Below are 115,343 nucleotides of genomic sequence, written 5' to 3' on the forward strand. Positions count from 1 at the left end.
GCTTTGATTCTGTCTATGTCTCTTTATATAAAGGGATCAATGGGTTAGGTGGCTCTATGCTGCTAGGAAATAAACCATTGCTTGATTGCGCCAGTATGTGGATGAAACGGCAAGGTGGTAATGTTTATCATCGCACCCCGTATATTGTTTCTGCGGCAATGCAGTTTGAACGGCGAATAGCAGCTATGCCGCAGTTGTTTGAGCGAACCCAACAAGTTTATCAAATCTTAAGCCGCTACCCTCAATTTGTGCTTAATCCCATGCAACCGCAAGCCAATATGTTCCATATTTATCTACCGGTTAGTTATGAAAACGCAGTCGCGATGCGTGATAAACTGGCGAGCGAACAAGGTGTATGGATTGGCAACCCACAAATCACCGCGTTGCCACAGCAAAGTATGATTGAGTGGTATGTTGGTGACCATCTACTGGATATGCCAGATGAAAAATTGACCGAGATTTTAGATTGGCTGAGCAATCATATGGAGTAGAATAGCACCAATTTGGTTTTCAGTAATAAGACGCTGTATGAACAAGCTGCTAGCGGTGATGGTGACATTGGTATTTACGAGTGCCGCTTATATTGGGTACTCAGCATATCGTGATCTCCATTATTTGAATATGGACATCGATTGGAGTTGGTATCACTTTAGCCCCGCAGGTTTTGGTGCACAAATTGCTCGTACGCATGACACCAACCAATTGCTTTTACGTCGAGTAGATATCAGCCAAAAAGTCGCCGTGTTTGCTCATACGACGATCGATAACAAATTTGAAGTCGTGGTTATTCGCGAGCAAGAATGCCAGCCAAATGCATCACAACCCGCCCACTTAACCGAGAAAAATGGGCCGACTCACTCTATCGCATTTGTGTGCAGTGGCGATGGCAAAACGCAACTGTATAGGCAGGTATGGAAAAAACCGCCGACATTCACCTTAACGGTTGATAACTTTGAGCTGCATGCTGATATCGCCAGTTGGGATACGGCAATGCTAATAAAAGACCAATTTATGCAACTTAACCCCCACTATTTCGATAAACAAAACAATGGGGTTCGTCACGAATGGGCGAGAGATTAATCGCGTTGAAATTTCAAACGGTTCTTCACATCTCTGCTCTTAATGATACGTTCGCTATGGTCAATATCGAGATTGGCTTTGGCTAATCGGTCATAAAGCAATACGTTAACGCTTGCGGCTAAATTCATGCAACCGATCGTTGGCACATAAACCACATCACTGGCTTTGTTGACGATGGCTTGCGGAATAGAACCGTCTTCTGGGCCGAAGACATAAATCGCTTTGTCAGGATGAATGAATTCAGGTAAGGGCGTTGCTCCTTCGGCCAGCTCGACACACACGATTTTCATGTCACTGGGTAAATCTAGCGTGATGTCTTCCATTGCCGTGAGTGGTAATCTGTTTTTGACATTTTTAGTATCGGTTTGAAACTTCACCGCGCGATCATAGCGTTCACCGCTATAACGTACCGCGCAAGCTTGGTAACACCCTGCTGCTCGCATTACTCCACCCACATTGGTTGGGCTTTTCGGGTTACATAAACCAATGATCACAGACATATCACTCACCACAAACTGATCCCTTAAATATTTTGGATGGGCAGTATACCGAGAAAATGAGAATTGATAAGGGAGAAACTCGTTTTGTTGATTAAAGATGATGAACACAGAAGGTTAGCCATATCGATATCAGGTGAGCTGCTCTACCTCTTCTCCGATTCATTGCTCACTCCGATCGTATTTTAAAACTAATCAGTCCCTCTTTATCAAATAATGGCGGTGTAGCTGTATTTGTGACATATCAGTATTTTCGACTTTTTAGGTGATATCCATCCAATTACATAAAATGTCGCATTAATTCAATGAATATTTAATATGTGGATGGTTACATTTATATTTTCAGCAAATGAAGGATGGTCGCATGAAAATAATAAATAGTACCCTGTTGGTTGGGTTAGCTCTTGCCTCTCAAGTTTCTTTCGCAGATACAGATGTCTATTTAACCAATAACTCTGATATGCCAATGTCAATCAAAGTTAACCATACAGGGACAGACAAGTTACAACTCGGCCGCGAATGGCAGCAGCACATTGAAACTCTTGCGCCGTGGGAAACGAAAATGGTGCTCAGTTTTAACCGCTGGAAAGGAGTCCGTTCTGGAAAAACCTATCAATTTGAGACCAAAGTGACTTTACCACAAGGTCAAGTCTTTTCATTACAGCAGAAGGTCAAAGGCCATTGGTATAACTCGTCAATGGAATATGGTGTGCAAGCACAAGATGTTTCGCTGCATTGGCAAGATGACCGAAATATTCACCGTTACCAAACTGAGGAATTGACTACCCAGCCAGCGGAGCTTGCCTTTAAATCAGCTCGTACAGCGAGATATGATGATATTCATTACACCATTACGCCGACTAAAATTGAGGCAAAACCTGATGCAGATGCTAATGCACTCAAAGTGATGACTTACAACGTATGGGCGTTACCCGTTGTTGCATCGCACATCTCTGACCGTTTTTCCGTTATTCCTGAGTATGTCAAAGGGTATGATGCGATAATGTTACAAGAGGTCTTTGCCTCAGGGCGAGACGCATTTTTACGTGACCTTGCGAAAGAGTATCCATACCAAACTAAAATGCTGAATAAACCCGGTTTGAATATTTATGACGGTGGTGTGACCATCGTCAGCCGTTACCCGATCGTCAATCAAGGGCAATATGCGTTTCCAGATTGCTCAGGAACCGATTGCTTTGCCGACAAAGGTATTAACTATGCTGAGATCATAAAAAATGGTAAGGCTTATCACTTATTTGCCACTCATACTGCCGCTTTTGATACGGATACCGCTCGTCATTATCGTCAGCGTCAATTTAAGCAGATGCGAAGTTTTGCCCAATCTCTTGCTATTCCGCCTAGCGATACGGTTATTTATGGTGGTGACTTCAATGTCAACAAACGAAAATTTGCAGATGACTACCAAAGTATGCTGACTAATCTTGCGGTTACCGAGCCAAGCTATGCAGGGTACACTGAATCAACCTTTGATCCTCGCATTAATGATTTTGCAGGCAAGCCATCATCAGGTGATGGTAATGTGGAATATCTCGATTATGTTGTTGTTAGTAAAGAATTTGCCCAACCGAGTGAGCAGAACCTCAATACAGTCTTAGTGCCAAGAACGACAGATAAACGTTTGTGGCAGCACTATAACTTGTCGGATCACTTCCCTGTGCAAGCGGAGATTCGTTAAATGCGTCATGCATGGTTATTGACTTGCGTTGCCCTAGTGGGTAGCGCAAGTTACTGGTGGATAAAGCCGGATCAGTCTGTGGTTGTGCCAGTTCGAGCAGTGGTTTCTCAAGTGCAGTTAAGTGAAACCAAAGCGTCTTTGACGAAGGCTCTATCCTCACAAAACCAAGATGAAGCATTACTATTGTCCAAAGGTGGCAATGACGCTTCTGACCCTGTGAGTCAGCTAGAGGAATACCTGAAAACCGCGCAGGGAAGGGTGCTGAGGCAGAATATAGAGCAGTTTTGGCAGCGATGTCGTCATCAGCAAAACTGCGAGTTGCAATTGAATCAACTTCAGGGAAATTTATCGCCAGAACGGTTTGAATTAGTTGCAACCTATTGGCAAAAACAAACGCAACGTGATGCTCTTTTTGGCGAGGGCTTTATTAGTCAAAATAAAGAGTTAGGTGAAAAAATTGCTAATGTGAAAGCGATTGATCAACAAGTGTGGGGACAACAAGCTGACATTCTGTTTGCCGATCAATACGCCTATTACGACTTAGCTCAACTGCAAGATGAAAGCGTAGGGTATTCTTCTGTTGAAGAAGCATCACAGCATATCACTCAGCGACTGACGCAGTATGAAAATCAGTGGGATAGTTTCTCACTTTCCACTAACAATGCTCGTTATGAACAAGCGCTGCGACTGATCCCTGAGCATTTTTCGTTAGAGCAACGTGGGGAGCTGCAACAGCGCCTTGCCGAGTTTTATTTAAATGAACAAGAAAGAGGTGAAATCGTACAACGTCAAGTTGAAGAAAAGGTGCAGGCGCAGCAGATAGAAAGCTACCAGCAAGCTTTGGTGCAGTTAAATGACACATTGTCAGAACAAAGAAAAACGCAATTTTCCTCTCTTACAGCAGAGCAATGGTCGCAGCATGTTGCTCAGAAGCGCTATGAATTCAGACAAAGCTTTTTTGCTAATCGCTAAATATTGCCAATAGCGAAACGGTGATCAATAAGGTTAGCAACAAGTACTGGCAGTTAAGTATTTTAGCGGAGTGCGGCCGGTTTGTTTTTTGAAAAAGGCAATAAACGCGCTATCGCTAGAAAACTCCAATTGGTGGGCGACATCATTAACTTGAAGGCCTTGAGCAAGTAGCTCAATGGCTTTCAATAGTCGCCATTGCTGACGCCAGTCTTGATATGGCATACCGGTATCTTTAAGGAAAATTCGTGTTATGGTTTTACTGCTGGCACCGATATGCTGGCTGAGTTCATTCAAGCTTGGCGCAACGCTCTCACCTTTAACAAAAATGTTTAGCCAGCGGCTTAACCTGCTGTCAAGTGGCGTTGGCAGCGATAAATGCTCTTCTTGTGCCGCTGCTAACTCTTCAAAAAATAGAGCACATGTGTTTTTCATTTCACCGCTCGGTTTATCCCATGGCCACATTGACATGCGCTCAATCAGTGCTTGCAACAGTGGTGTGACGGCAATGATTTTTACTCTGTCGCTCAGTCGTGGAGTTTTTAATTCATCAAAATAGAGTGACCGATACTCGACCACATTATTCATTTTTGCACAATGCATCACACCTGAAGGGATCCACGCGGCGCGTGTGGGAGGCAACACACAAAGCTGTCCATCCAGTACAATGTTCATACACCCTATTGGTGCATAAAGTAATTGCGCCTTTTGGTGTTTATGCATACCAGAATCGTGTTTACCAATGCGTGCTGCGATACCAACCACATCCGTCGCTAAGGAGTCGGCATCGAAATGAGTCGACTCATTAATCAGTGCCATGTCTGAATCCTATTGTTTTTTGTCTTAGTTATGTTATTGGGACTATAGCAAAGCTGCGTAAACTCTGCCCAACTTTGATTAAAACGAGAAAAACAAAAATGAAAACGTTGCCTTCCATTGGCCTGATGGTCATTCTAATGATGTTCCCGCAGATTGTTGAAACAATCTATAGCCCTGCGCTTCCTGATATTGCTCGTGGCTTTAGTGTGCCGATTGCAGTCGCCAGCCAAACCTTATCCGTCTACTTTACTGCTTTTGCGCTAGGGGTAGTGACTTGGGGAATCGTATCGGATCATCTTGGCCGTCGAACAACGATGATGTTAGGTATTGCGATTTATGCTCTGGCAGCTTTTGGCGCGATGCAAACGCAACAGTTTGAGTACCTAATGGTACTGCGCGCCATCAGTGCTTTTGGCATCGCAGTTGGCTCTGTGGTGACACAAACTATGCTGCGTGACTGTTTCGAAGGGGCATCACTGGCAAAAGTCTTTTCCTATATGGGTATTGGGTTATCGATTAGTCCAGTTTTGGGTATGGCTGCTGGTGGTTTATTAGCTGAGTGGGGTGGCTACCAAGCCGTTTTTATGGTGCTTAGTATGTTGGCTGTTATTTTATGGTTAACGTGTTTAGTGGCTTTAGCTGAAACTCAACCAAAGAATACTCGCAAACCCAAAGTTTTAGCATTAGTAACAGTCATGTTTTTTGATACTAAGATTTGGCGTAATGCGCTGCTGGTTGCTGGTTTTAATATCCTCTTGTTCTCATACTATCTGCAGGGGCCTTTTCTGTTTGAAAAGTTAGGCTTTGGGCCACAAATATTTGGTTACAGTGGTGCGATATTAGCATTAGGGACATTATTAGGTAGCCTACTCAATAAGAAACTACTTGATATGGATGCCTCTCAACCAATATTGCTACAAATAGCGGCAAGCATGTCGTTGTGTGGGGCGATAGGTGTTTACCTGCTGGACGACAGCCTTCTGTTTTTATTGCCTATGATGTTGATCGTAATGGGGTTTGGTATTGGTATTCCTAATATACTTAGCCAAGCTTTAAAGAACTACAAAGCGCAAGTAGGTTCGGCTGGTGCGTGGTTTGGTCTGTTGTATTACCTTCTTATCGGTTTAGGCTTGGCGCTGGTAGGTGCTGCTCAGCATCTAGGAGCAACACTGGTGGTTTGCGCATTGTTTGTCGTTATTATCAGTTGGACTATGAAGCCACAGACTTAGATACATCGACTGCTTTATTCGCAACGCATGAAACGTTAAACTGACGGGTAAATAATTGACTTGGATTGATCATGGCAACTTTATCTCTACAAGAGCAAATGCTAAAAGCGGGTTTGGTAAACGCCAAAAAACTCAGTAAGGCAAAAAAGAGCTCTAAAAAATCTCGCGTGCAAGCACGTGAAGTGAAAGCAGCGGTTGAAGCGAAAAAAATTGAACAGCAACAGCGCGACAAAGTGCTCAACAAACAGCAGAAAGAACAGCTATTGAGCAAAGAAATTCAAGCACAAGTAAAACAGCTGATTGAAATGAACAAGTTGGATCTTAAAAATGGTGAGATCAAATACAACTTTGTTGATGGTAAGTTGGTTAAGTCACTGTATGTTGACTCATTGGTTCGTGACCAACTAAGTAAAGGCATTCTGGCTATTGCACGCTATGAAGAGAGTTACGCAGTTATTCCTGGAGTGGTGGCAGACAAAATCTTTATGCGAGATGAAGACAGTATCATCGAAAATAAAACCGCGGATGAATCCCTTCCTGAAGAAGATGACCCATATGCTGATTTCGTCGTTCCTGATGATTTGATGTGGTAAACCATTGGTGTACGTGTATACCACTTCAAGTGGTTTGGGTATAAGCAAAAAACGCTACACGTACACCATTTATCTCCTGCTTAATACAACTGCAGTGCTGCGTTTTCAATAGGCCTACGAATCTTTACATCATAGTGATTCCGACCATCATAAACTAAGTTGCTGGTGTCGAATTGAGTATGTAAATGCTCAAAGATGACGTCTGAAAAAACATTAAACTTTGCAAAATCGTGGTCATTGGCTGAGTGACTAAATAACTTGGCGAGTTCAGTTCCTGAATACCATTTTGCCAGATTATTATTTAATAAAGTGATGACGTCTTCATCACTCTTAGACTGTATAAGTGATTGTCTTATATTCAATGTTCTTAAACTAGACAATGCTGATTTTAGCGCAAATTCTAGCTCAGTATTAAATTTGTCTTTGACTAAGCCTTCTATCTCCTGAGCATTTATTTTTTGCTCAGAGGCATAATCCGTACATTGAGTTTTATCAACAAGAATGGCCCTAAAAAAACAGAGTCCATCACCAGCAACCTGAATTTCAGTCATTGATAACTCAGGTTTTTGACAGGGAGCACTAGGAGCCATTTTAGCCCGTTTGGAATCGGGACCCATACCAAGTTCTGATGGCATCTCTCTTTTTAAATTCTGTGTGAGCAATTGTGATTGATATTTATCTTGCTTATCCAGTTCTGTATATAGTCGTTGTAATAATTGTTCAATTTCTGGATTTAATTTTGGTTTTGTTTCTATATAAAGGTCAGGATCTAATTGTTCCTCTTTTGCTTTGGTCAGTATTTTAGTTATAATTTCGTTGGCATTGATTTCAGATTTTTTCTGAACAGTTTTTATATGCCGTATCTTTTTTGGCAAGTGATTTTCACCGCCAGTTGGAGGTCTGGGATGCTCATTAACTGAATTGATATTGCTTATTGAGATATTGCTTATTGAAGAAATAGTAGATGGACACATAAATATCACCCATGTTCAACATTAATCTGATCATCATCGTTTGAAATCGAAAGGTATGTCACTAGAATTTATGTGAAATATTATTATTCCGTTTTTCATTCACTAAAATTGACTTACTCAGCGCTCTTTTCATCATTGAGCATAAGCAGCCGATATAAATATTTTATTTCTATACTTACTCCCTCTGAGGGTTAATTTTTCTATACCCTTCCTACCTGCAACTATAAATAGTTTGGGTATATGGAGCACGAGCTTCGGATGCTTAAGAAAGATGTGAAGCGTGGTCAAACCAATGAGGAGGCACTAAACAAATATAAATTATCGACGCCTGTATATATCCAGAGATTGGTTGAATTGGATTCCATTAATAATCAATTAAGATGATTTACATTAGGCTGTGTGTTAAAAGCCTTTACTCAATAAGCCATTATTAGAAAGTCCCGAAGGGGGCTTTTTTCTGATTACTCGACAGTAAAATTCCTGTGGTGTAAGTACACCGAGGGGATCACATTTCCGAGTGTGATCGAGTGACTACCATTAATGTTGAACCCTTTCCCCTTGGTTATTACTACAATGACTCTAGTGATTATCTATGAATAAACCTTACTGGTCAGTATCACATTTTTTATTACATTAACATTACTGATTTTTAATATTATTTACTGATATAAATGTGTTTTGTATAAAAATTTCATTCTTTAAATTTTTAATAAGTCAGGCGGTCACAAAATCAGATTTAAAGTACACATCAACAAATCAACACAGTTGCATATGGTACTGATTTGATATTTACTGTGGTTGTTTGCAAAATAATTTGCAATACACACACAATATACAAAGGAGTACCTAATGATTAAAAAAGTGCTATTGTCCCTACCTGCGTTAATTATTTTTTCAAATAGTGTTATGGCTTCGGACTCAAACCAGCTGTTACAAGCTTGCCCAACGCAAATTGTTTATTCATATTCGTTGGCTGATCGATATACAGCCTATTCGACCGATCAGTTTGATTTCTCTTCTGTTGATACACTTGTTTTGTCAGTAACCTATCGAAATGATTCGCCCAATACTTTAGAGCTCGACTCCCAACCACAAGTTTGGACCCACCAAGATAATGATCAAAATGAGTTGCATTGGCCATCGTCTAATTTCACTTACGAGCCTCCTGTTGTTAACCCAGGGCAAGAATTTACTGTTAAAGGGGTCGTAAATATGAATACTGTGGTAATAAATGACAATATTATTACAATCAGACCACAAGTTCATGGTGGTATGTGGTTTGGTGACGTGGAAACGTACGCCCCCGTAGTTGGATATGAATTTATTTGTTTATAGAAGGATTAAGAAAAGCGAAAATAGTTGAGTTTAGAGAGATTGCATAAGTAAGAAATGAGACCATGCTGGTAGGTTTGAATTATTAGAAAATTCTGACTTTATCACTTGGTCTCTTTTCTAACAGATACCTCTATATTAAAAATTACTTTGATAATATAAAAATAGGTAGCTAATGATTAATAAAAATTTATTGAGCATGGTTTTACTAGTGTTTTTTTCAGGTGGTGTTTACGCATCGGTATTAAGTCAAGAGTTACAAGATTGCCCAACAAAAATGGTCTATTCATATCCTTGGGCAGATAAGTACACTGCATATTCAACAGATAAATTTGATTTTTCATCAAGTCCAATATTGTTTATGTCAATTACATTCCAAAATTTGTCATTAGATACTTTGGCTCTTACTTATCCACAGGTTTGGACTAACGAAGACAATCCTCAAAGTGAAGTACATTTTCCGTATTCATCGCTTAACATGACACCAAGTGTTGTGCAGCCTGGAGAGGAGTTCACTATCTCCGGAATTGTGGATACTACTACAGTTCCTGCTACTGATAATATTTTAACAATAAGGCCACAAATTAGTTATAGGGCTTGGTTTGGTGATGTTGAAAAATATGCTCCAATTGTTAAAACCGATTTTATTTGTTTGCAATACAATAATGGTATTTTAGATAAATTTCATTATTTTAGTAAGAAAAACAATGAATTTTTATCTATTCAGTAATAGAAATATTTTTTATTGACTGGCCTATATCTTTACGACTTGAAGCTGCAGAAGTGTTGGCTAAGTTCGTTCACTCCGATCACATTATTGATCATATGCTCATGAGGGTGAACTTGCTTCCTGACTGCAACTTCAAGTTGTTTTGGTATATAAATGTGATTGTTGTCTGTTATTTTAATATCATTACATTCCATATTCAGCGTGGTTTTGATACCTCATCCACCAAATATAAAATAGATTGATACGGAATGCCGCTATGGTGGGAAAGCCCAATTTCGCAGGTTCGACTGTTGCTAAATCCACGTTGGCAATGAGGGGGAACTTGTTCTTTCAATGGGTGAACGGCAGCGGCGTTAAGCTCTGGTGTGGTAAAGCCTTTATCGCCCGCCCAGCCGCAGCACTGAATATGTTCTGGCACAAGAACCTCACTGACGCACGCCTTGGTTAGTGTCAGCATCGCGGCCTCTAAGCCCATACGCCGCGAGCTGCAAGTAACATGCAGCATAACTGTCTCTTCTCTTGGCGTAATGGCGAGGTGTTGCAACAGATATTTACTAGCGAATCCAGTTGGTTCTAATACCTCAAGTGGCTTAGTAAAGTGTTCAATACTGCGTTTTGCACACGGGCTCGTGTCCATCAATATTGGGTATTGTCCTTGCTGACTGGCTTGCCACAATACTGCTTCTAATTGCTCTGCTTTTGATTGTGCGAGTTCATTCATCCCTTTACTGTCATAGGGCATGCCACAACATTGGCTACTGAGCTCGCTTGGTAGAATGACCTCATAACCCGCTTTGTTGAGCAACGATAACGTGACTTCGGTTAGTGGTCGTTGATCGCCAGCACTGGTTTGTTGGCCCATATTTCGGCTAGCGCATGAAGGCATGTAGACCACTTTTTTCTCGCGGCGTGGCAGGTTTTCGACCGCAATATCAAGCTGTTGTGCGTTCGCTTGTGGTAGCTCTGGATACCAAATCGGAGTTTTTCCTTTGGTCAATGTGCGTAAGCCATTGGTCGCGCCACCAACAATGTTTTTCCCCAGCATTTTTGTCGCCACTTGGTTGGCCTTCAAACCCGCTTTTGTGAGCGCTGTGGTGGTGGAAAAATGTTCCGCTGTCCATTTGGCGATTGGGACAAATTTTTGATATTTTGCACTGCGCAGCTTTTTCACCAAGTCACCTGTGTTGATGCCTACTGGACAGCGCTCTGCACATAAACCGGTTGCGGCGCATGTATCAAGCCCTTGGTATTCAAAGGTTTTCTCAAGCTCAGACGCTTCCACTGTTTCACCTTGTGCGTGGCGGCGCTGTAGTTCTCGATATAAGACAATGCGTTGACGAGGTGAAAGGGTCAGCGTGCGCGAAGGGCACACTGGTTCACAAAATCCACACTCTATACAGCGATCAATGAGCTCATCCGCTGCTGGCATCGGTTTGAGGTTAGATAAATGAGAATGCGGGTCGTCGTTAATGATCACGCCAGGGTTGAGTAACCCTTGTGGGTCAAACAGTGTTTTAATTTGTTGCATCAGAGCATAACCATCTTTGCCCCATTCTAATTCCACATAAGGTGCCATATTACGACCAGTCCCGTGTTCTGCTTTGAGCGAGCCCTGATATTTCACCGCGACTAATTCGGCAACATCATCCATAAATGCGCCATAACGGTCGATTTCACTTTGGCTATCGAAACCTTGCGTGAAAACAAAATGCAAATTGCCTTCTAATGCATGGCCAAAAATGATCGCTTCTTTGTAGTGGTATTGATCAAACAAGGCTTGTAAATCACGCACACCATTGGCTAGGTTTTCAACGGGAAAGGCAACATCTTCAATGATCACTGTCGTACCTACTTCACGGACAGCGCCAACGGCTGGGAACATGCCTTTGCGAATTCCCCACAGGGTGGCAACGGTTTTTGCTTCGGAGGTAAAAGGCACCGATTCGATGATTTTATAGTCACTCAGCGCCGCCATTACTGCGTCACATTGCCTGTGAAGTGTGGTTTCATCGCTGGCGTGAGATTCAATTAACAGTGAGGCAGCTTCCACATCTAATGTTGCAATGAATGCAGGCATGCCAGCTTTGTCGGCCACTGAGCGCATGGCACGGCCATCCATCATTTCCACTGCTGCCACAGGTGTTTTAGAAAGGGTGGTGACCGCTTGACTGGCCTGTTCAATGTCGGAAAACACCAACAAAGCCGAAGCTTTATGTGCGTGTTCAACCACGGTGTGGTAGGTGATTTCGGCAATAAAGCCGAGAGTTCCTTCAGAACCAATCATCAAATGTTCAATTACTTCAATGGGGTCTGAGTAATCCACTAAGGCATTGAGTGCGTAGCCCGTGGTGTTCTTAAGACGGTATTTGTGCCGAATACGCTGTGATAGTTCAGGGTTTTGTGCCGTTTGAGCATGAAGTTGTGCAATGCCTTCAATTAATTCGGGTTTGGCTGTTTTAAATGCAGCTATGCTCTCAGGGCTTGCTGTATCGAGCACTACACCATCCGCGAATACGATTTTCATGCTATCGACGGTGCGGTAAGAATTTTGCGCGGTGCCGCAGCACATGCCACTGGCGTTATTGGCAGCAATACCGCCGATTTTACAGGTGTTGATGGAGGCGGGATCAGGGCCTATTTTACGCTGAAAAGGGGCGAGATATTTGTTGGCATCAGCGCCAATGACTCCAGGTTGTAGCGTGATTTTTTTTCCATCGTCATGGATACGATGACCGCGCCAATCGTCAGTGAGAGTAATCAATACTGAATCCGATACTGCTTGGCCAGATAAACTAGTACCCGCAGCGCGAAAGGTGCAGTGGATGGCCAATTCTCGGCAGTTTTTAATGGCAAAAATGACCTCATCGAGATTTTTTAAACGCAACACAATCTTCGGTATCAGACGATAGAAACTGGCGTCAGTGCCATAAGCAAGGCGCTTAGCCTGCTGAGTGATGATACGCTCTGGCTCGATCATAGTCGCGAGCCTCTTTTCGAGTTGCTGATAGTTGGAATACGATTGCGCCATAACTGCTTCCTTTTTTGTGGTATTCGATGAATGAGCCTAAAGCTTAACGAGGGAGTCACGTGATAAATCAGCGATGGTTTTTGCCCCAGTTAAGGTCATCGCAACGCGCATCTCTTTCTCATACAAATCAAGTAAGTTCTCTACCCCTTGCTGGCCTTGCGCCGCTAATGCGTAAACGAACGAGCGACCAAGTAGCGTGCAGTCCGCGCCGAGGGCGAGCATACGCACCACATCAAGCCCAGAACGAATGCCAGAATCAACGAGAATTTTAAGGTCTCCCTTTACGGCATCAGCGATAGAAGGCAGGGCTTTGGCGGTGGAAAGTACGCCATCTAACTGACGTCCGCCATGGTTCGAGACGATGATGCCGTCTGCGCCAAAGCGCACCGCATCTTTGGCATCTTCTGTATCTAAAATACCTTTGATGATCATTGGACCCTCCCAGAAATCACGGATCCATTCTAAATCTTTCCATGAAATTGATGGGTCAAAATTGTCCCCTAGCCAACCAATATAGTCTTCCAATTTAGTTGGCGTACCGCGATAAGTCGAGATGTTACCTAAATCGTGCGGTTTCCCCATCAGACCAACATCCCACGCCCAGCTTGGGTGCTTCATCGCTTGAAACATACGGCGCATTGCCGCATTTGGGCCACTCATGCCTGAATGCATATCACGGTAACGCGCACCGGGAACTGGCATATCAACGGTAAATACCAAGTTTTTAACCCCAGCAGCTTTGGCGCGTTCTAGGACGTTCTTCATAAAACCGCGATCTTTGAGTACATATAACTGAAACCAAATAGGGCGTGCAAGAGCATCAGAGACTTCTTCTATCGGACAAACAGAAACCGTAGAAAGGGTAAATGGGATACCTTTATTTTCCGCTGCACGCGCTGCTTGCACTTCACCACGGCGAGCATACATGCCGGTTAAGCCAACAGGAGCAAGGGCGATCGGCATCGCTAGTGGTTCACCAAATAGCTCGGTGTCTAAACTGAGCTCCGACATATCATTGAGTACACGCTGACGAAGAGCGATCTCCGCTAAATCGGCGGTGTTGCGTGTTAGTGTGTGCTCACCGTAAGAACCACCATCGATATAGTGAAATAGAAAAGGAGGCAGCTTTGCTTGGGCGGCGGCGCGATAATCAGTAGAGGCTGAAATGATCATAAATCGAATCCTAATTTAAGCAGGGCAGACATTGAGGTCTGCTCTGCATTATTTTTTATAAGTGATGAAGTTGATACTTACTTGGTCATTAACACATCGGTCATGTTAAAGCCGTAAATCACCACTAAACCGATCACGCCCGTCATCACAAGATAGTAGAAAGTTGGGATAATGGTTTTGCGCAGTGTTGCACCTTCACGCCCAAGCAAACCGACGGTGGCAGAAGCGGCGACTACGTTGTGGATCGCAATCATGTTACCTGCCGCAGCTCCAACCGCTTGTAACGCGACAACCACAACACTAGATATAGAGAGCGTTTGTGCTACTTCAAATTGGAATTGGCTGAACATCATATTGGAAACCGTATTTGAACCTGCGATAAATGCACCAAGTGCACCAACAGTCGCACTCAATGCAGGGAAAGCTTCGCCCACCAAGCCTGCCGCAAAATTAGCCGTGGTGACAGGCATACTTGCGAGGTCGGAACCATTGACGCCAGAGTTAATAAAAATACGCACCATAGGGATAGTGAACACCAATACAAAGCCTGCGCCAATTAAGGTTTTACTTGATTCACCGAAAGCTTTGACTAAAGGCATCGCGTTGCGAGATTGCAAAATAACCGCCAGCAGTGCGACAAAGACTAATATCCCACCAGGTAAATACAGTGGTTGAATTGCAGTGCTGATACCTGTTTCACCCAAAATGTTCGCAAAGGAAAGGCTAATGCCAGTGAGGAACGATTTAAATTCAGTACTGACTCGGCTGGCAACCAACACGACAGCCAGTAATACATACGGTGCCCACGCCAGTGCTAAGCTCATCGGTTTGTTTTTTATCTCTTCTACATCGATTTTAAGAGAGCCTAACCATTCTGCTGGCCATGATTTTTCTTCAGGAAAATCCCACTGTGACTTAGGCACGAGGAAGCCTTTTTTGGCTGCGGTGACGACCAAAGACAGGCCGACTAACCCACCAATGAGCGATGGGAATTCTGGACCAAGAAATACACCCGTGAGTGCGTAAGGAACGGTAAAAGCCAAACCAGAGAAAATGGCAAATGGCAGAATATCTAACCCCTCAGTCCAGCTTTTGTTTTTGCCGAAAAAGCGCGTCAACATCATCGCCATTAACACTGGCATCAGTGTGCCGACGCCTGCGTGTATTAACGCCACACTGGAGGTTATCTGTTGCAAATAGGCATCCCAGTTCGAACCGTTAGCGAGTAATGCTTCGCTGATATTGTGCGTATCTAACCCTTTGTTTACTCCGACGATAATCGGTGTTCCAACCGCACCAAAAGAAACGGGAGTGGATTGGATCATCATACCCATCAAAACTGCTGCCAGGGCAGGAAAGCCAATCGCAACTAAAAGTGGCGCAGCAATTGCTGCTGGTGTACCAAAACCGGATGCGCCCTCAATGAAAGAGCCGAAACACCAGGCAATAATAATAGCTTGCACACGGCGATCCGCCGAGACATCGGTAAAACCGTTACGAATGGTGGTGATGGCTCCGGTGTGTTTCAAAGTGTTGAGTAAGAAGATCGCGCCAAACACAATCCAGAGCACGGAAACGGTGATACCGAACCCTTGAAAAATCGATGCCAGAACTCGGTTGGCTGACATATCCCAACTTGTTAGGGCAATAACAACGGTTAAGCCAAAGGCCACCGGCATGGCTTTTTTAGCTGGCCAGTTAAGGCCAACTAATAGAATTGCCGCCACCACAATGGGGGAAAAGGCAATTAAGGCTAGTACTGTTTCACTCATGGATACTTCCTCGTAAAGTTTGCTCTTAGTGTTATGTGCTAATAGAAGAGCAGGTGTCCTGTAGGGTTTGGTGCTACTTATCCATCAATGACGGGTAGCTGAATTATTATATTTGTGATTTTTTTGTTAATTTGGCGTGAATTTACTCCTTTCTTTTTTTTGGATATAGGGAAATAATGAAAATAATTAATTCCAAAATTGGCATAATAGAATGCGAGCAGATGACTTAATCTTATTTTCACAAGTGATGGAACTAGGGAGTTTTAGTAAGGTTGCAGAACAAAATAGTCTTACAAATTCAGTGGTTAGTAAAAGAATTGCTCGTTTGGAAGAAGAGTTAGGCGTACAGTTATTATATCGAACGACGCGTAAATTAACTCTGACCGAAGCGGGCAAAGCACTATTACATGGTGCGAAAAATGTGAAGCTCGCCACTCAAGAAGCAATGGATGCGGTGGCCGGATTTGGTGAAAACGTCAGTGGCCATATAAAAATGTCAGTACCTACGATATCAGGTGATCTGATTTTGGCTGATGCGGTGGCGGAATTTTGTAATTCTCACCCTGGGTTGACGGTCGATATGTCGCTCGACAACCGTTTTGTCGATTTGGTTGAAGGCGGTTTTGACTTAGTGATCCGCACAGGTTACTTGGAAGATTCAAGCCTGATAGCGCGCCATATTTTAGACTCACAATGGGTCGTTTGTGCCTCTCCGTCTTACATCGCTAAAAATGGTAAACCATTAAAACCGGAAGACTTAACGAGCCACAATTGTTTGCAATACGCTTATCAAACCACGGGCGCAAGCGAATGGGAGTTTAAAGGTCATAAAGGGAATTATATCGTCAGAGTAGCCGGGAGCTTTTCAACCGATAACGCGACCGCACTAAGAAAAGCCGCCTTAGGTGGTCACGGTATCGCTTATGTCCCGCGTTGTTTGGTCTATCACGATTTTCGCAACGGCCAGTTGGTTGATATTTTCCCTGAACAGGTTGGCAAAAAACTAGGCATTTACGCGGTCTATCCGTTTACGCGCCAGCCCCCGAATAAAGTCAGGTTATTGATTGAACATATTCGTGCGCGTTATCTGACCATTTCTCATTATTTTTGAGTGTGTGACACGAAAATCTTGGAAACGAAATTGCAAGCATAATTAGCAAATCTATACCCAAACAACTTGAAGTTGCAGGTAGGCGGCAAGTAAGACAATATCTTGATTTCATAACGCTTTTTCATCAAATGAATATGTGGTATTTCTCTGCGGTTTTTATAGGATTAATCGTTAGGTCTTGTTTTTTCGGTATATTCCATAAATAGTCTGTTGAATATAATTTTTTATTATAAATAATCAGCTTTACTCAATTTGAATGGATGTTTATTTATGCGTGTGAACTTAAACTCACCTAAAATACCTAGTGACAGCTCTGTACCACATGAGGGCATAATACCAAAAGGTACCCTAAGTGTTATCTCAATAAGCAATACAAGTCCTACCGCCTCGGAAACTCTGCCGCTGAGCATTAAACGCTTGTCCTTTTCAGGAGAAGAAGAATCTTTTGATCATAGCTCAGAGGGAACAAGTAGTGCCTCAATATACCCTGATAATAACTCTGCGCTACATCGCATAATATCAAAAATGGAAGAACGCAGTCCCCTAAGCGTTCGATTGAGTAGTGCCTCAATATACGAGCAAGCGAGTAGGTTCGTTCATGAGTATCCTGGTATTCTTTCTAAAGCCGACCCATTGGGATTGGGGTTCTCCGCTCTGCTGTATAAAATGTATGCAGATGACACGCATCCAGATATGAAGGGTCTTAACAAGATTCAGAAAGAAGAGTTATGCGATAGATTATCCGAGATTCGTCAAAAAGGTGAGGTTCATATTTCTGAACAAAGCCCAGGGTTTTCTGAGTTCTTGCCTAATAAATTTGGTCATAATTATTTTATCAGTCCGCTATCTGATCGCGCTGATCGCGGGGAGCCGAAGATACATTCACGACTTACTTTAACGTTGCAGAGTTCTAAAGTAAAAGACGTGCTCTGTTTCTTAGCTGGGATGGTTAGAGATAATCCATCTATCATAGTGGGCAAAATGTTGAGTCCAGATTCTCAAGGCTTTAGGACAGAGAGTGTTATACTCTATTTACAAGATACTGATATCGATAAAGCTCGTGAACTAGCGGCGCAGCTCAACGATGATCCTACTTTAAAAGCAGCATTAATCGACCATACCCCGATGGGTATGAAATCTTTAGCACCAGGCGTGTCTTACTCTGAGTTTTCTAACATATTTCCTCCTGGTCTACCTGGTATATGTGTAATAGGTGGAAGCAGCCATGGCCGTTCTATGTCTTACATTGTAGCTAGTGCAATTGCAAAGTGGGCAAAGCAAGAAGATCGAACGGATCCAAAACTCTATCAATATATAGCTCAGGAATTTAGGATGTGTGGCTATGATCCTAAAGATAGCGCATTACTGAGTAAAAAATCGAACGGAGCGAGAACTCAATAGATATATAGCTCAGGAATTTAGGATGTGTGGCTATGATCCTAACGATCGCGCATTATTGCGTAATCGATTCGATGATATAGAACTGGTGCCGTTTTTTGTGCCGTTTTGGATAGATTATCGCCACCAACAAATTGACGCCATTACTTATTACTTGGGAGGGGGGAAGTAATGGCGTCTTTTAATCAGGAGTAAAGCAATATTTATTTGTGATGCAAGAAAGTCGCCGCTTTATTTTTGAGTGTGTGACACGAAAATCTGGAAACGAAATGTCAAGAATAATGAGCAAATCTATACCCAAACAACTTGAAGTTGCAGGTAGGCGGCAAGTGAGTTTATCCCCATGAGCATAGATAAACTATGTGATTGGGGTGAGCGAATGTAGCCAACACCGCTATTATCGAAATGATCGGTTAATGTGAGATATCCGTATGGGAAAAGTTGCTGCGTTATATAGGCATTAGCGCTGAAGTCGACCGCTGTGTGTAACGTATTGAGTGGAAGTTGATATTCATCATCGGAAAGCTCAACGATAAAGACAATATATTGATTTCATAACGCTTTTTCATCAAATAAACATGTGGTATTTCTCTGCGGTTTTTATAGGATTAATCGTTAGGTCTTGTTTTTTCGGTATATTCCATAAACAGTCTGTTGAATATAATTTTTTATTATAAATAATCAGCCTTACTCAATTTGAATGGATGCTTATTTATGCCTGTGAACTTAAACTCACCTAAAATACCTAGTGACAGCTCTGTACCACATGAGGACGTAATACCAAAAGGTACCCTAAGCGTTATCTCAATAAGCAATACAAATCCTACCGCCTCGGAAACTCAGCTGTCGAGCATTAAAAGCTCGTCTTTTTCAGAAAAAGAATTTTCTGATCGTAGCTCAAAGGGAACAAGTAGTGCCTCAATATACCCTGATAATAACTCTGCGCTACATCGCATAATATCAAAAATGGAAGAACGCAGTCCCCTAAGCGTTCGATTGAGTAGTACCTCAATATACGAGCAAGCGAGTAGGTTCGTTCATGAGTATCCTGATATTCTTTCTCGAAACGACCTAGAGTTGTTGTCCAATCAGCTGTATAAAATGTATACAGCTGACACGCATCCAGATATGAAGGCTCTTGACTCGACTCAGAAAGAGCAGTTAGTCAATGTTTTATCCGGTATACATCAAAAAAAGAAAGTTGGGATTATCCCACAAAACCCACATTATCCTCGCTTCGAGTTATTGAATAGCTATATACTGGCACGTCGTTTTAATTATTTTGTCAGTCCGCTATCTTATCGCGAGGGGTCGGAGATAAATTCACGAATTACTTTAGCGTTGCAGAGTTCTAAAGTAAAAGACGTGCTCCCTTTCTTAGCTAAGATGGTTAGAGATAATTCATATATCGAAAATAGCAAAATATTGAGTCCAGATTGTCAAGGTATTAGGACAGATAGTTTTATATTCTATTTACAAGGTGCTGATATCGATAAAGCTCGTGAAATAGTGGCGCAGCTCAACGATAATCGTACTATAAAAGAAGCATTAATCGACCATACACCTATGGGTATGAAATCTTTAACACCAGGCGTGTCTTACTCTGAGTTTTCTAGCATTGTTTCTGTTGGTGGAACACTTGACAGCAGCCATGGTCGTACTAGATCTTACATTCTAGCTAGTGCAATTGCAAAGTGGGCAAAGCAAGAAGATCGAACGGAGCCAAAACTCTATCAATATATAGATGAGGAATTTAGTCGGTATGGCTATGATCCTAAAGATAGCGCATTACTGAGTAAAAAATCGAACGGAGCGAGAACTCAATAGATATATAGCTCAGGAATTTAGGATGTGTGGCTATGATCCTAATGATTGCGTAATTGATTCGATGGCATACAGAACTGGGACAGTTTTTTGTGCCGTTTTGGATAGATTATCGCCACCAACAAATTGACGCCATTACTTATTACTTGGGAGGGGGGAAGTAATGGCGTCTTTTAATCAGGAGTAAAGCAACATTTATTTCTGGTGCAAGAAAGTTGCCGCTTTATCAGGAAAATCGGTAAACAAGCCATCGACTTTTACTTTGTTGTAGAACACATCAAGCATATCTTCAAAGCTGTCTGCATACGGAGCGATGCGATCTTTTTCTGCGCGGAATGTGTAGGGGTGAACCACTAGGCCTTGTGTTTTTGCTTCTTTCATCAAAGGCTTAATGATGATGTTGTCCTTGGTCGATGCGTCATCAACTAACATTGGTTTCCATGGACCAATACCATCGGCGTAGGTCGCGACTTGCTTCATTCCATTGGCTTCGAACATCCAGTCATAGCTGTATGGTTGGGCTTGGTTGCCGTCATAAACCATGGTTTCATTCCAGTCGGTATACGCCATGAGCTGAACCAGTTTTAAATCCATTTTCATGGCGGGTAGCAGTTCGTCATTAATGCGCTTGAGTTCTATTGGATCAAAGCATTGTAGGTAGACTTTGTCTTCTTTATTCGTATAACCGTATTCTTTTAAGGTCGTTAATACGGCTTTACTGATGTCTTTGCCTTGGTGTTTGTGGAACCAAGGGGCTTTGATTTCAGGGTAAATGCCAATGTCATACCCCAGTGTTTTATTGAGCCCTTGGATTAGCTCGATTTCTTCAGCGAAAGTTGGGACAGTAAAGTTGGATTTCCACAGCGGAAAGCGGTCGGGGAACCCCGCTACTTTATTGCCTTTGTCATCGATATTAAAGCCTTCGGTCACGCGCAAGCTTTTGATTTCGGATAAGGTAAAATCAATCGCATAGTAGCGGCCATCGCTACGAGCGCGATCAGGAAAGCGTTCGGCAACATCTGTGACGCGATCAAGGTAATGGTCGTGTAACACAACCAGTTGATTGTCTTTGGTCATCACCACATCTTGCTCGATATAATCAGGCTTCATGCCATAAGCGAGCGCTTTGGCTTCTAATGTGTGTTCTGGTAAGTATCCAGAAGCGCCGCGGTGAGCAATCACTAGTGGGTCGGCGTGACCCCACGTTGAACAGGCTAAAGCAAGTAGTGAAAGTGCGAGTGGTTTCAATTTCATGTTTCTATCCTTAAAAACGCCCCCTGTCGATGCAGGGGGAGTGCTGTGTTCTAGGTGAAGAGAAGTGTGATGTCATACAATCAAACACATCTCGGAGTCAGTTCGATTACAACGTCGATGCTTTGGCGGCCTCGAGTCTGTCTTTTTCTTTATGATGCGCACGCTCACCAATGAATGCATACAGTAGGCAAAGAATAGAAATACCACATGAGGCAACGAGGATCATAAAACCACCATCCCAACCGAAGTGGTCAACGGTGTAACCGAGAATTGCATTAGCGGCCACAGCGCCACCGAGATAACCAAACAAACCGGTTAAGCCTGCCGCTGTACCCGCTGCTTTTTTCGGTGCGAGTTCAAGAGCATAGAGACCAATCAACATTACCGGGCCGTAAATCAAGAAACCGATCGCAACCAAGGCAGCCATATCGACCACTGGGTTACCGGCAGGGTTGAACCAGTAAACCAATACCGCAACGGTAACCAGTACCATAAACAAGATGCCAGCAGGTGCACGGCGGCCTTTGAACACTTTATCCGATACCCAACCACACAATAATGTACCTGGAATACCGGCCCATTCGTAGAAGAAGTAAGCCCAAGACGATTTGTCTACAGTAAAGTCTTTGGCTTCTTTTAAATACACAGGAGCCCAATCAAGCACACCGTAGCGAATCAAATAGACGAATGCGTTTGCAATTGCGATAGACCATAACAATTTGTTAGAGAAGACATATTTGAAGAAGATTTCTTTCGCAGTCATCTCGTTTTCGTGAGATTTATCGTAGTCGTCTGGATAATCGTTTTTGTATTCTTCAATTGGTGGTAGACCACAAGATTGAGGAGTATCACGAAGCGTCATCCAAATGAAAATAGCAACTAAAGTGGCGAAAAAGGCTGGAACATAAAAAGCAGCACGCCAGTCATCGTTGAACGCCCAAAGGCCGAATAAGAAAAGAGGTCCAATTAAGCCACCACCAACGTTATGAGCCACGTTCCAAACTGAAACAATTTCCCCACGTTCTTTGCGTGACCACCAGTGCACCATTGTACGTCCACATGCCGGCCACCCCATACCTTGGAACCAACCATTTAAAAATAGCAAAATGAACATTGCGGTAATACTGCTTGTCGCCCATGGCATAAAGCCAAAACAGAACATGACCGCTGCCGACATCAACAAACCTGCACTTAAGAAATAGCGGGGATTAGAACGGTCTGACACGCTGCCCATTAAGAATTTAGAGAGACCATAAGCGATAGAAACAGCAGCAAGGGCTACCCCTAAGTCACCACGGCTAAAGCCTTGTTCAATGAGGTAGGGCATGGCTAAGCTAAAGTTCTTACGAACAAGGTAATAGCCAGCATAACCAACAAAGATGCTGAGAAATAGCTGCCAGCGTAAACGGCTGTACGCACCGTCAACCCGCTCGGAGGCGAGCCGATCTATATGTGCTTGGGGTTTGAAGATACCAAACATAGTTAACCTCATTATTATTTTGCGATGGTTTTAAAGTTCGAACGCTAAAATTTAACTTCGTTCGAAAGAGGGTGGCATTGTCATGCGCAAACGAATGCATTTCTGTGATAAATGTTGCATGTGAATTAATTTACCGCTAAAAACAAATGATTAGTTTCTATTTTTAAGGGATTAATGCCAGGTATATTAATGAAATCGATTGCATTTTGTTTCGGATGTTATTTGTTATTGTTTGTTTAATGCTCGATTTTTATCGGTGCAGAGTGTTCCGATAAATGGGGAGCCGGAAGCGGAAGGAGTTAGACAAGCATAATGTTCTAAAATAGACATGTGGTGACGAACATGCACCATACTATTGATACTGAGTTGTGGGCGGTGAAATAGCGCATTGCCGAAGTTAGAACAATCAATAATGCGGACAAAATCATCAGTTCAATATGTAAATACCCTTAAACATAAATACTTAAGGGTATAATTAATGTCTCATCGCTCACTAAATTGTTCGATATGTGCGATAAAGGGTGGTTTATATGCTAAATCCGGTTATCACCTAGAACCTCTACATCTACCCAACTTTTAAACTTATTTGCATAGTATGAATTTGGATGGTGTATCTCTAGGCTGCAGTACGGAGCCGATCCACTGCCCCAATGATGGCCGCCGCATTGGTAAGTTTTACCCTCATATGTCACGCGATCACCTAATCGATATGGTGTTATAAGGCCCGCTCTGATATCAGATATGTCTTGAACTTCATAGGGTTTAACCTTATATGCCTTCGTGACACCGATAGGTCTCCAAACAGAGTATGAACTACTGCTGACACCATCAGGTTGCCAGCCATTAAGATCACCATTAGACAAATAAGTACCGAAAGTACAAGGTTCACCCATGACAAAGTGTGAAGGCTCGCCTAGTCCATTGTCGCTAGCTGGTCCAGCACTTAGGCCACGAACACATTGAAACTTCTTCTTTTTATATATAACTATATCGCCGACTTTATAGTACTTACCAAAGGTATAGGCTTTTTTCCCATTGCCGAATTTTACCTGCTCTGGCGCTTTGTAAAGATAGTAGTTTGCCTCATCTGAGGTTGTTGTGCCGTTGTCTTGTGTAACAGTTAATTTAAACGTTAGAACGACAGGCTCATCGACAACTCCGTTAAAAGTAAATGTTGTATCGGCCTTATTTTCATTTCTAATGGCTACGTCTGACATATTTGCGTTGCCAGTTACTTTGGTTAATTCCCAATTATAACTTTGAATTTCAGCTCCACTTTGCATTTTTGTTTCATCGAACGAGAGTGCAAACTTATGGTCTGGAAAATTGTAGAGTTGGTGATCGAAACCTGCGAAACCTGCAGTATTATATGCTGATGCCATTGCTGATGAGCTTGCTATAAGCATAGATAGACAAAGTAATGTTTTTTTCATTTGTTATACCTTAATTAAATAGAATCAAGAGATTATTTATCAACAGAAGATTTAGAGAACTGTTGATGAGAATTATGCTAATGATTTGAAAAATAAAGGTAAGTGAAAAGAGTGGTGAAAAGTTGAATGTGATATTTTCAAGTATGGTCTGTCTGTGTCATTGTTTTTCGGAGTGAATGATGGATGAGATAAATAGTCATGATTTATGTCAAGAATGTATTTTATTTTTGTAAAAGTTATGTGTTTGGATATTCGCAGGGCAAATGTCTACTTTTATGTGTATGGAACCGTATAATTTCAAATGAATAGATGAAATTAATATATAGGTTAATGAAATGAAGATAAGAGGAGATAACCTAAGTTCAATGCCTTTTATCGTCAGTAGGGTTGTACCTCTAAAAGCATTTATATTTTATAAGGTTTAAAATGAAAGAGCCCTTATCATCAATGAGATAAGGGCTGGAATAATTAGCTTCTTTTGTTTTCCCGATATTGGAATTGATAGTCGACATCAACGATAGCGCGGTACTGAATTTGGCCAGGATTTTTGGCAAATGGTTCTACATGCACTTCCATATCATTTACTTTTACGCTTTGACCATTGAGTGATACCTCAGATATTGGCAGTTTATGCGCTAATTGGTTCGGTGACATGTTCTGGAATTGCTCGACCAAATCAAACCCTGCGTTATAAGCTTGTTGTTCGGTAGCAAAAGCTTCAGTTTTAAACGATGTTTCAGAGTTTGAAGTTCTAACACCGGCAAAAGCGGTTGTACTTATAGTTAATGCTGCAGCAAGAATCATTACTTTTTTCATCGGATTGCTCCTTTCATTGTGAAACGGTATTAATGATTTGATGGAGAAATAGTAACAATTTCGGTGTAAAGAGTCCGTCAGGCAATGTAAAGGTGGTGATAATTTCTGGTGTGGTTTTCTGACAAAGAGTTGTTATTACAGGTTTTGGCCAATTGTGTCAGATTTTACCCATTGAATAGCAAATAAATCTTCAAAGTGATGACTATGAGCATCACTTATAAAAAAAGTGAAAGCGATTGTTTAATTTCAAGTAAATATAAGCTGATAGTTTTATGTACCAATTAATGAACATTAAATTATCATTAATTGCTATCAATCTAATATATAAACATAAATTATCAATAATTCGTAGCTTTACTTTTGCTATTGTTTTTTTTGTGACCATATTATTTTACGTAAGATTTTTCCTTTTTTTGCGTATTGCTGGCGAAGCTGATTTTCTTGATCCAATTTGAATGTGCGAATTATTCGCAGTCACACTGTTTATGGTTGATAGGAAGTAAATCGTAAACGGATGCTTATAACAACTCTCTAGGATTGAGAAATGAAAAACAAACAACGTCAAATAAAGTGGTTATTCCTTGCTAGTTCAATAGCTGCGGCACTCCCAGTATCTGCAGCACAAATGGTGTCAGTTGATGACCCTAATGTGCTTGAGCAAGCACTATCACTTCAGGCTCGTAGTATTGTTGCTACACAACATGGCTTTCAACCTGTGAAAAGTGTCACATTACCAAATGGTAAAGTTAAAGTGCGTTATCAGCAGATATATAAAGGTTTGCCTGTTTTTAATACTTCCGTCGTGGCAACACAAACAGGCAAAGGAATCGGGCAAGTTTATGGCGTGATGGCTCAACAAATTGATGCTGATGTTGCTAGTACCTCGCCACAAGTTGAACAGCAACAAGCTATCAATATCGCGTTGGCCTATTATCAGCAGCAAGCCCCATCGTTGGTTACGCAAGATCTTAAGACAGAAAATGAAAACGCTAAACTCATGGTTCGCTTAGATGAAAATCAAATCGCTCATGTGGTGTATCTGGTTGATTTCTTCGTGGCGACCAGTGAACCGTCACGCCCATTTTTCTTTATTGATGCGATGAGCGGTGAAGTATTGCAAACTTGGGAAGGCTTGAATCACGTTGAAGCGGCCGCTTCTGGCCCTGGTGGGAATCAAAAAACGGGTTTGTATCAGTACGGGATGGATTATCCAAATTTTATCGTCGATAAGGTCGGTAGCACTTGTAGCATGGTGAATAGTGCGGTGAAAACGGTCGATATGAAAAACGCCACATCGGGCGGTTCAACGTTCAGCTATTCATGTACAGACGCGAGCAATTACAACGATCACAAGTCGATCAATGGGGCTTATTCTCCACTGAATGATGCGCACTACTTTGGTAAAGTGGTGTTTGATATGTATAAAGATTGGATGAACACTTCACCACTGACTTTCCAGCTAACCATGCGTGTGCATTACGATAGTAACTATGAAAATGCGTTTTGGAATGGTTCATCGATGACGTTTGGTGATGGCCAGAATACGTTTTATCCACTGGTTGATATTAACGTTAGTGCTCACGAAGTCAGTCACGGTTTTACCGAGCAAAATTCTGGCCTGGTTTATGCGAATATGTCTGGTGGTATCAATGAAGCGTTCTCTGATATCGCTGGTGAAGCCGCAGAATTCTATATGAAAGGCAGTGTCGATTGGGTAGTAGGCAGTGACATTTTTAAGTCCTCTGGAGGTCTGCGTTATTTCGACCAACCATCGAAAGATGGTCGTTCTATTGATCATGCTTCTCGATACTACAACGGTCTAAATGTGCATAATTCAAGCGGTGTGTTTAACCGGGCATATTATCTGTTAGCCAATAAAGCCAATTGGTCGGTACGCAAAGGTTTTGAAGTATTTACGGTTGCTAACCAATTGTATTGGACAGCTAACAGCACCTTTGACCAAGGTGGCTGTGGTGTGGCAAAAGCCGCGCAAGACTTAGGCTATACCGTAGTTGACGTGGTTGATGCATTTAATCAAGTTGGTGTGAATGCAAACTGCGGTGCTTTGCCTCCAACCGATAATGTGTTGGAAAAAGGTCAGCCAGTGTCGGCTTTGCAAGGGGCCAAAGGCTCTGAAGTTTACTACAACTTTACAGTGGTAAGTTCATCTAATGTGAAAGTCTCTACCAGTTCTGGTACAGGTGATGCCGATCTCTATGTAAAAATTGGTAGTAAGCCAACAACATCGTCATGGGATTGTCGTCCATATAAAGCGGGTAATAATGAGCAGTGTACTATCTCTGCTGAGCCAGGTATCACATATCACGTGATGCTTAAAGGTTACAGCAGCTATAGTGGCGTAACGTTAAGATTAGATTGATCGTTCTTGGCCATACATAAATAGGGGCATCAATTGTGCCCCTCTATTTTTGTCTCAACAGATCGACAGGAAAGCCCCTGCTACTCAACAACTACAGCTGTACCACTCACTGAAACCATTAACATGCCATTGGTTTTACCAAACGTTTCGTAATCAAGATCCACGCCGACTACGGCATTGGCTCCTAGCTCTTTTGCTCTTTGTTTTAATTCTTCTAGGGCAATCATCCGCGCTTTTTGCAGCTCTTGTTCGTATGTGGCTGAGCGACCACCGACAATATCGCGAATGCCTGCGAAAAGGTCTTTAAAGATGTTAGCACCGAGAATTGCTTCTCCTGCAATCACACCGCAGTAGCGGACAATGCGTTTGCCTTCAATGGTTGGAGTTGTCGTGATGTTCATGGGAAATCCTTGTAGGGGTGTGGCTGCTGATATCACACCATGAATGATTGACTATTTCCAATCTAAAATTCAGAGATTACTATTAACGGCTACATTCATAACACAATGTTGGTGTGATGAAAGCGCAACGAAAGTTTGATCTTAACTTATTAAGGGTCTTTATTTCGGCCTATCAGACCGAATCGGTAACCAAAGCTGCAGAGCAATTAGATTTAACTCAATCAGCGGTGAGTAATGCTTTGGCGCGTCTAAAAGAGCACGTTGGGAGCGATCTCTTTGTGCGAACAGGGCGTGGAATCAAGCCGACGCGTTTTGCTCAAGATCTGTATCAAAGTATCCAATCTCCGTTGATGGATATTGAATCGATGCTGGAAGGGGTCAATCAGTTTGATCCTAAAATATCGACTCGCCGATTTTTAGTGTATTGCCATGAAGCGCAGATCCATGCATTGCGGCAAGGGTTAGATCAAGCATTGGCTGATTTAAACATTGATGTGGTGTTGATGGAGCCACCGTCTAATGAAGACCGCCTGTATGAAGAATTACAGTTAGAAAAAGTCGATTTAGTAATTGATGTGGAAGCGCCGCAAAGCAAAGTTTTTCGTTCTAAACTTCTAAAAGAAGACAACTTATGCTGCGTGGTGCGTCAGGCTCATCCTAGGTTATCGAACCAAGGCCTAAGTAAAGCGGAATACTTACAAGAAGAACATGTGCTGCTGAAAATGCGCCGCTCACAACTTCCTTTTATTGATTGGTTTGTGAAAGAAGTGGTGCCTGTGCGGCAGGTGTACAGTCAACATTCGTCATTAATTGGTATGTTAGCGGCTGTCTCTTATAGTGATGCAGTTGCGGTTGTGCCGGTGACGTTTGCACAGCAGTACCAACACGTTTTTCAATTAAATATTCTTCCGTTTCCGTTTGAAGACCAACTTCTTCATTCACATATGGTTTGGTTGAGTAAGATGAATTTGAACCCAGCTAACCAGTGGTTGAGGCATTTAATTTCCGCACTATCGCAATAAAAAAGCAGCCGAGATACGGCTGCTTTATCATAGTCAATATATTTGGATTAAGGCGTTACAATACCGAAATTGCTGTCGAACGTGTCAAAAATCCCAATAAATCGGTCAAATTTCGTCTGGTCTGATATGGTGAATTTACCGCCTTTTACCGCGTCTGGTAACGACATTTTGCCTGTCAGAAGCTGCACAAAGGTCTCACGTGAGAAGCTTAACGTAATATCAGCTTGGTCAAATTGACGATTTTGATAAGTTTTTAATACCGCGTTTGATAGCTTCAATGCATATTGACTATTTGTCGTTTGATCATCACCTTTCACTTTGATGTTAACCGTCATATTCATGTCACTAGCAAGGTCTGGTTTTACCCTCACCGCTAATGATTCTAATACAGAATATACTGGCATATTGGCAACAATCGCTGTTGTATCTGGGGTCGCCGCTGGTGTGAAGCCGTGGCGTAGCTCTTTAGCGCCGATCAGGTAGTAATTACGCCAAGGGCCAGATTCGGCTTGGTAACCCAGTTGTTCCATAGCATCAGCTTCTAAGTAGCGAGCGTCCATATTCTCTGGGTTTGAAAATGTTACGTTGTTCAGCAAGGTGGCAGCCCAGCGGTACTCGCCATTTTTAATCGCTTGTTTGGCGATTTCGATAACCTTATCTTCACCACCAATGGCTTCAACGTATTTTGCTCCTTGCTCCGATGGTGTGAGTGGGTTTAAGTTGGCTGGGTTGCCGTCCCACCATGCGCCGAAATAAAAGTCATAAGTGGCACGAGCGTTGTGCGACACTGTGCCGTAGTAACCACGGTTATACCAAGCTTTATCAAGTGATTCTGGCAGCGTGATGGATGCTGAAATTTCGTTAGGTGTGTAACCTTGGTTGGCTAAACGTAGCGTTTGGTCGTGAACAAATTTGTACATATCACGTGTTTTTTCAAGCTGCTCGGTGATGTTGTTCGTTCCCCAAGTCGGCCAGTGGTGAGAACCAATCATCACATCAGACTTAGCTGCAAACATTTCCAGTGATTCATCTACATAAGCCGCCCATGCATTGGCATCACGAGTTCGTGCACCGCGTAATGTGGAGATGTTATGAATGGTATGAGTCATCACTTCCGATGCCATTAAGACTCGGTATTTAGGGAAGTAGAAGATAAACTCTGAAGGCGCTTCAGAACCATTTGCCATTTGGAATTCGACCTCAACACCATCAATTTGATGAATTTCACCCGTATCCAAAACTTCCATAGTCTGCTCTACAATGCCTGGTTTACCAGTCGACGTTGTTTTACCCAAACCCCCATCCACTTTACCAGTAGGACCTGCGTCGACCATGTTGCCATACATATAGCTAGCACGACGACTCATGGCATTACCCGCTAGTACGTTTTCTGAAATTGAATGTTCAAAGAAATCTTTTGGAGCAATAACGGGAACCTTACCGCTTTCAATATCTTTCTTATCCGTGACTCCCCAAATGCCGCCAAAGTGGTCTATATGAGAATGAGTAAATACTACCGCTGAAACTGGTGCATCTTCAACGTGTTGACGTAACAGGTCAATCCCCGCTTTAGCGGTTTCTTCCGACAGCAGAGGGTCTATTACTATCCAACCGTGCTCACCGCGGACAAAGGTCATCACAGACAAATCGAAGCCACGGATTTGGTATATATCCTCTTTAACCTTGAATAAACCATGCTGATTATTGAGTTTAGCCATGCGTTGTAAAGAAGGGTTAATGGTATCAATGTTGTGGTCGGTATTTACAAAATCGAACTTAGTAAAATCCCATACAACATTGCCGTTTTTGTCTTTAATCGTACTTTCTGGCCATGTGGCGATAAAACCGCGAGTCGCATCATTAAAATCCTTGGTATTGGCAAAGTCTAAATAACTCGCCACTTGATCATTTTTTTCGATGGTAAATTCGCTGGCTGGTTTCACGCTAGGGCTCGGTATCACTAATGTACTGGCTGAATGTGAGCTTGTGCCCGCAACGGCTAGTGTGCTGATGACAGCGAAAGATAAGGGAAGGAGTCGTAGGTTCATGGTTGCCTCACTATGGTCTAGATTCAATACAATGTAGGTGCAGAGCATCATAGTGAAGAGTTAGGTATTAAATCATTATAGATATATCGCTATCTAATATTTATTTTGTAAATATCGGTTGTGGTACGAGGCTTCCACAAATTTGCTTTGTCTTAAGCATCGAAAGCTAGATTTGTCGTTATGGCTGGTGGCCGTTATAACCACAGCACTTTTGCTGTGTGTAGAGAAAACATGTCGTTAGATAATTTGATGGACGCCATTGCTGACCAAGGTTGGTATGTATGGGATGACTTTTTAAACCCAGAGCAAGTACAAAACCTGCGTAGTTGTATGCCACAGTCATGGCAAGGGGCGCGTATTGGTCGACACGAAGCTTTACAGCGTGAAGTAGAGATTCGTAGTGATAAAATTCAATGGCTGGAAGAGAGTATGGGCCAACCAGTGCAAGATTATTTAGAGCGTATGGAGCAAATTCGCCGAGAGGTGAATCGTCATTTTTTTCTCGGTCTGTTTGAGTATGAAGCTCATTTTGCCAAATATGAGCAAGGGGCGTTCTACCAAAAGCATTTAGATGCCTTTCAAGGTAATGAAAGCCGCAAATTGACGACCGTGTTTTACATGAATGAGCATTGGAGCGAAGAAGATGCCGGTGAGTTGGCGATGTATGATCTCAACGATACCCACCTTGCAACGCTTGCTCCGCTATCTGGTCGTTTACTGGTGTTTTTATCGGAACGTTTTCCACATGAAGTGCTACCAACCAAAGCCGAACGTGTCAGTATTGCTGGGTGGTTTCGAGTCAATGGTGTGACCGATAACAAGTTAGATATTGCAATTTAGAATTGCCAGATACTGCGTGGCTTTATTGAAGTTATGCAGTACCGGGCAACCTCTAAAATTTAGGCGGATTTGGTTCAGGTAAATTCAACAATCGTAAAGTGAGGATGCTCACTCAGCGCTTCCATCATCAGCAAGCAATCCGTTGCCACTAGGTATTCATTTTCTTCATTTTTCAGTAGAATGCATTCTTGTTTATGCTCATTATGTAACGTATCCACAGCGATGCCGGAATACGTTGCCCCACTCTTTAGAGTGAGTTTTACAGGCAAATGAAACAAGCACGCAAGTTCAATATAGTCGTATTGACTGCAAGCAATCATCGTATACTCCTAAGTGTTACACTGTTCGGTTGAGATACTCATTTTGCAAAATGTACATGCGTTTTACATCTCGGTACTGACCATTGATAAAGAACTCTTGTACTAAATGTCCTTCTTCAATAAAACCTGCTTTTTCATAGAGATGAATTGCTTTTTCATTCTCAGTGGCAACATGCAGATAAATCTTATGCAGGTTTAAAATAGTGAAAGAGTAGTCGAGTGCTTTGTTAATTAAGGTTTCAGCAAACCCCTTGCCTTGGTGCTCTGGGGTGATGATGATCTGAAACTCACCGCTACGATGAATGTAATCAATTTCAATTAATTCGACCAGACCAATCAATTCTCGGCTTTCATTTTCAACCACAAATCGACGTTCGGCATTGTCGTGAATATGTTTGTTGTACAGCTCTTCGAGCTCATCAAAAGATTCATACGGCTCTTCAAACCAATAAGACATGATATTGCGGTTGTTGTTGAGATTATGGATAAAACGTAAGTCACCGCGTTCCAACGCTCTTAAAAATAATTGATTATTCATAACAGACCTTACATTGCACTAAGGCCTTCATCTTATTCCTAGTGTGTTGCAATACAAGTATTGTGAGAGAATTTTGTAACACTTATCGTTTTTAACTTGTTGTTTTTCATTGATGTGAAAAGAAGAGTGTAAGAAAAAGGCCAAGCAAGAATGCTTGGCCTAAATGGATTAATGGAAGAAGTCGACTTGCTGCTTTAAGGCTTCTGCTTGTTGTTGCAATTGCGTTGCGCTTTGAGAGGTTTGCGCGCTGGTATTGCGACTTTGGGCGTTTAGATCACTAATTTCTGTCGCACTTGCGGCGACTTCTTGTGACACTTGCGCTTGTTCTTCAGCTGTTGCAGCGATGGTATCTGCCTGCGATGCAATTTCACGGACTTGATCGGCGATCGATTCCAATGCTGTGCCAGCATCTTGCGCACTATCTAAGACACTATTGGCATTGGTTTGGCTTTGGTTCATCAGGTTCACAGCATTACCCGTAGAACTCTTTAGTTTTTCAATAATAGCCACGACATCTTTAACAGATGTTTGAGTACGGTGTGCCAGTGTACGCACTTCGTCTGCAACTACAGCAAAACCACGGCCTTGTTCACCTGCTCGCGCCGCTTCAATGGCTGCATTTAGTGCTAATAAGTTGGTCTGTTCTGCTATTTCATCAATCATCCGCGTGACGGTTTGAATGCTCTCACTGTCTTTGTTGACCTGTTCAATTGCTTGAGCTGAACGATCTAGCTGGTCATTAAGCTGTGCGACATCAATACAAACCGTTTCCACTAGACTCAAACCAGATTGAGTGTCTTGATTAGCATGGCGAACATTTTCGGCAATCGATTCAACCTGTTCTGCAACGGCTTTGGCAGAGGTTGCCATCTCTTCGATCGCCGTGACGACTTGTTCAACTTGCTGTTGCTGAACGTCGGCTTGTGCCAAGTTATTGTTAGCATCTTGAGAGACATTATTGGATTGAATGCTGACATTATCACTGGTTGAACGTATTTCTCCGACCAGTTGATTAAGTTGTTGTGCCGTATGCGCAACACCGTTAGTCAAGCGTGTGATCTCGTTGCGTGATTGAGTATTTCCAGCGGCAATGTTTAGGCTGACTTCGCCTTTACCTAAGCGCTCCATATAGCCTGTTAATGTTGTTAGTGGCTGGATGGTTTTGTTTAAGAACAGTGTCATGATAAGGAAAGTCGCACCACCGACTAAGAGTGAAATAATCACAATCAATTGGAGCAGATCATTACTGGCTTTGGTCACTTCGCTAATGAACGTGCCCCCAAGTAATTTCCAGTTCCAGCCTGGTACTTCAGTAAAAACGAGGTATTTCTCACCCACAGTATCATTATATTTGAATGGGTAACGAATCAAGCCACTTTGTTGTTCAAAGATAGCCGTAAAAGGTTTGTTCCCTTCATAGTCCGGAACTTCAATAATGGATGGGCTGTTTTCGTTATTGATTGGATGGAGTAAATACTTACCTAGATTATCTTCTCGGTTATCGACCACTATGGTGTAGCCGCTATCACCCCATGTCACTTGCTTTAAGCTATCAAACAGATCATGAGTGGCATCTTCAACCGGCAAGCCGATAAATGAGATAGCATTGGTTTTGCCAGCTCTGTCTTTAACTGGCGCGTAGTAAGTAATGTATTTCTTGCCAAATAAAGTAACTTGATCGTAATAAGGCTGGCCACTCATTAACTTTTGATACCCGGGGTGGTTACTGCCCAATATTGTACCAACTGTGCGGTTACCATTTGGATCTTTCAGAGAGGTTGAAATACGTACCCATTCATTACCTGCTGGCGCAAATATGGTGGCAACAGCTCCGGTATCACGCGTGAAGCTATCCACCAATTTTGTGTCATTAACTAGGCTGTCACCGTACTGAGTGATGTTACGAATTTGTCGACCAGCAAATTCTACGGTGTAGTCTTCAACGTAAAGGCCAGCTAAGTAACCATTTTGAAAAGTAGATTCAAGAATTTTGGTGGTTTCTAAGTAAGCGTCAAATTGTCCGGCAATGGTTTTTGCTATTGCTTCCACTTTCGATTGGTGCTCTTTTAATGTCGATTCAAGCAGTAACTGGGAGGCATTGCGATACACCAATGCAGCGATACTGGAGAAAGCGATAAGCAAGCAAAGCGTGATAACTAACTTTAGTTGAAAGCCGACACTGCTATTTTTGTAGCGATTAATCATGTGGTTACCTGTATTAGGAGCTTTTATTATTGTACGTATGGTTGTGTTGTTCAAAAATTCGGTCATTACTCTAACAAATAAGTTAGCGATGTGGTGTTGATTTGAGTTAATGATTTTTAATTTAATTATTGGTGGGGTGAATGAGATGTATGGGGGTTGACTTGAGTCGGAGAAGGAAAGTTCTGTGTCAGATATTGTCATGCTGGCACTGCCACCAATATCACTTAAACCACCATCGGCGTGCAAAGCCTGTTTGGGAAAAACAGCAACGCGTAATCAAGCGGAGTTTGTGAGTAAAGTCATCCTCGGTTTAACGTTGAACTAATGTAACTTTATGATGAGCTGAGCCAGTTTTATTATACTTTCCCGCCATTCTACAGTGTCTTCAAAATTGGCGGTACTGAAGCGTACGCAGTGTTGATATTGTCCCTGTGTCGCAAATAGATTGCCTGGCAGGAGGCTGATTTTTTGTTTAATACACTGCTGATAAAGCTGAAAGCTGTCGATAGAGTTGGGTAGTGTGAGCCAGCATAAAAATGAGCCTTCAGGGCGACTTAAATGAAACTGATCTTGTAGAGAAGGGTATTTATTTAACTCGTTTGTCAGTAATTTCGCAAAGCGTTGTTGGTTTTGCTGATAAGTTCTGCGCATTTTGTTCAAGTGTTGACGGTATTTGCCACTAGACAGAAACTCCGCAACTGCCGATTGCATCAAGTTCAAGCTGCCCATGTTTTCGCTCAGCAGTGATTTTTCTATTTGAACCTGATATTTCCCCGCAATAATCCAACCGATTCTTAGCCGAGAATCTAATGTTTTTGAGAGTGAGTTGATATAAATAACGCGATCTTGATCATCAAGCATTTTTAGGCTGGGCAGGGGGACGCCAAAGTACAGGCTACCAAAGACATCATCTTCAATTATCGGTACGCCGTCACTCACTGCTAGCAGTTGTTTACGAGCTTCGATAGGCATTAAAGAACCCGTTGGATTATTAAAATTCGGGGTGACTAGAATTGCTTTTATTGGCCATTGAGATAAAGCCAGCTCAAGGGCATCGATATCTATACCTAGTGCATTATGGCTCGGAATTTCAATCACCTTTAATCCTAAAGACTCGAGTAATAGTAAGGTGCCAAAGTAGCAAGGTGATTCTACCGCGACAATGTCACCAGATTGAGTCAAAGCGCGAAACGCAAGACTGATCGCTTGCTGTCCTCCATGAGTAACCGCAATTTCTTGTGATTTGACATTAATGCCTAAATCTTGCGAGATCTTTAGCAGTTGCTTTATTAGCTCACTGTTACCTGGTGGGAGTTGATAATGGCTAGGAATATGAGTTTGCATGCGACTATGGCGACCAATTTCTGCATACAGACTGCGAATTGCTGTTCCTTGGGTATTAGGGTGCGCGGACCCTGCGGGCATTCTATGTTTAACCGTTGGTTGTACCAAAATTGACTTTGACATGGATAACAAATCCACACTATTAGGTTGCGATAGATTGCTTTCAACAGTGGTGCTAGTTTGTTGTACACGATATCCAGAACGAGGCTGTGAATAGAGTAAACCAATGGCCTCTAATGCTTGATAGGCTCGAATCACCGTATTTTTGCTGACCGATAATTGTTGCGAAAGTTGCCGAATGGACGGTAATTTATCGTGCGCTTGAAATAGCCCATCTTCAATGACTTGTCTGAGATATCGCTCTACGCCATCGTATTTGTATTCAACTTTCATTCTGTACCCATAAAAACATCAAAGTCTGTGCCTTTCTTGTCATCCTGTACCTAAATAAAGTAGCAGTATTGAGTCGCTTATGGCTAGGAGATTTGTCATGTTAATAAGGTTAATCCCGTTTCTATTCGTTGTGTTATGGGCATCTGGATTTGTGGGGGCTCGATTTGGTCTCGCTTATGCCGAGCCTGCCACGTTACTTACTTTGCGAATGGTTGCAAACGTTGCGCTATTTTTTGGGTTAGTTGTGCTGCTCAAGCGTCGTATTCCACGAGGTCGCCATTTTTGGCATTCGTGTGTGAGTGGCGTGTTGATTCATGGCTGTTATCTCGGTGGAACTTATCAGGCTATTTTTTGGGGAATGCCTGCTGGTTTAAGCTCGCTGTTGGTGGGAATACAACCAATTTTAACTGCTTTATTACTAGTGGTGATGAGCTCCGAGCGTTTTAATATTGCTCAGTGGCTAGGGCTGGCTTTGGGTTTTACAGGTATCAGTTTAGTCTTGATGGGTAATATAGAATGGCAGTCAGAACACTATAAATGGTTCGCGATTGGTTTATGTTTGTTGTCATTGTTGGGTATTACACTTGGCACTTTGTACCAGAAAAAGTTTTGCCAGGGCATTGATATGGTTGGCAGTGCTACGGTGCAATATTTGGCTGCTCTGTTCTTGTTTCTTCCTTGGGCATTGAGCTTTGAAACTATGCAAGTTCAATGGACTCCAACCTTCATCATGACCCTTGCCTGGCTTGTGGTTGTGTTGTCGTGTATCTCGATTTTATTATTGCTGTATATGGTTGAACACGGTGCTGCTTCTAGCGTGGCATCGGTTTTTTATCTTGTGCCGCCAACAACTGCCATTCAGGCGTGGCTTGCTTTTGGAGAGTCATTTGATTGGCTGGGTGTAGCTGGTTTTTGCCTCGCGGCTATTGCTATATATTTAGTGGTTAAAAAGCCTAATATAGCTATCAAACGTTTTAAAACCGCATTGGAACCTTGATTGAACATCGTCATATTTAGAGTTAAGTGATGATTCAGATGGATGTGTAGTGAAAACGAAAAAGCTCCCTCGCGGGAGCTTAGTTTGTATAGCTTACATAAGGTCTATTTTCAGTTTACTCAAGTACAGCCGTGTTACTAATGCCCGCTAAACTATTGTCAGTCATAAAGTCCACAATCTCACTTATCATCTCAGTATGCATTGCGGTATCTGAGCCTCCAGTATCTTGCGGGAAAATAAAGGTGCTATGTACCCCAACCGATGAAAAGTTGATGAAATCTTTTGTATTCGTGATGCTGCCAGAGTTTGAACTGTTGATCGTTGTTAAACCCAGCTTGGTTGCCAGTGGTTCACTTCCTGCAAACGGTGCATTTGCGACCATGTTTGGAACGGTTGAATCACCATTCACTTGCAAAGCGTAGGTAGGCAAACTCGAGTTAATAAAACTTGCGTTAGTGAATGGATCGACAGTATCTAACAGCGTTTGTGCTGCGTAGGCAAATTGACTGAAACCAGCATTGACAGTGACTTTTTGGTCGGCGGTCGCAAGTGAGTCAAACAAGTTATAGCACTGTTCATCAGACAGAGAGGCGCATTGAAGTGCAGCAAAATTACGGTAATCAAGGCTCGCAGAACTGGCAATGTTGTGCTTGATCAACGGACCAAACGCCTCTGAGCCCAGCAATAAGTTGGCGATTTGACCACCAGAATTGGCCGTGCTCAATGAAGAATACGCGTAAACGGCATCAGCCATACCACCATCAAGCGTCCTATTAGCGGCAGCGACTGCTGGTAGACCCACAACACCACCCAAAGAATGGCCAAGAAAACGCGGTGGATTAGCTATGGCATCTGTACTTTCTAGCATGCTATTTTTTAATGATTCCTTAATTTCACGCGAATAATTCAGCGCAAAAGTCAGACTCATAATGTCGAGTTCACTTTGACGAACATTATCGCGCGCAACGGCTAGGTTACTTAAGTTGAGATAGGCGGTGACATCAACATTGGCAGAGCGCGTGCTGTCTAGGCTGCGTGAACCGTGCAAAGGTAAATCAATCGCAAGAACAGCGATGCCATTGGCTGCTAAATTGGCCGCAAAGAAATAGGCATTTTCTTTGGCTGACGTAATGCCATGTTGGTAAATAACCACTGGCCAATCAGCTGCCGTATTCGATGGGGTAAATAGCAGAATATTAACCGATTCTAACGACTTAATTTTCGGTATTGGATTGTAACGCGTGATATATCGATTTGGATCTAATGCCGAACCATCAGACTTAGTAAGCTCCATTCCTACTAGTTTCAATTGCTCTGTTGTGCTTGATGCTAAAACACTGGTGTCAATTCCAGCTGCAATTAATTGCGAGGCAATGGTTGTTTTTTCGGTATCATTAGACAGGGCTTGTGAAATCAAAGCTAAGCTTGGCATTGCCGATTCAAAGGGTTGACTGTTCCAGGTAGTCCCTTTTTCTAAATAATAAGGCAACTGTACTGTCCCTTTACTAACATAGACTCCACTCGCGCCGAAGTTGCTGTTTAGTAGTGTTTTGATTACGCCACTAGAATCAAAATAAGTGGTGAAATTGGTGTCGGCGTTCAAAGCATCGGTGTAGGTGCTTGGGCTATTCATGACCATAGTATAAGCTGATGACAGGTCAATATTATTTGGGTTGGCGCTGCCTTTCCATACTTGCCCAATATCAAGGTTCTGATTAGCTATTGCAGCAGGTAAAGCAGAAGCTGTTGCCCCTTTTACCGCAAATAAGGTGTCCCCGACTGATTGAGTGGTAAACCAGGTTGAGTAGATAATTTTAGTGCTGTCGACTCCGGTAGCTTGGAACAAGGCTTCAACTCCTTGCGTGACTTTTTGAACCGTTGCTAAGCTGCCTTCGGTATAGATTTTTTTCGATGATTTCAGCGCCGCATAACTGCTTGAGGTACCGACTGGGTCTCCATTTTCATCGCTGACCGCTTCCGTAATCGCGAGAATGTATTCCGAGCTTGGGTTTAAGTCACTCTTCATTACAATGCTCAACGTATCTGTTTGAGCGCTCGAATAGACCGTAAAATGAGTTCCATTAGTTAAAATGGTTTTTGGTGTTGGAGAGCCAGTCATGCTGTCGGATAGCTCAATGAGATAGACTCCAGACGTGACAATACCATCGGCTAAACCGGTTCCCTCAAAATTCATAATCAGTGGCATTGATGTTGACCACCCATCCATAGTACCCATCGCAGCGATAGGGTTGGTTAAGGCATCATTACCACCAGTTGGAATTTCAAGCGTACCGTCACTGGCGTTCATTAACGCAAAGGAAGGCACTGGTACGCTGGCGTTTGAGCCTTGTAAGGTGAATTTTATTTTTGTATCACGTGCTAGTGCATCTTGAATGTATGATTCGTATTGGGTTTCATGGGTCGTGCTCGATGAATCATCACCACAACCAGCAAGTAGCAGGGCGCTGCAAAGGACAGATAAAGCGATTCCGTGTTTCATAATGTGCTCCGCGCTTAGAAGGTGTAGTTGATTTGGACAGAACTAATGTAGGCGTTACCTTTCGAATTGAACTTCAAGGTTTCGCTCAGAGCATTAGTTTCTTCAAAGGAGCCATCTTTACTTTGTACGTAGGCAAAGCCAGCATCAAGAGAAAGGTCGGGATTAAAGAGATAGGTTAGACCGAGGGAGTACCAGTTACGGTCACTATCTGGAATGCTCAGTGTCGCTTGACCTGCCTGCTCGTCGTAAGCAAAACCAACGCGACCAATTAAACTGGTAGAGAACTGATAAGTACCGCCTATTGACCAACGTCCATTGTCTTCATAGTGTTCTTGTTTATAAAAACATTGGTTTACTACTCCGTCATTGCAATCGGGAGAAGTCGCTTTCAGTTCGGTGAATGTGCTCCAGTCGGTGCGTTGGTAGCTGTAGTGTAATGCAAAGGCTTCGGTGATTTGGTGGAAACCAGATAATTCCCAAATGGCAGGTAAACTGATTTCAAGACGCCCAGTGACCATAGAGCTGCTGGTTATTCCACTGTCGTAACTTTTAAATTCACCATCGTCGAAATCGAGGTCAACTTTTGATCGATAACCAAAACCCAATCGATGGTCTTGATTTATTTCATACATCGCGCCGATATTCCAACCAAAACCAAAGGTATCACCTTCTAACGAAATTAATTTGTCTGTAATGCTCCCACCTAAAAATGGAGCCAATGCACCTTTATGACGAGTCAGTTCCGCTTGTGCATAGACCAAGTTCAACCCCGCCCCAACACTAAACTGATCGTTAATGCGATATGCCACCGCAGGGTTCAAGTTGACTGTCACTAATGAGGTATCCCCGGCTAAGTCACCAGCTTGAATATCATCTGGATAATCGGTCGCGACGCCATACGTTGTAAACATACCAATTCCCCATGACCACTTATCGTTGATCGGGCTGAGATAATAAGCCGCAGGTACAACTTGCATCGGTGCTACGTCAGTGGCTTGTTCACCATTAGTGGTATCCCAGACATCAACGTTTGGATCTACAAGGGTCACTGCTCCTGAAAATTGCGCACGATCAAAAAGGGTCATAGCAGAAGGGTTTCGCGCAATGACAGAGGCATTGTCAGCGACAGCAGCTTCACCAGAAAAAGCTCTGCCAAGGCCAGATGCTGAGTGTTCCGCAACTTGGAATCCAGCCGAATGTACATTAAACGCAGTCAAGATTGACAGCGCGAGTAGAGAGCGGGGTTTGATGATCATTCTCGACCTCCTAAGGCCTTTTTATAATTATTTCGTTGTATTTATATTGCACAATCCGATGTTAAATTTGTGTTATATAAATGTCAAAGAAAATAGTAATTTAAATACCAAAAGGATCGAATGTTAGTTTCTAACTAATTGTAATTCAAGATAAATTTAACTTTTCATGGTATGACCAGTATGGTTTTGTTGGGTAGGTTGAACAAGGGGATTAGATGAGGCTAATATAAATATTTTGTCAGTAATTGATTGAAATCATTGAATTTGGTGATGTTGTGGTTTTGATTTAGTGAGTTAGGCAAAGAGCGGGAATGGAGGTAGCCTGAAGCTTGCCTAGGCTACCTTAACTGAGTGATTATCGACCAACAAAAGCGACAACGACTTTGTCGTTATTTAACGTTCTTGAAAACACGTAGGCGCCTGGTTGTTTAATTTCTTTATGCAAACCGGCACCAATAGCAGGGTGGGCTTGGCGGAATTGGCCCACTGTTTGCCAATGGTTTAACAACGATTGTCGCTGAGTATCCAACTGCCACATCATGTCGGAACGTGTTCCTTGATGAAAGTCATCAGCGTAAGGGCCAACTTGTCTGGCGATTTCATCACCATAATAAATTTGTACTGCACCGGGTGAAAGTAGCAATGCGTTAGCGGCATTACGTTGCATTTCAAATGATTTGAAGCGACCAAAAAATAGCTCAGTATCATGGGAAGACATGTAACTGACGGGGTTAAAGTCCGGATGCAGAGTCAGTGTTTTTGCGTAGTCGCGGTATACTATCTCCATTTGACTAAAGCATGCAGCCCCTTTATCCAGCTTTTTCTGCATATCGAAGTTGATTAGTGCATCAAATCCATCGTCAAAGTAAGGGCTGCGGTAGGCTGAATGCCCCCATACTTCGCCCATCATCCAGAAAGGTTGCCCTGATTTCCCATTAGCCTCTCGCCATTGCTCTAGGCTACGCGATGCTTCTTTCTTTAAGCGTTGCCAGACCTCTCCTTCAACATGCTTTACCGTATCCACCCGATAGCCATCAATACCAAAACGCTTAACCCAGTCGGTTTGCCACTCAATTAAATAATCCGCCACACTGTAGTTATCGCGTGCGACAACTCGCGTTCCTGGGTTACGCAGTAACCATTGGGGTGGTGTGACTGCGGTAGTTGATTCGGTTTTAAAATCAGGTAAACCAGCTAACGTCATAGTAATATCACTAGAGCCAGGTTTTGAATAACCAGGCAAGCCGGCACGGACCCAGTCTGCTCCCCACCACTGTGACCAGTTTTGGCTTTGATAGTCGATAGACTGATTATAACTGTGCCAGTTTTGACCAGATTGAGGTGCCCAATCTGCCCATTTTTTTGGTAAATCTTGGCTATTAACGACATCAATGCCATCGAATTGCAGGTCGGCGAGTGTAGCGTAACCAGAATGGTTGATGACGGCATCGAGTAAGATTTTTATGCCGCGTTTATGTGCTTCGGTGACGAGTGTTTTTAGATCTTCATCTTGGCCGAAGTTCTGATCAATTTTGGTGAAATCACGAGTCCAGTAACCGTGGTAGGCATAAAATGGAAAGGAGCCACTATCGCCCCCACCGACAAAACCGTGTACTTGCTCGACGATAGGCGAAAGCCAAATGGCATCGGTTCCTAAGCTTTTTATGTAGTCGAGTTTTTCAATGACACCTTTTAAATCGCCACCGTGAAAGGTTCCTACTTCATCGTTACCGTCTTTTTTTCGCCCATAACTATTGTCGTTGCTGGTATCGGCATTGTTGAACCTATCTACCATAACGAAATAAATATTTGCGTTGCGATAGGTGAACGGCTGCGCTTCATCAGAGCGATTGATTGGCTCTAGTAGCACCAAGCCACCACTGTTTTGTGAAGGTAAAAGTGTCACCTTGCCATCTTTAACCACAACTTTTTGGTTAGTGAAGCTCTCTTTTAATTGAGTACCATCGGCGAAGGTTTTTCCGAGTTCTAGCGTGACTTCACCACCTTGGTATTGCTCGCAAGTTACCGCCGGAATGGGTCTTTTAAACTCTTTTTTGGTCGATTTTTTCGCTTGGCGAACAAAAGTCAGCGTATGTTGTGCTTGGTCGTAGTTAAAGGCGTAATCCCCCGTGAAGCGAATTTTTAGCGGTAATTCAGTGGGGGAGCCACAATTTAAGGCAACGGGAGTATTGAATTTGATCTTTTGATCATTCGGCGCAACGCAATTACCCTCAAGGCCGGTTATTTTGAGTGTGTAACTGTCTTTGGTCAGTGGAATAACTAATGGCTGTTGGGCGTCGAGTGGAAAATCACGGCTGTTGGTGGTGGTAGATATGGTCAGATTGGGTGAGGCAAAAACGACAGGCGCAGCTGCGCATAACGCTAGGGCTAAAGTGGTGAGTTTCATGCTCTATCCTTGGTCTTGTACTCGTTGATGATGTTTAGTTGCTTTTATTTTTTGAATCGCTGTAGGGCGAGGTTACTCGACCTTGAGGATAAAGCCTGGATATGGCGATGACATCATTCTTCAGCCTAAGCCCCAAGAGTTTGCTATCGATCACAATTCACTGATTGGGGGCGTAGACGTTCGGTTGTTGCTTTTGCTTTAAACTCAAGTGAAACTGATGGCTATCAATAAGATAAGGAGAGTTTACATGCGCGTTATCGTGCTGCTGTGCGTGATCTGGTCATGCTGGGTATCGGCTAATGTGCCTGATTTTATCCTCCCCTTTGTTGAGCAAAATACACCCCATTGATGATGGGTACATTCATTGGTAATAGGTTTATTATAATTATCTATCATCCGTATTTGTATATGTTTAAGTTTATAGATTCTGATGAATTAAACCTGACTCAAGTGCAAGGATATCGAATGGAAATGAGCTGGAAAGTAATCTGTCTATGCAGATATCTCGTCTCGTGATATAAGCGAAGTTAAGATTATCCTTATTCTTCCACACGCTATATAAAAGTTTATTATAGGACATGAAAATGTGATATTGAGTTATAAATCACAAAATTTGACTAATAAGCTACCCTAGATGTGATTTGCTAGCTATTGTATCTTCAATAAATTGAAAATAAAAAGTACCAGATATGGAATATATAAGTAAGGAAGGTATGGCAATAATGAATGTTGCTAAATACTTGATGACTACTAACGAAGGAGAGCGGCTTAGGACGATAGACTCTCTTTCTATAGAATTCTCTGTATCGGTCGGTTTTATTCAGAAAGCACTTACAACGCTTGAGAAGCGTGGAGCAGTTGCATTAACTAGACAGGGTCGAAATGGAACCTACATTCGTCAGTTAGATTATAGAGAGTTATCTATTTGTTCGGGTGCCCAATACCTAGTTTGCGCTATGCCTCTTCCATATACTAGGCATTACGAGGGATTGGCGAGTGGTTTAAAAGAGCAATTAGGTGACTTACCTTTGTATTTTGCTCATATGAGAGGTGCTAGTGTTAGGGCTGAATGTTTGCAAAATGGGACATATGACATTGCTATAATGTCGAAACTGGCTGCTGAAGAATTAGCCGATGGCTTGGTTACTGCTGTAGATCTAGGAGTGGGTTCATATTCCCACGAACATCGGTTGATATATCGAAAAGGTGAATATGATAAAATTCTTAGGGTTGGAGTAGATCCTGATTCTCCAGACCAAAAGCTTCTGACAAAACATGCATTTATGGATAAGAATATTGAGATAGTGAAAATCCACTACGCAGAAAGCTTAAACTATTTGCTTAATGGACAGATTGACGCAGTAGTATGGCTACCTGAAGCCATTGATATGCAGAAAAATGGTTTGTCTGAAAAGTCTTTAAGCCATCTAGCTGCTTGTCGTGATGCGTCAGAAGCAGTAATGCTTGTGAAAGGGGTGAATACACATATCATTGTGTTGCTGAGAAGGCTTTTGAATCAAAGTAAGCTCTTATCTCATCAAAAAAATGTCATCGACGGAAAATTGATTCCCAGTTATTAAATGTGTAGCCGGATTATTTTTATACGGCTTAACCAGTAGGAAACTTTATGATAGATCCATCAGGCTATACATATTGTCATGAACACTTGCATATTGATCTTTCTTCTCAAAAAAGTGATATAGACTGCCAGCTAAATCAGTTTTCTCTAATCTGTGAAGAGATGAATGGTTTAATTGCTAGAGGAGTAAGTAACATTATTGAAGTCACTAATACTTTTATGGGTAGAAATCCTCATTTTGTTGAAGATATATCAAAAAAAACAGGCATTAATGTTTTGATGTCAACGGGGTTTTATATTGAAGGCTTTTTCCCCGAGAAATTATATAAGATGACAGAACATGAAATTGCCAAAGGCATGATTCGTGAAATAGTCGAAGGTATTGATGGTTCGGCCATTAAAGCAGAGCTTATTGGTGAAATTGGTAGTAGTGAAGGTACCTTTACGGAAACTGAAAAGAAAGTTTTTAGATCAGCAGTACGCGCTCAACTAGAAACTGGCCGACCTATATCGACACATCAGTCAATGAGTACTATGGGGCGTGAACAGATAGAGCTGTTACGTAGCTGTGGTGCTAACCTCGAAAAGGTGACAATAGGACACTGCGATTTAAAAGATAATTTTGAGCATATTTTATGGATGTTAGATCAGGGTTGTTACGTACAGTTCGATACGATTGGTAAGAATAGCTATTATCCAGACGAAAAGAGAGCCGAAACTATAAGTAAGCTTTGTGAGCGTGGCTATGCGAATCAAATAATGTTGTCAATGGATGTTACTCGCCGTTCTCACCTCAAAGCTAATGGGGGGTTAGGGTTTGGTTATTTGATTGACAATTTTATTCCAATGCTTGAAAGAAGTGGAGTCAATAAACATCAAATAGATGCAATGTTAAAGAGTAATCCAGCTCGTTTGTTTGGTTGAAAATTGAGCTATAACTCTTTTGGTTTTGTGTTATCAGATTACTAATATGTTTATAATTATCCTTTGGTAAAATTTATAAAATTATAAAAACAATATCTCGAAAGGTCTCGGAAATTTTTTGCTAAAAACAGTTCTGCATGCAATAAACCTTCAGTATATTGAAATTTTATTACAACCTTTGAATACAATTCATTAATGGTAGAAGCTATGAAAGAAAGAATGGAAATGTTGCTAAATGCAGATGTGATTTCACAGTATGCATATAATGTAACAATGTTGGCGACAAATATGCTAGAAAAAGAGTGGCTAATCGATATACAAACTGATCAGGTTCAAATGGCGATGACCCATTTTGCTCGTGCTATTGATCGTATTCAATTAGGTAACGACATTTCCGAGGGTTTAGATAACGATATTTTAGCAGAGATCAAAGAGGACGAATGCTATCCATTGATTGAAGCAATGAACAAAAAATTATGTGCTCTAACGGACATAGATAGCATCCCGGAAACAGAGAATAGTTTCTTTTTAAGTAACTTATATGCAATACACTTAGAACGTTCTTAATTTGCGGTAATAATTCAAAATATTGAATAAATAGTTTAAAAGAGTTAGTTATGTTTTTAAAAGCACTAAGACGTCAAAATTCAAAGCTGATAGATGCTACGTTAACATTGCATAAGCAAGGTAAGCTCTTACCTGACTCATATATTGTTGATTTGGAACAATTTAAGTGCAATGCCAAACTCATAAAGGATAAAGCAGATGAGTTTGGGATAAGACTGTATGGTATGACAAAGCAATTTGGTCGTAATGCAACACTAGCGAAAGTATTACAGGAAATTGGATATGAAGGAATCGTAGCGGTTGATTACAAGGAAGCGAGAATTCTCCATCGTCAAGGGATAAAAATAAGTCACATAGGCCATTTAGTTCAACCTCCTGAATCTGTACTTCGGGAAGTGATTCAAGAGATCCAACCAGAAGTTATTACCGTTTATTCATTAGCCAAGGCACAGTCAATTTCCGATATTGCATTTGCACTCGGTGTTAAGCAAAAAGTATTGGTTAAATTTATCAATGATCGCGATATCCTTTACGTGAATCAGGAGTCAGGTTTTCCTCTCTCGGAAATAGATAACGTGTTAAATGAACTGACCGAAATGCCGGGTATTGAACTTGAGGGACTTACACATTTTCCTTGCTTCCTACATGATGGTGAAAGTACAAAACCAACACTTAACGTGAATTCATTGGTTAGAGCGAAAGAGCACTGGATTTCATCTTCAAGGCCACTGAATCAAGTCAATATGCCTTCCGCGACCTGCTGTACAACTTTGCCAATGATACATGAGTTTGGAGGTACCCATGGTGAGCCGGGACATGCGTTAACAGGAACCTTTCCAGAAAATAGAGATGGTAGTCAACCTGAAAGAATTGCCATGTTGTATTTATCTGAAATCTCGCACCATCATAAATGTGACTCTTATTGTTTCGCTGGAGGCTATTACCGTAGAGGTAATTTGGATAATGCTTTGATTGACTCGGAATTCGTCAAAGTGAGTAATGATGATACAAACTCGATAGATTACCACCTTAAAGTCGAAGGCATTCATAAGGTTGGCACGCCACTAATCATGGCGTTCCGTACCCAAGTTTTCGTTACTCGTTCTGATGTGGTAATTGTTGACGGTATCCAATCGGGACAACCGAAAGTTTTAGGGCGTTATACCGCCCTAGGAGATCCAATCAATGAGTAGATTCATCGTATTTGTTTTAGATGGGTTTGGTATAGGTGAAATGCATGATGTGGCAAGTGAGCGCCCTCAAGACATAGGCTCTAATACTGCGTTGAAACTATTATCTGCATTTTCTGATAAAAGACTTCCCACTCTCGAAAAGCTCGGTTTGAATAACATAGTGAATTGTGGCGAAAGTGTTATGCGGCCTTCTTCGTCAGCTTGTGTAGGAAAGTGTCAACTAAAGCATGAAGGGTGTGATACTTTTGCTGGGCATCAAGAAATAATGGGTTCTAAACCTAAGAAGCCTTTAGTTAAACCGTTTTGTTACTCTATCGACAATATTGAAATGGCTCTTGTGTGTGAGGGGTATTCCACTCAACGCGTAACACAAGATGGCCAGTCCATACTACTTATAAATGATTGCGTTACAGTCGGTGATAACTTAGAAGCCGAACTTGGTCAAGTCTATAATGTGACGGCTAACTTAAGCAAAATTTCATTTGATGAAGTTCAAAAAATCGGTCAAATCATTCGAAATAATAACGACGTTTCGAGAAATGTCGTCTTTGGTGGATTGCTGCCTTCGAATCAAAATTTAATTGATGCTATAGAAGTACGTGGGGAATGTATTGGTGTTAATGCACCTAAATCTGGTGCATATGATAAAGGTTTTAAGGTCATTCACTTAGGTTATGGTGTTGACCATGTTGTTCAAGTTCCAGAAATGCTCAATGAAAGGGGGATCAGTACCGTTTTGGTAGGTAAGGTCGCAGATATCGTTCATAATCCCTACGGTGTTAGCCATAAAAAATTGAGCGATACTGATGAGATATGTCGCATTAGTATTGAAGAACTGAGTAAGTCTGAGGATGGTTTCTTTTGCATTAATGTGCAAGAGACGGACCTTGCAGGTCATCAACAGGATCCAGAGGCATACTGGACCACCCTTAGTAAGGCTGATCGAGGCTTGCAAGAAATTCTCAAAATGATGAATAAAGGCGATGTTTTAGTCGTTACTGCAGACCATGGCAACGATCCATACATTGGTCATGGAAAGCATACAAGGGAGAACACACCGCTTCTAGTATACGGGAAACAAATCGAAGCTGGCGATATTGGAGAACGAATGTCTCTTGCAGATATAGGGGCGACAGTTTGTGACTTTTTTGATGCTGATGCACCGGAGTTTGGCGAGTCTTTTTTACCTTTATTAAATTGGATAACAGAATGAGATTAATCCCTTTAGATAGCTCTTTTGTTCTTGGCTTACCTACAGGTGGTACACCACTTGCTACTTACCAAGCACTGATAGAGTTGCATCGTGCAGGTCAGGTTAGTTTCAAGAATGTAGTGACATCCAACATGGATGAGTATGTTGGATTACCTTCTGGCTATACCACATACTCCTCATTTATGTATGCTAATTTTTTTGACTATGTAGATATCCCACATGAGAACATTAACTTACTCGACGGTCGTGCAGTTGATCTTGACGCTGAGTGTGCAATATATGAAGAGAAGATTAAGAGTTTAGATGGTATTCAATTATTTATGGGAGGGGTTGGTGTCGACGGACACATCGCCTTCAATGAAGCTGGGTCTTCATTAGCATCAAGAACACTGGAAGTAAATCTGACGCACTCAAAGAAAGTTGCTAATTCCCGATTTTTCAATGGTGATATTGCTCAAGTGCCTACTTCAGCGCTCAGTATTGGTGTGGGCACATAACTAGAGGCAAATGAAATCATGATATTAGCAACAGGTCACCAAAAAGCACTTACTGTGCAGAATGCTGTAGAAGGGTCAATAACGCATATGTGGACAGTAGCAGCGCTTCAGGGGGACCGAAACTCAATCATCGTCTCTGATAATGCAGCATTACAAGAGTTAAAAGTGAAAAGTATTCAATATTTCAATGAAATTGAATCTCTTTAGACTCCCAAATTAACGATAGTTTGTTGCGCTAATAGTATTTACATAACCCCTAATGTACTCCTGAACTATTTGTGCTTCAAACTATCATTCTACTGCCAACTTAACTCATGACAGCATGGTTCGATTTAGCGTCCAGAATAAAATCGAATAGCATCACATAATCTAACTTTGAGGCTAGTATACACAGGTTATAATCGCTATTATAAATTCAATATTTTGAAAATTAACGAACTGTACCTTTGAATTTGAGTTAAGGTAAGCATCTAAATGTATATTGTATTGGCTTAACTTAAATTATCAAATAATTGAAGATATAGATATTGTTATAGGGCAATGTCATCTCAGTTATAAACACATAATAAGGATTCAACATGAAAAAAATTGCAATTGCAGGTCTACAGCGTGAACAAGTACGAGACCAAATTGAGGCTGCTGCCCCTGGTGTTTTTGAATGCCATATTCTAACCGACATGGAAGCAGCCATGAAGGTTAAATCTGGAGAAATGGACTATTTCATCGGTAGTTGCAATACAGGTGCTGGCGGTGCGCTTGCTATGGCTATCGCATTAATTGGTTTCAATAAAAGTTGTACGATCGCTAAACCATCAATTCAAGCAAAAGAGGATGAAGTGGCTTCATTTATTGAAAAAGGGTATGTGGCATTCGGTTTGTCGATTGAGCATATTGAACATGCCGTTCCACTACTAGCTCGTCAACTTGCTAATCAGTAGGAGCGAAAAATGGACTTATTTAATATTGGTTTAGTGGCACTTTTGTGTGCAATGACTGCGGTTCTTGCAAATATGAGTGCGGCGGTTTTCCATGATGGTATCCGACCAGTTCTTCCGCAATTGGTTGAAGGCAATATGACTCGTCGAGATGCCGGCTCTATTGCGTTTGGCCTATCTATCGGCTTTGTGGCATCGGTAGGTATCTCATTTACGTTATCAACAGGTTTACTAAACCCTTGGTTGCTATTTTTACCAACTGATATTCTTGGTGTCATGATTGGTAGTCGTCTGCTTGCCGCAGCTGCGGGGGGGCTATGGGGCGTGTTAGTCATGACTTCTCTAGCAGGTGTCAACGCAGCACTGACTGGCCTACCTATTGACGCACTCGGTGCGTTGGGTGAACTGGGTACGCCAGTAATGACGGCGTTTGCTCTGTTCCCACTATTGGCAATTTTCTATCAATTTGGGTGGAAATCTGGTGCGGTCGCAGCTGTTGTCGTAATTGTGTCTCGATTACTCGTTATTAAGTTTACAGGTATCTACCCAGAATCCATTCAGATTTTTGTTGGTATGATGATGCTGGTTTACTTTGCAATTAGCAAAGACTTGTCTGATAGAAAGGCCGGTAATACGCCTCCTGATATGTCAGGAATGCACAGTTTGTTTGAGGAGCGCTCAAAGCGTCTGTTTAAACACTTGCCATTTTTGGCGGTTACTGGTGCATTGATTGCGATGGTGTCTCAAGGTGGAATTTTTGCTGGTTCAGAAGTTTCTATTTACGCACTAGCAGACGCATACAAAATTACTGACCCTGAAGTCCATAACGCAGCAATGCAACAGGTTGCTCTTTCTGAGTTTATGCGTGGGTTGGGATTCATTCCGCTCATTGCGACAACAGCATTGGCCACTGGTGTATACGGTGTTGTCGGTATGACGTTCGTTTTTGTGGTGGGTTACCTTTCACCTAACATCGTTGTAGCGGGATTGTTGGGAGCTGTAGTAATTTGTGCGGAAATCTACTTACTACGTCGTATTGGTAAGGTGTTAGAGCAGTTCCCATCGATCCGCAATGCTTCAGATAACATCCGAAATTCGATGAATACTCTGATGGAGTTTGCCCTGTTGATTGGTGGTGTTCTAGCTGTGATGAAAATGGGTGACACGACGGGCTTAACAATTTTTGCGATATTGTTCTTCTTGAATGAAGTTATGGGAAGGCCAATATTGAAGATAGCTGCGCCAGCGGTGGCAGCAATCATCACTGGTATTTTGCTGAATGTTTTGAACGTGGTTGGATTGTTCGCAATTTAGTTAAATACAATTCTAATTTTATAAAAGCCATGTGAACACAGATTGCTTAAACCTTCACAAAGGTCTAGCCAATTTAGGCTAGACCTTTTTCTTATATGAGTACAAATCATCGATAGTCAGTAAACGCATCATAAAACCCGCACTTTAATCACCCAGTACGAATAATAAAGAACAACTCCCCAACCTAAAGGAGAGTTTAAATGGCAAAACAGCGCACCTAGTGACGACGATAGAAAAGGGCTGCGATGGCAGAAAGTTTCAAACTTTAATGTCCACCGATACGATTATCGACTCTGGCTAAAAATCATTTTCCATGGTCAACTGGCCGATCTTGGCGTGAAGTTTGTCCACTTCTTCGGAACTCTCTTTTCCTGAGTGATTTTCGGAGGCAAAAATCATGGCTGCGTTTTCAAGCAGCTCCTTTTTTCATGTCGAGATCTGGTTAGCATGCTGGTTGTATTTTTGAGCTAGCTCAGCGACGGTTTTATCGCCCTAAGCCGCATTGAGTGCCACGTTAGCTTTAAATTCAGGAGAGTGGTTTCTGTGTTTTCTAGTCATAATCAGTCCTTGTATTGTTGAGTACTATCAAAACAGATCGATCAGTTAAAGTCATGTCCGAAAATAGGGGGCCACTTCGACCTTGAGGATAAAGCCTGGATATGGCGATGACATCATTCTTCAGCCTAAGCCCCAAGAGTTTGCTATCGATCACAATTCACTGATTGGGGGCGTAGACGTTCGGTTGTTGCTTTTGCGTTAAACTCAAGTGAAACTGATGGCTATCAATAAGATAAGGAGAGTTTACATGCGCGTTATCGTGCTGCTGTGCGTGATCTGGTCATGCTGGGTATCGGCTAATGTGCCTGATTTTATCCTCTTCTTTGTTGAGCAAAATACACATCCATTGACCCAGTCAGAGCTGACTCAGCGCAATGATATGATTGAATGTGGTGATGAGAATAGAGCGCCAATTTATTGCAGTGATGTAGTTGAGTACTACAAAACTTCCGCGTGGGCAGAGCTTGAGATCACTAACAGCGAAGTTAGCTTGGTGCGGATGCATATTGATTTTAGCCGTATGGCCTACAGTGATTTACAACTGAACTTAAGACGCGATGGTTTTCAACTGACGCAAGTTATGATCGGTGATCAATATTTTTCAGTGCAAGAACAGTTAACAAAACATTCAGTGCCAGAGGTTGATAAAGCGTTAGTTTTATTTTTGAATCAAACGCCGACGATTTTTCCTCAACAGCAGCAGTGGCAGAAGGGAAACAACATTGCACAATTGGTGACAGATGGGCAAGCCATCAGCCTTGTTTTTACTCATTCGGAGTCAACTCTTTAGGCTGGCGGTTTAAAAATGTCACCATAGCAGCGTGATCTAAAAAGCCATCTGCCTTTTTGTGGCTACGTAAATATTGATAACCCGAGATGATTTTACGTTGTCTTTCTTGCTCTTCTTGGCTTAATTGATCTCCTGTAATGGTTTGATACGCTAGGATAAAGGCCTCCATATCCACGACTTCAGCTTGACGATATAAATACCCGCAGCCGGTGGCGAGCCACTCAAGTGAGCAGTTGGCTCGCATCGCAATTTGATTCGCTTTGGATAAGCTTGGTTCACTGCCTTTAAGGTATTTTCGAATTAACCCTTCTGATAATTCAACGCGGCGAGCAAAGCCACTGATGCTTTCTTCGCCAATTAATTCTTGTAAACGTGTAGAAAAACTCACAACTTCGTACTCCAGTTCGAACTTCTGTAGTCTATCCGTTGAGCCATACAACAAACAAGCTTAGGATGACGTCAGTTGAGAGAAAAGGAGACAACCAATGGTTGCTAAAGTAACAATTGCGCCTCAAGGGCCAGATTTTTCCGAGCTCGTTCAAGGGTATTGGCGTTTAGGTGAATGGGGCATGACGCCACAGCAGCGTTTGACGTTCTTAAAACAGCATTTAGAGCTAGGGATTACCACCGTTGACCACGCGGATATTTATGGTAGCTACCAATGTGAAACATTGTTTGGTGAAGCCTTGGCTCTTGAGCCTTCATTGCGTGAACAGATGCAGATCGTCACCAAGTGTGACATCAACTTATGTGGAGACAGAACTCCACAACGTAAGATCAATCATTACGATACTAGCTCTGCGCATATCTATCAGTCAGTGAATAACTCGCTTGAGCGTTTAGGTGTCAGTGAAATTGACGTGCTACTGATTCATCGTCCTGATGCTCTGATGGAGGCTGATGAAGTCGCCGAAGCATTTTCTGAACTGCACAAAGTGGGTAAAGTGAAACACTTTGGTGTCTCAAACTTTAGTCCTCGCCAGTTTGAATTGCTTCAGTCTCGCCTAGGTAAACCACTGGTGACCAATCAAGTGGAAATTAACCCATTGAATTTTGAAGTGGCGCATGATGGCACTTTGGATCAACTGCAAATGAACCGCACTCGACCAATGGCGTGGTCATGCCTTGGCGGTGGTAGTATATTTAGTGGTGATACTGAACAAGCAAAACGTGTACGCGAAGAATTAGAAGCGATTCGACTAGAAATTGGCGCTCAAAGTATCGACCAAGTGATTTTTGCTTGGGTGCGTCGTTTACCTTCAAAGCCGTTACCAATTATCGGTTCAGGCAAAATAGAACGCGTACAAGCGGCGATTGCAGCACTGGAGTTTGAATTAACTCGTGAGCAATGGTATCGAGTTTGGGTAGCCTCAAAAGGTCATGGTGTGCCATAGAGTGGCGTCTAATCTCTATTGCTAAAAAGAGAAATATCTAAATGGAAGAGCCAGCATGAAAACTGGCTCTTTTTTTATTGATGTCTGTGTTTGCAAGGCCTAGCCATGGATCATCGCAGGGGCAAGTTGAAATTTGGTAAAGGAGCACGCAGGAATACGCCCTAGCAGTTAAGCCAAACCGAGTATTGTTGACTGCTAGTTGCTTGCTGTGCAATTAAGATATTGATACCGTGGAGCACTTATTTTTTTCATTTCATATTGGAGAGTATGCTTTAATGTCTGAGCATGTTGTTATTTTAACCATTGGGCTACTAGTGCTGGGTTATGGTTATGTATCGCAAGTACTATCGCGCTTTAATATCTCTGGCCCTATGGTTTATACCGGCTTAGGGTTACTGATTTCGCCACTACTTTTAAACCTTTCTCACATTGAAGTCGATGCAGAGTTTGTCACTATTATTGTTGAACTAGCATTGGTATTGGTGCTGTTTAGTGATGCCGCATTATTAGATTTAAAGCTACTTCGCCAGTCATGGAAAATTCCCACACGCTTGTTGTTGATCGGTTTGCCTTTGACGATAGTTGCAGGCACCTTTGCCGCGACCTTAATCTTCCCTGACCAACCGACAACTTATCTACTATTGCTCGCGTTATTATTAACGCCAACAGATGCAGCACTGGGTAAAGCCGTGGTCTCTGACCCGTCGGTACCCGCTAAAATTCGTTCCTCTATTAATGTAGAAAGTGGCCTAAATGATGGCATTATTTTCCCTATCTTGATTACGGTTGTAGCAATGATCGTCAGTGGTTTAACGGGTGATAGTGGAAATAGTTGGATGGGCTATGTGTTCCAACAGGTGGTGTTTGGTGCAATAGTGGGAGGGGTAGTCGGTTATATCGGTGCGAAATTAACGACGCTTTCTAACAAATATAATTGGATGCAAGAAAGTTATCAGAATTTGATCCCTATCGCACTGGCTATTCTTGCGTTTTATCTTGCTGAGGCCTTGCATGGGAATGGTTTTATTGCTGCCTTTTTTGCTGGGTTATATGCGGGTAATACTAGCCATAAGATGCGCGAACATATTGAAGAGTTTGCCGAAAGTGAAGGTGAACTGTTAGTGCTGATCAGTTTCTTTTTATTTGGTTTGGCTTTTGTTCCAGTGACCTTTGCCTTTATCAACACTGAAGTGATTATCTACTCACTGCTAAGTTTAACCATATTGCGTATGTTACCCGTAATCCTCTGTTTAATTGGTGCACAACTAGATAATAAAAAGATAGATTTTTCGACTATGTCTTTTATTGCTTGGTTTGGTCCGCGTGGTATCGCCTCTATTTTGTATGTGCTAATTGTGGCGAAAGAAGTTGGTGGGATAGAAGGGTTTGAAACGATATTTGCAGTGGTCACCGTGACCGTGTTAATGAGTATCGTTGCCCATGGCTTAAGCGCGCAGCCTTTAGCGAATCTTTATAGCAAACAGCATAAATAATTAAACGCACACATCTATTATCAGTTATGGTCACTTATTAGAATGGATCAGTTGCAATGAACGGCATTCGATCGATGGTATCGAGTCTGCTAGCCTTAAAAGGTCATGGTGTGCCATAGTTCGGCGGCTAAGCTCTATTGCTAAAAAGAGAAATATCTAAATGGAAGAGCCAGCATTAAAACTGGCTCTTTTTTATTTTTGTCTGTGTTTGCAAGGCCTAATACCAATCACAGTAAATAAGTGATCAGAAATAGCGCAGGAAAAAGGCTTGAGAACAAGGCAGGATTTTTCGATAAGTAGTTATTCTACAATCAAAAATTCTAACGCAGTTATCGAGCATTTTAACCAGCTAGGATGAACAGTTATTTACTACGATTGGTATAACCATGGATCATCGCAGGGGCAAGTTGAAATTTGGCAAAGGACTGCGCAGGAATAGGCTCTGAGTAGTGAAAGCCTTGGATATAACGGACACCGAGTTGTTCGAGTGCGAGCGCTTGCTTTTGATTTTCGACGCCCTCGGCGATAAGGCGCATATTGAGATGTTTTGCTAGCTTAATCATCGACACCAGTACGGGAGTAATCGCTGAATTCTGGTGCAGGCTTTTAATAAAAACTTGATCAATTTTGATGGTGTCGAAAGCATGTTGATGGATAAAGTTTAAGCCAGAATAACCAGTACCAAAGTCATCAACAGCGATTTTAAAACCAAGTTGTTTTAACAGGGCCAAATTATCGATCGCTTGTTCTAATTCTTCTGCGCTGAAATTATTATCTTCTGTTATCTCAAGCAAAAGTTGAGGAACAATATTTGCGTGTTTCTCTGCGTATCCAACCATGTGTTCAATGAAGTCTATATCCACTATCAATAGCCGACTGATATTGATACTAATATATTGTGCATGAAGATAGCTTGAGTGCTGTTCAACAAACTCAGTGACCAAGTCTAGTACACGGTAGGTAATTTGATGGATGACCCCGATACGCTCAGCTAAAGGAATAAAAATGGTTGGTGAAATATAGCCTTGTGAAGGTTCATTCCAACGCATTAAAGCCTCGCAGCCAACAATTTTATTTTCAGATATATCTACGATAGGTTGCAGGTACAGCTCTAATTGATGGTTGGAGATAGCCTCTTTCAGAGAGACTGCCAAGGTATTTCTACTGAGGTAATAATTGTACCAACCAAGATAAAGTAAAGAGAGCACACTCGAGACGAGTAAAACAAGCCATAAACGCTGGGTGAAATGGTATAAGTATGAACCAGTGTTAAGATGAATTTGAATGGAAAGAGGATAGTATTCTGATTGAAACAGGAAAATGCGTAGAGCCGAATTCATCGAACCTTGCTCGCTATGTATACTTTGGCTTAACACTTCAACTTGATAGCCGTAATGCTGCGCTGCCAAATCGGGGGCCACTAAGTCCATAAACTGTTCGGGAGGCATTAGTGCATTGATACCGCTCATATCTGGTTGAGAGGCATAAACGAAAAAAGTGAGCTCTTTATTACGCGACTGAGCCAAAGAAATCGTAGTATTATTCGGTGACTCTTTGAGCCTGTCTGTAATGTTTTTATAGAAATGTATGGTTGAAGACCCTTCTTGGCTTGTACAAAAAATAGTGCCTTGTGCACTGTACATGCCCACTTCTTTTATCAATTTTGAACGAAACGTATAACTTCGTAAGGCGAGTACGTCTTCTCGATGGCAATGAGGTGAAACTGAAGTTCCGAGCTGATTCAGTTCACTCGATGTCTGATTGATATAATTTTCGAGCCGCTGTATAGCTTGCTCTCCAAAATATGCCGCTTGATGGTTTGTGTCGTAGAAGTTTTGAATAACAGCAAAAATAAACACCAAGAAAAAAATCAACAAGATCGGGATAAAGGTGTTTATGCGCGCAGAAAGTTTTGCTTTGATAGCTCGAATGCAATTCATTGGACTGTCATAACTAGACACAAAGACAGTACTCATAAAATTTCGCCAATTAACGGATGATTGTTCTGTTGTGCACTATAAGTAATTAATCTATCAACGTAACCTATTACTTTGTCTTATTTTTAAGAAATCTGGTGGGAAGATCATGCATTTATGTACTCCAAAATAAGCACAATCACTTACCAGCCTTAACTAACGCTGTATTACGGACGTATACTATACTCTATACCGCTATGGCGACATGTTGCTAATTGAGGTATTTTGCGTTGTGTTTGTGATGGCTATCGTTATTTTTTACTACAAAAGTTCTAGAGACAAATTAAGCCTAAAACACGAAGAACAACTAAAATAAAAGTAACAATTGATGGTTTATTGTGCAGTTTGCGCATGCTTGATGAGATGTATCTGGGGGTTTTATGGATTTTCAAGTGATTAATCAACCTGTGTCGGTGACGGAAGTTGTTGGTGAGGTTATCGCTGTCGATAGTAAAGGTAATGCTCGTCTGTTAAATGACGGAGATTATTTAAACAAAGGCGAAATTTTAATTACGATTAACCACTCCTCCGTGGCTGTTATGGTTTTCGGCGAACTTAAAGTGATCGATCAAAACTGTGTTGCCTGTCTTGGAGAACCACCGCAAGGCGCTGACCCTTCATCTGCATTAACTTCATTTCCGATTGAAGGTGCGATCAATGCTGATCTTTCATTAATTGAAAATACTAACTTTGATGCTGACAATATTGCCGCGATTCAGCAAGCTATTTTAGACGGGCAAGATCCAACCCAAATCTTAGAAGCAACGGCTGCTGGTGCTGGCGGTCAGGGCTCGGCGAATGCTGGCTTTATTAGTATTGATTACAATTTTACGGAAGTCTTGGCGCGTACATTTTTTGAAACTCAAGGCTCTACTGTTGAAGAACAATCTACCGATGATGAACTGGGTCAATTGCGTTTCAGTGCTGGTGGTAATTTACTTTCAGAAGCTTTGGTTGAAGGCTCACTCTCTCAAGGTTCTTATCCACAGTCAGTAACTTCAAGCGTACTTATTGCCGCTGGTGATCTGCCATTGGATAGCGCGTCTTTTGTTCCTACGCCACTTTCACTGAATGCTCTTCTCAGCGAATTAGCCGCAGACATTACCTCTTCAGGTCGACCTGTTGATTTCCGTTATGATGCAGCAACAAATAGCATTATCGGTGAGCAGAATGGTAATGAAGTGCTCACTATTAATATGATCGCTACATCGGTCGGTAAAGATGTCAATTTAGAGGTAATTACAACCATCACATTGCCAATAGACCACACTCCTGAAGTCGGTGGTGGGGTAGTCTCGTTCGCTAATGACCAAATTTCCATTCAGTTTGAAATGACAGGTGTAGATTCTGGAGAAAACCCCATCCAGTCACCAATTTCAGTGTCAGTAGTTATTGGTGATGGCGATAATCCAGTCATGGTTGACGAGCCAATAGGGTCGGTTTTTGAAGATAATTTAGCCAATGTTGGTTCTGATTCCAGTGGGTCACTTAACGTTACGATCTCCGGGCTGTTTGATACTCAATTAGGTTCTGATGTTGTCGAAACTTACCAAGTCGACTTAAGTGTAAATCCATTGTCTGGTTTAACCTCGCAAGGTGTTGCTGTCGAATTTGCGGATCCAAGCATTATTAATGGTGTATACATTTATCAAGCTTCGGCGAATGGGACTCCAATTTTTGAATTGATACTGAACCCTGATGGCAATTATCAGTTTACTTTGCAAGGGGTAATCGATCATCCAGTCGATAGCGATGAGCTATTGCTTGAGTTACCTATTTTTGCCACTGATTATGATGGTGATACTTCTCAGGTTGCACTTTTACCGATCAACATCGTCGATGATAAACCTGTGATTGTTGATTCGGTTCCACTCGATATTCATGAAGACGATCTGGTCACCGGCTCTGACAGCAGCAAAGAGCCACTGACGGCCAGCGGCACCTTCACCACCATTGAAGGGGCGGACCGAGTGGTGAGTTATCAGTTGGATAGCTCGACTAACCCGATTGCGGGCTTAACCTCGCAAGGGGAATCGGTGAGCTTAGGCACGCCAACATTATCCAATGGTGCGTACACTTATCAAGCGACCACGAGCAGTGGCGCGGCGGTATTTACCTTAGTGCTCAATGCGGATGGCAGCTACAGCTTTACCCTCGAAGGACCGATTGACCATGCGGCCAGTGCCGATGAGTTATTGATGAAGTTTAGCGTGGTGGCGACCGACTTCGATGGTGATAGTTCAAGCATTACCTTGCCAGTGAACATCCATGATGACAAGCCGAGCATTCAAGGTATTCGCACGGGTAGCCAACAAACCGTTGATGAAGATGATTTATCGGGTATGGGCTCGGATGGCTCAGGCAGTACGACGCTGAGTGGTAATTTTGACGTTGTGGATGGGGCGGATGGCATTGTTAGCTATCAATTGACCGACTTAGTGACGCCAGTAGCCGGTTTGCAATCTGGCGGCCAGAATTTAGTGATGGTTGAAGTGTCTAACCTCAATGGCATCACAGTATATGAAGCGCAGATCCAAGGCAGCAATGAGGCGGTCTTTAGGATCACGCTCAATGGCTCAGCAGACAGCTATCAATTTGAGTTACTTAAACCGCTTGACCACGCGACGGGAGGCGGAGAAAACGATCTTATCTTAAATCTATCGGTTACAGCGACCGACCGAGATGGTGATGTGTCTAATGCGATCGCCTTGCCGATCACCATCATCGATGATGTACCAACCATTAGCCAAATTACAGCGGGTAGCCAACAAACCGTTGATGAAGATGATTTGTCGGGTATGGGCTCGGATGGCTCAGGCAGTACGACGCTGAGTGGTAATTTTGACGTTGTGGATGGGGCGGATGGCATTGTTAGCTATCAATTGACCGACTTAGTGACGCCAGTAGCCGGTTTGCAATCTGGCGGCCAGAATTTAGAGCTAGTTGAAGTTTCTAATAGCAACGGTGTTATCGTGTATGAAGCGAGGACCCTAAGCTCCAACGAGGCCGTGTTTAAAATAACGTTCAATGGCTCGGCAGACAGCTATCAATTTGAGTTACTTAAACCGCTTGATCACGCGACGGGAGCCGGAGAAAACGATCTTATCTTAAATCTATCGGTTACAGCGACCGACCGAGATGGTGATGTGTCTAATGCGATCGCCTTGCCGATCACCATCATCGATGATGTACCAACCATTAGCCAAATTACAGCAGGTAGCCAACAAACCGTTGATGAAGATGATTTATTGGGTATGGGCTCGGATGGCTCAGGCAGTACGACGCTGAGTGGTAATTTTGACGTTGTGGATGGGGCGGATGGCATTGTTAGCTATCAATTGACCGACTTAGTGACGCCAGTAGCCGGTTTGCAATCTGGCGGCCAGAATTTAGTGATGGTTGAAGTGTCTAACCTCAATGGCATCACAGTATATGAAGCGCAGATCCAAGGCAGCAATGAGGCGGTCTTTAGGATCACGCTCAATGGCTCAGCAGACAGCTATCAATTTGAGTTACTTAAACCGCTTGATCACGCGACGGGAGCCGGAGAAAACGATCTTATCTTAAATCTATCGGTTACAGCGACCGACCGAGATGGTGATGTGTCTAATGCGATCGCCTTGCCGATCACCATCATCGATGATGTACCAACCATTAGCCAAATTACAGCGGGTAGCCAACAAACCGTTGATGAAGATGATTTGTCGGGTATGGGCTCCGATGGCTCAGGCAGTACGACGCTGAGTGGTAATTTTGACGTTGTGGATGGGGCGGATGGCATTGTTAGCTATCAATTGACCGACTTAGTGACGCCAGTAGCCGGTTTGCAATCTGGCGGCCAGAATTTAGTGATGGTTGAAGTGTCTAACCTCAATGGCATCACAGTATATGAAGCGCAGATCCAAGGCAGCAATGAGGCGGTCTTTAGGATCACGCTCAATGGCTCAGCAGACAGCTATCAATTTGAGTTACTTAAACCGCTTGATCACGCGACGGGAGCCGGAGAAAACGATCTTATCTTAAATCTATCGGTTACAGCGACCGACCGAGATGGTGATGTGTCTAATGCGATCGCCTTGCCGATCACCATCATCGATGATGTACCAACCATTAGCCAAATTACAGCGGGTAGCCAACAAACCGTTGATGAAGATGATTTGTCGGGTATGGGCTCGGATGGCTCAGGCAGTACGACGCTGAGTGGTAATTTTGACGTTGTGGATGGGGCGGATGGCATTGTTAGCTATCAATTGACCGACTTAGTGACGCCAGTAGCCGGTTTGCAATCTGGCGGCCAGAATTTAGTGATGGTTGAAGTGTCTAACCTCAATGGCATCACAGTATATGAAGCGCAGATCCAAGGCAGCAATGAGGCGGTCTTTAGGATCACGCTCAATGGCTCAGCAGACAGCTATCAATTTGAGTTACTTAAACCGCTTGACCACGCGACGGGAGGCGGAGAAAACGATCTTATCTTAAATCTATCGGTTACAGCGACCGACCGAGATGGTGATGTGTCTAATGCGATCGCCTTGCCGATCACCATCATCGATGATGTACCAACCATTAGCCAAATTACAGCGGGTAGCCAACAAACCGTTGATGAAGATGATTTATCGGGTATGGGCTCGGATGGCTCAGGCAGTACGACGCTGAGTGGTAATTTTGACGTTGTGGATGGGGCGGATGGCATTGTTAGCTATCAATTGACCGACTTAGTGACGCCAGTAGCCGGTTTGCAATCTGGCGGCCAGAATTTAGTGATGGTTGAAGTGCCTAACCTCAATGGCATCACAGTATATGAAGCGCAGATCCAAGGCAGCAATGAGGCGGTCTTTAGGATCACGCTCAATGGCTCAGCAGACAGCTATCAATTTGAGTTACTTAAACCGCTTGACCACGCGACGGGAGGCGGAGAAAACGATCTTATCTTAAATCTATCGGTTACAGCGACCGACCGAGATGGTGATGTGTCTAATGCGATCGCCTTGCCGATCACCATCATCGATGATGTACCAACCATTAGCCAAATTACAGCGGGTAGCCAACAAACCGTTGATGAAGATGATTTGTCGGGTATGGGCTCGGATGGCTCAGGCAGTACGACGCTGAGTGGTAATTTTGACGTTGTGGATGGGGCGGATGGCATTGTTAGCTATCAATTGACCGACTTAGTGACGCCAGTAGCCGGTTTGCAATCTGGCGGCCAGAATTTAGAGCTAGTTGAAGTTTCTAATAGCAACGGTGTTATCGTGTATGAAGCGAGGACCCTAAGCTCCAACGAGGCCGTGTTTAAAATAACGTTCAATGGCTCGGCAGACAGCTATCAATTTGAGTTACTTAAACCGCTTGATCACGCGACGGGAGCCGGAGAAAACGATCTTATCTTAAATCTATCGGTTACAGCGACCGACCGAGATGGTGATGTGTCTAATGCGATCGCCTTGCCGATCACCATCATCGATGATGTACCAACCATTAGCCAAATTACAGCAGGTAGCCAACAAACCGTTGATGAAGATGATTTATCGGGTATGGGCTCGGATGGCTCAGGCAGTACGACGCTGAGTGGTAATTTTGACGTTGTGGATGGGGCGGATGGCATTGTTAGCTATCAATTGACCGACTTAGTGACGCCAGTAGCCGGTTTGCAATCTGGCGGCCAGAATTTAGTGATGGTTGAAGTGTCTAACCTCAATGGCATCACAGTATATGAAGCGCAGATCCAAGGCAGCAATGAGGCGGTCTTTAGGATCACGCTCAATGGCTCAGCAGACAGCTATCAATTTGAGTTACTTAAACCGCTTGATCACGCGACGGGAGCCGGAGAAAACGATCTTATCTTAAATCTATCGGTTACAGCGACCGACCGAGATGGTGATGTGTCTAATGCGATCGCCTTGCCGATCACCATCATCGATGATGTACCAACCATTAGCCAAATTACAGCGGGTAGCCAACAAACCGTTGATGAAGATGATTTGTCGGGTATGGGCTCGGATGGCTCAGGCAGTACGACGCTGAGTGGTAATTTTGACGTTGTGGATGGGGCGGATGGCATTGTTAGCTATCAATTGACCGACTTAGTGACGCCAGTAGCCGGTTTGCAATCTGGCGGCCAGAATTTAGAGCTAGTTGAAGTTTCTAATAGCAACGGTGTTATCGTGTATGAAGCGAGGACCCTAAGCTCCAACGAGGCCGTGTTTAAAATAACGTTCAATGGCTCGGCAGACAGCTATCAATTTGAGTTACTTAAACCGCTTGATCACGCGACGGGAGCCGGAGAAAACGATCTTATCTTAAATCTATCGGTTACAGCGACCGACCGAGATGGTGATGTGTCTAATGCGATCGCCTTGCCGATCACCATCATCGATGATGTACCAACACTGCATGATAAAACGATTACCACGGTGGAAGGTAACGGCAATAGAACCGTTAATTTATTCAGCGTCGATAACAATAACACTCCGGATACTCAAGGTGCAGATAATGGACTTATCACTCGATTTTCTGCCGTAGATGAGACGGGACGAGACATTCAGTTCCGCCTCGACAATTCAACATCTTTGGTTGATTCTGTTGATTTAAATGGTTCAAACAAAACGGTAACTGTTGTTGAAATTATTAATAATGTTGAGCGAGATCTCGGAACCTTACTCATTACCCCAACCGGTGGTGCGAGATTCAAACCTGCCACTAGTCTTGACCATGGTGATAGCCCAGAGATTCCTTTTACGGTTGATGTAACCGCTACCGATAGAGATGGTGATACGTCAACGGAACAACTAAACGTGATCATTACCGATCGTAATGCCGTGATCAAAGTCGCCAGTGTATTAGGAACTGAAGATGCAGGGCGCGACGGCTCGGTTATTTCCATGCCGAACAATGAATTAACCAACGCTCAAGATAATCAAGCAGGGCTTGTAACGACGCCAATTAAGGTTGACTTACAAGTGGAACTGAATGATATCGATCGTAATGAATCGATTGGTGATGTGACGGTTAAAAATATTAATAATGCGCATGGTGATTTCTATTATCTAGATGGCAGCGGCAATTACATAAAACTGGATGTAGTGGGTGGTAAGGTTGTTTTACCAGCTAATATGGTCGAGCAGAGCTTAAATGGAACGGTTGCTTCTGTCGATAACCTCTACTTTGTACCCGATCGTAACTATGCCAGTGCCGATGGTGGTTTTACTATAAATCTGACGGTACAAATTCTGAACGACAATTCAGCGGATCATTCGGTGAATGGCAAAATGCGTATTGAAGTGGAAAGTGTCGCCGATATTGCTACGTGGACAACAAGTAGTGAATTCCACTATGACACGGTGGAAGATAGCAGCAATGTCAATCTTAATGTTGCAGCACAGACACAAGATACAAGTTCACCAGAAGTCATAGTGTATGAGATTCGCTTTACTCAGGGGGAAGGGGACGCGCGTTTAGTCTATGCTGATGGCACTCCTCTCCAGGTGAGCTCTGATGCCAATGGCAATTACTATTTGGTTGATGCCAGCAAAATAGCACAAGTCCAGGTTGACCCTAATGACAACTTTGGTGGCCAGATTCGATTGGGTATCACCGCTATTACAACCGAACAGTCCAATGTATTTATTGGTAAAGAAAGCGCACGTTCAGAAACTAAAGAAATCATCATTGATGTAACTCCCGATGCGGATATGGGTAGTTTTTCCGTCAATCGAATCAATATTTTTGAAGACAACGCGGCAACGCAAAATACGGTTGATCCCGAAACAGATCATGACCCTCTGTTACTCAGTGAAGTCATCACCATGACGGCTTCTGCTGATACTGATAGCTCTGAGTCATTGCATGTGCGTATTTCTGATTTCTCTGAGGCTGGAGTAACCTTGGTGTGGTTAGGTGCGGGAGCTAGTCAAATTACGACGGTGAATGATGGCAGTGGTCATACTTACTTTGAGGTACCAGAACAGTATCTTAATCAAGTTGAAGTATTACCGCCGAAGCACAGTAATGCTGACTTTACCTTCTCCGTTGAAGGTATCGTGAAAGATAGAGTTATTATCTCAAGCGGTGAGATTGTTGATGAACAATCATTAGGTTCAAAAATGGTCAATGTGGCAGTGAAAGGTGTCGCTGACCTTCCTATTATCGATTTCAATGCCGGTAGCAGTAATACATGGACTGAGTTTGAAGAAAATGGCATTCAAGTGGTGGAAACAACGGTTGATGAAAATCAAGCAGTGGACATCGACTTCAGTGTGTTGTCAGGAGAAAAGATAGATAATCCATCAGACAACTCTGAATCCTTGACGGTATTGCTTTCCAATATTCCTGATGGTGTGAATTTATATGACAGTGATGGTAGTGTTATTGACTTAGTGTTTGTTGGGTACGATTCTTCAAATCATCCAATTTATCAGGCAAACCTGACCACTGCTCAAGTCTCTACAGGCATTAAAGTCGAGCCGGTTCAATCGTCGACAGAAAATATTCACATCAAGGCGAGCGTTATCGTTACTGAAGATGATGGTCATACTCGCCAAGTCGAGTCTGAGATCCGCATTAATATTAGACCTGTTATTGATGTTGCAGACAACTATCAATCAAGCTCGATAGGCAATGAAGATTCCCTGATTAATATTCGCTGGCAGCCTGAGAATGCTCAAAATCCAGATGCCGATGAGTATTTTGCAGCAGTCACCTTGTCCGGTTTCCCTACAGGAAGCAGCGTTTATGTTAATGGTGTCCTTACAGCACTAGATTCAAATAACCAGTTAGTGCTCACACCTGCTGTCGGTCAAAGTGAACAAGACTTTTCCAATCAAGTGCTGTCTGCTGGTTATATTCAAGTGCAACCACCAGAACATTCCAGTACCGATTTTACCTTAAATACAGAACTCGTAGTGAAAGAGCAGGATCATGAATATGTCGATTCGGCAAATCCCGGAGAAGGGATTGTGTCTAAAGTGATTCAAGGTTCTGTGAACGTGACGGTGCGGCCAATCGTAGAGCCAGACGGCGAGTTACGTGTTGAAAATGGCAGTGGTGTACAAAATAGTGTAACAGCTGATGCCGCAGGAGTGATTAATTTTACGATTAATGATGCTGCAGGCGGTGAGACTGATGCCAATATTATCCGTTTTGATAATGTGGATAGCCAGTCAACGGCTGGCTATCAGTCACAAGAACTCGTTGATCAGTTAGTGGTGCGTTTCAACAATGTCACACCAGAAGTTCTTGACCAACTTTTGATCACTGGGGCCATTAATAATGGTGATGGTACTTGGACCATTGTTGATGAAAATAACTTCAGCATCAAAGCACCAAATGGGTTGATATTGGGTGCTGATAATGATCCTGATGGCGATGGTTACAATGAAATAACATTAACCATTTTTGCCCAAGTTTTCGATAAAGGTGAAGATAGCTCTGAAGTAAAAACTATCAAAGAAGTACATTCGGATATTACATTGAAGTTCCCCGACTTTGTCACGGGTAATGATTCTGAGGCCGCAGATATCAACCTTGTTGGTGATGTTGATGACATTGTCTTAGGCAGTGAAGATCATGTAGTGAATTTAGGACAACAGATCCAAGATAAGCTGATGATCAGTGCTTCTGGTTTTGATGGAGTATCTGATGAGCTAAGTATCGTCATCGCTCAAAGCCTATTACCGGCTGGAGCCAGTTTATCGGGAGCCGAGTTTGATTTCGTTGATGGCTTATACGTTTACAAGGGCGTGGTCAATGTAGATGGATCTATTTCAGGTCTAGAAAACCTGCAACTTAACTTGCCGGAAGATTACGCTGGCGACTTCAAGTTACCGGTGACTTTTGTAACCACAGATACGGCTTCTGGTGATGAAAAAACCACGAGTACGGAAATCCCAGTGGCGGTTTCTCCAATCGCTGATATTCCAGGATCCGATCAGCCTGCGGATAGCAATATTACTCCACGAGTAACTTTAACTGTTGAAGGTACATTAGGTTTAGATGCAGATCATCAACCCACGTCAACAGCCAACGATATTCCAACTAATGATGGCATTGGTTATGAAGATGGCATTATCCATTTAACGCTTGATCTTGATCTTGCTGACATTCGTAACGACCTAACGCAAGGGCAAGAAACTTTAACCGAAGTAACGTTAACGGTGCAGGGGACAAATATTGGGACATTTGTTGATGCTGATGGCAATGAACTTGGTACCCAAATCACCTTCAACTCTAGCCAATTACCTGCTGCTCTGGATAACGTTTATTTCAAACCGGCACCTAACTACCCAACGGGCAATGATGATAACACTGTTAATATTAGTGTTTCCGGTAAAGTGACCGATACCACAACATTTGATGAAGTTAATCCAGCTTCCGTTGTTGGCATTGCCAATACTGATGCGGATAAAACATTCACTACGAATGTTAGCTTTGAAGTAAAACCAGTTGTCGATGACATTGCTATTTCTGGAAGCGGTTCAAGTACCCCTGAAGTTGAAGGTTTAGAAGATGAGTGGATTGTCCTGTCGAAGCCAGGATCTGAATTCAATATTGACTTAACCGATACTGACGGTTCGGAAGAGTTTGTATCTATTAAGCTTACCGGAGTGCCGACTGACTTTATTGTGAGTTCTCTCGATTCCAATCAATATGTCGTCAAAAATAATGGTGGTGGTGAGTGGAGTATCCAGTTGAAAGATCTCACCCAGACTTCTCTCAATTTGTCTAATATTGCGATTAAACCTGCGAAAAATTTCAGTGGTGAAGTTGAGATTGGTGTAAAAATCTTTACTCAAGAATCACTACTTGGTGTTCCTGTAGAGCATACTGGCAGCTTTAAATTTGATGTTGTTCCTGTCGGGGATGCTATTGACGTTGAACCTGTTGATAACGTTGCCGGAAACGAAGGTGAAGACATTGCGATCGACATTAAAGCACAAATCATCGACAACATAGATTCTATTTCGGCTGGAGCGAATTACACTGAAAACTCGCCAGAGACCTTGCGAGTGGAAATTTCGGGCGTGCCAGATGGAGCAAGCATTGCTTTAGCTGACGGTACATTAGGGACGAATTTAGGCGCTGGGGTATGGTTGCTTAATGTTGATGCCCAAAGTTTGGACAAGCTTATTTTCAATTCTGGTGATTGGAATAACAGCGCGTGGACTGATGCACTGCATTTTAAAGTGCAATCGGTAGACACTGGGCTAGATGGCATTGAACATTTAGGACCAGTACAAGAATTTGACGTGGCGGTTGATATCACTGCGGTCAATGATCGTCCAGAGTTTTCCGGAATAACCAATACAGAAACAGCTGAAGATACACCGATAACCTTAAATGGATTTATGGTTTCTGACGCTGATAGTACGATAGATAATCCAAATGCCGAATATGTCCTAATGATTGACGTTGAGCATGGCGTGTTACAGATTGATCCAGCATTGCTGGGGAATTTAATAGTGACGGGTGATGGGACGACAAGTGTTGAACTTAAAGGAACCATTACCGATCTTAATAGCGCACTGGCGGCAGGGGTTGCGAAATTTGTTCCAGAAACGGACTTCAATGGCGCAGTGAACGTAAATGTCTCTATTGATGACCAAGGTAATAATGGCTTGGTCATTGCGACGGATGATGGCACTTTAAATAGCAATTCAGACCAGTTCACAATCAATGTGACAGAAGTGAATGACGCACCAATGACAGCATCAGTTACTCTGCCGGATATTGACGAAGATGCCGGTTCAATAACGATTGTCGCGTCTCAGTTGCTCGCTAATGCTTCCGATACTGAATCTGATACATTGACAGTGTCTAACCTGGCGTTAGTTGATCCTGCGATGGGCACATTAATTCAAACCAGTGTAGGTGAATGGACCTTTGAACCAGCATTGGATTTTTATGGACAGGTGAATTTTACCTATGACATTACTGATGATGGCACAACAAACGGTGTTAGTGATCCTCAATCTGTTTCCGGTCAAGCAGTCTTAGATGTGCTGGCGGTTAATGATGCTCCTGTTATCGATGGAGTGTCGATAACCACAACCATTGATGAAAGTGCTGCTCAAAAAGTCACAGGCATTACAGTCAGTGATGTAGATTACAGCGGATCTCAAGCGAACCAAACCATGAGTGTCACCTTAAGCGTGACCGAAGGGATACTGAGTGTCGTTATTCCTGCTGGAAGTAGTGTTACTCAAACGCCAGCATTAAACGGAGACATTGTCTTACAAGGTACATTGACTGATATTAATGCACTATTGAATACTACCGATCCTATCAATGGGGTGTTCATCGATGCAACGGCCATCGCTGGTGATACTGTCGCTCTTACAGTTAAAGCGAATGATGTTGGTGTATACGCTGATAATGCTTCGGGTATGGCATTAGAAGATACTGAAACCTTTACCATTACGGTTACGCCAAAAGCAAATGCACCGACATTGACGGTTGATCCAAGTTTCAACTACATCAAACAGAGTTATGTCAATCAAAGTGTCAGCAACCAGGGTATTGCGCTAGTCGGTTTAGTTGCAACTCTGACCGATAGCCACGAAGTACTGTCACTGGAAATTCATAATCTTCCATCGGGAGCTGCACTTTCAAGTGCAACGGGTAGTGTTGTCGAACAAAGCGGAGTATGGGTAGTTTCTGCTGATGCTATTAACAGTTTAGAGGTCTCGGGGTTAAGCCTTGGTGCCCATACCTTATCAGTGACGGCTATTTCCACTGAAACCGACGGTAGCTTTGCATCATCTACACCACTCGATATTCAGATTGATGTGTTAGCTGATGGTACGGTTATCGATCAATCTTCTAATTCTGACGATTCACAACTACTTGCAGACGATAGCGGTTTAAGCCTGACTGGTGGTAGCGGTGATGATTACATTGAAGGTGGCGCAGGTGATGATATTTTGCACGGAGGTGCAGGTAACGACATCTTGGTCGGTGGATTAGGTGCTGATATTTTAACTGGTGATGGTGGGGCTGACATATTCAAGTGGACCTTGGACAGTGTCGATGACAAAACGGACACCATCACGGATTTTAGTACAGCAGAAGGGGATGTCATCGATTTAACCGACGTTGTTTCTGACCTGGGTAGTCAATTGCCGATGGATCAGCTACTCGCATCATTGGCTGCATCTAATCAAATTGAAGCCAAAGTGATTGCCAATACTGATGATGTTGAACTCGATATCACCACAGATAATAACGTACACCAAACCATTGTGGTTGAAGATTTAGCTAATCAATTCAGCTTTGATGGTATGACGTCTATTGATATCGTTGGAACATTGCTCGATAACAACATTATTAAGCATGATTAGAAAGAAAAAGCGCAAACAACATCTTCAGGCTTAGTTGTTTGCGCTTTGATTTTACTTTGAATAAACCCCAGAACTTCATCAGTCTGGGGTTTATTTTTTTAGCCGATAATCATTTGGCCTAAAACGTAGCCTAAGCAACAAGCACTAACAACACCAATGAGACCTACTGCCATAAACGAGTGGTTGAAGTAGTACTTACCAATTTTAGTGGTGCCAGTATTATCAAAGTTTACCGTAGCGATATCTGAAGGGTAGTTAGGGATAAAGAAGTAGCCGTAGAGCGCAGGCATCAAACCTACCAATAACGCTGGCTCTAGACCCAAACCTAAACCGACAGGTAGCATCATAACCGCAACCGCAGCTTGTGAGTTCACCACAACAGAAACGATGAACAGAGCAAGAGCAAACGTCCAGTGATAATCGGTGACCATCTCAACAATGCCTGATTTAAATTGTGGCATGGCATATTGGAAGTATGTGTCTGACATCCATGCGATACCAAAAATAGCAATCGCAGCAACCATTCCAGATTTAAACACCACACCATTTGGTACATTGCGTGGGTCAGTTTTAGTCGCCAAAAGAATGATACCGCCAAAACAGAGCATCATCATTTGGATAACCACAGCCATACTGATGGGTTTGCTGCCTTCAACGACAGTGCGGATCTCAGGCACCATAGCGAGAACAACAATTGATAAAATAGCACCGATAAAAATCAGCACGGAATTACGCGCCGCAGACGGTAGAGACTCATTCAGCGTAGTGGCTGTCGTGTTTTGAATTTTCTCTTTCCATACAGGATCTTGTAAGCGTTGTTGATACTCAGGATCATCATCCAACTCTTTGCCACGACGTAGGCTGTAGAGTGACATCAGTAAAGTACCAAATAAAGTTGCAGGTACAGTGACTAACAGAATAGAGAACAGGGTAATGTCGTGCTGAATGTCAGATAGTTGAGCTAGGTAAAACACAACAGCGGCTGATATAGGAGAAGCCGTGATCGCAATTTGCGAAGCAACCGAGGCCGCTGCCATTGGGCGTTCAGGACGAATACCGTTTTTCAGTGCTACATCACCAATGATTGGCATGATGGAATAAACGGCATGACCAGTTCCCAACATAAAGGTCATTGCATAGGTGACAAATGGTGCAATTAACGTGACGTTTTTAGGGTTTTTACGTAGCAAGCGTTCAGCAACTTGCAGCATGTATTTTAATCCTCCCGCGGCTTCTAAAATTGAAGCACAAGTCACCACCGCAAGAATAATCAGCATGACGGTGATAGGTGGGGAAGTGGGCGGCATTTTGAATATGAAAACTTCAATAACCAAACCGATGCCAGAAATAACACCGAGTCCGATGCCGCCGTAGCGCGAACCAATATAAAGCATTAACAGGAGGAACAGGAATTCCACATACAACATATAAATATTCCCTATAACAAACATTGAATAGAACGATTGTCTAATGATCACTAGGAAAAAGATCAAACCTTGTTCACACAACCTTTAGCCGCAAAAATGAAAAGATATTAATCAGAGCATGCTCACGCATTTTATTCACTAAGTAATCAATATGTGTGAATAAATGTAGTGATATTGTTGTATCAGATTGTGTTTGGTGTGAATGGTAGGCCTAGCTTTAGGTGATAGCAGCCCATTAATTTGCTTTGTGCATCTATTTAATTCGTGAATGATGGCGCAAATTGCATATGTACGAACACGTCATCGGTTTCATAATCTATAAATCCAAACCGTTTATACAGTTCTCCAACACGGTTTCCTTGTCGGTAGCAGAGCTTACAAGGGGAGTGAGTTTGCTGAGAAACCTTGATGATGGTTTGTAGAATTTGACTACCAATTCCCATACCTTGAAATACAGGAAGAATAAAAAAGCGTGAAAAAAATAAAGTGTCGTGTTTGCTTTCGAGTAAATAAGTCCCGATAGGTTTGCCATCCAGACAGATGATGGTTGGAAGCCCAGAGTTCCACTCTTGACGGTGTAGCTCTTGTTGTAGCTCTTCATCCCAGCCAAAAACAGCGGTAATGGCATCCATTTCAGCCACTTTTTTCAGCTCAAAAGTAAATTGATAATCTTCGCTTGTTGCCGAGCGGTAGGTAATATTCATGATTTTCACTTTTTGCGGTATCTCTTGTCTAATTGAAGCAACTGCGATGTTGACTACACCCGTTCACTTCAATCACATTGTTTATCTATGCTCATGGGGATGAATACACTTGTTGCTCACCTGCACTTCAAGTTGTTTGGGTATGCATTTTATTTAGTTATCTAACCTTAAAAATAGCAGTCCTTAGCTGATAGTGGCATTCATTTTCGTTGGATATTGAACCTCATGCTATATTTTTACGTACAGGCTATTAGGGCGAGTGATTAAAGGACGATTAAATGCGCACATGGATAGTGATGGGCTTAAGTTTAGCTTTGCTCGTTGGATGTGGAACTAAATTTGTCTACCATAACCTTGACTGGTTTGTGATTGATTATATTGAAGATTATGTTGATTTGACCAAGGAGCAAAAAACAATATTGAGTGAGCGTATTGTTAATATTAGTCAATGGCATAAGCAGCAAGAGATCCCCCTTTATGTCCAGCAGCTTGATAAATTATCACAAATAACCCCACGCACGATGACTGTAGAACTCTTTCATGAACAAGAGGTAGAGATGAGAGCACATTATCATCGTTTGCTGCAAAAAATTGAGCCTGATATCTACTCACTTGCACAGCAGCTTAGCGATCAGCAAGTGAAAACATTAATGCTAGGTTTGGAAAAAAAACATAATAAGTATGCAGATCGTTACCAGGGATTAACGGATACTGAAATCCATGGGAAATACAAAAGTCGTATTGAAGAAAGAGTCGAAGACTGGTTAGGTGACTTACAACCAGCCCAACAGCAATTAGTGCAGCAATGGGCGGATAGCATGCAGATTACCGCTTATGATTGGATCAACTATCAAGCTCAAATTCGAACCGAGGTAGAAGTTTTGCTCAATCAGCGTGATGAACTCAGTCTCTTTCTTCCGCGTTTAAATCGACTATTGTTTGAGCCTGAAAGTTATTACTCGCCAGTACTTGCTAGTAAGGTGGAATACAATCATGCCTTATCAGAGCGGTATTTAGTGCAAATTATTCAGCTAAGTAATGATCGCCAGATACAACATTTTCAGAATGAGGTTGCCGATTGGAAAAAAATTCTGATCGATCTTCAATCTTAATAGAATCACTAAAGCTCTGTTTTAGGCTGTTGTCGTTTCACCAACTTGCTCCAAGGCAATGACAGCAGAATAAAAATACTGAGCGCGTAAAGCATTGACCAACCAAGGCAAATGAAAACCGCGCTACACAGAACAAGCGAGATTGTTGCTAATACTTTATGGATGCCCGTTAACAATTTATACGCGGCAAACATCGCCAACAAATATACCAGTACAAAAATGCCATTCGCGAGTTTTAGAAAAAATTCTAAGTCTAGTCCTGACAGTTCTCCGAGTAGGCATGACGCCAATAATACTCCGCCAACGGCAAGCGTTGCGTTTGCTGGTACCCCTCGAATCGATATTCTTGCAATGGCACTTTTAGGTCGGTATTCCCTTGCTTGAGCCCAAACCATACGAGACAAACTTTGTGTGTATAAATTGATACTGGCGAAGCAAGCAAAAAAACCAACAATACTGATAAGGGTGGCAAGACCAGAACCAAAGATGTGGTCACTTAACCAAGGGATAGATGTACTATCAAATTCAGGGCTGCCAAATGCCTCGAACTTCAGAATCACCACTGAGCAAGCCCAATAAGTGGCTCCGGCAACAAAACAACCAACAATAATTGCTATCGGGAAATCGCGTTGTGGATTTTTGAACTCTTCGCCCATGTGGGCAAAAGCTTCAATACCAACAAAGCACCAAAACATTACGCCAAGAGCGGCACCTATCGGCCAAATACTTTCTGCATCAAGAGGCGGCATAGTTAAATCCGTATAGCCTACATTTCCAACCCAGAGTAAAGCACCGACTAAGGTAAAAATACTCAACGCGATAATGGTTTGCAGACTGCCCGAGGATTTTGTGCCAGCAAGATTAACCGCCACCAAAAGCAATACGGTCAGTGTTTGTGCAATCATTGAAGAGTTGAGTGGTTCAGGAAGTAATTGCTGTGCAAAACCTGCCGCTAATGCTACTGCTGCAGGAACGCCAACCGGAATCACGCTGACAAAGAGCCAAGCGACTGAGCGTTCAAGTTTTGCATTAAAGGCTTTGCGCACAAAGTAGGCAGTACCACCGGCATTAGGGTAGCGTTTACCGAGTGCTGCGAAAGTTAATGCAATAGGGCAGATAGCAACAAAAAGCAGCAGCCACGCCCAGAGCGATAAGTGCCCTGCAATACCAGCGGCAATCGCTGGGATCATAAATAACCCTGTGCCCATTAATGTGGTGGAGAGTTGCCCTATCCCAGACAATAAAGTGATGTCCTGTTTTAACTCGCTCACGGCTTCCGTTCCTGAATAAAGTTATGTACTGCAGAATACTCTGAAGCGAAGTTGGATGCATTAAACAAAATTGAGAAATATTGCCGCTCAGAGTGCTTAAGGCCGTCATTTGACCACAACACCACTTTTTTCCCCGGAGTTAAGGTTAAGCGGTGGTTAATTTCAATCAGTTGTGTCAAATTACTATGCGATCAATGAGATAGTGACGGAGAGGTTACTCATTCTCTATCGATATACCTTTCCTACTTGAAGTTACAGCAGTGCTAGCTACCTTCGCTTACCCCAATCACATAGTTATCTATGCGATAGGGGATGAATTCACTGGCCGCCTAGCTGTAACTGCAAGTTGTTTGGAGAAAATGAATTTTTAATAGGATCAAATAGCGAGACAAGCATGACAATTACTGTGTGGTTATCACTTTTTACGATTTGTATTTTAGGGGCTATGTCTCCAGGCCCAAGTTTAGCGATGGTAGCTAAACACAGTCTTGCTGGCGGGCGAAAAAATGGTTTCGCTACCGCATGGGCTCACGCGTTTGGTATTGGAGTTTATGCTTTTATTACCCTGATTGGCCTTGCGGTTGTGCTGCATCAATCCCCCTTGGTGTTTAAAACCATCAGTTATGCGGGTGCCCTTTATTTGGCATATTTAGGTTTTAACGCACTGCGATCAAAAGGTGGTGTGGCGGCTAAGTTGGAGTCAGGCGAAACAGTGAGCGTGTGGCAGTCAGCGAAAGAAGGGTTACTTATTTCACTTTTGAGCCCTAAAATTGCCTTGTTTTTTATTGCCTTGTTCAGTCAGTTTGTTGCGGTAGGAGACGGGATAACCAGCAAAGTGATTATCGTGTTAACGCCCTTTGTGGTGGATGGGCTTTGGTACACATTTATTACCTTTATTCTTTCCAGCCCAAGGCTTCTAGATAAGCTTCGTGCACGTGCGGTGCTGATTGATAGATTGTCAGGGATTGTACTTATTCTGTTAGCGATACGGGTCATTATGACAGTGTAAAGTATCGACATGCAAAAGGGAGCAATAAATTGCTCCCTTTTTAATATGGCCTATGGAACTACTTTACGTGTTAATGGCTTTGATGAGAATGCTTTGTTGTGACGTCTTCATATTCACCGTCTATGACGTTACTGCGTCTTTGATAGAACGAGTGACCTTTCAATTGTTTCTCTAAACGTTTACCCGTGATGATGGCTGCAATAGTCAGAGGGATCGCCAATATTAGGCTGAAAATCAAAGCAAAAAAGCCAGTAATTAGCGTCAATGCTGTGATGAGAAATCTGTTCATAATGTATACCTCTTTCTTAGTTGTGATCAGGTTAACTTAGTCAAGATGAATCAAACATGAACAAAAAAAAACCACCCGGTTACGGGTGGTAATTAGAGATCTTATGCAGTGGTTATTATGTTGTGGAGTTGTTATGACGTTCAAGTGTTTGAGCTGATGTTAAGCAAAAGTGGCGGGATAAGTGTTATAACGCACGCCCATCATTTGTTCCATGCAATGGACAACTTGACCGCTATAGCCGAATTCATTGTCGTACCAAATGTAGAGCACACAGCGATTATCTTGTGCGATGGTTGCCGCACCATCAACCACTCCTGCATGACGAGAACCCACCAAATCACTTGAAACAATTTCGGTGGAATCGGTGTAATCGATTTGCGCGGAAAGTGGAGAATTAAGAGCCATTTCTCTGAGATAAGTATTGAGTTCTTCTTTATCAGTACCTTTCTCTAAGTTTAGGTTCGCAACTGCCATTGAAACATTCGGAGTCGGAACCCGAATCGCGTTCCCTGTCAGTTTTCCTGCTAATTCTGGTAAGGCTTTCGCTACCGCTTTAGCCGCACCTGTTGATGTTAATACCATATTCAGTGACGCGCTGCGTCCACGGCGTTCACCAGAATGGAAATTATCAATCAAGTTTTGGTCATTGGTAAATGAGTGAACGGTTTCAATGTGTCCGGAAATAACTCCAAATTTATCATTAATGGCTTTGAGCACCGGTGTAATGGCATTCGTGGTACAGCTTGCAGCCGAGATAATGGTATCTTCTGGCTGAATAATCGCCTGATTAACGCCAAACACGATATTTTTAATGTCCCCTTTGCCGGGCGCTGTGAGTAGTACTTTACTTGCGCCATTGCACGCGACATGCTGACTAAGTCCTTCGCTGTCGCGCCAGACTCCCGTATTATCGACGATCAGCGCCTCATGAATGCCATAATCGGTGTAGTCTATTTCTTCTGGTTTGTTGGCGTAGATAATTTGAATATAGTTCCCATTAGCAATAATGGCTTTACGCTCTTCATCAACCACAATACTGCCATTGAATTGTCCATGAACGGAGTCACGTCGTAACAAGCTTGCTCGCTTCTCTAAGTCCCCTTTTTTACCACCGCGAACCACAATCGCTCTAAGTCGTAATGGGTAACCTGGGCCACTTTTTTCGATCAGCAAACGTGTCAATAAGCGCCCAATACGACCAAAACCATACAGTACAACGTCTTTAGGTGCTGCCAACTTCTCACCCGTTAACGCACTATGAAGTGCCGTGAGTAGGTAATCATTCAGTCCATGCTCATCGTCATGGTGTTGCCAAAATTGATGAGCTAGTTGGCCAATATCAATACGACATGGTGATAAAGTCATTTGCGTTAATTGCTGTAGAATCGGCATGGTTTGAACTGGAGATAGGAATTCACCAGTGTAGCGACGCGCGATTCGATGAGCCTTGATGATATCGATGGTGGTGGCGTTGATGAGCGTTTTACCAAATAGGATAATTTCAACTCCCTGTTGGCGGTAGAGTTGGCCGATAAGAGGTGACATTGATTCTGCAATGGTTTGACTTACTTGCCAGTCGAGGAGGTGTTTCTCTGGACTCATGTTTGTTGGGACCTTTCACGTTATATTGAGCTTGAATGTTCACGGTGTAGGGCCGTGAACGTGTATCACACACCATTTAAACGGAGTTTGGATACGAGGAAAACTATTGTTGTTTTTATGTGGCGGAATTGTAAATGCACATTGGTTATTCTGCTAGGAAAAATAATGGCGACATTTACTACTAAAAAACATCGAGACAGCAGGGTATCTAACCCTATTTGGGCCGTTTTTATGCCTCTTGACAATTTTCAAGTTGCCTCCTTATTTTGTGACGATAACGTATTAAGTCGCATATTTTTGCCTGCCCGATTTAATCTCTTTCAATAAAATGAGTTCAAGGTCAATTTATCACCGCAAAAAGTAAACGTTATTTTCAAATAACGTTTACTTTTTCCTTATCACATACATGCAGTGGAAATTAAAAATTCTGAATTAAATAATAATGTCGCTATCAAAGACATTTTACTTTTTAGGGATAAGTAAGCAGGAAATTGCATAGAATGGCGTCTATCATTTAATCATCCATCAAGCCATCGCTTTCAAGGATGATAATAATGGCATTGTTATCTCAACTTTCGATTAAGGCACGACTAATGATGCTGTGCTTGATTCCGGCACTGGTCATAGCGGCCATTGCTTTAGGCCTCTTCATTCAGTCTGATGCACGTCTGCATACGTATGAGGTACTTAATCAAAAAGTTGAGTCATTAAATCAAACGACCAAAAGTGCTAACTTACTTTACCAGGCGTTGAGCGCAGAACTGCGCTCGGAAAGCAATGATCAAGACTTAGATGAGTTCAAGCGAGCCTTAGCAGAGGTGCGCAAAAATATTAGTGTTGATCAGCATCAGACTCATGGTACAAGTGATCGCGTCAAGATAGAAAATATCATCAATCAGTTGAGTCAAGTTGTAGACACCATTCCGAATGCCACAAAAAATGAAGTGTTCGAGATAGGCAATAGTGGGTTTACTTTGATAGGCCAATTGATGGCTGAATTACAAAAAACCAACAGTTTGACCGCACCTTTTGATATTCACTCATTAGACCTAATTTATAGTGATTTACATTGGTTTTCGTTTTGGATGCAAAAGGAAGCTTGGCTAATTCAGCAATTTGCTGTTGTTGGTTCTCTTGCTAGAAATTTACAAATTGAATATTTGCAAGTTGCTGAGCGTCAGCAGCAATATTTAGAGAATCTGTTGGATTCAGGTGAAAGTAGTTATCAACTTGAACCATTCGCGATTTTGTTTACTCAAGCGAAATTTCGACAAGGCGCTTTAATTCGAGACAACATTATTCGTAATGAAATTAACCCACAGCAATGGCCGTTGTATGTTGCAAATGCTGAAGGTCGGTATATTGCTGTAAGGACACATCTGCAAGGGGTGACTGCGAATTTCTCCATGCTACTTGCGCAACAAGTTAAGCAAGAAAAAATTCGAATGCTTGTGATGTATGCTGTGGCTATTCTGGTGCTGATTTTTCTCTATATTTTAGGTGCTAGCACTTATTATCGCGTGACATCGAAATTAAGCCATATTCTGAATACGATGAGGCGATTATCTCAGCAGCAAGATAAAATAGAGCAAATCTCCGTTGAAGGTAATGATGAGTTCGCTCACTTTACAAGAAATCTCAACCAGATTATCCAACAACAACAACAGTACGAAATTGCGTTGCTTGAAACCAAAGAAGCGGCAATTGCGGCTAACCGTGCAAAAAGTGCATTTCTTGCCAATATGTCTCACGAGATACGAACGCCACTCAATGGCATTATCGGTATGACTGAGATGCTTTCACGTAGTGACCTCAAAGTGAAAGAGCGTGAAATTTTGTCGGATATAGACACTTCTTCACAAACTTTGCTGATTCTGATCAATGATATTTTAGACTTATCGAAAATTGAGTCAGGCAATTTGGAACTTGCTCCGCACCGTTTTGAGCTGGCTGAGATGGTTTATGACACTGTTCATTTAGTCAACGCGAAAGCGCTCAGCCAGCATGTTGAATTGAATATAAATTTAGATCCAGCATTGCCACGTATTGTCGTTGCAGATGAATATCGTATAAAGCAGATATTGATGAATTTACTATCTAATGCGGTTAAATTCACTAACGATGGTTATGTGAATACTGAGCTGACTTTCCAGGCTGGAGAACAGCCATCAATACGTTTTGTTGTATCGGATACTGGTAAAGGCATTGATAAAGAGATGCTAGAAACCATTTTTGAACCATTTACTCAAGAAGACCATACAATTACGCGCCGTTTTGGCGGGACAGGTCTTGGTCTGGCTATTTGTCGTCAATTACTCGATTTAATGAATGGCCGTATTAGTGTTCAGTCAACCAAAAGTCTAGGGAGCAGTTTTGAGTTTGTCGTGCCAGTTGAAGTTCCGTTAGAGCAACCACAGACTGAATTGTTGGCAACCCATGTTTTACTTGTAACCAATGCATCCAACTATTCGGCGGCAATAAAACGTGATTGTGTGCGAATCGGTGTCGAATTCAGTGAGGTCAAAAATGCAGAAGAAGCGTTGCACGTTAAGTTACCTGTTTCATGTGTTTTATACTGTCAAACGCTTACCGCTAGTCTCCAGTCAGATCTTATTGATCTGCATGATCAATTTCCTAGAGTCAAAGTTCTTGTGCTACAGCATCATCTATTCATCAATCAAGATTTTGTAAGATTCGCACAGCCAATGCTGACTTTACCATTTTTAGGCTCGCGGTTTGAAAGGGCAATGCGTGAGCTATTAGTGGCTTCGGTATGGGAGAGTGAGAAAGATTTGTTATCGGCAAGGGCTGATTCAATCATTGAAAACGGGAAGCGAATCTTGATCGTGGAAGATAATTTAATGAATCAAAAAATAGCCAGTTTCTTTCTTGAAAAAGCCGGACTAGATTATATGGTGGCGAATAATGGACAAGAAGCACTGGATGCGATCACACAAGGTGGTCAATTCTGTGCCGTGCTTATGGACTGTATAATGCCAGTGATGGATGGTCTAACAGCGACCAAAAAAATTCGCCAATGGGAACAAGAACAAGGTAAGAATAAGCTGCCCATCATTGCTTTAACCGCCAGTGTACTTGAAGAAGATATTAAGAATTGTTTTGACGCAGGGATGGATGCCTATCTACCTAAACCTTATAAATCTAAGCAACTATTTGATATCTTTAGTGAGTTGAATGTTGCCGAATACTGAAGAAGTAGTTTGGAAAATTGTTTCGCAGGAATCGGTTTGGAAAACAAATATCCTTGGTAGTTGTCACAACCTTCAGTATTTAATAGTGAGAGCTGTTGTTCCGTTTCGACGCCTTCTGCGGTGACTTGCTTACCAATATTATGACCAAGCTGAATAATGGTTTTTACAATCATGTGATCATTGTGGTTATCTACACAGTCGTCAACAAACGACTTATCAATTTTCAATACGTCTACGGGAAGTTGCTTTAGATAGTTGAGTGAAGAATAAGCAACGCCAAAATCGTCGATGGCAACGGAAACGCCCAATTTACGCAGCGCATTACAAGTTTGCGCCACCTTATCTTTATGCTCCATTAAAGTCGTTTCTGTTATTTCTAATTGAAGTAAAGTTGGATCTAATTCATTGACCTTTAACGCTTCTGTGACGATATGAAAAATATCATCAAATACAAACTGAACCGCAGAAACATTGACTGATACACAAATTGGGTATCCTTGATCACTCCATTGCTTGGCTTGTTGACAGGCGGTTTGAATAATCCACTGTCCAATAGCAATGATTTGCTGGCTCTTTTCGGCGGTACCAATAAATTCAATTGGGGAAATCATTCCCAATTCAGGGTGTTGCCAACGGATTAATGCCTCCGCACCTTGTATACGATTGCTCTTGATGTTGATTTTGGGTTGGTAGTACAACAATAATTGGTTTTTTTCTATGGCGGAAATAAGCTCTCGTTCTATTTGATAATTGCGGATCGTCTCGTCAATTAACGCCTCGTCATACCACTGAATAGTATTTTTCCCCCGCGATTTAGCGCGGTATACGGCAATATCTGCATTTCTACACCAAATATCGACCGCATGAAGTGCGTCTTCTAATAATGCAATGCCAATACTAAATGTCATCGAGTATGATCGATTTCCCAACGAAAATTGTTGATTTGATATATCTTTCAATTGGTTAGCAGCATGCTCAGCGGTGTAACGAATATTGGTTCTATCTTTGATAATCATGGCAAATTCATCACCGCTAAGGCGATAGATATTTATTCGCTGAAAAGGTAGATCTTTTAAGCGGTTAGCAAACTCTATGAGCACGAGGTCGCCAAAGTGGTGACCTAGGTTGTCATTAATTTTCTTAAAATCGTCAAGGTCAAGCTGAATGAGTGCATAGCCGTTGCTGTATGGTGTTTCCTTAGCTATCTGTTGAAGATCTAAGGTAAATGCCTTTCTATTGGCTAATCCGGTTAAGAAATCGGTCAGACTATCCTGTTTATACTGAGTAATTTGACGTTGCCACTTTTGTTGGTAGTAAACCATGACGGTAGCGAAAATCGCAATGGTCATTAGTTCAATGGCATCTTCCCTAAATTCAATAAATTGCTCTGCAGGTAAGTTGTGCAGATAGCTGAATATCAGTAATACCGCAGAAAGTATTGGTAATAGTGAGCCTGGGAAAATGACGATGTAGCATAGCGGAATGAGAATAAATGTTTCTTCTATAGCATCGATATCAAGCGGTTCAATATAACTTCCGATCAAAATGGTGCTGATTGCAATTAGGCTGGTCAAACGTTTGACCAATGTTGAGGGGTGTAATCGAGCGATGACCATGGCGGTAGGAAACAAGAGGTAAATGTTTATGGCTGCACGATGTTCGGTGAGTAAAGTGAAGCTGATTGCGCTAACAGAAGCAAAATAGAACGCAGTGATAAGCAACGAGAAGGCTATTTTTTTATCAATTTTATTAAGCATTATCATATAAACTTCCGCGTTATCTAGCCAAACTAACGATTAATTTTAAGGTGAACGGGTTAGAACGATGGTGCTAGTGCAAACTTAGAGCTCACTTCAAAGCATTATGTTTAGAGTGTAGTTGCTGTATCTGTAACGCTTTGGAGATGCAGTCATTTAATTAAAATTATCTTGCCTATTCTCATTTTTGAATCATATATAACCGATAAGCTATTGACCTTGCCCCTAGGGGATACTTTAGTCTATTCAAGCTATTTAATACTAGAGTGATGTTGTTATGCAACAAGTAACGCATACAATTTGGTTTTCAGTGCTGATGGTCGTGGTTTTGATCACATCATCAATGGTGTCGAGTGCACCGTTGATGGCGATCACTATGGCAAAGATGCAATCTACCGAACAAGTATCGTCCTCTGGAATGCATAAAATGTCTCCCTGTCAGGAAGGCAACCTAGCAACGCTTCACCATGCTGACTCCTCTGAGATAGTAGAAGCGTCATCCGTGGTTAACTGTATCGATATGGCAATGGATGGCGTTCATTCTTGCTGTTCGGCCATGTGCGCAGCTGCGTTTGCTTTGTTCTCATTAGGTGGTACTCCTTTTGTCCCCCATGTTGATTTGCTTTTGATTCATTCAGAACCGTTTACCAGCACCATTACCGTTTCCCGTTCACTTTATCGCCCTCCCATCGCGTAATTTCATCTTATTGACGCTTTTTCCCTGCAGAAAACGCGTATTCATGCTGCCTGAATTTTAGGCTAGCAATTTTTTTTGCATCTCAATGTTTTCCATTGAGTGCATATGTGGATGGAATTTGATTGTGAAATTCAAACTCTCTGTGATCGCATTGTCGATCAGTACTTTGTTAATACCGATAGCGGTAAACGCGACAGAGCCAGTCGCTACCAGTAAAGCCAATGTATTAACTCAATTGATAGAGACGGCATTATCAATTGATGCCAGTCGTCAGCAGTATTTTGCTCAATCTCAAGCGATTCGTGAGACTGGCGTAGCCAGTTCAACCTTGATGGATCCAAAGCTAAAAGTGGGATTTGGGGGCCTTCCTGTCGATAGCTTTAAATTTGACCAAGACCCAATGACCAATATTTCGGTAGGTTTAATGCAGCAATTTGAGCGTGGTTCAACATTGACGCTTCAAGCAAAGAAAGCTGAACAACAAGCCGATGGTATGGCTTTGCAAGTGCGCCAGCGCGAGTTGGAGGTTGCCAATAGCATGACTCAACTTTGGTTAGAGTTGGGATATCAACAATATGCTCAACGCATTTTGCGTGAAAATCAGAGCTTGATGAGTGAATTAGAGCGTTTTATTGAAACCAATTACTCGTTGGGTAAAAGCGAAGCGCAAGATTTGTTGCAAGCTCAATTACAAGTATCAAAATTGGATGAAAAACTACAGGCTAATCACCAAATACAAAGTCGAATTTTGTCACAACTTTCAGAATGGCTAGGTTCGGCATGGTTAGCGAACCAACCAACACTAAGTGCCGATAACCAGCTGCCGTGGGCACAACTTACCGAACAATTAACTTCAATGACAGAGCAGAATCAGCATTTCACTCAACTGATGAAACACCCGATGATTGGGATGGCGGAAGCGGAGATCAACACCAGTAAAACACAAGTGGAAATCGCACAAACGGCTTACCAGCCTCAGTTCGGAGTGGAAGTGATGTACGCCTATCGCCAAGCCAATGATATGAAAGGTCAGCCTGCTTCTGATTTGGTCAGTGCGTACCTCACTATGGATATCCCGTTATTTACAGGAAATCGTCAAGATAGAAATCATGCAGCAGCGCAATATCAAGTCGGCGCTGCTAAGTCTCAGCGTGATGTTTTGCTTGCTCAAATGAATGCCAAAGTGAATGCATTATTGGTCGACAAAGCTAATTTAGAACAGCGCTTAGAGCGCTACCACTCTACGTTGCTTACCCAAGCAAAAGCACGAACTCAAGCTATTGAGCGAGGTTATGAAAACAGCACCGCGCAATTTAATGATGTAGTCAGCGCGGCCAGTGATGAATTGGCATTGCAATTAGAACAAGCCCGTTTAACAACAGACTTGAATCTGACCAACAGTAACCTTGCTTATCTATTAAGCGGGTTTGATTTTCAGGTGGCGGCACCAGCGCTTGAGCAAGTGAAAAAGTAGGAGATATCAATGAAATTATTCAACGTAGCAGTCCTTTCGCTTGCTATCGGTGGCGCACTTGGGTTTGTCGCTAGCCAATATTTTCCTCATCAAGATGGTGAGAACCATGATATGCAAGCGATGAGTGATTCAAGTTCACCCTCTGAGCCTTTGTATTGGGTTGCACCAATGGATCCAAATTATAAGCGTGATAAGCCGGGTAAATCGCCGATGGGGATGGATCTTATTCCCGTCTATTCTGAAGATGAAAGCGGTACTGATGAGCAAGTTGGTACGGTGACAATCAATCCGGCAGTTGAAAATAACCTTGGCGTTAAAACCGAGCGTGCGGTTCTGACTCAATTATCACCGCGCATTGAAACGGTAGGTTACATCGCTTTTGATGAAAGTTTACTGTGGCAAACCAACGTCCGTGTTAGTGGCTGGGTCGAAAAACTCCATATCAATGCGGTTGGCGAGCAGGTGAATAAAGGTGATGTACTATTTACCCTTTATTCTCCGGATTTGGTTAAAGCGCAGGAAGAATTGCTCAACGCTTATCGCACCGATCGTCGTGGATTAGTGAAAGGCGCTACTGAGCGTTTGCTTTCTTTGGGGGTTGATCGTGAGCAAATCCAACGGATCGTCAAGCAAGGAAAAGCGACTCAATTTATTGAAATTAAAGCAGTCGCTGATGGTGTGATTGCCAGTTTAAATATTCGAGAAGGTGGCTATTTATCACCAGCACAAGCGGTAATTAGTGCTGGACCATTGAATGAAGTTTGGGTTGATGCCGAAGTTTTTGAGCGTCAAGCGCATTGGATCAATGCAGGCAGTTTTGCCACGATGACCTTAGATTCGATTCCGGGTAAAGAGTGGCAAGGTCTGGTCGATTATGTTTATCCCATTTTGGATCCGAATACACGCACTTTACGTATGCGCTTAAAATTCGCTAACCCCAATGGCGATCTTAAACCAAACATGTTTGCTAATATCGCCTTACAACCTGTTTCTCAGCAAGCTGTCTTGACTATTCCTAAAGCCGCCGTGATTCGCTCTGGTGGCATGACACGCGTGGTATTAGCGCAAGGAGAGGGTAAATATCGTTCGGCTCGTATCAGTATTGGTCGTGAAGCAGGTGATCGCATCGAAGTTCTGCAAGGGTTGACAGAGCAAGATAGCGTTGTGACTTCTGCGCATTTTATGTTGGATTCTGAATCTAGCCAAACAGCGGATCTTTCTCGCATAAATGGGGTAGAAGTAGCAAATGAAGTTTGGGTTGATGGTTCAATTAATACCCTGTTGGCAGACTTTGGCATGATCACACTCGAACACTCAGCAGTTAAAGAGTGGGCTTGGCAAGCGGGAGAAATGAATTTTACGGTAGACGAAGGGATTGATCTTAGTGTTTTTGCGGAAGGGCAAAGCGTTCGCTTTCTTATATTGAAACAAAATGGAGACTACCTGCTTAAAGCGCTTCAACTTAACTCGCAAGCGGTGCAGGGGGGTAAACAATGATTGGTGCGATTATTCGTTGGTCGATCAATAACCGCTTTTTGGTGTTAGTCGCCACATTGTTCCTTACTTTAGGTGGACTTTACAGTGTAAAGAACACTCCCGTTGATGCCTTGCCAGATCTTTCTGATGTGCAAGTCATAATTAAAACCAGTTATCCAGGCCAAGCACCACAAGTGGTGGAGGACCAAGTTACTTATCCATTAACCACGGCTATGCTTGCGGTTCCTGGCGCTGAAACGGTACGTGGATATTCATTTTTTGGTGATTCTTATGTTTATATCATCTTTAATGATCAAACCGATATGTATTGGGCTCGCTCAAGGGTATTGGAATACTTAAGTCAAGTGGCACCTAAACTACCGCCCAATGCCAAACCTACCTTAGGGCCCGATGCGACGGGTGTCGGTTGGATATACAGCTATATATTGCAAGATAAAACCGGTAAGCATGATCTTTCGCAACTACGTAGTTTGCAAGATTGGTTTTTGAAATACGAATTGCAAACCGTTAATGGTGTGTCAGAAGTCGCCACGGTTGGCGGTATGGTTAAGCAGTACCAAGTGCAAATTGATCCTGCAAAATTGCGTGCATACAACCTAACCTTGCAACAAATAAATATGGCGATTCAAAACGGTAATCAAGAAACCGGAGCGTCGGTAATTGAGGTGGCGGAAGCGGAACATATGGTTCGCACTACCGGCTATTTAACAAGTATCGAAGACATTAAAGCGTTGCCATTAAAAGTAACGGATAAAGGTACACCACTACTTTTAGGTGATGTGGCTGACATTAACCTTGGCCCGCAAATGCGCAGGGGGATATCTGAATTCAACGGTGAAGGTGAAGCTGTTGGCGGTGTGATCGTAATGCGATTTGGTGAGAATGCTAGTCAAGTTATTGATAATGTAAAAATAAAATTGGCAGAACTGCAACGTGGTTTGCCAGAAGGTGTCGAGATTGTCGCCACTTATGATCGCTCCACTTTAATTGATCATGCGGTTGAAAACCTTTGGCATAAATTAGCTGAAGAATTCATCGTTGTTGCAATTGTGTGCGCGTTGTTTTTGTTCCACATGCGTTCGTCATTGGTTATTGCACTTAGTCTACCTGTGGGAATTTTGTCGGCATTCATTGTAATGCACTGGCAAGGCATTAACGCCAACATCATGTCACTGGGTGGGATTGCTATTGCCATTGGGGCGATGGTCGATGGCGCGATCGTGATGATCGAAAATGTTCATAAGCATATTGAACGGACCCCGTTGACCGATAAAAACCGCTGGCAGGTCATTGCGAAGGCTGCGGAAGAAGTGGGCGCACCGTTATTTTTCTCCTTGCTCATTATTACATTAAGCTTTGTGCCGGTTTTCGCGTTAGAAGGGCAAGAAGGCAAAATGTTCTCGCCGTTAGCGTTTACTAAAACTTACGCCATGGCAGCGGCGGCGGGTTTAGCTATCACCCTTGTGCCGGTATTAATGGGTTATTTTATTCGCGGAAACATTCTTCCAGAACATAAAAATCCAGTCAACAGGGGGCTTGTTGCGTTATATCGACCACTGCTTAATCTGAGCTTACGTTATCCAAAAAGTATGATCATATTAGCGTTAGGTTTGATGGCGTCAGCTTATTATCCACTGAGCAAACTAGGCAGCGAGTTCATTCCTCCTTTAGATGAAGGGGATTTAATGTACATGCCGACCACTTATCCGGGCATTTCTATCGGTAAGGCTCGTGAGTTATTACAGCAAACCAACAAACTCATCAAAACGGTTCCAGAGGTAGAAACCGTGTGGGGGAAAATTGGTCGAGCAGAAACCGCGACCGATCCGGCTCCGCTGACGATGATAGAAACGGTTATTCAACTGAAACCTCAAGATCAATGGCGTGAAGGGGTAACGACGGAATCTTTGCGCAAAGAATTTGATAATTTAGTGCAATTTCCGGGGTTGACTAACGCATGGGTAATGCCAATCAAAACGCGCATCGATATGTTGGCGACGGGCATTAAAACTCCAATAGGGATCAAAATCGCCGGTCCAGATCTAAAAGAGATAGAACAAATCGGCGCGCAGTTAGAACCGATTCTTAACCGTGTCCAAGGAACGGCCTCGGTCTATGCTGAGCGTGTGGCGGGTGGTCGTTACGTGACCATTGATATCAACCGCCTACAAGCGGCGCGTTATGGTCTCAGTATCAAAGATGTGCAGCAAGTGGTCTCAACAGCGGTTGGTGGTATGAATGTGGGTGAAACCATTGAAGGACTCGAGCGCTACCCTATCAACGTGCGTTATCCGCAGGACTATCGCGATTCGGTTGTGAAATTGCAAAACCTTCCGCTGGTGACGCCTAACGGGGCTCGTATTGCCTTAGCCGATGTGGCCGATATTCGCTATGAAGATGGCCCCCCAATGATCAAAACCGAGAACGCTCGCCCAAATGGCTGGGTATTTGTTGATATTGAGGGACGAGATCTGGGTTCATACGTATTGGATGCGCAAAAAGCGGTCACCGAACAATTGATGCTGCCTGCTGGCTATTCACTAGCATGGTCTGGTCAATATGAATACATGGAGCGAGCGAAAGCACGTTTAAGCGTGGTCACACCGATCACTTTGGCGATCATCATGCTGCTACTTTATTTCAGTTTTCGCCGTGTCGGAGAAGTGTTGATCATTATGGCGACCTTGCCATTAGCATTGGTCGGTGGCCTGTGGTTAATGCACTATCTTGGTTACAACTTCTCGATTGCAGTGGGCGTTGGCTTTATTGCGTTGGCTGGTGTTGCGGTAGAAATAGGTGTGATTATGCTCGTCTATCTTAACCAGGCATGGCATTACAAAAAGATTGATGCGCAGCAAAGCCATACAGCTATCGGTAGCAGTGACTTAATTGAAGCCATTCGAGAAGGGGCTGGTCAGCGTGTGCGTCCAGTGATGATGACGGTGCTCACCGTGATCATTGGTCTTATCCCAATTATGTATGGTTCAGGCACGGGCTCGGAAGTGATGCAGCGTATTGCAGCACCGATGATCGGTGGTATGGCATCTGCGCTATTGCTGACGTTACTGGTACTGCCTGCGGTATTCAAATTATGGAAGAGTCGTGAAATCGCTAAAGATTAATGACTTTAATATTGAACAAACAGAACACTCGAATTCAAGAAGGAATATAAAATGAAAAGAACACTGATTGCACTCACATTAACTGTGTTGACTACCTCTGCTATTGCAGAAATGGATCACAGTAAGATGGACCATAGCAAAATGGATCACGCTGGTATGATGATGGACGGCATGTCTGAGGTAGGCATGCCCGCTAAAGGTGCTAAACCAGATAAAGTTGTGCATGTTCTACTATCTGATGATATGACAATTACGTTTAAGAAAGCCGTCAAAATTGAGCCCAACGATGTAGTGCAATTTGTGGTGATGAATACGGGTAAAATTGAACACGAGTTCTCAATTGGTTCAGCCGCTGAACAATTGAAACACCGAGAGATGATGCGCCAAATGGACGGGAAAACACATCATAGTGAGAATGTTGTGTTGGTCGAACCGGGTAAAGCGAAGCAGTTGCTATGGCACTTTCATGGCGACAAAAACATAGAGTTCGCTTGTAACATTCCAGGCCACGCTGAAGCTGGAATGGTCAAAAAGATTCAACTGTAATGTAAAGCGCCCTCCAATATCGGAGGGCGTTTAGTATTGAATATGTTGCTACTTACTTTAAGCTATCTAGTGGTAGCCAGTTTACTTTTACTCCGGCTTGTAAAAACATATCTTGGCTGACTTTGATTTTATCACCCCAGCGAGACAAAAAGTCTTCCGTTTGTTCAGGGCAGTGAACCGCAGAAATACCGGTTTGAATAATTTTTGCCGCACAGTTTGGGCAAGGGAAATGAGTCACGTAAATCTCACAGCCATCTAAATCACGCTTAGCAAAAAGAATTGCGTTTTCCTCAGCATGCAAGGTTTTGAGATATTTCATATCTCGATCATCGGTTCCTGCGCTGTCTGAAATACCGTGTGGATAGCCATTGAAGCCAACGGAAACGATGCGATTTTGTTTGGTAATGACTGCACCCACTTGGGTTGACGGGTCTTTACTCCAAGAGCCAACAAGTTCTGCCATTTGGTAAAAGCGTTGTGCCCATTTCGAAATCATGCTTTGTTCCTCTAATGATTTTTCTTTGCTCCCCAGACTAAATAGGGATTTGTGATAAAGATCAGCATTAATATCCTAGTTTTCGAGCACTGAGTCTAGAGTAAATCTATTTTAGCGAAGATATTTCTTAAATTAGAGTGAGAGCTCTATCTCGTTTTTTTCTTCACAAAAATTTCTTCAATGGACATATTTAGGATTTTCTTTGTGCGAGATCTCTTACACGGACTGTAAGATTTTAGCGTTTATTGATGCCGTAGAATGAGATGTTGTATTTTTAACTCATTGAAAATAAATCATTATAATTGCAATCAATTTATAGTGTAGAAAAGTTTTTTCAGAACGGTAATTGTTCGTTAACGTAAAAAAAGTAATCTTAAGTTGTCAGCAGGAAGCGGACACGGAACAGGAAAGGCCCAAGGATAGGTCATCTTCAGGATGAAGATTCGATGATTCGGGAAGAATTATCGGCAAGGAAAGCGAAGGACATTAGCTGGATGCTGAATAACTAGGATGGTTATCAAGGATGGTTAATGTACGGTGCAAAGGATAATTGCACGAATCTGTCAGGAAGACAGATTAAGGACACCGCTAGGAAGGCGATGAAAAGGATTGCGCTGAAGGAGTCAGCCAACTATCAAGGAATAGATGCAGGGAGCACCTATTAGTAGCTGGATTGCTGCGAGTAAGAACTGGAACCCCACTAGGCGAAAGCTTAGTGGGGTTTTCTTTATTTTATTCTTGTAAAGTAAGATTGCTTCCTACTCCGTAACTCCAGATAATGAGTGAAATTTGTCAAAGGAGCTCATTATGATTCGCTTAGCGGTTATTGGAACCAACTGGATTACCGATCAATTTATTGAAGGCGCATTAAAAACAGGCGCTTTTAAGCTGACGGCGGTCTACTCGCGCAGTTTCGATAAAGCAAAAGAATTTGCAGCGAAATACGATTCTCCGGTTTTATTTACCGATTTAGTCCAGTTAGGGGAGTGCGATGAGGTTGACGCGGTCTATATTGCAAGTCCTAATGCACTGCATGGTCCGCAGTCGATTCAAATGATGGAGGCAGGTAAGCATGTCATATGTGAAAAGCCTTTGGCATCAAATTACCCACTAGCGCAGCAGATGTATAAAGTGGCAGAACAGCAAAATGTCATTTTATTTGAAGCATTTATGACGCCGCATTTACCAAATTTTGCTGTTATTAAACAGCAGTTATCGCAAATTGGTGCTATTCGTAAAGCGATGATTAGCTACTGCCAATACTCATCTCGTTACCCTAAATATTTAAATGGTCAAAGACCAAACACTTTCCTAGCTGAATTTTCTAATGGTTCCATCATGGATATTGGTTACTACTGTCTAGGTTCTGCGGTTGAACTGTTTGGTGAGCCAGACTCAGTTCAAGCCCAAGCTCATTTGTTGGATACGGGGGTGGATGGCAATGGCAGTGTCATTTTAGGATACAAAGGTTTTGATGTGGTGTTAATGCACTCCAAAACTAGCGATTCTTACTTGCCAAGTGAGATCCAAGGTGAAGAGGCTGCGTTGCAAGTTGAGATGATTTCTATCTGCAATCGTGTCACAAAAATTAGTCGCAGTGGCTGTCGTGAAGATTTAAGTGTTGATCAACAAACGAATCGCATGTTTTATGAAGCTCAGAAATTTGCCGCGCAAATCCAGCGAAACAGTATTGATGAGCAATGTAAACAACGTTCACTACTGGTGTCCAAATTATTAACGGAAATACGCCGTCAAACCGGAGTGGTTTTCCCTTCCGATAAACAGTAATACCAATCGTAGTAAATAACTGGTCATCCTAGCTTGTTAAAATACTCGATAACAGCGTTAGAATTTTTGATTGTAGAATAGCTACTTATCGAAAAATTCCGCCTTGCTATCAAGCATTTTTTCTACGCTATTTCGGAACACTGACTTACGGTGATTGGTATAATTCACAGCCAATGAATAAGAGATCAAGTGATGCAAGCAGAAGTTAAGTGGGTTGAAGATTTTAAATTTTTAGGGCAATCACAATCGGGTCACTCCATTGTGATGGATGGTAGTGGCGGTGCGAGTGCACCAAGCCCAATGGAAATGGTTCTGATGGCCGCTGGTGGTTGTAGCTCTGTCGATGTAGTTGATGGTTTGAAATCGGCCAAGCAAAATGTGACATCGTGTGTTGCTAAATTAACCACAGAGCGCCGCGACACAGCACCGCGTATTTTTACCGCGGTAAACATTCATTTTGAAGTTTCTGGAGAAAATCTTGACCCCACCGTGGTGGCAAAGGTAGCTCAAGATTCATTAGAGAAATACTGCTCAGTCTGTTTGATGTTAGGTAAAGGTGTGGTGATGACCCATAGTTGGGAAATCATTTAATTCGCCATGAGCGATGTAAAAAGGGGGAAAATGTACGAGCGACATTTTCTCTTTTTTCTTTTTTATTTCAGCGTACTCTGGCTTTTTATTGCGATGAGGAGTGAAAAGATGACTGAAATGGAAAAAATGATGGATGGACAAATCTTTGATGGTGCCGATCCTGAAATAGATAGAATTCGTTGCAAAGCGGCTCAATTGCAAATTCAAATTAACCAATGTTGTGATGCGTCGCAGCGTTATTCATTACAGCAGCAACTGTTCGGTGCCATTGGTCACAGCGTTGTTCAACCTCCTTTTCACTGTGAGTTTGGTGAAACGATTCACATTGGTGACGAAACCTTCATCAATATGAATGTCACTATGTTAGACGGTGCTTGTATTACCATCGGCAATCATGTTCTTATTGGCCCTAATACTCAATTTTATACACCTTCTCACTCTTTAGATTATCGCAGTCGCCGTTTATGGGAGACGTTTTGTAAACCCATCGTAGTGGAAGATGATGTTTGGATTGGCGGTAACGTTATTGTTAACCAAGGTGTCACCATTGGTGCGCGTTCGGTTGTGGCGGCCAATTCTGTGGTTAATCAAGATGTGCCACCCGATACACTGGTTGGTGGTACACCAGCCCGAGTGATTCGCTCATTAAAAGAAGTCAACAGTCTCTCAACCAGTTAAATAACAGCGAGGAAGGTCATCATTGAAACAACATAAGCACACCTTGTTTGGTGTGGCTGCCATTTTGCTATGGAGCTGTCTTATGGGGCTCACCCGAACAGTGGCTGAGCAATTTGGCCCAATTGGGGGGGCGGCTTTGATCTACACAGTGAGTTCTATATTTCTCGTGCTAGTGATGGGTTTTCCTAAGCTAAAGCAATTTTCTTTACGTTACTTGATGATTGGTGGCGCGCTTTTTGTCAGCTATGAAATTTGCTTAGCGCTAGCACTTGGCATGGCAAATGATCGTCATCAAGCGTTAGAAATGGCAGTTATCAATTATTTATGGCCAGCACTGACGGTGTTGTTGGCTGTTATTGTTACTCGTAAGCCAATTAATTTATTCGTTTACCCGAGCGTTGTATTAGCTTTTGTGGGGGTTGCGTGGACGATCGCTGGTGATGATGGCTTTTCTATCGAACAGTTTTCTCGCAACATCGCCACTAATCCTGCGACTTATAGCATGGCGTTTGCGGGAGCGATTATTTGGGCTGTGTATTGCAATATCACCAAACAGTTAGCGAATGGACAAAATGCAATTATCGTCTTTTTTATCGCCACAGCCAGCGCACTTTGGATTCAATATTTCTTCAGTGATGAACGAGCGTTAGTATTTACACTCCCTGCCACTTTAAATTTAGTGATCACTGGTGTGGTTATGGGCAGTGGCTATGCGTTGTGGAATGTCGCGATTATTCGAGGAAATATGCTGTTACTGGCTACGCTTTCCTATTTCACTCCTGTCATTTCGACGTTATTTTCTTCGGTTATATTGGGAGTGGTGCTCGGTGTCAGTTTTTGGCAAGGTGTCGTGATGGTCACCATTGGTTCATTAATGTGCTGGTGGGCGACAAAAGATAGATCGTCATCTGTTAACAACACAAGCAAGCTAGGCGAATCGGCTATTAGAAACAAAAAGACCTCACCCTAATGGTTGAGGTCTTTTTATGAAGGTTTGTGACTATCGTGCAATGTTCATGTTTAATTGCAATTCAAAAGGCAGTTTCGATAGACGCTTATGCAACGAACGACGTGTACTTTCAATATCTTCGATGGCAATCATTTCATTCTCTTCTGGGCGAATATCTACGTTTACCCATAACTCGTGGCCTACTTTAGTCACGGAAGTCAATTCAATCTCTTGGTCTGATTCTTCACCTGCGGCTATTACGCCTTGGTCAACTGTGTTACAAATTTCTTTGCTCGCCGACATCATCAGTAATTCACGCATCGCGGATTTGAGCATGTCGTAAGGCACTTTAATAAAATAAAACGACATTAGTAGCATCATCATTGGATCTACATATACGGCATACTCCGCATAAGGTGACATTGTCACTAAAAAAGCCACTAAGAAACCTACGGTTACCACGACACTTAATAGCGTGTCCATTTGCCACTGTTTCGTTTCTGCTTCGATTAAGCCAGAAGAGTAACGCTTACTTTTTTGAGCAATAAACCACCAGGCAAAGCCACAGCCAATAACGTTGATTGCGCCAAAGAGTGTTGCGATAGAAGCATCCACTTCACGCCCACCAGTAAATAATGCAACGACAGCTGAGTAGAGCGAATAACTCACTACTAATAAAATCACGCTGGCTTTAATTGCAATTACCGCTGGTTCAAAAACGGCTCTACCCAATGGAAATTGAGAATCTGAAGGTTTACGGATATAACGTGAAGCCACCAGCGACAATAATGTTAACAGCAAGCTGACCAGTGAATAGACACCATCAAACACGATAACTAATGAGCCGACAAGCATACCTACCACTAAACCACCTCCAGCAAAGCCAGAAGCCAAAAGGGCAGAAATCGTTAATACGCGATTTTCGTTATTTCTTGTTCGAGCGCACATAAAATAATACCTGTTGAAAACATAGTGTTATTTTGGCTGAAAACCCATTTTTGACAATCGTTAAGTGAGCGTAATTGATAGTGGAATCAATTTAACATTATTATTTCTTTTAAAAACAAATGGTTATTAATTATTTTCCTGTCAATTTTTTTGACGCTGACTGATTGAGTCTCGATTTGATTAAAAATCAAACAAGTAATCGCTGAGTTTATCCGCTAACCAATTCATTCCAGGATGTTCTGCCATACCTGTTGCGGTGAACATGCAATAATCTTCTTGGGTTAAACCATAAGTATGCTTGATTACCGTTAGTTTCTGTTCACGCAAATAACGGCGAATAAGTGGCTCGGGCAAAACTCCCCATGCATTTTCTGTCAAAATGGTGTTGAGCATGTAATCAAAACTAGAGAAACCGATATATCGACGTGAAAAAGGTTGTAGCTCTGGATTATCCTTCTCATTAAGGTAAACCATCACCGCTTGCATTGCTTTGCGGAGTTCTTCATCAGTTACACGTTTAATCTTGGTCAGTGGATGGTCACTTTTGCACACTGACATCATGCGGATTTTGCCCAAAGGTTGGTAGGTAATTCTGGGGTCATTGATACGCTCATAATCAACGCCAAACGCGAAGTCAACTTGGTGAGTGGCAATTAAGTTGGCTAAGTCACCGCTCGATGCGAGTACTAAGTTGAATGACGTGGCTGGAAAACGATTATTGAGCTGATGCGCAAAGTCTTGCCATAGTGCATCGGGTAGTGAGTCATCACGGGCTATCCACATTTCAGCGTTAAACCCACGTGAGACTTGAGTGCAGGTGTGCTTTATCCGCGCAATCGTCACCAACACGCTTTCACAATCTTTGTAAATCGCTTTACCTGCTTCCGAAAGCGTGAGGTTATTACCGGTTCGCACAAACAGGGCTGTATCGAGCTCTTTCTCTAATGCTTTTATCGCCATGCTCAGTTTAGTGCGGTTACATTCTAGCTGCCGTGCCGCTTCAGAAACAGAACCAGTTTCTGCGACGGAACAAAATGCTTCAATTTGCGAGAGATTCATAAAGACTCGAAGATATAGTAATCACAAGTGATGATAGTCAGCGCATCATAAACAATTTTCAGTTGGATGCCTATCTGTCTGTTTTCTCGCCAAATGAAATAAGCGCCCCATTTCTTGAATAAGATTGGGTTGTAACGCTATGAACGTCACATAGTTTTGGTTTACTCTTGGCAATATTACCCCAATACAAGAAGTAATACGGAGGCCATGATGGCGAACGAATGGGATGAGTACGCAGCTGAGTGGGAACAGGATGAGTCCACAACTATTTTTGCACAGAACGTTTTTCAGCAGCTTCAGAAGTTAGCGTCACTCAATGGCAAACATGTTTTTGATTTTGGCTGTGGTACGGGTTTATTGAGTCAATTGATGTCACCACAAGTAAAGGATATTGTCGCATTAGACAGCTCGGAAGCGATGATTGAAGAGTTAGACAAAAAAGAACTGTCTAATGTTGAACCTGTGGTTGACTTCTTGACCCGTGGTTTAGTCGCGCAGCACCCTGCCTTTCGTAAGCAATTTGACCTTGTCGTTGCTTCTTCTGTTTGTGGTTTTGTGCCTAATTTGAGTGAAGTGCTCACAATCATCCATTCTTTACTGGATGACAATGGCTTATTTGTGCACTGGGACTGGTTAGTCGCAGAGGATGATCCTGAATACGGTCTTAGCCAACGTCAGATCGAAACACTACTTAAAGATGCAGGTTTTAGTCAGGTTGAAACCTCAGTGGCTTTTGAGATGCAAACAAAAAATGGCCTAGCGCCAGTTGTGATGGGCGTGGGTCGTAAGTAATCCTTTCATCCTAGTTCACGATTTTATCTCGGTATTTCCCCTTAGAAACCGTGCTGTAAAGCGCGGTTTTTTTATGCGTGTAGCAAAAAATTTACTTTCTTAAGTTTCCCTTAAGTTTCATTTCTTATTCTCACTATGAAATCAAAGTTAGAGGGTGAACAAATGAAAGATCTCTTACGAGCAAACACACTAGTGTTAGAGATGGTTGAAAAAGACCACCCAAAACGTAAAGAAGTCGAAGCGTATATTGGTGAACGGTACGCCCTAGCGTTTGACGCGAAACTCAATAGTTTCATGCCAACGTTTCTTGCTCTGCTCGATCACGACCATATCCAGTCTTTATGCGGTTTTCGCATTGCCAGCAATGAAGCCTTGTTTCTTGAACAATATTTAGATGAGCCAGCGGAAGCCATTCTATCTAACGTTTTTAGCCAAGACATTGGCCGTGAAAGCTTAATTGAATTTGGTCAACTGGCATCATTTTCTAGAGGAATGTCACCAGTCCATTTCCTACTCATGACTGAGAAATTGGTGGCATCGGGTTTTGAGTGGTGCATTTTTACAGCGACCGATCCCCTTTATGCCATGATGTGCCGTTTAGGCTTAACCCCTACGATATTAGCAGAAGCGGATCCAAATCGAATTGCTGATGCTACCCAAATATGGGGAAATTACTATCAGCATCAACCGCGTATTGTTGCCGGTAACTTAAAGCAAGGGTTGGCGCATTTGCAGAGCTTATTTGTAAACCACAGCCGTACGGTTATAGGAGAGTAGTGATGTCTGCCATTATTGAAACCTTAATGCAGCGTGCGGAACTAACGCCTGACCGTATTGCCTTTATCGGCTGTTCGCATAGCTCTGACCAAGTGATGAGAGTGAGTTATGCTCAACTGCTAGAAAAAGTGAAAGGCTACGCGTCAATACTTGAATCTTTACAGCCTCACTGTATTGCTCTGCGCGCTGAAAACAGTTTGGATTGGGTGATAGCAGACCTTGCGGCTATGTATATTAAGTTGCCGATTGTACCGATCCCGATGTTTTTTACAGCGGAGCAAATCCGCCACACTTTAGACTCTGCGGGTGTCGATTTACTGTTGGGAGATTGGCCTGATACCTTATCAGCATCATTAGTACAGCCGCTAGCCGTGACGATTGGGTCGCTGGATGTATGGAAAGTCTGTGATGTGCAGCCTGCTCGGTTACTTCCCCATAGTGCCAAAGTCACATTCACTTCAGGCTCAACAGGAACGCCGAAAGGGGTGTGCTTAAGCAGTCAACACCTTGCTACTGTGAGCATGACTTTAAAGGAAGCGATTGCGACGCAAGCGAAATGCGATACTCACTTGGTTTTACTGCCTCTGTCCACTTTGCTAGAAAATATTACCGGTATCTATGTACCAATCATGCTTGGTGCTAGCTCTGTGGTACTGCGAGGTGAAGACGTGGGCTTAGTGGGGTCGAGCCAGTTTGATGCACAGCGTTTCGCACATGCACTGGCTAGTTATCAACCCAATAGCCTAGTGCTTACCCCTGCGTTGTTAATGGCGTTGATTCACGTTGCTAAACAGGATGCTGCTCTTGTCGCCTCGCTGGTTTTTGTCGCGGTGGGTGGCGCGCGTGTTGCCCCGCAGTTGATGCAGTATGCTCACGCGATGCACATTCCGGCTTTTGAGGGTTACGGCCTGTCGGAATGCGGCTCTGTGGTGAGTTTAAATACGCCATCACAACTGAAAATAGGCACATGTGGACGAGTATTACCGCATTCAAAAGTGATGATTGCGCCGGATGGGGAAGTGCTTGTTAAAGATAATGTTGCGCTGGGTTATATCAACCAACCTTTTAATGAGCAATGGCTAGCCACGGGCGATTTGGGTTCGCTGGATGAGCAAGGTTACCTTTCTATTACTGGTCGTAAGAAAAACCAGATTATCACCAGTTTTGGCCGGAATGTATCGCCAGAATGGGTTGAATCTGAAGCGCAAATTTTTGCGCCTTTACGCACCATGGTGGTGGTTGGTGAAGGTCAGCAGCACCTAACCGCCGTTGTTGATGGCGGCGATCAATCTCTGGTGTTATCTGCCATTGAGCAACTTAACCAGAAATTGCCAGATTACGCCAACATTGGTGATGTGCTTACGGTGAGCGATCTACGTTCATACCATCACTTATTTACAAGTAATGGGCGGCCGATTCGCCAAGCTTTTGAGTCTTGGTTAAGCGACACCAACGTCCCCAGCTCTGTGCAGCGAATTTCTATTGCCCCTATGTCAATTTATTCTTGAGGAACCGATGATGAGTCAATTTTTTCAAACATTAAAACAGCAAACTTTACCTGCGCAAATGTCGATGCTCCAAGCCCCTATTTTTGCTGCCTGTCAGCGTGGGGATATAGATAAAGAGACTTATGTGAATTTTCTCACTCAAGCTTTTCATCATGTAAAGCATACCGTCCCTTTATTGATGGCATGTGGAGGACGATTGCCTGAAAAATACGAATGGTTACGCCAAGCGATTGGAGAGTATATCGAAGAAGAAAAAGGTCATCACGAGTGGATTTTGAATGATATTCAAGCATGTGGTGCCGATGCTGAACTTGTTAGATCAAACCAAGAAACTGGCCGTGTTGGTATGCCTATCGAGCTGATGGTGTCGTATTTGTATCATCAAATTGACCGCGCTAATCCTATCGCTTTTTTCGGTATGGTTTGGGTATTAGAAGGGACGAGTGTTGGTGTGGGGGGACAAGTGGCGCAGTTGGTGAAGCATACTTTGCAACTACCGGATAGCGCGATGACGTATCTCACCTCTCACAGTGTGCTCGATCAAGACCATATCAAATTGTTTGAAGATTTGATGAATAAGATCACTGACCCTGAAGATCAGCAAGCGATCATTGACTCTGCCAATATGGTTTTTCATCTCTACGGAAAAATGTTGCATGACTTAATGCCCAGTAGTTTGCAAAACGTTGCTTAAGGAGCATCAAATGGATCTGCAAGGAAAACACGTTCTATTAACTGGAGCCTCTGGTGGTATAGGCCATGAGTTAGCGCTGGCATTGGAAGAAAAGGGGGCAACGTTGTTGCTGGTTGCTCGCAATATCGAAAAATTACAAGCGCTTCGCCAATCACTGAGTAACCCTGATGCCCATCACTGTTTAAGCGTGGATCTATCAACCGCCGATGGGTTAGACAAACTGAAACAGATGTGTCGCCAGCTAGATAACCTCAAACGCATTGATGTGGTGATTAATAATGCAGGGATTAACCAGTTCAGCTTTTTAGCTCAGCGGAGCAGTGCGTCGATAGAACAAGAGATTCACCTAAACCTTACGATGCCAATTTTACTTAGCCAAGCTGCACTAAGTTGGTTAAATCGCCCCGGAATTATTTTAAATATTGGGTCGACTTTTGGGTCGATTGGCTTTCCAGGTTACAGCAGTTATTGTGCCGCAAAATCAGGAGTACAGCGCTTTAGCGAAGCGTTAGATCGTGAACTGGATGGTTCCGGTCTTCGTGTGCTTTATCTTGCGCCTCGCGCAACTAACACCAGTCTTAATGATCCGTTAGTCGAGCAAATGAACAAACAATTGGGTAATGCCAGTGACTCACCCCAAGTCGTTGCGCAGCATGCTATTAAAATATTGGAAAAAGAGCAGGCATCACATTGGATAGGGTGGCCTGAAAAACTGTTTGCCAAGCTAAATCAATTGTTTCCATCATTGGTTTCTCAATCTATCCGCAAGCAGCAAGACACTATTCATCATTACATCAATCGAGTTCATGGAAAGTAGTAAGAGGAATTTAAGATGAAAACATATTGTATAGGACTTCTTTCACTATTAACGATGGGCAGTATCCAGCCTGCGGTTGCATCGAGTGCAGATCCGTTGAACACTATTCAAAAAAAATGGGCGGTGTGCCAATATCAATCGCAAGATAAAGAACATCAGGTTTACTGTTTAGAAAAGCTTATTGAACGTAATCAAAAAGCACTCGATGATCAACCTGAACGCCCAGAGTTAAAAGTTTGGCTTGCTATCAATAAAGGCTCTTTAGCTGGCGTTAATGGTGGGCTGGGCGCGCTTTCTTTAGTGAAAGAAGCAAAAGTATTGCTTGAGCAAGTGATTGAACAAGCACCAGAAACGTTAGATGGATCCGCTTATACCAGTTTAGGTTCGTTATACTATCAAGTACCGGGGTGGCCTATTGGCTTCGGTGACGATGAAATGGCGGAAAAAATGCTCAAAAAAGCGCTAGAAATTAACCCCGATGGTATCGACTCTAATTATTTTTATGGTGATTTTTTAGCTGAAGATGGCCGAAAAGTGGATGCTCTGACTTATTTGAAACGAGCTCAACAGGCCAAAGCAAGACCCGATAGACCTTTGGCTGATATGGGACGTCAAAAGGAAATAGAAAAGCGAATAGGAGAGCTTAATTAATCATGCGCTTGTTGTTGGTTGAAGATGATGTATTACTCGGCCAGTCTATGGTGGCTTCATTAAGCCGCCAAGGCTATACCGTTGATTGGGTAGAAAGAGGTGGTGGTGTTGATTTGGCTTTAAAAACCGAACAGTTTATTGCCATCATCTTAGATTTAACCCTTCCTGATATTGACGGTTTAGTTGTGCTTAAAAATGTGCGTCGGGCGGGTTATACATTACCTGTTTTGATCTTAACCGCGCGTTATGATGTTGAAGACAGAGTCAAAGGCTTAGATGGTGGAGCTGATGACTATCTAGTCAAGCCTTTTGCATTGGAAGAATTGATGGCAAGGTTACGGGTGTTGATCAGACGTCAATCCGGTTTCTGTGATACACGTATGGAAATTGGTGATTTAACCTTGTTGTTAGCTGAACAAGCGGTTGAATATCAAGGAGTACGACTTAAACTTACGAATAACGAGTTTAAATTGCTAGCCGTATTGATGACGCAAGCTGGCCGAGTCGTAAGTAAAGACCAACTGCTACAATCTCTACATGGGTGGGATGAAGGCACGAGCGATAATGCGATAGAAGTGCACATTCATAACCTACGAAAGAAAGTTCCAAATAACATGATAAAAAACATCCGTGGCGTGGGGTATATCATTGAAAAATAAAAATGGCTATTCGATTAAAAAGAGATTGACTGTTTCGGTAGTAATGCTCTCCTCGTTACTAATCCTCATTTCCCTGTATTTCAGCTATAGCGCCGCACAATATGAAATCAATGAGGTTTATGATGCACGTCTTGGGCAATCAGCCAAACTGCTTTTATTAGGTATGCCAGTTGATGATGGTGAGCGCTCTATGGCAGAGTCTCAGCAAGTATTTGACACTTGGATGCAACGAATTTCTCGGCAATCTCAAGCCAAGGGACATGATGATCCAACCACTTTTGGTCACCCATACGAAAAGAAAATCCTTTTTCAGTTTTACCGTAATGGACTACTGATATGGGGATCTAACCCTGAGGTTGGCAAAATACCTCATAACCCCGCATATGTTGGTTTTGGCGATGTCACGCTCAATGGTGAATCGTGGCGCTTTTTTCAATTACCATTACCTGAGAATTATCATACTACTCCTGAATATGTGATTGTCGCGGAAAAACAAGTCATCAGACAAGAAATGAGTCACGAATTAGCGTTGTCGACAGCGTTGCCGCAATTGATCTTAATTCCTTGCTTAGCTGGCATTATGGTGATCTTAATTGGTATACACTTTGAGCCTATTTCAGAGTTAAAACGAGCAATTACACAGCGTAGTGTGAATAAACTCGATAGTATTTATGTGGCCAACCCAACGGTTGAATTGTCGCCGTTAGTGACGGCACTGAATGAACTATTAAGTCAGCTTGATCAAGCGTGGCAGCGAGAAAAACGCTTTACCCGTATGGCTGCTCATGAACTAAAAACACCATTAACCGTATTGAGGCTTAATGCGGAAAATGCACTTAACAGCCAAAATGAAGAACAATTAAAGAACGATCTTAATAATATTTTGCGAGGGATAGAAAGGACTGACAGACTGATCCAACAACTTTTGATGTTAGCTAAAGTCGAAAGTCAGAATCCACAATTCTCATCGCTAGATCTCCGCAAACTGTTACAAAATGTGATTGCTCAACTTGTGCCTATTACGCTAAAGCAAAAGCAAGAGATTTCGCTACAAGCTATTGATGTTCAAATCCGTGGAGATGAAACCTTATTGACGGTGCTGTTTAGTAATTTAATCGACAATGCGATTCGTTACTCCGGTGAAGGCAGTGAAATTCATGTGGTAATTAGCGATAGTGGTGATTATATCGAAGTGCGAGTCGCTGATAACGGCCCCGAAATTGATATAGAAACACGAGAGAAATTGTTTGATAATTTTTACCGTGCGAACACCGAAAAAGGTGATGGTGCGGGGCTTGGTATGTCTATCACACAAGATATTGCCAAGTCACATCAAGGTCGAGTGGAGTTACTCCCTAGAGAACACAAACAAAATGTATTTTTGGTTCGGTTGCTAAAGTAACTGGTATTGAATGTTATTTTAATAGATGAAAATGGTAGTTGCCATAGCCTTTATTTTTCGTAATTTAGATTAACGTCCTAAGTCTTTTATGGTTTTCCATATTGAGAATTGCTTATTTACATTATTTCACTGTTCGGTCATTCTCAAATTACGTATTCTTCATCTAGTGATAGAGATCGTAATAGCTGGTTAAAAGCTACGTGATGTTTGTCAAAGGATTCTATTTGTTGACTAATAACTCATGGCTAGGGTTGCTCAAAAATAAAAGCAAATTAGAACAAACAATAAGGGTCAGCGTATTGCTGACCCTTATTGTTTTCAATGCTTATCTCATTCTAGTAATCAATTACTCAACTAACTAGGTTGCCTGAGCTGTTCACACAACCACCTAATGGCTTGGTCGTTCATGCTGGGCTTATTCCAAACTAAACTGTAAGCGACTGTACCGTAATTAAACGGAAGTGGTTTGGTGACTAACTGCTGTGCTTGCAAAGCCTGTTCTGCCCATTTCTTAGAACATGTAAAGAGATAGTCAGTATGTTGGCAAAGTACCGCCGCCGAACCGAAATCGGCAACGATAATAGGAACTCGACGCGCATGATGGTACTGCGCTAGGTTCTTTTCAAAGAAAGGCTCAGAGAGCTCTTTATCTAAAATACCAATATGTGAATAATCTAAATACTGCTCGGTGGTTAATATTTCATTAGCCAGAGGGTGGTTCTTTCCCATTAAGCAGACCATTTCATCATATTCAAGTACTTCCCATACCAATTCTTTATCGCGAGTGGGGGGTTGGCTAATATCGTGTGGTAGTAAAATAAAGTCGACTAAACCGCTTTGTAGAGCATCAAATCCATAGTGTTCTTTTGAGTAAATCGTAAAGGAAGCGTTGGGTGCCTGGTTGGATACAACATTGGCAAGTTTCGAAGCAAACACTTCGAAAGTGCTTTCTCTCATTGCAAGGTGATACTGACCTTGGTGGGCAATGGGCTCAAAATCAGCATGGTGTAGTAAGCCATTCATACTCGACAAAATGGAGTGAACGGTCGGCCCCATTTGCAGTGCAAACTGGGTCGGAATTAAGTGGGTGCCGTCTCGGTAAAATAGCTCATCTTCCATGAGAATGCGCAATTGTGACAAACACTTACTGATACTTGATGGGCTGACACAAAGCTGAGTTGCTGTCTGTGTAACGCTACGCGTGCTTAACATGATGTGCAGCGCTGTCAGGTGCTTTAAACTGATTCTCGAAAGATGAATGTAATCCATAAGTAAAGACGATGTCCCCCTCTATTTTGGTGGAGCATATCACTGAGTAATATGGTAATGACATTTTAATATACTGGCCATGATGTATGGTGTCACAACTTTCCTCCGGTTATTTCTATTATTGGTTGTTTATTCTGCTTTATGTGATGCTTATGATAGTAGGAAGAAGAGTTTTTGTTGCTATTGCACTAGTTATTTGTTGAAAAAGAGCTGGTGAATTTCACTTAGCACTTGAGTATTAGCGATAGCGCCAAGGTTGTTAACGGTTTCATTGTGGATGGTTTGTTTAACAGCCCGTTCAACCAGTTTCCCCGATTTTGTTCTGGGAATATCACTAATAGCATAAATTTGAGCGGGTACATGGCGTGGAGAGCAGTGGGTGCGAAGTCGTTGTTTGATTTCATTGATTAAGTTGTCATCCAGTTCTGAGCCAGCGGCAAGCTGTACAAAAAGAATGATGTGTTCATCGTTATCTACTTTTTGACCGACAGCGATAGAGTCAATAACTGACGTAAGTGCGTTGACTTGTTGATAAATCTCCGCAGTACCGATGCGCACTCCTCCAGGGTTTAACGTCGTATCACTGCGCCCATAAAAACGCATGCCTTTATTTTCAGTCCATGCTACTTCATCGCCGTGGTGCCAAATACCCGCATATTTATTCCAATAGGCGTGATGGTAGCGTTCACCATCATCGTGCCAAAAACCTATCGGTTGGTTAGGAAAACTGTTGCGACAGACCAACTCTCCACGCTGTTCAGTCGTTGGTTCACCATCTTGATTGAACACTGCTACATCTAATCCGAGCGCTGCGCCTTGGCACTCTCCTCGATAAACGGGGGATATAGGGTTGCCTAGTACAAAGCAGCCGCAAATATCAGTGCCGCCGGAGATAGAAGCGAGATGTAAGTCAGCTTTGATATTAGAATAGACATAATCAAATTGCTCTGGATACAACACCGAACCAGTAGAGCAAAGTGTCTTTAGATGAGAAAGCGGGTAGTAATCGCTTGGTGAAAAGGCTGTCTTTTGCAGTGCTTCTAAGTATTTCGCTGACGTTCCAAACAAGGTGACCTCGGCCTCCTCGGCCAGTTCCCACAGCACACTAGGTTGTGGATACATGGGGTGGCCATCGTAGATCACTAATGTCGCACCACTGGCGAGCGCAGAAACATGCCAGTTCCACATCATCCAACCGCAGGTGGTGTAATAAAAGACGCGGTCTTTAGGTTGAATGTCACAATGTAGTTGATGCTCTTTGAGGTGGTTCAGCACTGTCCCGCCAACCGAATGAGCGATACATTTTGGTTTACCTGTTGTGCCAGAAGAATAAAGGATAAACAGTGGGTCATTAAATCCAACTCGGTTGTAGTGCAAACCTCGTGGTAAGTAACTAGCGAAAATGGAATGCCAGTCAGAAAATCCGTCATTAATCGTTATGTTTACCGAGCGTTGCTGTAAGTATTCGATTTGGCAGGTATTTTGGATGCTAGAAATTGCGTCGACAATGTGTGTATTTTTCTCCTCCATTGAATGGGTTTTGCCATTAAAAGTATAGCCGTTACAGCAAAAAAGAATTTTGGGATTAACTTGCCCAAAGCGCTCGACCACGCTGTCTACCCCAAAATCTGGTGAGGTGGCTGTCCAAATAGCACCTAAGCTGGTGGCTGCAAGCATAGCAACTAAGGTTTCTGGAATATGGGGTAAGTAACCAGCGACTACGTCGCCTTTTTCTACGCCATTTTGCGTTAGCCATTGCTGAAGGATTGAGACTTGATCATTGAGTTGCTGCCACGTGATTTTCTGACTTTTCCCATTCTCATTTTTAAACCACACCGCAATGCCATCTGGTTGCTGGAAAGCGTAAGAGAGCAAATTTTCCGCGTAGTTGAGTTGTGCCTGTGGAAACCAGATCGTGTCACGTGCCGGGGTAAATTCTTCCCATCGTGATATACCTTCACCATAAATACAGTTACCGCGAAAGCCAATGACATCACAAAACTGCCACACCTCAAGCCAGAATTGTTTCTTATCTGCAATTGACCACTGATGAAGCTGTGAGTAATGCTCTATCGCTTCTCCTTGCATATTAATGTGTTGAATAAATTGCATTAAGTTAGATGAGGAAACGCGCTCTTCACTAGGGATCCAAAGTGGATTGCAAGCGGGTGGATTTTCCTTATGCATGATAGCTATCCTTTGCAAAGGCTGTGGCTGATGGAGTGGTAATTCATTCAAGTGTTGTTGCTCAACCTGACAAAGTCAAATATCTCCCTCATATTCATACTTATGATATTTAAGTAAAAAAATGAAAATGTAAAAAATATGTTACATTTCATGTGGGGTTAATATGCTGTGCAGGAATTGGCAGAGTTAAAGGGAGGCGATAGGCTTAATGTAACTAACTTGTTATGAGGTTCAGTGATGACTCAGTATCATTCTAAACCATCAAATAGTAGAGGCTTGATCGATTGGAGCGGCGCTGAAGATGCTATTTGGCATGATTTGGTTTCTCGTCAAAAAGCGGTAATTCAACAGCGAGCTTGCCAAGCTTACTTGGATGGATTAGAGCTGCTACAGCTTCCGAATGATTATGTCCCGCAATTGACCGACATTAACCGCATCTTGCAGCGTGAGACGGGATGGCAAGTTGAACCGGTCCCCGCTCTGATCAACTTTGACCGTTTCTTTGCATTATTGGCCGACAAAAAATTCCCAGTGGCAACATTTCTTCGTACACGAGAAGAGTTTGACTACTTACAAGAACCCGATTTTTTCCATGAAATCTTTGGGCATTGTGCCATGTTAACCCACCCTGATTTTGCAGCATTTACCCATAAATACGGCCAGTTAGGGGCGAGGGCAGATCACAAACAGCGCGTCTATCTCGCTCGTCTCTATTGGTTTAGCGTTGAATTTGGTCTAGTGCAAGAGCGTGGCGAGACGAAGATTTATGGCGGCGGGATCCTCTCTTCTCCAGGGGAAACGGTTTATAGCCTAGATAGCGATGTACCAAAAAGAGAGATATTTGATATTCAGCAGGTGCTGAGAACGCCTTATCGCATCGATATTATGCAGCCGATGTATTATGTGCTCCATGATCTCAGTGATTTATATCATTTAAGTCAACAAAATTTAATGTATCAAGTCGAGAAGGCCATGAAAACAGAGCTGCTTACTCCATTATTTCAACCCAAGGAAGAAACACATGCTTGAAGAATTGCGTTGTGAAGCGTGCAGTATTGATGCGGTTGCTTTGACTGCAGAAGAGCAACAAAACCTACTCAAAGAGCTAGACGGATGGACTTTAGTGCATCGCGGAGAAATCCCACAGCTTGAAAAAGTGTACCTGTTTAAAAACTTTAAACTGGCTTGGGCGTTTACCAACCAAATAGCACAATTAGCGGAAGATGAATTTCATCACCCTAGTCTTTTATTGGAATGGGGTAAAGTGACGGTGACATGGTGGAGCCATTCCATTAAAGGTTTACATCAAAACGATTTCATCTGCGCTGCCAAATGTGACGCGTTAGTCGACTAGCTAATAGCCGATACAGTTCAACACCTGACCAGACATAAATATTCCCTTCATTTATGTCTGGTCTTTTTTATAAAAAATTAAGCAGTTGTATAACTTGAAGCCGCAGCGGTATGGGCTGAAATTTCAAGTTAGTTAGTACGGTAGCGGCTCAAAATTTCACCCAAGTTGCGAGAGGCCTTAGCTAAGCTTGCAACACCTTGAGATGATTGTTGTGCAACACTGCGGATGGCATTTGATTGCGTTCGAATATCGCTAAGTTCTGCAGCAATATCATTGGCGACAGAGCTTTGTTCCTCTGCAGAGGTTGAAATTTGCACGCTCATGTCATTGATCATTTTCGCGGACTCAGCAATCAAGTTAACGTTATCACCGATATCAGATACTAAATCACTGCTAGTTTGAGCTTGGCTAACAGTTTGTTCGGTAATGCGTGCAATGCCTTTACTTTCAGTTTGTAGTTTCTCGATCATCGCTTGAATTTCAACGGTTGCTGCCTGAGTGCGGCTAGCAAGTGTGCGAACTTCATCGGCAACCACTGCAAAGCCTCGACCTTGCTCACCAGCACGCGCGGCTTCAATCGCTGCGTTTAATGCCAATAAGTTGGTTTGTTCTGAAATAGCGTTGATGGTGGTGATCACTTCGTTGATCTGAATCGTGTTTTCATTCAAGGTCGAAACTGAGTTTGACGCTTGAGCAATGAATTGCGAAAGTTGTGAAATTTCATTGATCGCTTGTTGAACCAATTGGTAGCTTTGTTCAACTTGCTTGGTATCGTGCTCAGATTGTTGGTTCGCTTGCTGAGAGATGGTTGATACTTCGTGTGCTGAGGCGGTCATCTCTTCCATCGCAGTCGCGACAGAATCAAGCGATGCATATTGGTTATTAATCTGTTTTTCACTCTCTTTCATTTCATTAGCGAAAGAGTCCGAAGTTTGTCCTAGCGTGCTCGCATTTTCTTTTACCGAAACAACCAACTCGGTCAATGTATCCATCGCATTATCTAGAGCGCAGCCAATGGTACCGAATTCATCACGACCTGGGTGAAAACCTAAACGAGAAGTTAAATCACCCTCTGCAATTTTCTGTGTGGTGGTGTAAAGCACCCACAGGGCACCACCAAGAAACGTAGCAACCCAATAAACAAAGATCGCAAATGGTACGGCCCACAAATAAGAGAGTAAGAAACTATTGAGGGCTTGATGGCGAGTTTCGTTTTCAAGGCGAGACATATTTTCTGTTAGTGCATAAAATTTGCCGTCACTGTGTCTTGCCGTTGCAGTCACAACCCCGTTTTTATAACTGGTTATGGCTGCTGAAGTGCGTGATTCGATACCAGGTATCGATTTTACATCTGTTGTGCCCGCCAATAAGCCTTGCAGTTTGTATTCGATAGCTAGCTTAGATTGCGCTTCGATATGTGTAAGCGTATCAAAATAACGATTACCTGCCATAAAACTTAAGGCGGTAAGGAATAAAGCGAAGATCACCCACATTTTGTCGTTTATCGACATTTTAATAAATACGCGGTCAATCGTCCTGAATTGAACTTCTTTCATTGTTACTCCAGTATGCAAGAGATGAATAGACAATATTATAAATATAGTAATCCCTAATGTGTGCCGTACGGCATAACTTTATGAAATGAATGTTGGAGTAAATATCAATAGTGAGATTTTGATCTTGTTTTTAAGCGGGAACGGTGAAGGTGGGAATCTTCCCACCTAAAACCAGCTTAACCAAGTGAGGGTAGAATTCCTAAACTGATGAACACTTGTGATGTTATGATCATCAAACCGATGGCTGCCGTCATAGTTAAAGCGACTTTACCACCTTTAACTTGATATTGGTTTTCGCCATTGTATTGTTCTTGGTTGCGCACTTTAATCACCATGACAACAGGTAAAAAGATGGCAAGAATCGTCAATGCTATCGCTGCATAACCAAGCGCCATAATAAAACCTTGTGGGTAAAAAAGAGCGAATACCAAAGGTGGAACAAACGTAATAATAGCTGCTACTGTGCGGTTGGCTCCGATTTTCTTTTTCTTTATGGTGTCCCCCATGAATTCAAATAAACCGAGGCTTACCCCTAAAAAGGACGTCAGTAGGGCAAGATCTGCGAAAATACCAATAGTGCTACTTAAGTTTGACTGGTGCACCGTTTGTCCAAGGGTCACAATCAGAGCACTTAGACCAGAGTTTTCAACCAGTTCTGGCTGACTTACAACACCCAGAGTCACCAATTGCCAAAAGATATAAATAACCAATGGTATTGCAGAACCGCATAATATTGCTTTGCGCAGTGATGGTGTATCACCATCTAAGTATTTGACGATGGCAGGAATACTTCCGTGAAAGCCAAAAGAGGTGAAAATTACAGGGATAGCAGCAACGACTAAACCTTGCCCAAGCGGCATGCTTAGTAGGTATGACTGAGACACATTGGGTGCAAGAAAGGTGAGAACTGCGATCATCGCGATCATCTTTCCCGCAAAGAGTAAGCGGTTGACCCTATCAACGGTACTTGTACCCACAGTAACAATGACCGCAACCACTAACGTAAAGATGAGTGTGCCTAATGAATTACTGATGTCTAAACCTGCAAGATCGGTAAGTCTATGTGTGAACTGGGCGCCTCCGCCAGCGATATATGCAGCGCACAATGAGTAGAACAGAAACAGCATCGCAAAGCTCGCCACCCACTTACCTTTATCTCCAAGTATTTGCTTAGCAAGAGAGTGTAGCGTTGCATCTTTATCAGCATATTGATGGATCTCGACCATAAGTAGAGCAGTAAATGCCATTAATCCCCACAGAGAAATCATAATGAAAAGTGAAGTTGTGAAGCCGATACCCGCTGAAGCTAGGGGCAGAGCAAGCATGCCTGCGCCAATAGTGGTTCCTGCGATGATCAAAGTACTGCCGAAAATCTTTGATTGAGTCATGGTGTAAATATCTTTATACGGTTTGTGGTGTGTTAGGTAGTGGTAAATCGCTGTAAAAGCATCAATAACCTATGAACCTATCGATTTGTGGTTATTTTGTAGAACTTTCAATTTGTTTTCAATCTATTTGTACAAATTAAAATCCACAAGTGTATTTTTTTGTTTACACCTAGAGGTTTGATGCAAATAAAGCTAGTAGTCATCGTTTACCTATGATAAACCTCATATAAGTGACCATTTTGACGGTCCGCTTTCAAAAATTTGTCATATAAAACATCTAAAAAGGACCTTGTGGCGTAATAATTTTGCTCAAGTTAAATAAAAAGGAGGTCGACAATGAGTGACCAATACAAAAATGATGAGTGTCTAGAATGGCTAGATGCGATGGAAATCGGCTTCGATTTATCCGATTATGATACGGCTACCGATGAATGTGCACAGCACGTCAACAATGAATAACCTGGGCCAGCAGTTTTGCTGGCTCTGCTGCTCGTTAAGTGTTTAATTTGAGCATTGATTTTGAATAGGCTAAACACCACCCTCTCTGTTACAATCCGCGCCCTTATTTCCAATAGGTAAGCGCTCATGTCTGATAATTTAAACCCGTTCCAACGCTTGGGGCTCTCTCTACCTTTAGTTAACGCTCTAGACCATTTAGGCTTTGAAGCCCCAACAGAGATCCAATCTCAAGCTATTCCTCATGTTTTGGAGAAAAAGGATGTGATGGCAGGAGCGCAAACGGGAACCGGTAAAACAGCCGCATTTGGTTTGCCTATTTTGCAACGCTTTTTAGATGATCACAGCCCGCGAGAAGCAAACAGTAAAGTCATCCGCGCGTTAGTCTTGGTTCCAACTCGAGAACTTGCACAGCAAGTGTTTGACAACTTAACCGCGTATGCAGCCGGTACGGTTTTGAAAGTCGTCACGGCTTATGGTGGCACCAGCATGCATGTTCAAACGCGTAATCTCAGAGGTGGTGCGGATATTTTGATCGCTACGCCGGGACGATTGATCGATCACCTGTTTGTCAAAAATATCATTCTGACACAAACCGAAGTATTGGTGCTAGATGAAGCAGACCGCATGTTAGACATGGGGTTTATGCCTGATATTCAGCGCATTTTGAAGCGTATGAATGAAGATCGTCAGACTCTATTTTTCTCTGCAACGTTTGATAATAAAATCAAGGCACTTGCACACAAAATGATGCGAGATCCTGTGGCACTGCAGATAACACCTGCTAACGCGACTGCTGACACCGTGAAGCAAATGATCTACCCCGTTGATAAGAAACGTAAGAGTGAGCTTTTGGCTTATCTGATCGGATCTCGCAACTGGCAGCAAGTGCTCGTGTTCACTAAAACCAAACAAGGTAGTGATGCGTTAGCGAAAGAACTCAAGTTAGATGGCATTAAAGCCGCTTCTATTAATGGTGACAAAAGCCAAGGTGCGCGCCAAAAAGCGTTGGATGATTTTAAATCTGGCAAGGTACGGGCGTTGATTGCGACTGATGTGGCAGCGCGAGGCATTGATATCCACCAACTCGAGCAAGTGGTCAACTATGATATGCCATACAAAGCGGAAGATTATGTACATCGAATTGGCCGAACAGGTCGGGCTGGGCAGCAGGGCTTAGCGGTTTCGTTAATGAGCCGCGATGAAGAGTATCTACTTCAAGCGGTAGAAACATTATTAGATCAGCGTTTGCCCCAAGAATGGTTACAAGGTTTCGAACCTAGCTTATTGGAAGAAGTAGCTTCAGAGCACCATTCTCCCAAAAAGAGTCGTTCATCGGAAAAGCGTAAAATGAAAGCAAAATTAAAAATTCACGCTGGTCGTGGTAAACGATAAGGTGTCATCCCTTATTGGGTCCAATCATAACCAATATTGTAAACTAGGTCGCTGACGTTTTTGGGTGACAGTTTCTGCGTTTCATCGATGTGGAATTTTGTCACCATTAAGTCATTAAACAGTTGCCAATGCCTAAGTAAGCATTGATCGATGTCTTGAGTTTCATCTGACCAAGTCTCTTTTAAAAATGGTGTTAAGCTTGCCGCGCCATGCGCGTACATGATGATTTGCCATTTTATTTCCCAGACCTTAATCGGTGTTGCTGGAAACTCATGGTTATATCGTTCGGCGAGTTGTTCAATAATATGTTGAATTTCACCTGCACTATCAATGAAATAATCAAATAGAGCGTCTTCTTGTCTCACTGCATCAGCAATAAATTGGATGGGTTGCTTGACGATAAGCATGTGTGCAAGTAAGCGGATGGTAAACAGATACAGCTGTTGGTTAACCGGTGTATTTTCTGGAATTTCTGCGATTACTCTGCGCAAGTAGTGCTCGGTATATTGATGTAGGCCATCACTAATACTTCGCCAGATTTGCTCTTTACTGCCGAAGTGATGACGAAGAAGGCTATGTGATAC

Annotated in this window: 88 protein-coding genes and 2 pseudogenes (2 of these 90 cut by a window edge); 53 read left to right on the top strand and 37 right to left on the bottom strand. The window is 42.6% G+C overall.

From position 1 onward, the window contains the following. Both MCT08_RS14715 and MCT08_RS14720 read left to right on the top strand, forming a co-directional pair. Positions 1-491 carry the 3' portion of a threonine aldolase family protein gene (locus tag MCT08_RS14715; protein WP_274678746.1) on the top strand. 586 nt of this gene lie to the left of the window's left edge, so only the last 491 of its 1,077 coding nucleotides appear in the window; its start codon lies off the left edge, out of view; the stop codon is at positions 489-491. Between the two features lie 37 nt (positions 492-528). After that, positions 529-1,080, top strand: coding sequence for a hypothetical protein (locus MCT08_RS14720; RefSeq protein ID WP_053311696.1), 552 nt, complete (start codon positions 529-531; stop codon positions 1,078-1,080). Here the strand turns inward: MCT08_RS14720 and MCT08_RS14725 are convergent. Beyond that, positions 1,077-1,589 (bottom strand): RNA methyltransferase, encoded by a 513-nt coding sequence (locus MCT08_RS14725; protein ID WP_373682313.1) that lies wholly within the window; start codon positions 1,587-1,589, stop codon positions 1,077-1,079. The genes MCT08_RS14720 and MCT08_RS14725 overlap by 4 nt on opposite strands. Positions 1,590-1,941: 352 nt before the next feature. On the opposite strand from MCT08_RS14725, the gene MCT08_RS14730 reads away from it, so the two are divergent. Beyond that, a complete protein-coding gene (locus MCT08_RS14730; RefSeq protein ID WP_274673138.1) occupies positions 1,942-3,273 on the top strand; it encodes a sphingomyelin phosphodiesterase in 1,332 nt (443 codons plus the stop codon). Beyond that, complete coding sequence (locus MCT08_RS14735) at positions 3,274-4,245, top strand: hypothetical protein (RefSeq protein ID WP_274678747.1); 972 nt, start codon at positions 3,274-3,276, stop codon at positions 4,243-4,245. A 33-nt stretch (positions 4,246-4,278) separates the two neighbouring features. On the opposite strand, the gene MCT08_RS14740 is transcribed toward MCT08_RS14735, so the two are convergent. Further along, complete coding sequence (locus MCT08_RS14740) at positions 4,279-5,061, bottom strand: AraC family transcriptional regulator (protein ID WP_261916679.1); 783 nt, start codon at positions 5,059-5,061, stop codon at positions 4,279-4,281. Positions 5,062-5,159: 98 nt separating this feature from the next. Between MCT08_RS14740 and MCT08_RS14745 the strand changes: the two genes are divergently transcribed. Both MCT08_RS14745 and MCT08_RS14750 read left to right on the top strand, forming a co-directional pair. Continuing rightward, a complete protein-coding gene (locus tag MCT08_RS14745; protein WP_274678748.1) occupies positions 5,160-6,290 on the top strand; it encodes an MFS transporter in 1,131 nt (376 codons plus the stop codon). A gap of 71 nt (positions 6,291-6,361) precedes the next feature. Next, positions 6,362-6,883: a DUF2058 domain-containing protein gene (locus tag MCT08_RS14750; protein ID WP_053311701.1), complete on the top strand. Its 522-nt coding sequence runs from the start codon at positions 6,362-6,364 to the stop codon at positions 6,881-6,883. Positions 6,884-6,963: 80 nt separating this feature from the next. Here MCT08_RS14750 and MCT08_RS14755 read toward each other — a convergent pair whose 3' ends face one another. Next, positions 6,964-7,857, bottom strand: a complete 894-nt coding sequence (locus MCT08_RS14755; RefSeq protein WP_274678749.1) for a hypothetical protein — start codon at positions 7,855-7,857, stop codon at positions 6,964-6,966. An 849-nt stretch (positions 7,858-8,706) separates the two neighbouring features. Here MCT08_RS14755 and MCT08_RS14760 point away from each other — a divergent pair. Beyond that, on the top strand, positions 8,707-9,192 hold the full coding sequence (locus MCT08_RS14760) for a hypothetical protein (RefSeq protein WP_274678750.1): 486 nt from the start codon (positions 8,707-8,709) through the stop codon (positions 9,190-9,192). Positions 9,193-9,364: 172 nt separating this feature from the next. Further along, positions 9,365-9,919: a hypothetical protein gene (locus MCT08_RS14765; protein WP_168524449.1), complete on the top strand. Its 555-nt coding sequence runs from the start codon at positions 9,365-9,367 to the stop codon at positions 9,917-9,919. A 196-nt stretch (positions 9,920-10,115) separates the two neighbouring features. On the opposite strand, the gene MCT08_RS14770 is transcribed toward MCT08_RS14765, so the two are convergent. The 3 genes from MCT08_RS14770 to MCT08_RS14780 all read right to left on the bottom strand — a co-directional run bounded on the left by MCT08_RS14770 (position 10,116) and on the right by MCT08_RS14780 (position 15,892). After that, a complete protein-coding gene (locus tag MCT08_RS14770; protein WP_274678751.1) occupies positions 10,116-12,947 on the bottom strand; it encodes an FAD-binding and (Fe-S)-binding domain-containing protein in 2,832 nt (943 codons plus the stop codon). Positions 12,948-12,983: 36 nt separating this feature from the next. Next, positions 12,984-14,120: an FMN-dependent L-lactate dehydrogenase LldD gene (gene lldD / locus MCT08_RS14775; protein ID WP_274675682.1), complete on the bottom strand. Its 1,137-nt coding sequence runs from the start codon at positions 14,118-14,120 to the stop codon at positions 12,984-12,986. A gap of 77 nt (positions 14,121-14,197) precedes the next feature. Further along, on the bottom strand, positions 14,198-15,892 hold the full coding sequence (locus MCT08_RS14780; protein ID WP_053311709.1) for an L-lactate permease: 1,695 nt from the start codon (positions 15,890-15,892) through the stop codon (positions 14,198-14,200). A 211-nt stretch (positions 15,893-16,103) separates the two neighbouring features. Here MCT08_RS14780 and MCT08_RS14785 point away from each other — a divergent pair, with 211 nt between their 5' ends. The 3 genes from MCT08_RS14785 (at position 16,104) to MCT08_RS14795 (ending at position 18,573) form a co-directional block, all read left to right on the top strand. Further along, positions 16,104-17,003: a LysR family transcriptional regulator gene (locus MCT08_RS14785; protein ID WP_053311710.1), complete on the top strand. Its 900-nt coding sequence runs from the start codon at positions 16,104-16,106 to the stop codon at positions 17,001-17,003. A 270-nt stretch (positions 17,004-17,273) separates the two neighbouring features. Further along, the gene (locus MCT08_RS14790) at positions 17,274-18,404 is read left to right on the top strand and encodes a T3SS effector HopA1 family protein (RefSeq protein WP_274678752.1); all 1,131 of its coding nucleotides are present in this window, start codon (positions 17,274-17,276) and stop codon (positions 18,402-18,404) included. 22 nt (positions 18,405-18,426) lie between these two features. Then, positions 18,427-18,573, top strand: a complete 147-nt coding sequence (locus MCT08_RS14795; RefSeq protein WP_168780670.1) for a hypothetical protein — start codon at positions 18,427-18,429, stop codon at positions 18,571-18,573. 119 nt (positions 18,574-18,692) lie between these two features. On the opposite strand, the gene MCT08_RS18700 is transcribed toward MCT08_RS14795, so the two are convergent. Beyond that, positions 18,693-18,944, bottom strand: a complete 252-nt coding sequence (locus MCT08_RS18700; protein ID WP_425609364.1) for a T3SS effector OspC family protein — start codon at positions 18,942-18,944, stop codon at positions 18,693-18,695. Positions 18,945-19,502: 558 nt separating this feature from the next. On the opposite strand from MCT08_RS18700, the gene MCT08_RS14800 reads away from it, so the two are divergent. Then, a complete protein-coding gene (locus tag MCT08_RS14800) occupies positions 19,503-20,228 on the top strand; it encodes a T3SS effector HopA1 family protein (protein WP_274678753.1) in 726 nt (241 codons plus the stop codon). Positions 20,229-20,420: 192 nt separating this feature from the next. Here the strand turns inward: MCT08_RS14800 and glpQ are convergent, their stop codons facing one another. The 4 genes from glpQ to MCT08_RS14820 form a co-directional block, all read right to left on the bottom strand. Beyond that, positions 20,421-21,479, bottom strand: a complete 1,059-nt coding sequence (gene glpQ / locus MCT08_RS14805) for a glycerophosphodiester phosphodiesterase (RefSeq protein ID WP_274678754.1) — start codon at positions 21,477-21,479, stop codon at positions 20,421-20,423. 106 nt (positions 21,480-21,585) lie between these two features. Next, on the bottom strand, positions 21,586-22,959 hold the full coding sequence (gene glpT / locus MCT08_RS14810) for a glycerol-3-phosphate transporter (protein WP_274678755.1): 1,374 nt from the start codon (positions 22,957-22,959) through the stop codon (positions 21,586-21,588). Between the two features lie 533 nt (positions 22,960-23,492). Next, on the bottom strand, positions 23,493-24,392 hold the full coding sequence (locus MCT08_RS14815; RefSeq protein WP_274675705.1) for a PKD domain-containing protein: 900 nt from the start codon (positions 24,390-24,392) through the stop codon (positions 23,493-23,495). 468 nt (positions 24,393-24,860) lie between these two features. Continuing rightward, entirely contained in the window at positions 24,861-25,208 is a 348-nt protein-coding gene (locus MCT08_RS14820) for a DUF3316 domain-containing protein (protein WP_274678756.1), read from the bottom strand. Between the two features lie 544 nt (positions 25,209-25,752). On the opposite strand from MCT08_RS14820, the gene MCT08_RS14825 reads away from it, so the two are divergent. Then, on the top strand, positions 25,753-27,588 hold the full coding sequence (locus MCT08_RS14825) for a M4 family metallopeptidase (RefSeq protein ID WP_172533046.1): 1,836 nt from the start codon (positions 25,753-25,755) through the stop codon (positions 27,586-27,588). 80 nt (positions 27,589-27,668) lie between these two features. On the opposite strand, the gene MCT08_RS14830 is transcribed toward MCT08_RS14825, so the two are convergent. Further along, on the bottom strand, positions 27,669-27,989 hold the full coding sequence (locus tag MCT08_RS14830) for a heavy metal-binding domain-containing protein (RefSeq protein WP_168524459.1): 321 nt from the start codon (positions 27,987-27,989) through the stop codon (positions 27,669-27,671). 116 nt (positions 27,990-28,105) lie between these two features. On the opposite strand from MCT08_RS14830, the gene MCT08_RS14835 reads away from it, so the two are divergent. After that, positions 28,106-29,011 carry a LysR family transcriptional regulator gene (locus tag MCT08_RS14835; protein WP_071233083.1) on the top strand — a complete coding sequence of 302 codons (906 nt, stop codon included), beginning with the start codon at positions 28,106-28,108 and terminating at the stop codon, positions 29,009-29,011. A 47-nt stretch (positions 29,012-29,058) separates the two neighbouring features. Here MCT08_RS14835 and MCT08_RS14840 read toward each other — a convergent pair whose 3' ends face one another. After that, entirely contained in the window at positions 29,059-31,059 is a 2,001-nt protein-coding gene (locus MCT08_RS14840; protein ID WP_274678757.1) for an alkyl/aryl-sulfatase, read from the bottom strand. Between the two features lie 231 nt (positions 31,060-31,290). Here MCT08_RS14840 and MCT08_RS14845 point away from each other — a divergent pair, with 231 nt between their 5' ends. Further along, positions 31,291-31,899 (top strand): 2OG-Fe(II) oxygenase, encoded by a 609-nt coding sequence (locus tag MCT08_RS14845; RefSeq protein ID WP_274679073.1) that lies wholly within the window; start codon positions 31,291-31,293, stop codon positions 31,897-31,899. A gap of 74 nt (positions 31,900-31,973) precedes the next feature. On the opposite strand, the gene MCT08_RS14850 is transcribed toward MCT08_RS14845, so the two are convergent. The 3 genes from MCT08_RS14850 to MCT08_RS14860 all read right to left on the bottom strand — a co-directional run bounded on the left by MCT08_RS14850 (position 31,974) and on the right by MCT08_RS14860 (position 34,962). Next, positions 31,974-32,219, bottom strand: a complete 246-nt coding sequence (locus MCT08_RS14850; protein WP_168524461.1) for a Rho-binding antiterminator — start codon at positions 32,217-32,219, stop codon at positions 31,974-31,976. A 16-nt stretch (positions 32,220-32,235) separates the two neighbouring features. Then, the gene (gene speG, locus MCT08_RS14855; RefSeq protein WP_053311718.1) at positions 32,236-32,757 is read right to left on the bottom strand and encodes a spermidine N1-acetyltransferase; all 522 of its coding nucleotides are present in this window, start codon (positions 32,755-32,757) and stop codon (positions 32,236-32,238) included. Between the two features lie 168 nt (positions 32,758-32,925). After that, complete coding sequence (locus MCT08_RS14860) at positions 32,926-34,962, bottom strand: methyl-accepting chemotaxis protein (protein WP_274678758.1); 2,037 nt, start codon at positions 34,960-34,962, stop codon at positions 32,926-32,928. Positions 34,963-35,146: 184 nt separating this feature from the next. Between MCT08_RS14860 and MCT08_RS14865 the strand changes: the two genes are divergently transcribed. Continuing rightward, the gene (locus MCT08_RS14865) at positions 35,147-35,287 is read left to right on the top strand and encodes a hypothetical protein (protein WP_176312472.1); all 141 of its coding nucleotides are present in this window, start codon (positions 35,147-35,149) and stop codon (positions 35,285-35,287) included. On the opposite strand, the gene MCT08_RS14870 is transcribed toward MCT08_RS14865, so the two are convergent. Then, positions 35,284-36,699: an aminotransferase-like domain-containing protein gene (locus tag MCT08_RS14870; protein ID WP_274678759.1), complete on the bottom strand. Its 1,416-nt coding sequence runs from the start codon at positions 36,697-36,699 to the stop codon at positions 35,284-35,286. The genes MCT08_RS14865 and MCT08_RS14870 overlap by 4 nt on opposite strands. 97 nt (positions 36,700-36,796) lie before the next feature. On the opposite strand from MCT08_RS14870, the gene MCT08_RS14875 reads away from it, so the two are divergent. Continuing rightward, complete coding sequence (locus tag MCT08_RS14875) at positions 36,797-37,696, top strand: DMT family transporter (RefSeq protein WP_274678760.1); 900 nt, start codon at positions 36,797-36,799, stop codon at positions 37,694-37,696. 115 nt (positions 37,697-37,811) lie between these two features. On the opposite strand, the gene MCT08_RS14880 is transcribed toward MCT08_RS14875, so the two are convergent. The 3 genes from MCT08_RS14880 to MCT08_RS14890 form a co-directional block, all read right to left on the bottom strand. After that, positions 37,812-40,196 carry a VolA/Pla-1 family phospholipase gene (locus tag MCT08_RS14880; protein ID WP_274678761.1) on the bottom strand — a complete coding sequence of 795 codons (2,385 nt, stop codon included), beginning with the start codon at positions 40,194-40,196 and terminating at the stop codon, positions 37,812-37,814. A 14-nt stretch (positions 40,197-40,210) separates the two neighbouring features. Next, on the bottom strand, positions 40,211-41,452 hold the full coding sequence (locus MCT08_RS14885; protein WP_274678762.1) for an outer membrane protein transport protein: 1,242 nt from the start codon (positions 41,450-41,452) through the stop codon (positions 40,211-40,213). Between the two features lie 355 nt (positions 41,453-41,807). After that, complete coding sequence (locus MCT08_RS14890) at positions 41,808-43,859, bottom strand: alpha-amylase (protein WP_274678763.1); 2,052 nt, start codon at positions 43,857-43,859, stop codon at positions 41,808-41,810. Between the two features lie 689 nt (positions 43,860-44,548). On the opposite strand from MCT08_RS14890, the gene yhfZ reads away from it, so the two are divergent. The 8 genes and pseudogenes from yhfZ to MCT08_RS14930 all read left to right on the top strand — a co-directional run bounded on the left by yhfZ (position 44,549) and on the right by MCT08_RS14930 (position 52,081). Beyond that, the gene (yhfZ, locus tag MCT08_RS14895) at positions 44,549-45,439 is read left to right on the top strand and encodes a GntR family transcriptional regulator YhfZ (RefSeq protein ID WP_168524468.1); all 891 of its coding nucleotides are present in this window, start codon (positions 44,549-44,551) and stop codon (positions 45,437-45,439) included. 47 nt (positions 45,440-45,486) lie between these two features. Then, positions 45,487-46,362 (top strand): phosphotriesterase family protein, encoded by an 876-nt coding sequence (locus MCT08_RS14900; protein WP_274678764.1) that lies wholly within the window; start codon positions 45,487-45,489, stop codon positions 46,360-46,362. Between the two features lie 207 nt (positions 46,363-46,569). Further along, the gene (locus MCT08_RS14905) at positions 46,570-46,929 is read left to right on the top strand and encodes a PRD domain-containing protein (protein WP_168524470.1); all 360 of its coding nucleotides are present in this window, start codon (positions 46,570-46,572) and stop codon (positions 46,927-46,929) included. 50 nt (positions 46,930-46,979) lie between these two features. After that, complete coding sequence (locus tag MCT08_RS14910) at positions 46,980-48,122, top strand: YhfX family PLP-dependent enzyme (protein WP_274678765.1); 1,143 nt, start codon at positions 46,980-46,982, stop codon at positions 48,120-48,122. Then, a complete protein-coding gene (locus tag MCT08_RS14915; protein ID WP_274678766.1) occupies positions 48,115-49,335 on the top strand; it encodes a phosphopentomutase in 1,221 nt (406 codons plus the stop codon). Before MCT08_RS14910 ends, MCT08_RS14915 begins: the two co-directional genes overlap by 8 nt. Before the next feature lie 23 nt (positions 49,336-49,358). Further along, a pseudogene (gene nagB, locus MCT08_RS14920) lies at positions 49,359-50,039 on the top strand (glucosamine-6-phosphate deaminase); the annotation flags it as partial. A gap of 371 nt (positions 50,040-50,410) precedes the next feature. Then, on the top strand, positions 50,411-50,770 hold the full coding sequence (locus tag MCT08_RS14925; RefSeq protein ID WP_168524473.1) for a DUF2620 domain-containing protein: 360 nt from the start codon (positions 50,411-50,413) through the stop codon (positions 50,768-50,770). A gap of 9 nt (positions 50,771-50,779) precedes the next feature. After that, positions 50,780-52,081: a YhfT family protein gene (locus MCT08_RS14930; RefSeq protein WP_168524474.1), complete on the top strand. Its 1,302-nt coding sequence runs from the start codon at positions 50,780-50,782 to the stop codon at positions 52,079-52,081. A 300-nt stretch (positions 52,082-52,381) separates the two neighbouring features. Here the strand turns inward: MCT08_RS14930 and MCT08_RS14935 are convergent. Continuing rightward, positions 52,382-52,639: pseudogene (locus tag MCT08_RS14935) on the bottom strand (transposase); the annotation flags it as partial. 247 nt (positions 52,640-52,886) lie between these two features. Between MCT08_RS14935 and MCT08_RS14940 the strand changes: the two are divergent. Next, positions 52,887-53,429, top strand: a complete 543-nt coding sequence (locus MCT08_RS14940) for a hypothetical protein (RefSeq protein ID WP_274672942.1) — start codon at positions 52,887-52,889, stop codon at positions 53,427-53,429. Here MCT08_RS14940 and MCT08_RS14945 read toward each other — a convergent pair. Then, a complete protein-coding gene (locus tag MCT08_RS14945; protein WP_053311726.1) occupies positions 53,404-53,817 on the bottom strand; it encodes a hypothetical protein in 414 nt (137 codons plus the stop codon). The two genes, MCT08_RS14940 and MCT08_RS14945, sit on opposite strands and share 26 nt — an antisense overlap. Positions 53,818-53,914: 97 nt before the next feature. Between MCT08_RS14945 and MCT08_RS14950 the strand changes: the two genes are divergently transcribed. After that, positions 53,915-54,823, top strand: coding sequence for an aldo/keto reductase (locus MCT08_RS14950; protein WP_168524477.1), 909 nt, complete (start codon positions 53,915-53,917; stop codon positions 54,821-54,823). A gap of 275 nt (positions 54,824-55,098) precedes the next feature. Beyond that, the gene (locus MCT08_RS14955) at positions 55,099-56,316 is read left to right on the top strand and encodes a cation:proton antiporter (RefSeq protein WP_274678767.1); all 1,218 of its coding nucleotides are present in this window, start codon (positions 55,099-55,101) and stop codon (positions 56,314-56,316) included. A gap of 362 nt (positions 56,317-56,678) precedes the next feature. On the opposite strand, the gene MCT08_RS14960 is transcribed toward MCT08_RS14955, so the two are convergent. Next, positions 56,679-58,292: an EAL domain-containing protein gene (locus tag MCT08_RS14960; protein ID WP_246203258.1), complete on the bottom strand. Its 1,614-nt coding sequence runs from the start codon at positions 58,290-58,292 to the stop codon at positions 56,679-56,681. Positions 58,293-58,672: 380 nt separating this feature from the next. Between MCT08_RS14960 and MCT08_RS14965 the strand changes: the two genes are divergently transcribed. Continuing rightward, positions 58,673-71,626 (top strand): retention module-containing protein, encoded by a 12,954-nt coding sequence (locus MCT08_RS14965; RefSeq protein WP_274678768.1) that lies wholly within the window; start codon positions 58,673-58,675, stop codon positions 71,624-71,626. Between the two features lie 98 nt (positions 71,627-71,724). On the opposite strand, the gene MCT08_RS14970 is transcribed toward MCT08_RS14965, so the two are convergent. Continuing rightward, positions 71,725-73,053 carry an anaerobic C4-dicarboxylate transporter gene (locus MCT08_RS14970; RefSeq protein WP_053310466.1) on the bottom strand — a complete coding sequence of 443 codons (1,329 nt, stop codon included), beginning with the start codon at positions 73,051-73,053 and terminating at the stop codon, positions 71,725-71,727. 257 nt (positions 73,054-73,310) lie between these two features. After that, a complete protein-coding gene (locus MCT08_RS14975) occupies positions 73,311-73,757 on the bottom strand; it encodes a GNAT family N-acetyltransferase (protein WP_274678769.1) in 447 nt (148 codons plus the stop codon). Positions 73,758-74,035: 278 nt separating this feature from the next. Here MCT08_RS14975 and MCT08_RS14980 point away from each other — a divergent pair, with 278 nt between their 5' ends. Then, the gene (locus MCT08_RS14980) at positions 74,036-74,869 is read left to right on the top strand and encodes a DUF6279 family lipoprotein (RefSeq protein WP_274678770.1); all 834 of its coding nucleotides are present in this window, start codon (positions 74,036-74,038) and stop codon (positions 74,867-74,869) included. 8 nt (positions 74,870-74,877) lie between these two features. On the opposite strand, the gene yjeH is transcribed toward MCT08_RS14980, so the two are convergent. Continuing rightward, positions 74,878-76,140, bottom strand: coding sequence for an L-methionine/branched-chain amino acid transporter (yjeH, locus tag MCT08_RS14985; RefSeq protein WP_274678771.1), 1,263 nt, complete (start codon positions 76,138-76,140; stop codon positions 74,878-74,880). A gap of 394 nt (positions 76,141-76,534) precedes the next feature. On the opposite strand from yjeH, the gene MCT08_RS14990 reads away from it, so the two are divergent. Then, positions 76,535-77,149 (top strand): LysE family translocator, encoded by a 615-nt coding sequence (locus MCT08_RS14990; protein WP_168524483.1) that lies wholly within the window; start codon positions 76,535-76,537, stop codon positions 77,147-77,149. 70 nt (positions 77,150-77,219) lie between these two features. On the opposite strand, the gene MCT08_RS14995 is transcribed toward MCT08_RS14990, so the two are convergent. Both MCT08_RS14995 and MCT08_RS15000 read right to left on the bottom strand, forming a co-directional pair. Beyond that, positions 77,220-77,438 (bottom strand): hypothetical protein, encoded by a 219-nt coding sequence (locus MCT08_RS14995; protein ID WP_053310470.1) that lies wholly within the window; start codon positions 77,436-77,438, stop codon positions 77,220-77,222. 159 nt (positions 77,439-77,597) lie between these two features. Continuing rightward, positions 77,598-79,040: a glyceraldehyde-3-phosphate dehydrogenase gene (locus MCT08_RS15000; protein WP_261927019.1), complete on the bottom strand. Its 1,443-nt coding sequence runs from the start codon at positions 79,038-79,040 to the stop codon at positions 77,598-77,600. A gap of 545 nt (positions 79,041-79,585) precedes the next feature. Here MCT08_RS15000 and MCT08_RS15005 point away from each other — a divergent pair. Beyond that, a complete protein-coding gene (locus tag MCT08_RS15005; RefSeq protein ID WP_425609359.1) occupies positions 79,586-82,252 on the top strand; it encodes a hybrid sensor histidine kinase/response regulator in 2,667 nt (888 codons plus the stop codon). Here the strand turns inward: MCT08_RS15005 and MCT08_RS15010 are convergent. Further along, on the bottom strand, positions 82,195-84,009 hold the full coding sequence (locus MCT08_RS15010; protein ID WP_274679074.1) for a putative bifunctional diguanylate cyclase/phosphodiesterase: 1,815 nt from the start codon (positions 84,007-84,009) through the stop codon (positions 82,195-82,197). The two genes, MCT08_RS15005 and MCT08_RS15010, sit on opposite strands and share 58 nt — an antisense overlap. A 277-nt stretch (positions 84,010-84,286) precedes the next feature. Between MCT08_RS15010 and MCT08_RS15015 the strand changes: the two genes are divergently transcribed. From MCT08_RS15015 to copI, 5 genes are all read left to right on the top strand, one after another. After that, positions 84,287-84,706: a hypothetical protein gene (locus MCT08_RS15015; RefSeq protein ID WP_274678774.1), complete on the top strand. Its 420-nt coding sequence runs from the start codon at positions 84,287-84,289 to the stop codon at positions 84,704-84,706. An 85-nt stretch (positions 84,707-84,791) separates the two neighbouring features. Beyond that, a complete protein-coding gene (locus MCT08_RS15020) occupies positions 84,792-86,180 on the top strand; it encodes a TolC family protein (protein WP_261916199.1) in 1,389 nt (462 codons plus the stop codon). A gap of 9 nt (positions 86,181-86,189) precedes the next feature. Further along, positions 86,190-87,677 (top strand): efflux RND transporter periplasmic adaptor subunit, encoded by a 1,488-nt coding sequence (locus tag MCT08_RS15025; RefSeq protein WP_274678775.1) that lies wholly within the window; start codon positions 86,190-86,192, stop codon positions 87,675-87,677. Then, entirely contained in the window at positions 87,674-90,799 is a 3,126-nt protein-coding gene (locus MCT08_RS15030; RefSeq protein ID WP_261916201.1) for an efflux RND transporter permease subunit, read from the top strand. Before MCT08_RS15025 ends, MCT08_RS15030 begins: the two co-directional genes overlap by 4 nt. A 51-nt stretch (positions 90,800-90,850) precedes the next feature. Further along, the gene (gene copI / locus MCT08_RS15035; protein ID WP_274678776.1) at positions 90,851-91,345 is read left to right on the top strand and encodes a copper-resistant cuproprotein CopI; all 495 of its coding nucleotides are present in this window, start codon (positions 90,851-90,853) and stop codon (positions 91,343-91,345) included. A 52-nt stretch (positions 91,346-91,397) separates the two neighbouring features. Here copI and MCT08_RS15040 read toward each other — a convergent pair whose 3' ends face one another. Then, positions 91,398-91,841 carry a dCMP deaminase family protein gene (locus MCT08_RS15040; RefSeq protein ID WP_053310474.1) on the bottom strand — a complete coding sequence of 148 codons (444 nt, stop codon included), beginning with the start codon at positions 91,839-91,841 and terminating at the stop codon, positions 91,398-91,400. A gap of 807 nt (positions 91,842-92,648) precedes the next feature. On the opposite strand from MCT08_RS15040, the gene MCT08_RS15045 reads away from it, so the two are divergent. From MCT08_RS15045 to yddG, 4 genes are all read left to right on the top strand, one after another. Beyond that, positions 92,649-93,629 (top strand): Gfo/Idh/MocA family protein, encoded by a 981-nt coding sequence (locus MCT08_RS15045; RefSeq protein WP_053310475.1) that lies wholly within the window; start codon positions 92,649-92,651, stop codon positions 93,627-93,629. Between the two features lie 192 nt (positions 93,630-93,821). After that, complete coding sequence (locus MCT08_RS15050; protein ID WP_053310476.1) at positions 93,822-94,220, top strand: OsmC family protein; 399 nt, start codon at positions 93,822-93,824, stop codon at positions 94,218-94,220. Between the two features lie 108 nt (positions 94,221-94,328). Beyond that, the gene (locus MCT08_RS15055) at positions 94,329-94,898 is read left to right on the top strand and encodes a sugar O-acetyltransferase (RefSeq protein WP_053310477.1); all 570 of its coding nucleotides are present in this window, start codon (positions 94,329-94,331) and stop codon (positions 94,896-94,898) included. Between the two features lie 22 nt (positions 94,899-94,920). Then, positions 94,921-95,868, top strand: a complete 948-nt coding sequence (gene yddG, locus MCT08_RS15060) for an aromatic amino acid DMT transporter YddG (RefSeq protein ID WP_274678777.1) — start codon at positions 94,921-94,923, stop codon at positions 95,866-95,868. A gap of 30 nt (positions 95,869-95,898) precedes the next feature. Here the strand turns inward: yddG and MCT08_RS15065 are convergent, their stop codons facing one another. Further along, the gene (locus tag MCT08_RS15065) at positions 95,899-96,795 is read right to left on the bottom strand and encodes a cation diffusion facilitator family transporter (protein ID WP_053310479.1); all 897 of its coding nucleotides are present in this window, start codon (positions 96,793-96,795) and stop codon (positions 95,899-95,901) included. Positions 96,796-96,975: 180 nt separating this feature from the next. Then, on the bottom strand, positions 96,976-97,854 hold the full coding sequence (locus tag MCT08_RS15070; RefSeq protein WP_053310480.1) for a LysR family transcriptional regulator: 879 nt from the start codon (positions 97,852-97,854) through the stop codon (positions 96,976-96,978). Positions 97,855-98,064: 210 nt separating this feature from the next. Here MCT08_RS15070 and MCT08_RS15075 point away from each other — a divergent pair, with 210 nt between their 5' ends. The 8 genes from MCT08_RS15075 to MCT08_RS15110 all read left to right on the top strand — a co-directional run bounded on the left by MCT08_RS15075 (position 98,065) and on the right by MCT08_RS15110 (position 105,154). Then, entirely contained in the window at positions 98,065-98,646 is a 582-nt protein-coding gene (locus MCT08_RS15075) for a class I SAM-dependent DNA methyltransferase (RefSeq protein ID WP_053310481.1), read from the top strand. A 162-nt stretch (positions 98,647-98,808) separates the two neighbouring features. After that, positions 98,809-99,423 carry a thermostable hemolysin gene (locus MCT08_RS15080; RefSeq protein ID WP_168524504.1) on the top strand — a complete coding sequence of 205 codons (615 nt, stop codon included), beginning with the start codon at positions 98,809-98,811 and terminating at the stop codon, positions 99,421-99,423. Between the two features lie 2 nt (positions 99,424-99,425). Then, positions 99,426-100,931, top strand: a complete 1,506-nt coding sequence (locus MCT08_RS15085) for an AMP-binding protein (protein ID WP_274678778.1) — start codon at positions 99,426-99,428, stop codon at positions 100,929-100,931. Positions 100,932-100,941: 10 nt separating this feature from the next. Further along, positions 100,942-101,625 (top strand): iron-containing redox enzyme family protein, encoded by a 684-nt coding sequence (locus MCT08_RS15090; RefSeq protein WP_171981046.1) that lies wholly within the window; start codon positions 100,942-100,944, stop codon positions 101,623-101,625. A gap of 10 nt (positions 101,626-101,635) precedes the next feature. After that, the gene (locus MCT08_RS15095) at positions 101,636-102,442 is read left to right on the top strand and encodes an SDR family oxidoreductase (protein WP_171981043.1); all 807 of its coding nucleotides are present in this window, start codon (positions 101,636-101,638) and stop codon (positions 102,440-102,442) included. 15 nt (positions 102,443-102,457) lie between these two features. Beyond that, on the top strand, positions 102,458-103,093 hold the full coding sequence (locus MCT08_RS15100) for a tetratricopeptide repeat protein (RefSeq protein WP_171981044.1): 636 nt from the start codon (positions 102,458-102,460) through the stop codon (positions 103,091-103,093). A gap of 2 nt (positions 103,094-103,095) precedes the next feature. Further along, positions 103,096-103,752: a response regulator gene (locus tag MCT08_RS15105; RefSeq protein ID WP_168524508.1), complete on the top strand. Its 657-nt coding sequence runs from the start codon at positions 103,096-103,098 to the stop codon at positions 103,750-103,752. Continuing rightward, positions 103,742-105,154: an ATP-binding protein gene (locus tag MCT08_RS15110; protein ID WP_274678779.1), complete on the top strand. Its 1,413-nt coding sequence runs from the start codon at positions 103,742-103,744 to the stop codon at positions 105,152-105,154. Before MCT08_RS15105 ends, MCT08_RS15110 begins: the two co-directional genes overlap by 11 nt. Before the next feature lie 354 nt (positions 105,155-105,508). Here MCT08_RS15110 and MCT08_RS15115 read toward each other — a convergent pair whose 3' ends face one another. Then, the gene (locus MCT08_RS15115; RefSeq protein WP_053310489.1) at positions 105,509-106,423 is read right to left on the bottom strand and encodes a LysR substrate-binding domain-containing protein; all 915 of its coding nucleotides are present in this window, start codon (positions 106,421-106,423) and stop codon (positions 105,509-105,511) included. A 192-nt stretch (positions 106,424-106,615) separates the two neighbouring features. Beyond that, positions 106,616-108,610, bottom strand: coding sequence for an acetoacetate--CoA ligase (locus MCT08_RS15120; protein WP_274678780.1), 1,995 nt, complete (start codon positions 108,608-108,610; stop codon positions 106,616-106,618). Positions 108,611-108,847: 237 nt separating this feature from the next. On the opposite strand from MCT08_RS15120, the gene phhA reads away from it, so the two are divergent. Together phhA and MCT08_RS15130 are read left to right on the top strand one after the other, a co-directional pair. After that, entirely contained in the window at positions 108,848-109,639 is a 792-nt protein-coding gene (phhA, locus tag MCT08_RS15125) for a phenylalanine 4-monooxygenase (protein WP_274678781.1), read from the top strand. Next, positions 109,632-109,964, top strand: a complete 333-nt coding sequence (locus MCT08_RS15130; RefSeq protein ID WP_053310492.1) for a 4a-hydroxytetrahydrobiopterin dehydratase — start codon at positions 109,632-109,634, stop codon at positions 109,962-109,964. The genes phhA and MCT08_RS15130 overlap by 8 nt, the downstream gene beginning before the upstream one ends. Positions 109,965-110,092: 128 nt before the next feature. On the opposite strand, the gene MCT08_RS15135 is transcribed toward MCT08_RS15130, so the two are convergent. Further along, positions 110,093-111,520 (bottom strand): methyl-accepting chemotaxis protein, encoded by a 1,428-nt coding sequence (locus MCT08_RS15135; protein ID WP_171981697.1) that lies wholly within the window; start codon positions 111,518-111,520, stop codon positions 110,093-110,095. Positions 111,521-111,696: 176 nt separating this feature from the next. Beyond that, positions 111,697-112,908 (bottom strand): aromatic amino acid transport family protein, encoded by a 1,212-nt coding sequence (locus tag MCT08_RS15140; protein WP_274678782.1) that lies wholly within the window; start codon positions 112,906-112,908, stop codon positions 111,697-111,699. Between the two features lie 336 nt (positions 112,909-113,244). Here MCT08_RS15140 and MCT08_RS15145 point away from each other — a divergent pair, with 336 nt between their 5' ends. Both MCT08_RS15145 and MCT08_RS15150 read left to right on the top strand, forming a co-directional pair. After that, entirely contained in the window at positions 113,245-113,367 is a 123-nt protein-coding gene (locus MCT08_RS15145) for a hypothetical protein (RefSeq protein ID WP_255091333.1), read from the top strand. Positions 113,368-113,493: 126 nt separating this feature from the next. Next, positions 113,494-114,759 carry a DEAD/DEAH box helicase gene (locus tag MCT08_RS15150; protein ID WP_274675065.1) on the top strand — a complete coding sequence of 422 codons (1,266 nt, stop codon included), beginning with the start codon at positions 113,494-113,496 and terminating at the stop codon, positions 114,757-114,759. Between the two features lie 11 nt (positions 114,760-114,770). On the opposite strand, the gene MCT08_RS15155 is transcribed toward MCT08_RS15150, so the two are convergent. After that, positions 114,771-115,343, bottom strand: the 3' portion of a protein-coding gene (locus MCT08_RS15155; protein ID WP_053310496.1) for a TetR/AcrR family transcriptional regulator. The gene runs 138 nt beyond the window's last position; the window shows 573 of its 711 coding nt (coding positions 139-711); its start codon lies beyond the right edge, outside the window — the gene reads right to left on this strand; its stop codon occupies positions 114,771-114,773.

It is taken from the genome of Vibrio aestuarianus, from assembly GCF_028858425.1.
GTDB lineage: Bacteria > Pseudomonadota > Gammaproteobacteria > Enterobacterales > Vibrionaceae > Vibrio > Vibrio aestuarianus.

What these genes read in the sequence shown, in the direction of transcription:
- MCT08_RS14870 (WP_274678759.1), bottom strand. Translation starts at nt 36,699, where the DNA reads ATGAAAGTTGAATACAAATACGATGGCGTAGAGCGATATCTCAGACAA.
- MCT08_RS14850 (WP_168524461.1), bottom strand. Translation starts at nt 32,219, where the DNA reads ATGATTGCTTGCAGTCAATACGACTATATTGAACTTGCGTGCTTGTTT.
- MCT08_RS15090 (WP_171981046.1), top strand. Translation starts at nt 100,942, where the DNA reads ATGAGTCAATTTTTTCAAACATTAAAACAGCAAACTTTACCTGCGCAA.
- MCT08_RS14800 (WP_274678753.1), top strand. Translation starts at nt 19,503, where the DNA reads ATGTATACAGCTGACACGCATCCAGATATGAAGGCTCTTGACTCGACT.
- MCT08_RS14905 (WP_168524470.1), top strand. Translation starts at nt 46,570, where the DNA reads ATGAAAGAAAGAATGGAAATGTTGCTAAATGCAGATGTGATTTCACAG.
- MCT08_RS15040 (WP_053310474.1), bottom strand. Translation starts at nt 91,841, where the DNA reads ATGATTTCGAAATGGGCACAACGCTTTTACCAAATGGCAGAACTTGTT.
- MCT08_RS14880 (WP_274678761.1), bottom strand. Translation starts at nt 40,196, where the DNA reads ATGAAACACGGAATCGCTTTATCTGTCCTTTGCAGCGCCCTGCTACTT.
- MCT08_RS15075 (WP_053310481.1), top strand. Translation starts at nt 98,065, where the DNA reads ATGGCGAACGAATGGGATGAGTACGCAGCTGAGTGGGAACAGGATGAG.
- MCT08_RS14940 (WP_274672942.1), top strand. Translation starts at nt 52,887, where the DNA reads ATGCGCGTTATCGTGCTGCTGTGCGTGATCTGGTCATGCTGGGTATCG.
- MCT08_RS15020 (WP_261916199.1), top strand. Translation starts at nt 84,792, where the DNA reads ATGTTTTCCATTGAGTGCATATGTGGATGGAATTTGATTGTGAAATTC.
- MCT08_RS15100 (WP_171981044.1), top strand. Translation starts at nt 102,458, where the DNA reads ATGAAAACATATTGTATAGGACTTCTTTCACTATTAACGATGGGCAGT.
- MCT08_RS14825 (WP_172533046.1), top strand. Translation starts at nt 25,753, where the DNA reads ATGAAAAACAAACAACGTCAAATAAAGTGGTTATTCCTTGCTAGTTCA.
- MCT08_RS14755 (WP_274678749.1), bottom strand. Translation starts at nt 7,857, where the DNA reads ATGTGTCCATCTACTATTTCTTCAATAAGCAATATCTCAATAAGCAAT.
- MCT08_RS15115 (WP_053310489.1), bottom strand. Translation starts at nt 106,423, where the DNA reads ATGGATTACATTCATCTTTCGAGAATCAGTTTAAAGCACCTGACAGCG.
- MCT08_RS15005 (WP_425609359.1), top strand. Translation starts at nt 79,586, where the DNA reads ATGATAATAATGGCATTGTTATCTCAACTTTCGATTAAGGCACGACTA.
- MCT08_RS14845 (WP_274679073.1), top strand. Translation starts at nt 31,291, where the DNA reads ATGTCGTTAGATAATTTGATGGACGCCATTGCTGACCAAGGTTGGTAT.
- MCT08_RS14910 (WP_274678765.1), top strand. Translation starts at nt 46,980, where the DNA reads ATGTTTTTAAAAGCACTAAGACGTCAAAATTCAAAGCTGATAGATGCT.
- speG (WP_053311718.1), bottom strand. Translation starts at nt 32,757, where the DNA reads ATGAATAATCAATTATTTTTAAGAGCGTTGGAACGCGGTGACTTACGT.
- MCT08_RS15025 (WP_274678775.1), top strand. Translation starts at nt 86,190, where the DNA reads ATGAAATTATTCAACGTAGCAGTCCTTTCGCTTGCTATCGGTGGCGCA.
- MCT08_RS14785 (WP_053311710.1), top strand. Translation starts at nt 16,104, where the DNA reads ATGCGAGCAGATGACTTAATCTTATTTTCACAAGTGATGGAACTAGGG.
- MCT08_RS15085 (WP_274678778.1), top strand. Translation starts at nt 99,426, where the DNA reads ATGTCTGCCATTATTGAAACCTTAATGCAGCGTGCGGAACTAACGCCT.
- MCT08_RS14960 (WP_246203258.1), bottom strand. Translation starts at nt 58,292, where the DNA reads ATGAGTACTGTCTTTGTGTCTAGTTATGACAGTCCAATGAATTGCATT.
- MCT08_RS14780 (WP_053311709.1), bottom strand. Translation starts at nt 15,892, where the DNA reads ATGAGTGAAACAGTACTAGCCTTAATTGCCTTTTCCCCCATTGTGGTG.
- glpT (WP_274678755.1), bottom strand. Translation starts at nt 22,959, where the DNA reads ATGTTTGGTATCTTCAAACCCCAAGCACATATAGATCGGCTCGCCTCC.
- MCT08_RS14900 (WP_274678764.1), top strand. Translation starts at nt 45,487, where the DNA reads ATGATAGATCCATCAGGCTATACATATTGTCATGAACACTTGCATATT.
- MCT08_RS14925 (WP_168524473.1), top strand. Translation starts at nt 50,411, where the DNA reads ATGAAAAAAATTGCAATTGCAGGTCTACAGCGTGAACAAGTACGAGAC.
- MCT08_RS15000 (WP_261927019.1), bottom strand. Translation starts at nt 79,040, where the DNA reads ATGAGTCCAGAGAAACACCTCCTCGACTGGCAAGTAAGTCAAACCATT.
- MCT08_RS14745 (WP_274678748.1), top strand. Translation starts at nt 5,160, where the DNA reads ATGAAAACGTTGCCTTCCATTGGCCTGATGGTCATTCTAATGATGTTC.
- MCT08_RS15140 (WP_274678782.1), bottom strand. Translation starts at nt 112,908, where the DNA reads ATGACTCAATCAAAGATTTTCGGCAGTACTTTGATCATCGCAGGAACC.
- MCT08_RS14965 (WP_274678768.1), top strand. Translation starts at nt 58,673, where the DNA reads ATGGATTTTCAAGTGATTAATCAACCTGTGTCGGTGACGGAAGTTGTT.
- MCT08_RS14720 (WP_053311696.1), top strand. Translation starts at nt 529, where the DNA reads ATGAACAAGCTGCTAGCGGTGATGGTGACATTGGTATTTACGAGTGCC.
- MCT08_RS14930 (WP_168524474.1), top strand. Translation starts at nt 50,780, where the DNA reads ATGGACTTATTTAATATTGGTTTAGTGGCACTTTTGTGTGCAATGACT.
- copI (WP_274678776.1), top strand. Translation starts at nt 90,851, where the DNA reads ATGAAAAGAACACTGATTGCACTCACATTAACTGTGTTGACTACCTCT.
- MCT08_RS14835 (WP_071233083.1), top strand. Translation starts at nt 28,106, where the DNA reads ATGAAAGCGCAACGAAAGTTTGATCTTAACTTATTAAGGGTCTTTATT.
- MCT08_RS14975 (WP_274678769.1), bottom strand. Translation starts at nt 73,757, where the DNA reads ATGAATATTACCTACCGCTCGGCAACAAGCGAAGATTATCAATTTACT.
- MCT08_RS14820 (WP_274678756.1), bottom strand. Translation starts at nt 25,208, where the DNA reads ATGAAAAAAGTAATGATTCTTGCTGCAGCATTAACTATAAGTACAACC.
- MCT08_RS14790 (WP_274678752.1), top strand. Translation starts at nt 17,274, where the DNA reads ATGCGTGTGAACTTAAACTCACCTAAAATACCTAGTGACAGCTCTGTA.
- MCT08_RS15150 (WP_274675065.1), top strand. Translation starts at nt 113,494, where the DNA reads ATGTCTGATAATTTAAACCCGTTCCAACGCTTGGGGCTCTCTCTACCT.
- MCT08_RS14730 (WP_274673138.1), top strand. Translation starts at nt 1,942, where the DNA reads ATGAAAATAATAAATAGTACCCTGTTGGTTGGGTTAGCTCTTGCCTCT.
- MCT08_RS14760 (WP_274678750.1), top strand. Translation starts at nt 8,707, where the DNA reads ATGATTAAAAAAGTGCTATTGTCCCTACCTGCGTTAATTATTTTTTCA.
- MCT08_RS14770 (WP_274678751.1), bottom strand. Translation starts at nt 12,947, where the DNA reads ATGGCGCAATCGTATTCCAACTATCAGCAACTCGAAAAGAGGCTCGCG.
- MCT08_RS14840 (WP_274678757.1), bottom strand. Translation starts at nt 31,059, where the DNA reads ATGAACCTACGACTCCTTCCCTTATCTTTCGCTGTCATCAGCACACTA.
- MCT08_RS14735 (WP_274678747.1), top strand. Translation starts at nt 3,274, where the DNA reads ATGCGTCATGCATGGTTATTGACTTGCGTTGCCCTAGTGGGTAGCGCA.
- MCT08_RS15030 (WP_261916201.1), top strand. Translation starts at nt 87,674, where the DNA reads ATGATTGGTGCGATTATTCGTTGGTCGATCAATAACCGCTTTTTGGTG.
- MCT08_RS15080 (WP_168524504.1), top strand. Translation starts at nt 98,809, where the DNA reads ATGAAAGATCTCTTACGAGCAAACACACTAGTGTTAGAGATGGTTGAA.
- MCT08_RS15095 (WP_171981043.1), top strand. Translation starts at nt 101,636, where the DNA reads ATGGATCTGCAAGGAAAACACGTTCTATTAACTGGAGCCTCTGGTGGT.
- MCT08_RS15070 (WP_053310480.1), bottom strand. Translation starts at nt 97,854, where the DNA reads ATGAATCTCTCGCAAATTGAAGCATTTTGTTCCGTCGCAGAAACTGGT.
- MCT08_RS15105 (WP_168524508.1), top strand. Translation starts at nt 103,096, where the DNA reads ATGCGCTTGTTGTTGGTTGAAGATGATGTATTACTCGGCCAGTCTATG.
- MCT08_RS15135 (WP_171981697.1), bottom strand. Translation starts at nt 111,520, where the DNA reads ATGAAAGAAGTTCAATTCAGGACGATTGACCGCGTATTTATTAAAATG.
- MCT08_RS14795 (WP_168780670.1), top strand. Translation starts at nt 18,427, where the DNA reads ATGTGTGGCTATGATCCTAACGATCGCGCATTATTGCGTAATCGATTC.
- lldD (WP_274675682.1), bottom strand. Translation starts at nt 14,120, where the DNA reads ATGATCATTTCAGCCTCTACTGATTATCGCGCCGCCGCCCAAGCAAAG.
- MCT08_RS14955 (WP_274678767.1), top strand. Translation starts at nt 55,099, where the DNA reads ATGTCTGAGCATGTTGTTATTTTAACCATTGGGCTACTAGTGCTGGGT.
- MCT08_RS14740 (WP_261916679.1), bottom strand. Translation starts at nt 5,061, where the DNA reads ATGGCACTGATTAATGAGTCGACTCATTTCGATGCCGACTCCTTAGCG.
- MCT08_RS15120 (WP_274678780.1), bottom strand. Translation starts at nt 108,610, where the DNA reads ATGCATAAGGAAAATCCACCCGCTTGCAATCCACTTTGGATCCCTAGT.
- MCT08_RS14885 (WP_274678762.1), bottom strand. Translation starts at nt 41,452, where the DNA reads ATGATCATCAAACCCCGCTCTCTACTCGCGCTGTCAATCTTGACTGCG.
- MCT08_RS14915 (WP_274678766.1), top strand. Translation starts at nt 48,115, where the DNA reads ATGAGTAGATTCATCGTATTTGTTTTAGATGGGTTTGGTATAGGTGAA.
- MCT08_RS15065 (WP_053310479.1), bottom strand. Translation starts at nt 96,795, where the DNA reads ATGTGCGCTCGAACAAGAAATAACGAAAATCGCGTATTAACGATTTCT.
- yhfZ (WP_168524468.1), top strand. Translation starts at nt 44,549, where the DNA reads ATGGAATATATAAGTAAGGAAGGTATGGCAATAATGAATGTTGCTAAA.
- phhA (WP_274678781.1), top strand. Translation starts at nt 108,848, where the DNA reads ATGACTCAGTATCATTCTAAACCATCAAATAGTAGAGGCTTGATCGAT.
- MCT08_RS14970 (WP_053310466.1), bottom strand. Translation starts at nt 73,053, where the DNA reads ATGTTGTATGTGGAATTCCTGTTCCTCCTGTTAATGCTTTATATTGGT.
- MCT08_RS14990 (WP_168524483.1), top strand. Translation starts at nt 76,535, where the DNA reads ATGACAATTACTGTGTGGTTATCACTTTTTACGATTTGTATTTTAGGG.
- MCT08_RS14815 (WP_274675705.1), bottom strand. Translation starts at nt 24,392, where the DNA reads ATGAAAAAAACATTACTTTGTCTATCTATGCTTATAGCAAGCTCATCA.
- MCT08_RS14860 (WP_274678758.1), bottom strand. Translation starts at nt 34,962, where the DNA reads ATGATTAATCGCTACAAAAATAGCAGTGTCGGCTTTCAACTAAAGTTA.
- MCT08_RS14830 (WP_168524459.1), bottom strand. Translation starts at nt 27,989, where the DNA reads ATGAACATCACGACAACTCCAACCATTGAAGGCAAACGCATTGTCCGC.
- MCT08_RS15045 (WP_053310475.1), top strand. Translation starts at nt 92,649, where the DNA reads ATGATTCGCTTAGCGGTTATTGGAACCAACTGGATTACCGATCAATTT.
- MCT08_RS15130 (WP_053310492.1), top strand. Translation starts at nt 109,632, where the DNA reads ATGCTTGAAGAATTGCGTTGTGAAGCGTGCAGTATTGATGCGGTTGCT.
- MCT08_RS15055 (WP_053310477.1), top strand. Translation starts at nt 94,329, where the DNA reads ATGACTGAAATGGAAAAAATGATGGATGGACAAATCTTTGATGGTGCC.
- MCT08_RS14950 (WP_168524477.1), top strand. Translation starts at nt 53,915, where the DNA reads ATGGTTGCTAAAGTAACAATTGCGCCTCAAGGGCCAGATTTTTCCGAG.
- MCT08_RS14765 (WP_168524449.1), top strand. Translation starts at nt 9,365, where the DNA reads ATGATTAATAAAAATTTATTGAGCATGGTTTTACTAGTGTTTTTTTCA.
- MCT08_RS15050 (WP_053310476.1), top strand. Translation starts at nt 93,822, where the DNA reads ATGCAAGCAGAAGTTAAGTGGGTTGAAGATTTTAAATTTTTAGGGCAA.
- glpQ (WP_274678754.1), bottom strand. Translation starts at nt 21,479, where the DNA reads ATGAAATTGAAACCACTCGCACTTTCACTACTTGCTTTAGCCTGTTCA.
- MCT08_RS15145 (WP_255091333.1), top strand. Translation starts at nt 113,245, where the DNA reads ATGAGTGACCAATACAAAAATGATGAGTGTCTAGAATGGCTAGATGCG.
- MCT08_RS15010 (WP_274679074.1), bottom strand. Translation starts at nt 84,009, where the DNA reads ATGCTTAATAAAATTGATAAAAAAATAGCCTTCTCGTTGCTTATCACT.
- MCT08_RS14890 (WP_274678763.1), bottom strand. Translation starts at nt 43,859, where the DNA reads ATGAAACTCACCACTTTAGCCCTAGCGTTATGCGCAGCTGCGCCTGTC.
- MCT08_RS14750 (WP_053311701.1), top strand. Translation starts at nt 6,362, where the DNA reads ATGGCAACTTTATCTCTACAAGAGCAAATGCTAAAAGCGGGTTTGGTA.
- MCT08_RS14875 (WP_274678760.1), top strand. Translation starts at nt 36,797, where the DNA reads ATGTTAATAAGGTTAATCCCGTTTCTATTCGTTGTGTTATGGGCATCT.
- MCT08_RS14995 (WP_053310470.1), bottom strand. Translation starts at nt 77,438, where the DNA reads ATGAACAGATTTCTCATCACAGCATTGACGCTAATTACTGGCTTTTTT.
- MCT08_RS14980 (WP_274678770.1), top strand. Translation starts at nt 74,036, where the DNA reads ATGCGCACATGGATAGTGATGGGCTTAAGTTTAGCTTTGCTCGTTGGA.
- MCT08_RS15015 (WP_274678774.1), top strand. Translation starts at nt 84,287, where the DNA reads ATGCAACAAGTAACGCATACAATTTGGTTTTCAGTGCTGATGGTCGTG.